109 protein-coding genes and 1 pseudogene (1 of these 110 running past the window's edge) are annotated in these 115343 nt (G+C 59.3%); 39 read left to right on the plus strand and 71 right to left on the minus strand.

What is annotated here, in order from left to right:
* Positions 1-187: 187 nt before the first annotated feature.
* Positions 188-943 carry a spermidine synthase gene (locus HX801_RS23585; RefSeq protein WP_008437778.1) on the minus strand — a complete coding sequence of 252 codons (756 nt, stop codon included), beginning with the start codon at positions 941-943 and terminating at the stop codon, positions 188-190.
* Between the two features lie 118 nt (positions 944-1061).
* Here HX801_RS23585 and HX801_RS23590 point away from each other — a divergent pair, with 118 nt between their 5' ends.
* The gene (locus tag HX801_RS23590; RefSeq protein WP_177022846.1) at positions 1062-2408 is read left to right on the plus strand and encodes a class II 3-deoxy-7-phosphoheptulonate synthase; all 1347 of its coding nucleotides are present in this window, start codon (positions 1062-1064) and stop codon (positions 2406-2408) included.
* On the opposite strand, the gene HX801_RS23595 is transcribed toward HX801_RS23590, so the two are convergent.
* Complete coding sequence (locus HX801_RS23595) at positions 2388-3617, minus strand: winged helix-turn-helix domain-containing protein (protein WP_177022847.1); 1230 nt, start codon at positions 3615-3617, stop codon at positions 2388-2390. The genes HX801_RS23590 and HX801_RS23595 overlap by 21 nt on opposite strands.
* 45 nt (positions 3618-3662) lie before the next feature.
* Positions 3663-3869, minus strand: coding sequence for a DUF1127 domain-containing protein (locus tag HX801_RS23600; RefSeq protein WP_003218685.1), 207 nt, complete (start codon positions 3867-3869; stop codon positions 3663-3665).
* A 70-nt stretch (positions 3870-3939) separates the two neighbouring features.
* On the opposite strand from HX801_RS23600, the gene HX801_RS23605 reads away from it, so the two are divergent.
* Positions 3940-4821 carry a LysR family transcriptional regulator gene (locus tag HX801_RS23605; RefSeq protein WP_023659060.1) on the plus strand — a complete coding sequence of 294 codons (882 nt, stop codon included), beginning with the start codon at positions 3940-3942 and terminating at the stop codon, positions 4819-4821.
* On the opposite strand, the gene HX801_RS23610 is transcribed toward HX801_RS23605, so the two are convergent.
* Positions 4811-5560, minus strand: coding sequence for a sulfite exporter TauE/SafE family protein (locus HX801_RS23610; protein WP_087693650.1), 750 nt, complete (start codon positions 5558-5560; stop codon positions 4811-4813). The two genes, HX801_RS23605 and HX801_RS23610, sit on opposite strands and share 11 nt — an antisense overlap.
* A 108-nt stretch (positions 5561-5668) precedes the next feature.
* Between HX801_RS23610 and HX801_RS23615 the strand changes: the two genes are divergently transcribed.
* The 4 genes from HX801_RS23615 (at position 5669) to HX801_RS23630 (ending at position 8864) form a co-directional block, all read left to right on the plus strand.
* The gene (locus HX801_RS23615; RefSeq protein ID WP_177008071.1) at positions 5669-6619 is read left to right on the plus strand and encodes a LysR family transcriptional regulator; all 951 of its coding nucleotides are present in this window, start codon (positions 5669-5671) and stop codon (positions 6617-6619) included.
* 77 nt (positions 6620-6696) lie between these two features.
* Positions 6697-7149, plus strand: a complete 453-nt coding sequence (locus HX801_RS23620; RefSeq protein ID WP_003218693.1) for a MarR family winged helix-turn-helix transcriptional regulator — start codon at positions 6697-6699, stop codon at positions 7147-7149.
* Between the two features lie 253 nt (positions 7150-7402).
* Positions 7403-7822, plus strand: a complete 420-nt coding sequence (locus HX801_RS23625; protein WP_177022848.1) for an organic hydroperoxide resistance protein — start codon at positions 7403-7405, stop codon at positions 7820-7822.
* A gap of 25 nt (positions 7823-7847) precedes the next feature.
* Positions 7848-8864, plus strand: coding sequence for an alpha/beta hydrolase (locus HX801_RS23630; protein WP_177022849.1), 1017 nt, complete (start codon positions 7848-7850; stop codon positions 8862-8864).
* A 67-nt stretch (positions 8865-8931) separates the two neighbouring features.
* Here the strand turns inward: HX801_RS23630 and HX801_RS23635 are convergent, their stop codons facing one another.
* Both HX801_RS23635 and earP read right to left on the minus strand, forming a co-directional pair.
* Positions 8932-9504, minus strand: coding sequence for an elongation factor P (locus HX801_RS23635; RefSeq protein WP_003218698.1), 573 nt, complete (start codon positions 9502-9504; stop codon positions 8932-8934).
* 49 nt (positions 9505-9553) lie between these two features.
* Positions 9554-10687 carry an elongation factor P maturation arginine rhamnosyltransferase EarP gene (gene earP, locus HX801_RS23640; protein WP_008437768.1) on the minus strand — a complete coding sequence of 378 codons (1134 nt, stop codon included), beginning with the start codon at positions 10685-10687 and terminating at the stop codon, positions 9554-9556.
* A 131-nt stretch (positions 10688-10818) separates the two neighbouring features.
* Here earP and HX801_RS23645 point away from each other — a divergent pair, with 131 nt between their 5' ends.
* Both HX801_RS23645 and HX801_RS23650 read left to right on the plus strand, forming a co-directional pair.
* The gene (locus HX801_RS23645; RefSeq protein ID WP_003218702.1) at positions 10819-11187 is read left to right on the plus strand and encodes a hypothetical protein; all 369 of its coding nucleotides are present in this window, start codon (positions 10819-10821) and stop codon (positions 11185-11187) included.
* Positions 11188-11202: 15 nt separating this feature from the next.
* Positions 11203-11685: a GreA/GreB family elongation factor gene (locus tag HX801_RS23650; RefSeq protein ID WP_177022850.1), complete on the plus strand. Its 483-nt coding sequence runs from the start codon at positions 11203-11205 to the stop codon at positions 11683-11685.
* 5 nt (positions 11686-11690) lie between these two features.
* Here HX801_RS23650 and cysB read toward each other — a convergent pair whose 3' ends face one another.
* The 5 genes from cysB to HX801_RS23675 all read right to left on the minus strand — a co-directional run bounded on the left by cysB (position 11691) and on the right by HX801_RS23675 (position 15617).
* Positions 11691-12665, minus strand: a complete 975-nt coding sequence (cysB, locus tag HX801_RS23655) for an HTH-type transcriptional regulator CysB (RefSeq protein ID WP_003218707.1) — start codon at positions 12663-12665, stop codon at positions 11691-11693.
* A 104-nt stretch (positions 12666-12769) separates the two neighbouring features.
* On the minus strand, positions 12770-13270 hold the full coding sequence (locus HX801_RS23660; protein ID WP_003218709.1) for a universal stress protein: 501 nt from the start codon (positions 13268-13270) through the stop codon (positions 12770-12772).
* A gap of 63 nt (positions 13271-13333) precedes the next feature.
* Positions 13334-14251 (minus strand): 5'-nucleotidase, encoded by a 918-nt coding sequence (locus HX801_RS23665; RefSeq protein WP_003218711.1) that lies wholly within the window; start codon positions 14249-14251, stop codon positions 13334-13336.
* A 14-nt stretch (positions 14252-14265) separates the two neighbouring features.
* Entirely contained in the window at positions 14266-15228 is a 963-nt protein-coding gene (locus HX801_RS23670) for a putative 2-dehydropantoate 2-reductase (protein WP_003218713.1), read from the minus strand.
* A complete protein-coding gene (locus HX801_RS23675; RefSeq protein ID WP_003218715.1) occupies positions 15225-15617 on the minus strand; it encodes a hypothetical protein in 393 nt (130 codons plus the stop codon). Before HX801_RS23675 ends, HX801_RS23670 begins: the two co-directional genes overlap by 4 nt.
* Between HX801_RS23675 and HX801_RS23680 the strand changes: the two genes are divergently transcribed.
* Together HX801_RS23680 and HX801_RS23685 are read left to right on the plus strand one after the other, a co-directional pair.
* Positions 15616-16050, plus strand: coding sequence for a PilZ domain-containing protein (locus HX801_RS23680; protein ID WP_008437761.1), 435 nt, complete (start codon positions 15616-15618; stop codon positions 16048-16050). The genes HX801_RS23675 and HX801_RS23680 overlap by 2 nt on opposite strands.
* Positions 16051-16183: 133 nt before the next feature.
* On the plus strand, positions 16184-17260 hold the full coding sequence (locus HX801_RS23685; protein ID WP_003218719.1) for a 3-deoxy-7-phosphoheptulonate synthase: 1077 nt from the start codon (positions 16184-16186) through the stop codon (positions 17258-17260).
* Positions 17261-17374: 114 nt separating this feature from the next.
* On the opposite strand, the gene HX801_RS23690 is transcribed toward HX801_RS23685, so the two are convergent.
* Positions 17375-17656 (minus strand): GNAT family N-acetyltransferase, encoded by a 282-nt coding sequence (locus HX801_RS23690; protein ID WP_003189869.1) that lies wholly within the window; start codon positions 17654-17656, stop codon positions 17375-17377.
* Positions 17657-18282: 626 nt separating this feature from the next.
* On the opposite strand from HX801_RS23690, the gene oprI reads away from it, so the two are divergent.
* On the plus strand, positions 18283-18534 hold the full coding sequence (gene oprI, locus HX801_RS23695; RefSeq protein ID WP_003172710.1) for an outer membrane lipoprotei OprI: 252 nt from the start codon (positions 18283-18285) through the stop codon (positions 18532-18534).
* Positions 18535-18666: 132 nt separating this feature from the next.
* On the opposite strand, the gene HX801_RS23700 is transcribed toward oprI, so the two are convergent.
* From HX801_RS23700 to HX801_RS23710, 3 genes are all read right to left on the minus strand, one after another.
* Positions 18667-19635, minus strand: a complete 969-nt coding sequence (locus HX801_RS23700) for a L,D-transpeptidase family protein (protein WP_008437756.1) — start codon at positions 19633-19635, stop codon at positions 18667-18669.
* Positions 19636-19707: 72 nt separating this feature from the next.
* Complete coding sequence (locus tag HX801_RS23705) at positions 19708-20001, minus strand: hypothetical protein (RefSeq protein WP_003218723.1); 294 nt, start codon at positions 19999-20001, stop codon at positions 19708-19710.
* A 58-nt stretch (positions 20002-20059) separates the two neighbouring features.
* Positions 20060-20665 carry an arylesterase gene (locus HX801_RS23710; RefSeq protein ID WP_003218725.1) on the minus strand — a complete coding sequence of 202 codons (606 nt, stop codon included), beginning with the start codon at positions 20663-20665 and terminating at the stop codon, positions 20060-20062.
* A gap of 10 nt (positions 20666-20675) precedes the next feature.
* Here HX801_RS23710 and HX801_RS23715 point away from each other — a divergent pair, with 10 nt between their 5' ends.
* Together HX801_RS23715 and HX801_RS23720 are read left to right on the plus strand one after the other, a co-directional pair.
* Positions 20676-21359, plus strand: a complete 684-nt coding sequence (locus tag HX801_RS23715) for an ABC transporter ATP-binding protein (protein WP_003218726.1) — start codon at positions 20676-20678, stop codon at positions 21357-21359.
* On the plus strand, positions 21359-23869 hold the full coding sequence (locus HX801_RS23720; RefSeq protein ID WP_177022851.1) for an ABC transporter permease: 2511 nt from the start codon (positions 21359-21361) through the stop codon (positions 23867-23869). Before HX801_RS23715 ends, HX801_RS23720 begins: the two co-directional genes overlap by 1 nt.
* A gap of 46 nt (positions 23870-23915) precedes the next feature.
* On the opposite strand, the gene greB is transcribed toward HX801_RS23720, so the two are convergent.
* Together greB and HX801_RS23730 are read right to left on the minus strand one after the other, a co-directional pair.
* Complete coding sequence (gene greB, locus HX801_RS23725) at positions 23916-24389, minus strand: transcription elongation factor GreB (protein ID WP_008437752.1); 474 nt, start codon at positions 24387-24389, stop codon at positions 23916-23918.
* 152 nt (positions 24390-24541) lie between these two features.
* Positions 24542-25771, minus strand: coding sequence for a hypothetical protein (locus HX801_RS23730; RefSeq protein WP_177022852.1), 1230 nt, complete (start codon positions 25769-25771; stop codon positions 24542-24544).
* Positions 25772-26075: 304 nt separating this feature from the next.
* Here HX801_RS23730 and HX801_RS23735 point away from each other — a divergent pair, with 304 nt between their 5' ends.
* From HX801_RS23735 to HX801_RS23745, 3 genes are read left to right on the plus strand one after another with little or no spacing between them, the layout of a single operon-like run.
* Positions 26076-27002, plus strand: coding sequence for an ABC transporter ATP-binding protein (locus HX801_RS23735; protein ID WP_177022853.1), 927 nt, complete (start codon positions 26076-26078; stop codon positions 27000-27002).
* Positions 26999-27724: an ABC transporter permease gene (locus HX801_RS23740; protein WP_177022854.1), complete on the plus strand. Its 726-nt coding sequence runs from the start codon at positions 26999-27001 to the stop codon at positions 27722-27724. Before HX801_RS23735 ends, HX801_RS23740 begins: the two co-directional genes overlap by 4 nt.
* A 15-nt stretch (positions 27725-27739) precedes the next feature.
* On the plus strand, positions 27740-29545 hold the full coding sequence (locus HX801_RS23745) for a Gldg family protein (protein WP_177022855.1): 1806 nt from the start codon (positions 27740-27742) through the stop codon (positions 29543-29545).
* A gap of 4 nt (positions 29546-29549) precedes the next feature.
* On the opposite strand, the gene HX801_RS23750 is transcribed toward HX801_RS23745, so the two are convergent.
* The 3 genes from HX801_RS23750 to HX801_RS23760 all read right to left on the minus strand — a co-directional run bounded on the left by HX801_RS23750 (position 29550) and on the right by HX801_RS23760 (position 32075).
* Entirely contained in the window at positions 29550-29858 is a 309-nt protein-coding gene (locus HX801_RS23750) for a hypothetical protein (protein WP_065882405.1), read from the minus strand.
* 256 nt (positions 29859-30114) lie between these two features.
* Complete coding sequence (locus HX801_RS23755; protein WP_003218737.1) at positions 30115-30549, minus strand: DoxX family protein; 435 nt, start codon at positions 30547-30549, stop codon at positions 30115-30117.
* A gap of 104 nt (positions 30550-30653) precedes the next feature.
* Positions 30654-32075, minus strand: coding sequence for a transglycosylase SLT domain-containing protein (locus HX801_RS23760; RefSeq protein WP_102368437.1), 1422 nt, complete (start codon positions 32073-32075; stop codon positions 30654-30656).
* 238 nt (positions 32076-32313) lie between these two features.
* Here HX801_RS23760 and HX801_RS23765 point away from each other — a divergent pair, with 238 nt between their 5' ends.
* The 3 genes and pseudogenes from HX801_RS23765 to HX801_RS23775 form a co-directional block, all read left to right on the plus strand.
* A complete protein-coding gene (locus HX801_RS23765; protein WP_177022856.1) occupies positions 32314-33120 on the plus strand; it encodes a TatD family hydrolase in 807 nt (268 codons plus the stop codon).
* 95 nt (positions 33121-33215) lie between these two features.
* Positions 33216-34697, plus strand: a complete 1482-nt coding sequence (locus tag HX801_RS23770; RefSeq protein WP_102605081.1) for a methyl-accepting chemotaxis protein — start codon at positions 33216-33218, stop codon at positions 34695-34697.
* 108 nt (positions 34698-34805) lie between these two features.
* Positions 34806-35063: pseudogene (locus HX801_RS23775) on the plus strand (terminase); the annotation flags it as partial.
* 19 nt (positions 35064-35082) lie between these two features.
* Here HX801_RS23775 and HX801_RS23780 read toward each other — a convergent pair.
* The 3 genes from HX801_RS23780 to HX801_RS23790 all read right to left on the minus strand — a co-directional run bounded on the left by HX801_RS23780 (position 35083) and on the right by HX801_RS23790 (position 37105).
* A complete protein-coding gene (locus HX801_RS23780; RefSeq protein WP_177022857.1) occupies positions 35083-35880 on the minus strand; it encodes an acyl-CoA thioesterase II in 798 nt (265 codons plus the stop codon).
* Positions 35881-35981: 101 nt separating this feature from the next.
* Complete coding sequence (locus HX801_RS23785; RefSeq protein WP_177022858.1) at positions 35982-36746, minus strand: CHAD domain-containing protein; 765 nt, start codon at positions 36744-36746, stop codon at positions 35982-35984.
* A gap of 80 nt (positions 36747-36826) precedes the next feature.
* Complete coding sequence (locus tag HX801_RS23790) at positions 36827-37105, minus strand: hypothetical protein (protein ID WP_003218744.1); 279 nt, start codon at positions 37103-37105, stop codon at positions 36827-36829.
* Between the two features lie 217 nt (positions 37106-37322).
* On the opposite strand from HX801_RS23790, the gene HX801_RS23795 reads away from it, so the two are divergent.
* The gene (locus HX801_RS23795; RefSeq protein ID WP_008437733.1) at positions 37323-38360 is read left to right on the plus strand and encodes a patatin-like phospholipase family protein; all 1038 of its coding nucleotides are present in this window, start codon (positions 37323-37325) and stop codon (positions 38358-38360) included.
* Between the two features lie 128 nt (positions 38361-38488).
* Here the strand turns inward: HX801_RS23795 and HX801_RS23800 are convergent, their stop codons facing one another.
* The 6 genes from HX801_RS23800 to kdpF all read right to left on the minus strand — a co-directional run bounded on the left by HX801_RS23800 (position 38489) and on the right by kdpF (position 46493).
* A complete protein-coding gene (locus HX801_RS23800; protein ID WP_003218747.1) occupies positions 38489-39184 on the minus strand; it encodes a response regulator in 696 nt (231 codons plus the stop codon).
* A gap of 37 nt (positions 39185-39221) precedes the next feature.
* Complete coding sequence (locus HX801_RS23805) at positions 39222-41873, minus strand: sensor histidine kinase KdpD (RefSeq protein WP_177022859.1); 2652 nt, start codon at positions 41871-41873, stop codon at positions 39222-39224.
* Between the two features lie 143 nt (positions 41874-42016).
* Entirely contained in the window at positions 42017-42562 is a 546-nt protein-coding gene (kdpC, locus tag HX801_RS23810; RefSeq protein ID WP_008437728.1) for a potassium-transporting ATPase subunit KdpC, read from the minus strand.
* Positions 42563-42629: 67 nt separating this feature from the next.
* Entirely contained in the window at positions 42630-44687 is a 2058-nt protein-coding gene (kdpB, locus tag HX801_RS23815) for a potassium-transporting ATPase subunit KdpB (RefSeq protein ID WP_177022860.1), read from the minus strand.
* A gap of 12 nt (positions 44688-44699) precedes the next feature.
* Entirely contained in the window at positions 44700-46394 is a 1695-nt protein-coding gene (gene kdpA / locus HX801_RS23820; protein WP_177022861.1) for a potassium-transporting ATPase subunit KdpA, read from the minus strand.
* A 9-nt stretch (positions 46395-46403) separates the two neighbouring features.
* Positions 46404-46493 carry a K(+)-transporting ATPase subunit F gene (kdpF, locus tag HX801_RS23825; RefSeq protein ID WP_003218754.1) on the minus strand — a complete coding sequence of 30 codons (90 nt, stop codon included), beginning with the start codon at positions 46491-46493 and terminating at the stop codon, positions 46404-46406.
* A gap of 344 nt (positions 46494-46837) precedes the next feature.
* Here kdpF and eat point away from each other — a divergent pair, with 344 nt between their 5' ends.
* The 3 genes from eat to HX801_RS23840 all read left to right on the plus strand — a co-directional run bounded on the left by eat (position 46838) and on the right by HX801_RS23840 (position 49158).
* A complete protein-coding gene (gene eat / locus HX801_RS23830) occupies positions 46838-48202 on the plus strand; it encodes an ethanolamine permease (protein WP_003218757.1) in 1365 nt (454 codons plus the stop codon).
* Between the two features lie 110 nt (positions 48203-48312).
* On the plus strand, positions 48313-48480 hold the full coding sequence (locus HX801_RS23835) for a DUF2897 family protein (protein ID WP_008437727.1): 168 nt from the start codon (positions 48313-48315) through the stop codon (positions 48478-48480).
* A gap of 99 nt (positions 48481-48579) precedes the next feature.
* Positions 48580-49158 (plus strand): TetR/AcrR family transcriptional regulator, encoded by a 579-nt coding sequence (locus HX801_RS23840; protein WP_177022862.1) that lies wholly within the window; start codon positions 48580-48582, stop codon positions 49156-49158.
* 28 nt (positions 49159-49186) lie between these two features.
* Here the strand turns inward: HX801_RS23840 and HX801_RS23845 are convergent, their stop codons facing one another.
* The 28 genes from HX801_RS23845 to mtnA all read right to left on the minus strand — a co-directional run bounded on the left by HX801_RS23845 (position 49187) and on the right by mtnA (position 86764).
* Positions 49187-49519 (minus strand): ComEA family DNA-binding protein, encoded by a 333-nt coding sequence (locus tag HX801_RS23845; RefSeq protein WP_008437725.1) that lies wholly within the window; start codon positions 49517-49519, stop codon positions 49187-49189.
* 111 nt (positions 49520-49630) lie between these two features.
* Complete coding sequence (locus HX801_RS23850) at positions 49631-51625, minus strand: nucleoside-diphosphate sugar epimerase/dehydratase (RefSeq protein WP_008437723.1); 1995 nt, start codon at positions 51623-51625, stop codon at positions 49631-49633.
* A 164-nt stretch (positions 51626-51789) separates the two neighbouring features.
* Positions 51790-52968, minus strand: a complete 1179-nt coding sequence (locus tag HX801_RS23855; protein ID WP_177022863.1) for a DegT/DnrJ/EryC1/StrS aminotransferase family protein — start codon at positions 52966-52968, stop codon at positions 51790-51792.
* Positions 52969-53067: 99 nt separating this feature from the next.
* Positions 53068-53694: an acetyltransferase gene (locus tag HX801_RS23860; RefSeq protein ID WP_177008086.1), complete on the minus strand. Its 627-nt coding sequence runs from the start codon at positions 53692-53694 to the stop codon at positions 53068-53070.
* Positions 53691-54287, minus strand: a complete 597-nt coding sequence (locus HX801_RS23865) for a sugar transferase (protein ID WP_177008087.1) — start codon at positions 54285-54287, stop codon at positions 53691-53693. Before HX801_RS23865 ends, HX801_RS23860 begins: the two co-directional genes overlap by 4 nt.
* Positions 54284-55501: a glycosyltransferase family 4 protein gene (locus tag HX801_RS23870; RefSeq protein WP_177008088.1), complete on the minus strand. Its 1218-nt coding sequence runs from the start codon at positions 55499-55501 to the stop codon at positions 54284-54286. The genes HX801_RS23865 and HX801_RS23870 overlap by 4 nt, the downstream gene beginning before the upstream one ends.
* Before the next feature lie 2 nt (positions 55502-55503).
* Positions 55504-57048 (minus strand): heparinase II/III-family protein, encoded by a 1545-nt coding sequence (locus HX801_RS23875; protein ID WP_371316587.1) that lies wholly within the window; start codon positions 57046-57048, stop codon positions 55504-55506.
* Positions 57049-57329: 281 nt separating this feature from the next.
* On the minus strand, positions 57330-59474 hold the full coding sequence (locus HX801_RS23880; RefSeq protein ID WP_032899671.1) for a bi-domain-containing oxidoreductase: 2145 nt from the start codon (positions 59472-59474) through the stop codon (positions 57330-57332).
* Positions 59475-59573: 99 nt separating this feature from the next.
* A complete protein-coding gene (asnB, locus tag HX801_RS23885; protein ID WP_177008091.1) occupies positions 59574-61502 on the minus strand; it encodes an asparagine synthase (glutamine-hydrolyzing) in 1929 nt (642 codons plus the stop codon).
* Positions 61503-61512: 10 nt separating this feature from the next.
* Complete coding sequence (locus HX801_RS23890) at positions 61513-62844, minus strand: O-antigen polymerase (protein WP_177022865.1); 1332 nt, start codon at positions 62842-62844, stop codon at positions 61513-61515.
* The gene (locus HX801_RS23895) at positions 62841-64088 is read right to left on the minus strand and encodes a hypothetical protein (RefSeq protein WP_177019488.1); all 1248 of its coding nucleotides are present in this window, start codon (positions 64086-64088) and stop codon (positions 62841-62843) included. The genes HX801_RS23890 and HX801_RS23895 overlap by 4 nt, the downstream gene beginning before the upstream one ends.
* Positions 64089-64135: 47 nt before the next feature.
* Positions 64136-65116 (minus strand): glycosyltransferase, encoded by a 981-nt coding sequence (locus tag HX801_RS32105; protein WP_250884715.1) that lies wholly within the window; start codon positions 65114-65116, stop codon positions 64136-64138.
* Between the two features lie 81 nt (positions 65117-65197).
* Complete coding sequence (locus tag HX801_RS23905) at positions 65198-66112, minus strand: GDP-mannose 4,6-dehydratase (RefSeq protein WP_177019489.1); 915 nt, start codon at positions 66110-66112, stop codon at positions 65198-65200.
* Complete coding sequence (gmd, locus tag HX801_RS23910; RefSeq protein WP_008437698.1) at positions 66096-67133, minus strand: GDP-mannose 4,6-dehydratase; 1038 nt, start codon at positions 67131-67133, stop codon at positions 66096-66098. The genes HX801_RS23905 and gmd overlap by 17 nt, the downstream gene beginning before the upstream one ends.
* 26 nt (positions 67134-67159) lie before the next feature.
* A complete protein-coding gene (locus HX801_RS23915; protein ID WP_008437697.1) occupies positions 67160-68608 on the minus strand; it encodes a mannose-1-phosphate guanylyltransferase/mannose-6-phosphate isomerase in 1449 nt (482 codons plus the stop codon).
* The gene (wecC, locus tag HX801_RS23920; RefSeq protein WP_008437696.1) at positions 68605-69870 is read right to left on the minus strand and encodes a UDP-N-acetyl-D-mannosamine dehydrogenase; all 1266 of its coding nucleotides are present in this window, start codon (positions 69868-69870) and stop codon (positions 68605-68607) included. The genes HX801_RS23915 and wecC overlap by 4 nt, the downstream gene beginning before the upstream one ends.
* Before the next feature lie 9 nt (positions 69871-69879).
* The gene (gene wecB / locus HX801_RS23925; RefSeq protein ID WP_177022866.1) at positions 69880-71010 is read right to left on the minus strand and encodes a non-hydrolyzing UDP-N-acetylglucosamine 2-epimerase; all 1131 of its coding nucleotides are present in this window, start codon (positions 71008-71010) and stop codon (positions 69880-69882) included.
* Positions 71011-71797: 787 nt separating this feature from the next.
* On the minus strand, positions 71798-73168 hold the full coding sequence (locus tag HX801_RS23930; RefSeq protein WP_177008095.1) for a Wzz/FepE/Etk N-terminal domain-containing protein: 1371 nt from the start codon (positions 73166-73168) through the stop codon (positions 71798-71800).
* A gap of 387 nt (positions 73169-73555) precedes the next feature.
* On the minus strand, positions 73556-73801 hold the full coding sequence (locus tag HX801_RS23935) for a lipopolysaccharide assembly protein LapA domain-containing protein (protein WP_008437692.1): 246 nt from the start codon (positions 73799-73801) through the stop codon (positions 73556-73558).
* A 24-nt stretch (positions 73802-73825) separates the two neighbouring features.
* Positions 73826-74122 (minus strand): integration host factor subunit beta, encoded by a 297-nt coding sequence (ihfB, locus tag HX801_RS23940; protein WP_008437689.1) that lies wholly within the window; start codon positions 74120-74122, stop codon positions 73826-73828.
* A 339-nt stretch (positions 74123-74461) separates the two neighbouring features.
* The gene (rpsA, locus tag HX801_RS23945) at positions 74462-76156 is read right to left on the minus strand and encodes a 30S ribosomal protein S1 (RefSeq protein WP_003218806.1); all 1695 of its coding nucleotides are present in this window, start codon (positions 76154-76156) and stop codon (positions 74462-74464) included.
* Positions 76157-76276: 120 nt separating this feature from the next.
* Positions 76277-76966 carry a (d)CMP kinase gene (gene cmk / locus HX801_RS23950; protein WP_003172653.1) on the minus strand — a complete coding sequence of 230 codons (690 nt, stop codon included), beginning with the start codon at positions 76964-76966 and terminating at the stop codon, positions 76277-76279.
* On the minus strand, positions 76963-79173 hold the full coding sequence (locus HX801_RS23955) for a bifunctional prephenate dehydrogenase/3-phosphoshikimate 1-carboxyvinyltransferase (protein ID WP_256344294.1): 2211 nt from the start codon (positions 79171-79173) through the stop codon (positions 76963-76965). The genes cmk and HX801_RS23955 overlap by 4 nt, the downstream gene beginning before the upstream one ends.
* 28 nt (positions 79174-79201) lie before the next feature.
* Positions 79202-80314 (minus strand): histidinol-phosphate transaminase, encoded by a 1113-nt coding sequence (gene hisC / locus HX801_RS23960; RefSeq protein ID WP_177022868.1) that lies wholly within the window; start codon positions 80312-80314, stop codon positions 79202-79204.
* A gap of 9 nt (positions 80315-80323) precedes the next feature.
* On the minus strand, positions 80324-81418 hold the full coding sequence (gene pheA, locus HX801_RS23965; RefSeq protein ID WP_003218812.1) for a prephenate dehydratase: 1095 nt from the start codon (positions 81416-81418) through the stop codon (positions 80324-80326).
* Positions 81418-82503, minus strand: coding sequence for a 3-phosphoserine/phosphohydroxythreonine transaminase (serC, locus tag HX801_RS23970; protein WP_003218814.1), 1086 nt, complete (start codon positions 82501-82503; stop codon positions 81418-81420). The genes pheA and serC overlap by 1 nt, the downstream gene beginning before the upstream one ends.
* 218 nt (positions 82504-82721) lie before the next feature.
* Positions 82722-85385 carry a DNA gyrase subunit A gene (gene gyrA / locus HX801_RS23975; protein ID WP_003218817.1) on the minus strand — a complete coding sequence of 888 codons (2664 nt, stop codon included), beginning with the start codon at positions 85383-85385 and terminating at the stop codon, positions 82722-82724.
* A 302-nt stretch (positions 85386-85687) separates the two neighbouring features.
* Entirely contained in the window at positions 85688-86764 is a 1077-nt protein-coding gene (gene mtnA / locus HX801_RS23980) for an S-methyl-5-thioribose-1-phosphate isomerase (RefSeq protein WP_087693679.1), read from the minus strand.
* Between the two features lie 108 nt (positions 86765-86872).
* Between mtnA and HX801_RS23985 the strand changes: the two genes are divergently transcribed.
* From HX801_RS23985 to HX801_RS24000, 4 genes are all read left to right on the plus strand, one after another.
* Positions 86873-88204: a TRZ/ATZ family hydrolase gene (locus tag HX801_RS23985; RefSeq protein ID WP_177022869.1), complete on the plus strand. Its 1332-nt coding sequence runs from the start codon at positions 86873-86875 to the stop codon at positions 88202-88204.
* A 63-nt stretch (positions 88205-88267) separates the two neighbouring features.
* On the plus strand, positions 88268-88966 hold the full coding sequence (gene ubiG / locus HX801_RS23990) for a bifunctional 2-polyprenyl-6-hydroxyphenol methylase/3-demethylubiquinol 3-O-methyltransferase UbiG (RefSeq protein WP_003218825.1): 699 nt from the start codon (positions 88268-88270) through the stop codon (positions 88964-88966).
* A 4-nt stretch (positions 88967-88970) separates the two neighbouring features.
* Positions 88971-89642 (plus strand): N-acetylmuramic acid 6-phosphate phosphatase MupP, encoded by a 672-nt coding sequence (mupP, locus tag HX801_RS23995; RefSeq protein WP_003218827.1) that lies wholly within the window; start codon positions 88971-88973, stop codon positions 89640-89642.
* A 189-nt stretch (positions 89643-89831) separates the two neighbouring features.
* Complete coding sequence (locus HX801_RS24000; RefSeq protein WP_003218829.1) at positions 89832-90572, plus strand: YciK family oxidoreductase; 741 nt, start codon at positions 89832-89834, stop codon at positions 90570-90572.
* Between the two features lie 140 nt (positions 90573-90712).
* Here the strand turns inward: HX801_RS24000 and HX801_RS24005 are convergent, their stop codons facing one another.
* Genes HX801_RS24005 through HX801_RS24030 form a run of 6 tightly spaced genes read right to left on the minus strand, consistent with a single transcriptional unit; the run spans position 90713 to position 96892 of the window.
* Positions 90713-92227: an ABC transporter substrate-binding protein gene (locus HX801_RS24005; RefSeq protein ID WP_008437683.1), complete on the minus strand. Its 1515-nt coding sequence runs from the start codon at positions 92225-92227 to the stop codon at positions 90713-90715.
* Positions 92228-92278: 51 nt separating this feature from the next.
* Positions 92279-93250, minus strand: coding sequence for an ABC transporter ATP-binding protein (locus tag HX801_RS24010; protein WP_177022870.1), 972 nt, complete (start codon positions 93248-93250; stop codon positions 92279-92281).
* On the minus strand, positions 93247-94203 hold the full coding sequence (locus HX801_RS24015) for an ABC transporter ATP-binding protein (protein WP_102368420.1): 957 nt from the start codon (positions 94201-94203) through the stop codon (positions 93247-93249). Before HX801_RS24015 ends, HX801_RS24010 begins: the two co-directional genes overlap by 4 nt.
* Complete coding sequence (locus HX801_RS24020; protein WP_003218837.1) at positions 94200-95057, minus strand: ABC transporter permease; 858 nt, start codon at positions 95055-95057, stop codon at positions 94200-94202. Before HX801_RS24020 ends, HX801_RS24015 begins: the two co-directional genes overlap by 4 nt.
* A complete protein-coding gene (locus tag HX801_RS24025; protein WP_177022871.1) occupies positions 95054-96001 on the minus strand; it encodes an ABC transporter permease in 948 nt (315 codons plus the stop codon). The genes HX801_RS24020 and HX801_RS24025 overlap by 4 nt, the downstream gene beginning before the upstream one ends.
* Before the next feature lie 3 nt (positions 96002-96004).
* Complete coding sequence (locus tag HX801_RS24030; protein ID WP_008437674.1) at positions 96005-96892, minus strand: proline iminopeptidase-family hydrolase; 888 nt, start codon at positions 96890-96892, stop codon at positions 96005-96007.
* Positions 96893-97074: 182 nt separating this feature from the next.
* On the opposite strand from HX801_RS24030, the gene HX801_RS24035 reads away from it, so the two are divergent.
* Together HX801_RS24035 and HX801_RS24040 are read left to right on the plus strand one after the other, a co-directional pair.
* Positions 97075-97839, plus strand: a complete 765-nt coding sequence (locus tag HX801_RS24035; RefSeq protein WP_008437673.1) for a LuxR family transcriptional regulator — start codon at positions 97075-97077, stop codon at positions 97837-97839.
* A gap of 94 nt (positions 97840-97933) precedes the next feature.
* Positions 97934-98866 carry a proline iminopeptidase-family hydrolase gene (locus HX801_RS24040; RefSeq protein ID WP_003218843.1) on the plus strand — a complete coding sequence of 311 codons (933 nt, stop codon included), beginning with the start codon at positions 97934-97936 and terminating at the stop codon, positions 98864-98866.
* A gap of 116 nt (positions 98867-98982) precedes the next feature.
* On the opposite strand, the gene HX801_RS24045 is transcribed toward HX801_RS24040, so the two are convergent.
* A complete protein-coding gene (locus tag HX801_RS24045) occupies positions 98983-100494 on the minus strand; it encodes a nucleobase:cation symporter-2 family protein (protein WP_177022872.1) in 1512 nt (503 codons plus the stop codon).
* 172 nt (positions 100495-100666) lie between these two features.
* Here HX801_RS24045 and HX801_RS24050 point away from each other — a divergent pair, with 172 nt between their 5' ends.
* Together HX801_RS24050 and HX801_RS24055 are read left to right on the plus strand one after the other, a co-directional pair.
* Positions 100667-101617 (plus strand): LysR family transcriptional regulator, encoded by a 951-nt coding sequence (locus HX801_RS24050; RefSeq protein WP_177022873.1) that lies wholly within the window; start codon positions 100667-100669, stop codon positions 101615-101617.
* A 144-nt stretch (positions 101618-101761) separates the two neighbouring features.
* Positions 101762-102595: a nucleoside-binding protein gene (locus HX801_RS24055; protein ID WP_177022874.1), complete on the plus strand. Its 834-nt coding sequence runs from the start codon at positions 101762-101764 to the stop codon at positions 102593-102595.
* On the opposite strand, the gene punC is transcribed toward HX801_RS24055, so the two are convergent.
* Positions 102592-103785 (minus strand): purine nucleoside transporter PunC, encoded by a 1194-nt coding sequence (punC, locus tag HX801_RS24060; RefSeq protein WP_102368415.1) that lies wholly within the window; start codon positions 103783-103785, stop codon positions 102592-102594. The two genes, HX801_RS24055 and punC, sit on opposite strands and share 4 nt — an antisense overlap.
* A gap of 122 nt (positions 103786-103907) precedes the next feature.
* Here punC and punR point away from each other — a divergent pair, with 122 nt between their 5' ends.
* Positions 103908-104840: a DNA-binding transcriptional activator PunR gene (gene punR / locus HX801_RS24065; protein WP_003218855.1), complete on the plus strand. Its 933-nt coding sequence runs from the start codon at positions 103908-103910 to the stop codon at positions 104838-104840.
* Between the two features lie 65 nt (positions 104841-104905).
* On the opposite strand, the gene HX801_RS24070 is transcribed toward punR, so the two are convergent.
* Complete coding sequence (locus tag HX801_RS24070) at positions 104906-106075, minus strand: aspartate aminotransferase family protein (RefSeq protein WP_177022875.1); 1170 nt, start codon at positions 106073-106075, stop codon at positions 104906-104908.
* Between the two features lie 103 nt (positions 106076-106178).
* On the opposite strand from HX801_RS24070, the gene HX801_RS24075 reads away from it, so the two are divergent.
* Positions 106179-107084, plus strand: coding sequence for a LysR family transcriptional regulator (locus HX801_RS24075; RefSeq protein ID WP_177022876.1), 906 nt, complete (start codon positions 106179-106181; stop codon positions 107082-107084).
* Here the strand turns inward: HX801_RS24075 and HX801_RS24080 are convergent.
* On the minus strand, positions 107081-107704 hold the full coding sequence (locus HX801_RS24080; RefSeq protein WP_177022877.1) for an HAD family phosphatase: 624 nt from the start codon (positions 107702-107704) through the stop codon (positions 107081-107083). The two genes, HX801_RS24075 and HX801_RS24080, sit on opposite strands and share 4 nt — an antisense overlap.
* Before the next feature lie 100 nt (positions 107705-107804).
* The gene (fabV, locus tag HX801_RS24085) at positions 107805-108998 is read right to left on the minus strand and encodes an enoyl-ACP reductase FabV (RefSeq protein WP_003218863.1); all 1194 of its coding nucleotides are present in this window, start codon (positions 108996-108998) and stop codon (positions 107805-107807) included.
* A gap of 385 nt (positions 108999-109383) precedes the next feature.
* Here fabV and HX801_RS24090 point away from each other — a divergent pair, with 385 nt between their 5' ends.
* Positions 109384-110208 carry an aspartyl/asparaginyl beta-hydroxylase domain-containing protein gene (locus tag HX801_RS24090; RefSeq protein WP_177008102.1) on the plus strand — a complete coding sequence of 275 codons (825 nt, stop codon included), beginning with the start codon at positions 109384-109386 and terminating at the stop codon, positions 110206-110208.
* Positions 110209-110355: 147 nt separating this feature from the next.
* Positions 110356-111729: a nucleotide 5'-monophosphate nucleosidase PpnN gene (ppnN, locus tag HX801_RS24095; protein WP_088424477.1), complete on the plus strand. Its 1374-nt coding sequence runs from the start codon at positions 110356-110358 to the stop codon at positions 111727-111729.
* A gap of 1 nt (position 111730) precedes the next feature.
* Here the strand turns inward: ppnN and HX801_RS24100 are convergent, their stop codons facing one another.
* Complete coding sequence (locus HX801_RS24100) at positions 111731-112123, minus strand: RidA family protein (RefSeq protein WP_003218870.1); 393 nt, start codon at positions 112121-112123, stop codon at positions 111731-111733.
* A gap of 98 nt (positions 112124-112221) precedes the next feature.
* Here HX801_RS24100 and HX801_RS24105 point away from each other — a divergent pair, with 98 nt between their 5' ends.
* The 3 genes from HX801_RS24105 (at position 112222) to HX801_RS24115 (ending at position 113377) form a co-directional block, all read left to right on the plus strand.
* Positions 112222-112536, plus strand: a complete 315-nt coding sequence (locus HX801_RS24105; RefSeq protein ID WP_003218872.1) for an AbrB/MazE/SpoVT family DNA-binding domain-containing protein — start codon at positions 112222-112224, stop codon at positions 112534-112536.
* Entirely contained in the window at positions 112533-112928 is a 396-nt protein-coding gene (locus HX801_RS24110; protein ID WP_003218874.1) for a PIN domain-containing protein, read from the plus strand. Before HX801_RS24105 ends, HX801_RS24110 begins: the two co-directional genes overlap by 4 nt.
* 74 nt (positions 112929-113002) lie before the next feature.
* On the plus strand, positions 113003-113377 hold the full coding sequence (locus HX801_RS24115) for a hypothetical protein (RefSeq protein WP_032899669.1): 375 nt from the start codon (positions 113003-113005) through the stop codon (positions 113375-113377).
* 15 nt (positions 113378-113392) lie between these two features.
* On the opposite strand, the gene HX801_RS24120 is transcribed toward HX801_RS24115, so the two are convergent.
* Both HX801_RS24120 and HX801_RS24125 read right to left on the minus strand, forming a co-directional pair.
* On the minus strand, positions 113393-113722 hold the full coding sequence (locus HX801_RS24120) for a YXWGXW repeat-containing protein (RefSeq protein WP_023659079.1): 330 nt from the start codon (positions 113720-113722) through the stop codon (positions 113393-113395).
* 160 nt (positions 113723-113882) lie between these two features.
* Positions 113883-114782, minus strand: a complete 900-nt coding sequence (locus HX801_RS24125) for a DMT family transporter (protein WP_177022878.1) — start codon at positions 114780-114782, stop codon at positions 113883-113885.
* Positions 114783-114879: 97 nt separating this feature from the next.
* On the opposite strand from HX801_RS24125, the gene HX801_RS24130 reads away from it, so the two are divergent.
* Positions 114880-115343, plus strand: the 5' portion of a protein-coding gene (locus HX801_RS24130) for a LysR substrate-binding domain-containing protein (RefSeq protein WP_177022879.1). It continues 385 nt past the right edge of the window; 464 of the gene's 849 nt are visible here — the first part of the coding sequence; its start codon is at positions 114880-114882; its stop codon lies beyond the right edge, outside the window.

Here is a 115343-nt window from a genome sequence, read left to right on the forward strand (position 1 = left end):
GATGGCCCGTCGCGGCGGCCCGCGGAACCGGGCCGGAGTGCGGGCATGCCGAGCCTAAGCGAGGCACCGAGTGGTGGGGCAAAGACCTTTTGGTTACTTTTGGGGCGTTTGCCAAAAGTGACCCGCTGTAAGAGCGGAACCATAAGCGGCCGTTACCGCAGCAACGGATATGTACACAATCAAAACCCTACGTAGCCGGCCGAATCGCCTTGATCAGCGACTGCAACGAATACCCCAACCGCGACGCCAACCCCTCAGCCCGCGCAGACAACGCCGCCACATCAAGCACCTGATCCAGATCCGCCGGCACCAGCAAAATCACATTCCCCTCCTTCACCGGCAACTCCCAATAATGCCGGTGATACAACCCACGCAACAACGCCGCCCCCAAAGGCTTCCCATCATCCGTAGCCCACTGATTAATCACCAACCACCCCCCCGGGTTCAGCTTCTTCTGGCAATTCTCCAGAAACGTCCAGGCCAGGTGCCCAACCCCAGGGCCAACATCCGTATACAGGTCGACAAAAATCAGGTCCGCCGACTCAGCCGAAGGCAGCAATTCCAACGCATCCCCAACGCGGATATACAGCCGAGGATCATCATCCAGCCCCAAGTACTCAATGGCCAGACGCGGCACATCAGGCCGCAGTTCGATGGCTTCCACATCATCCAAAGGCAGAAACTTCAGGCAAGCCTGGGTCAACGTCCCAGCCCCCAACCCAAGAAACAACGCACTCTCCGGCTGCTCATGGCACAACGCCCCAATCAGCATCGCGCGGGTGTAGTCATACTCCAACCAGCTCGGGTCAGCAGTAAACACACAACTCTGCTCGATGGCATCGCCAAACTCGAGAAAGCGGTAATCGGCCACTTCCAGCACGCGGATCATGCCGAAGTCATCATGGACCTCGGCCAGCAGGCGCTCGACGCGCTCCTCAGACATTGCAACTCCTAACGGCGTGCCAACGGGAAAGCCGGGATTGTGGGCGAACCGGCGGCAGCAGGTCACGTACTAATTGCTGATAACATGACGGCCCGACCGCAAATCACTCGAGTTCATGATGAGCCAACCCTGGAGCCCCGATAGCTGGCGCGCCCTGCCGATCCAGCAACAACCCCAGTACCCTGACGCCGCGCATTTGTCGCAGGTCGAGCAAACCCTGGCGAGCTATCCGCCGCTGGTGTTTGCCGGTGAAGCCCGTGAGTTGCGCCGTCAGTTTGCCGAGGTGACCCAGGGTCGCGCCTTCCTGTTGCAAGGCGGCGATTGCGCCGAGAGTTTTGCCGAGTTCTCGGCGGCAAAAATCCGCGACACCTTCAAGGTGCTGCTGCAGATGGCGATTGTGATGACCTTCGCTGCCGGCTGCCCGGTGGTCAAGGTCGGGCGTATGGCGGGCCAGTTCGCCAAGCCGCGCTCTTCCAACGATGAAACCATCGACGGCATCACCCTGCCCGCCTACCGCGGCGATATCGTCAACGGTATCGGCTTCGACGAAAAAAGCCGCGTGCCCGATCCGGACCGCCTGCTGCAGTCCTACCATCAGTCCACCGCCACCCTGAACCTGCTGCGGGCGTTTGCCCAGGGCGGTTTTGCCGACCTGCACCAGGTGCACAAGTGGAACCTGGACTTCATCGCCAACTCCGCCCTGGCCGAGAAGTACAGCCAACTGGCCGACCGCATCGACGAAACCCTGGCCTTCATGCGTGCCTGTGGCATGGACAGCTCGCCGCAACTGCGCGAGACCAGTTTCTTCACCGCCCACGAAGCGCTGCTGCTCAACTACGAACAAGCCTTCGTGCGCCGCGACAGCCTGACCAACGACTATTACGACTGCTCGGCACACATGCTCTGGATCGGTGATCGCACCCGGCAACTGGATGGTGCCCACGTCGAATTCCTGCGCGGGGTGAACAACCCGATCGGGGTCAAGGTCGGCCCGAGCATGAACCCTGACGACCTGATCCGCCTGATCGACATCCTCAACCCGGACAACGACCCGGGCCGCCTGAACCTGATTGCGCGCATGGGTGCCAACAAGGTCGGCGACCATCTGCCGAACCTGATCCGCGCGGTACAGCGCGAGGGCAAACAGGTGCTGTGGAGTTCCGACCCGATGCACGGCAACACCATCAAGGCCAGCAGCGGCTACAAGACCCGGGACTTCGCGCAGATTCTCAGTGAGGTGAAGGAGTTCTTCCAGGTGCATGAAGCCGAAGGCACTTACGCCGGCGGGATTCATATCGAGATGACCGGGCAGAACGTCACCGAGTGCATCGGTGGCGCACGGCCGATTACCGAAGACGGGTTGTCGGACCGCTACCACACCCACTGCGACCCACGGATGAATGCCGATCAGTCGCTGGAATTGGCATTCCTGATCGCCGAGACGCTAAAACAGGTCAAGCGTTAAAAGCTCTACCCGCAACCGTGCCGCACTGGCCCGCTGGCAATTGAGCTGTATCTGCTCAAGCCCGAGCCAGTCGGCCATCTGCCGCAGATTCAGGGCCAGCGCGCGCATGCCCTCCTCGTCCAGCCCCGGCTCTTCCTCGTGAACGGCATGCACCGCCAGGCGTCCGGCCGCCCGCTCCGCTCGCAGATCCACGCGCGCGGCAATCCGCTCGTTGTGCAGGAACGGCAGCACGTAGTAGCCATATACCCGCTTGTCCTGGGGCGTGTAGATCTCCAGCCGATAGCGGAAATCGAACAACCGCTCGGTACGGCTGCGCTCCCAGATCAGCGAATCAAAAGGCGATAACAGTGCGCTGGCAGGCACCTTGCGCGGGACTTTTGGCTCGGGCAGGCAATAAGCCGGCTGTTTCCAGCCCTGGACCTCGCAGGTGATCAATTGCCCATCCTCGACCAGCTCCGCCAGGCGCCCACGGCTGTCGGCCGGGTCCAGACGGAAGTAGTCGCGCAGGTCTTTTTCAGTGCCCACCCCCAGCGCCGTGGCGCTGTGCAGCAGCAAACCGCGTTGCGCCTCAGCCTCGTCCAAGGGGGGTTGCTGGAGAATGTCGGCCGGGATCACACGCTCCGGCAGGTCATACAAACGCTCAAACCCCCGCCTCCCGGCGACGGTCACCTGGCCGGCGGCGAACAACCATTCCAGCGCATGCTTTTCATCGCTCCAGTCCCACCACGGGCCGGCGCGCTCCTCGCGGGTCGACAAACTGCCCGCACCCAGGGCGCCTTGTTGTTCGACGATGCCCAGCACCCGGGCGATGGTGGCCTGCTGCTCGCGACCAAAACGCGCCATTTGCTGATAGATCCCCTGCCCCCGGGCCGCCCGTTCCATGCGCCAGCCCATCAATGGGTACAGCGCCATTGGCAACAACGACGCCTCATGGCCCCAATATTCGAACAGCGAGCGGCGCCGCCCCGAACTCCAGGCGGCTTGTTCTAGAATCAACGGAGAGTAATGCCCCAGACGGGAAAACAGCGGCAGGTAGTGCGAACGCACCACCGCATTTACCGAATCAATCTGCAACACGCCCAAACGCTCAACCAGGCGATTGACCTGCGCCGCCTTGATCAACGCCGGCGGCTGGCGCCCGGAAAAACCCTGGGCGGCCAGCGCCAGGCGTCGCGCCTGCTTGAGGGAAAAGGACAGTTCTGCGGGCATGGGCATCTCCTTGTGTGCTCGCGAACCACCCTACTGGATCCCGAGTCATTTTCGCAGCGGGTCTTCCCAAAAATGCCGGCGGCTTTCCTGCTCGACATCGCCACGGTTGAGCCCGATGTCCTTGAGCGCCTCATCGCTCATGCTCATCAACAGCTGACGCTCACGGTGCACGGCCATCCACCGGGAACCCAGTTGAAGCAGCCCGGAAAACGGCCGCTTCGCCATCAGTACAAAGCCTCTTTGACCTTTCATCATCTCGCCCTCCAGTGGGGATGACTGAAGTCTGTGCCTGGCGCTATGATCAATCCAACGAATGTTTCTTATGCAATACATCTCGGAGATTGATCAATTGTCCAGCTACCCGAGTATCGACACCGAGGTGCTGCGCACCTTCGTCGCCATCGCTGATCAAGGGGGCTTTACCCGCGCCGGCGAGCAGGTCAACCGCACCCAGTCGGCGGTGAGCATGCAGATGAAACGCCTGGAAGAAGATGTGTTGCAGCGCAAGTTGTTCGAGCGCGATGGTCGCCAGGTGCGGCTGACTCCGGAAGGCCAGGTGCTATTGGGCTATGCCCGCAGGATCCTGAAGCTGCACAGCGAGGTGTTCAACACCCTGCGCGAGCCGCACATGGTCGGGTTGGTGCGCATCGGCACCCCGGACGATTACGTGATGCGCTACTTGCCGGGGATTCTCAAGCGCTTCTCCAAGGCTTACCCGCTGATCCAGATTGAAATGCACTGTGAGTCGTCGCCGGTGCTGATGCAGCGCCGGGACCTCGACCTGACCGTTATCAGCCGCGAACCGGGAAATGAAATCGGCGAACTGCTGCGCCATGAACGCATGGTGTGGGTGGCGGCGCCCTGCTTCTGCATGGATGAGCACAGCGCCCTGCCCCTGGCCATTTCTGGCCTCGACAGTTTTTGCACGCAGTGGGCACGCGCCGCGCTGGACGCCCAGGGGCAGGAGTACCGACTGGCGTATCACAGCTCCAACGGGGCCGCGATCCTCGCAGTGGTGGGTGCCGGCCTGGCCGTCACGATCAATATGGAAAGCCTGGTGACCGAAGACCTGCGCATATTGGGCACAGCGGACGGTTTTCCGCCGCTGCCGTCGGTCAACCTGCGGCTGTTGCGCAACCCGCGCACCACCTCGCCGATTACCGAATGCCTCGCCGAATACATCCTCGAAGGCTTCAAACTTTAAACGTCAGCATCACCGCACACACCGCCAGGAACCCGCAGAACAGCCCGCGTAACATGCGCTCAGGCATGGCGTGGGCGACTTTCACGCCCCAACTGATACTGAGCAAACCGCCGACGGCCAAAGGCACGCCGATCAGCCAGTCCACTTCGTGGTGCCAGGCGTAGGTCACCAGGGTCACGCTGGTGCTCGGCAGCGCCAGGGCCAGCGACAGCCCTTGGGCCACCACCTGGCTGGTGCCGAAGATGCTGGTCAGCACCGGCGTGGCAACCACTGCACCGCCCACCCCGAACAAGCCACCCATGGAGCCCGACGCCGCGCCCAACACCCCAAGCCACGGCCAGGAATAACGCATCTGCGCTGACGGCGGTGCATTGTGGGTAAACATTCGCAGCAGGTTGTAGGACGCCAATACCAGCAGAAACGCGATAAAACCCACCCGCATCACGTCAGCATCGATCCCCACCGCCCAGATCGAGCCCAGCCAGGCGAAGGAAAAACCCATCACGCCCAACGGCAGTGCATGACGCAATTCAATCCGGTTGCGCTGGTGATAACGCCATAACGCCAGCATCACATTCGGCACCACCATCACCAGGGCCGTGCCTTGGGCGATCTGCTGGTCGAGGCCGAAAAATACCCCCAGCACGGGAATGGCAATCAGCCCGCCGCCGATGCCGAACAAGCCACCGACCGTGCCCAACGCTACGCCCAGCATTAAATACAACGCTAAATCTGCCACCCGCTCGCTCCTGCTGTTCCCAGGCTTTGCATGCTACGCAGTCCGCTCTGGTGCGGAAACGCACAGCAACGCACAATGGCTGTGCCAATCTCGCACAAGCAGACGCTGATGAACCCCAATACATTGACCGATCAACTGAGCCTGTTTCTCGACGTACTGGAAGCCGGCAGCTTTTCCGCAGCCGCGCGCCGTCACCCGCTCACGCCCTCGGCCGTGGCGCGGCGCATCGACAGCCTGGAAAGCTCGGTGGGTAGCCGGCTGTTTCAACGCAGTACCCATGCGGTGGTGCCGACGCCCGCCGGCCTGGCGTTTGCCGAGCGCGCCCGGCGGATTGTCAGCGAGCTGCAACTGGCGCGGGCCGAAGCGGTGTCGCTGAGTCATGCGCCTGAAGGGTTGATCCGCGTGGACGCACCGGCGGCTTTCGGCAGGCGGCATTTGGCGCCTGCCATCGCTGACTTTCTCAATGTCTATCCGGGACTGGACGTGCACCTGCACTTGATCGACAGCTTTGTCGACATGCAGGGCGAGCATTTGGGCAAGGTCGACCTGGTGCTGCGGGCCGGGCATATCGTCGACACCCGGCTGATTGCCACGCCACTGGCCAGCATCGTGCGTATCGCTTGCGCAAGCCCGGCCTACCTGAAAAACCGTGGCACGCCGACCCATCCCAGCCAGTTAAGCGAGCATGACGGCCTGGACTGGGAAGGCCTGGCACCGATGTTCGCCTGGCGTTTTGAGCTCGATGGGCGCAAATCCACCTACCGCCCGCAGCGCATTCGCATGAGCGCCAATAACGCCGAAGCCCTGCTTTCAGGCGCGCTGGCCGGGCTGGGTGTTGCGCATCTGCCCACCTGGCTCGCCAGTGAATACCTGGTGCGCGGTGAACTGGTCCCGCTGTTCTGCGAGAACGGCCTGCCGACGCCTGAAACCGCAGGCATCTATGCGCTACGCCTGGAGCAACACGCCAACGCCCGCAGCCGCTTGTTGCTGGAATACCTCAAGGCGCGCTTCAGCCCTGTGCCGCCCTGGGACCTGGCACTGCAAAGCGGCCTGGGTTGACCGGCCGGACAGAATTGTCTGGCGCGTTAAAGATTTGCCCGCTAGATTCGAAACCAGACACGTTTTAAGGCACTGCCATGACCAAGCCCCTCGATACCTGCGAATCCTTGCTGCTCGACAACCAACTGTGTTTTGCCCTGCATTCCACCTCGTTGTTGATGACCAAGGTCTACAAACCCCTGCTGCAAGCCCTCGGCCTGACCTATCCGCAGTACCTGGCCATGATGGTGCTCTGGGAAGAGGATGGCTTGACCGTAGGCGAAATCAGCAATCGCCTGCTGACGGATCCCGGCTCCCTGACGCCACTGCTCAAGCGCCTGGAAGCCGAAGGCCTGCTCAGCCGCACCCGCAGCCGCGAAGACGAGCGCGTGGTGGTGGTTGAATTGACCGAGGCCGGGCGCGCCCTGCGGGACAAAGCCATGGATATTCCACAGTGCATCCTGGGCGCCAGCGGGCTGGACATCGAGCAGTTGCGCAAGCTGCAGGGCGATTTACTGGCACTGCGAAAAAACCTGCAAGTCTCCCTCTAAAGGCACCACGCATCAAAAAATGTGGGAGCGGGCTTGCTCGCGAATGCGGTGGATCAGTCAATGCATCTAGTGACTGTCACACCGCATTCGCGAGCAAGCCCGCTCCCACATTTGTTTGTGCAATGCCTGGCTATCAAAGCACGCAAAATATTTTCCAAATATATCTTGCGCACTAACTATTAGCGCGATACATTCACGTCGCCACTTACTTAGCGCGCAAACATTTAGCGCAGATACTGACGAGGAAATCACCATGCAAGCTCTCTACACCGCAGTAGCCACCGCCACCGGCGGCCGTGATGGTCGTGCTGTTTCCAGCGACAACATCCTCGATGTAAAACTCTCCACGCCAAAAGAACTGGGCGGCGCGGGTGGCCAGGCCACCAACCCGGAACAACTGTTCGCCGCCGGTTACTCCGCCTGCTTCATCGGCGCCCTGAAATTCGTCGCCAGCCAGACCAAACGCAAAATCCCGGATGACGCTTCGATCACTGCCCACGTCGGCATCGGTCAAATCCCCGGCGGTTTCGGCCTGGACATCGACCTGCACGTCAGCTTGCCCGGCCTGACCCAGGACGACGCGCAAAGTCTGGTCGACGCTGCGCACCAGGTCTGCCCTTACTCCAACGCCACCCGTGGCAACGTCGATGTACGCCTGCACGTAACCGTCTGACCCACGCGGTTTTTTGGAGAAGAACATGAACACATTTGGCAAAGTACTCACCGGCACCCTGCTCGCCTTCTCGATCACCAATGCCTTTGCGGCCAGCGGTGACGTGGAACACAACACCCAGGCGTTTCTCGATGTACTGAACGCCGGCACCGGCAAACCGATGGAGCAACTGACGCCCAGGGAAGCCCGTGCGGTGCTGACAGGTGCACAGTCAGGCGTGAAACTGACGCTGCCCAAGGCCGACGTGAGCCAGAAGACCATTCAGGTCGATGGCCAGCCGCTGAGCCTGACCATCGTGCGTCCGGCCGGGGTCAAGGGCACATTGCCGGTGTTCATGTTCTTCCACGGCGGTGGCTGGGTACTCGGGGATTTCCCGACCCACGAGCGTCTGGTACGTGACCTGGTGGTGGGGTCGGGAGCGGCGGCGGTGTTCGTCAACTACACGCCATCACCTGAAGCGCACTACCCGGTGGCGATCAACCAGGCGTACGGGGCAACCAAGTGGGTGGCCGAACACGGCAGCGAGATCAACGTTGATGGCAAACGCCTGGCCGTCGCCGGCAACAGCGTCGGCGGCAACATGGCAGCGGTGGTCAGCCTGATGGCCAAGGACAAGGGCACTCCGTCAATCAAGTTCCAACTGCTGTTATGGCCGGTGACCGACGCCAACTTCGACACCGGGTCCTACAACCAGTTTGCCGAAGGCCACTTCCTGACCCGCAACATGATGAAGTGGTTCTGGGACAACTACACCACCGACACCAACCAGCGCGCCGAGATCTATGCGTCGCCCCTGCGGGCAAGTACCGCGCAGCTCAAGGGTTTGCCACCTGCGTTGATTCAGACCGCAGGCTCGGACGTGCTGCGTGACGAAGGCGAAGCCTATGCCCGCAAGCTGGATGAAGCCGGTGTACCGGTGACCGCCGTACGCTACAACGGCATGATCCATGACTACGGTTTGCTGAATGTCGTCAGCCAGGTACCGGAGGTTCGTTCGGCGCTGCTGCAGGCGTCCGAGGAGCTGAAGCAACACCTGAAGTAAAAACCGGCACCCACAAAAAAGCCCGACGCATGGTCGGGCTTTTTTTATCGTACCGGTGGCGCAAGAATTACTTCTTGGCGCGACCTTTGTACGAACCACCTTCACGGGTGTCGATCTCGATCAGGTCGTCGATTTCGATGAAATCGGCTACTTGCAGTTCGGTACCGTTAGCCAGCTTGGCAGGCTTCATCACCTTGCCCGAAGTGTCGCCGCGAGCGGAACCTTCGGTGTAGGCAACCTTACGCACGATAGTGGTCGGCAGCTCTACGGAAACCAGACGGTCTTCGAAGAAGATAGCTTCGCAGACGTCTTCCATGCCTTCTTCCACGAACGGCAGAACGGCTTCGATGTCTTCAGCGTTCAGCTCGTACATGGTGTAGTCGGTGGTGTCCATGAACGTGTAGGTGTCGCCGCTGATGAAGGACAGGGTCGCTTCTTTGCGGTCGAGGATCACGTCGTCCAGTTTGTCATCGGCGCTGTAGACGATCTCGGTCTTGTAACCGGTCAGCAGGTTCTTCAGCTTGGTCTTCATGATTGCGCTGTTACGACCAGACTTGGTGAACTCAGCTTTCTGAACCAGCCAAGGGTCGTTTTCGAGACGGATCACTGTACCGGGTTTCAGTTCTTTACCAGTTTTCATTGCGAATATCCGAAATTTGGATGGGATTTACAAAAATCAAGGTCGCGTATCATATCCAATTTACATAAAACTGTACCAGCGCCGTCGCAAGATCGGTCCGCGAGGCTTGTTCCAGAGCCCATTTCTCGGCGTTCGCGGTCACTTCCGGCCAGTGTTCCAGCAGCATTTTCCAGCAAAGTGCCATATCGCCATCAGCGTTCCAGGCCTGCCAAAGGCCGACCAACGCGACTTTCGCAGCCGGAGACAGACCTTCGGTATACAACTCAAGGAACGCATCGAGCTTGTCCAGGTGAATGTCTTCGTCCTGGCGATAGATATGCCACAACAGTGGCCGCCCGGCCCATTGCGCCCGCACGAACGAGTCTTCGCCGCGCACGGCGTTGAAGTCGCAGCACCACAACAGCCGGTCGTATTGCTCCTGGCGCACAAACGGCAGCACTTGCACGGTCAACCCGTCGCGCCGGTGCACATCACCTACTTCCAATGACTCGACCCCCAGCCAGCCCTGCACATCTCCGAGGATCCGCCCTTCCGGCACCAGCAGATGAGTGGCGCGCCCATCGGCCGCCAGCACGTCGAGCCAACTGGCCAGCCCGGCGTTTTCATAGGCGAACAACGACATCATCCGCGCACCGTCCACCGGGAAAACCCCAAGCGCCTGCAGAAACTGCTGCCGGGCGGCGGCGTCTTGCTGGAAGGCATCGCGCTGTTCCAGCAGCCCCGCCTCACGCAATAAGCCGCCGGTGCCGGGACGGAATCCGGGAAAGAAGAAGTACTTTTGCACGCCCTTGAATTTCACCGAGGGCAAACCGTGGCAGCCGACCACCCAGTCTTCGGCGCTCAGGTAATCCAGGTTCATCCACAGCGGCGTGCGGTCGCGTGCGGCCATCGCCTCCATGTAGTCAGGCGGCAATTGACAGGCGAACGCAGCGATCACCACGTCTGCCGCGTCGGTCGCCGGCCAGTCGGAGGGCCAGTAGCGCACGTCGACGCCCTCTTGCCATTGCTGGTGCACCTGCACATCAATCTCGGGGCACATGCGTTCGAACGCCCGCAGGTCATCGACCCACAAGCGCACCGCACACCCTTGTTCCGCCACCAATTGCCGGGCCAGGCGCCAGGTCACGCCGATGTCGCCGTAGTTATCGACGACGCTGCAAAAAATATCCCAGCGGGCTTTCATTCCGGGCTCCAACGCTCAAAGGCTCGATTGTCCGTATAAATGCCTCGATACAGAAGGGTTGATCGCGATTATTCTGCGCGCGGCTGTGGGACAATCGGCGCCATGCCGCACGTGCCTGCCAGGAGGCCACCATGTCTGATCGTTCGTTCTCGCTGTTCAAACTCAGTATCGCCGTGGCCTTCGGCCTGTGGCTGGGGTTTATCGCCATTGTGCTGAGCGTTTGGCTGGCTTCCCGCTACCTGCCCGAGCAAACCGTGGCGCCGGTGGCCCGAGTGGTGCAGCAACTGGGCAAGCCAGAGGTGGTTGCACCGGAGCCGCCGAACCGGATGTTCGAGCAGTACCAGGAGAACCTGCGCAAGCAGGAGCAACAGCAAACCCTGGACCAGGCCCGCAACAACCCGCGTAACCTGTCCAACCCCAAATGCCAGTTCTGGCTGCAACAGGACCAGAACGCCCCCAACGACAAGAGCCGGGCCAACGTCCTGCAATTTTGCGATTGATCACGAAAGCCGCCCATGAATAAACACGCCGTTCACCAGTTGGTTTTGGACAAACTCGCGGTCGATCTCGATATCGCCCAGCGCGCCGCGCAAACCGCGTACGAAACCGCGACCCACGAAGAAAACATCGCCGAGAACAAGTACGACACCCTGGGCCTGGAGGCTTCTTACCTGGCAGCCGGCCAGGCCCGACGCGTCGAGGAGATCCGGCAGGCGCTGACGCTCTGCCAGAACATGCGGCTGCGGGCCTACGATGACCAGCGCGGCATCGAAGTGGGCGCATTACTGGGGTTGGCAGATGAAAACGATCGCCAGCAGTGGCTATTCCTGGCGCCGGACGGCGCAGGCTTGAAGGTCGATGTGGTGGGGCAACCGGTGACCGTCATCACCCCACGCTCGCCCCTGGGCAAAAGCCTGTTGGGCAAGTTCGAAGGGGATGAGGTGGAGATTCTGGTGGGGGGCGCTCGGCAACAGTTTGCTGTTACCGAGGTGAAGTAAGCCGATCAGTGAACCGGTAGTTCAACGCCGTCGAACAGCTCTTCCAGTTCCTGCTTGTTGTGGCACTGGATGGCCTTGGCCATCACTTCGCGCGTCAGGTGCGGCGCGAACTTTTCGATGAAGTCGCACATGAAACCACGCAGGAAGGTGCCACGACGGAAACCGATCTTGGTCACGCTGGACTCGAACAGCTCGCTGGCATCGAGCACCACCAGGTCGTTGTCGAGCTTGGTGTCGACCGCCATCTTGGCGACGATACCGACACCCAGGCCTAGGCGCACATAAGTCTTGATGACGTCGGCGTCAGCCGCGGTGAACACCACTTTCGGCGTCAGGCCACGATGGCTGAAGGCTTCGTCGAGTTTCGAACGGCCGGTGAAACCGAACACGTAAGTCACGATCGGGTATTCAGCCAGGGCTTCCAGGGTCAGCTTCGGCAGCTTGGCCAATGGGTGGCCTTGTGGGACCACGACGCAACGGTTCCAGCGGTAGCACGGCATCATCACCAGGTCGCCGAACAATTCCAGCGCTTCGGTGGCAATCGCGAAATCGACGGTGCCGTCGGCGGCCATCTCGGCGATCTGCATCGGCGAGCCCTGGTGCATGTGCAAGGCCACGTCCGGGTACTGCTTGATAAAGCTGCTGATCACCGGCGGCAGCGCATAACGCGCCTGGGTGTGGGTGGTGGCGATCGACAGGGTGCCCTTTTTCTCGTTGGAGAATTCCTGGGCGATCTGCTTGATGCTTTCGACCTTGCGCAGGATCTCGCCGGCGGTGGTGATGATGCGCTCACCGGCCGGGGTGACACGGGTCAGGTGCTTGCCGCTGCGTGCGAACACTTCAACGCCCAACTCATCTTCGAGCAGGCGGATCTGCTTGCTGATACCGGGTTGCGAGGTGTAAAGGCTTTGAGCAGTAGCGGAAACGTTGAGGTCGTGGTGCGCCACTTCCCAGATGTAGCGCAGTTGTTGAAGCTTCATATGTGTCCCTCAAAGCGGATAGACGCCACGGGTATCAGCGACGGTATATAACTATATTAAAGGTTAGACGGATAAATCTAGAACTTTTTATCGTTTTCTACCAATCACACGTCGTCACTGCGTCGACGCTGCAACAGCGGCACCAGGTACACCGGCACCTGGGACAGCTGCAGCACCCGTGCGGCGGTTCTCCCCAGAGGTGTTGCCACCCCGACCGCCTGGCTGTGACTACCTACGATCAACAAATCCACAGAGAGTTTCTGCGACTGGTCGAGAATCACTTCACAAGGATCACCCTGGATCACCCGCACCGAACGGATCAACTTGAGGTCCTGCTCCCCGTCCCCCAGCTCCTCGCGAAAACTGTCGAGCACCCGTTGTTCGATGGTCGCCATCACCGTCGTCAGGCCCTGGCTTTGCCATTCACTCAAGGCCTTCTCATCAAGGTAGCTCTGCAACACCGATTCGGCGAACAGCCCGATGGGCTCGACCACGTGAATCACATACAGATCAGCCTTGAACGTTCGCGCCAGCGCCAGGGCATGTTGCATCACATAGGGGGCATACAGACCGAGGTCAGTGGCGTACAGCATCGAACGAATCATAGAACCTCCTGGGCAGCCAGGATGGCGGGGATTGATTCAGCTTAGCAGCGCCTTTGGCAGTGCTCAGCCCTCGGTCTGAATTTTCAACTCGTTACTGATGCCATGGGGTACGTGGCCGGTGGCCACGAACTCCCGGGCCTTCTCGCAATGCCCTTCCTGGTCATCGAAAAACACATCGGCGGCGAAGGCTTCGAGGAACGCCGACTTCTCCAGGCCACCAAGAAACAGCGACTCGTCGAGACGGATATCCCACTCGCGCAGCGTGCGAATCACCCGCTCGTGGGAAGGCGCCGAACGGGCGGTCACCAGCGCAGTGCGGATGGGGCAGGACTCGTCGGGGAACTCGCGCTGCAACAGGTTGAGTGCCGCCAGGAAGCCCTTGAATGGGCCGCCGCGCAACGGCTCGCGGGCGGATTCGCGCTCGCTGGCCTGGAAGGCTTCAAGGCCGCCCGACTGATAAACGCGCTCGGACTCGTCGGAAAACAGCACCGCGTCGCCATCGAAGGCGATCCGCAATTCGGCACTGGAGGCCCGACCTGCGCCGCCCGACAGAATCGTCGCTGCGGCAAACCCGGCATCCAGGGCGCTGCGCACATCCTCGGCATGGGTGGACAGAAACAGGTGGCAGCCAAACGCCGCCAGATAAGGATAAGGGCTGCGCCCGCCGACAAACGCCGCGCGGGAGATGTCGAGCCCGTAATGCTGGATCGAATTGAATACACGCAAGCCGGTGTCGGCACTGTTGCGCGACACCAGCACCACCTCGACCCGGGCGCGGCCGAGGCTGGCGTTGAGGCTCAGGAGTTTCTTCACCAGCGGGAAGGCGTCACCGGGCTCGAGGGTTTCTTCCTCGTGGTCGATCTGGTACTTGCGGTACGCCTCGACGCCTTGGGCCAGGTAGACCTTGTGGCTCTCGCTCAGGTCGAACAGCGCTCGCGAGGAAATCGCCAGCACCAGTTTGTCGCCCAATCCCTTCGCCATGGTGTTCCCCCCAATCAGCGGTTATGCCGATCCATAAAACTCAAGGCCTGATACAGCGCCTGCATGCGTGGCAATTCACAACCCGCCGCGTTGGCCGCGGCCAAGGGGCGCGCGTAGATCGCCGCCAGTTCCAGCGGGCGCTTGTGCACGTAATCGTGATACATGCTGGGCAAGTAGTCATCCATGCTCTCGGTCATGGTGAACATCTGCCCGGCGTAACTGGCGGGAATCTCATGCCCGCAGGCGTGGGCGCCCTGCACCACTTCGGCCATCAGCGCCTGGATCAGTTCGCGGCTGGACTCATCCGCCATCATCGCCGTGGTGCCCGTGCCGAACACTACCGAGAGGCCGTTGTAAGGCACGTTCCACACCAGTTTATGCCAGCGCGCCTGGTGCACATTGGCCATGGCCTGGGAATCGATACCGGCCTGGTGAAACAGCGCGGCGCCTTCTTCGACGATGGCTTGCCGACCGCTGTCATCGTTGGCCGCGGGGCCACTGTGGTAACCCAGGTTGACCCGGCCCAGCGCCTGATGCTCGACGATCCCGGGACCGGAACGGTGCACGCCGATGTAGCACAAGCCACCCAGCAGGTGCAGCGACGGCGGCAGGTGTTCACGCAGGCTGTCCTCTACGTCGAGGCCATTTTGCAACAGGATTATCCTGGCGTCCGGGGCGGCAACTTGAGCGATGGTCGGGGCCAGTTCGACATTCCCGGTCGATTTGGTGCCCACCAGCAGCCAGTCGCACGGCGGCATGTCGGCGGCGCGGGCATAAGCCTGTACCGGGTGAAGGTGCACGGTTCCGTGGATCGTGCTGTTGAGTTGCAGGCCGCGCTCGCTGACCGCCGCGTACTCGCTGCGCAGCAGGAAATGCACATCGAAGCCGGCGCGCGCGAGCATCACACCGTAGTAGCCACCAATGGCCCCGGTGCCGATGATCCCGATCCGTGGCGACTGTTTTGTTACTTCGGTCATGGCAACTCCTCTGGTATTCGTTTGAGCGCCTGCTGCACACCTTGAGTCAGGTCGCTGGCGGTCAGACGCGTCAGTGACGCTAATATTCCATGGAATTTCCCGTCACACACCACAAACAACGCCGGCAGGTGAAAGATCTCGTAGCGCTCCACTGCCCCGCCATTGTGACCCGCATCCACCCAGCACACCCGGTCCACCGGCAAGTCCCAACCCGGCAGTTGCTGGTGCAGGAAGCGGCAACGCGAGCAGCCGTCACCGGTAAACACCACCAGGGACGTGCCGGGAAGCCCCAGTAATTGCTGGTCGATATCCAGGTCGGTAAGTTGCAGTTCTTTCACTATACTGCTGCCACCGCCGTCAACTGGACGGTGCTCGGAGTCCGTGTGCATGGGTCGTTTCTTTCCTCACCCTGATGATGTCGCTGTCGAAATAACCCAACGCCCCATTTCCGGCATTTCCCGCCAACGGCTGCACACTATCGGCCTGGGCGGCGTCGCATGCAATTGCCCGCGCGCCTGGCGCCAGGGCGCGGCCATCGAGTTGCACATCCCCTCACTGGGCCAGACGGCCCGCTATCCGGGCTATGTGGCATGGTGCCGCAAGGCCGAAAACGGCTACCGCGTCGACATTGCCTTTACCGATGAGCAGGCCTTGTTCGGTGCGCGAATGGGTGAGCAAGTGTGCCAGATCGAACGGTACTGCCGCCTCCACGAAGGCGCCGAGCCCACACTCGGGCAGAGCGAAGCGCTGGCCCGGGAATGGGTCACGCGCCATGCCGGCGAGTTCTCCCATGAGGCTTTTGTGCTGCCAGCGCTGGATTAAAGCGGACGTTGCCCATTGTCTCGCAGCCTTGTAACGCGCTAAGGTTCCGCTCCCCGCTGCACTTAAATCATGCTGTGCTCCGCCGCACGGGGATCGCTGGCGGCCGGCACCCGTGACCCTGACGAGTAACACGATGGCTGATTTACCGATCAACGACCTTAACGTCGAATCCAACGAGACCCTGATCACGCCCGATCAGCTCAAGCGCGAAATCCCCCTGAGCGACGCTGCCCTGCAGACCGTCACCAAGGGCCGCGAAGTCATCCGTGAGATTCTCGACGGCACCGACCACCGCCTGTTCGTGGTCATCGGGCCGTGCTCGATCCATGACCTCAAGGCTGCCCACGAATACGCCGAGCGCCTGAAGGTGCTGGCGGCGGAAGTGTCCGACACCTTGTACCTGGTGATGCGTGTCTATTTCGAGAAGCCGCGTACCACCGTCGGCTGGAAAGGCTTGATCAACGACCCGTACCTGGACGACTCGTTCAAGATCCAGGATGGCCTGCACATCGGTCGTCAATTGCTGCTGGACCTTGCGGAAATGGGCCTGCCGACGGCAACCGAAGCCCTGGACCCGATTTCCCCGCAGTACCTGCAAGACCTGATCAGCTGGTCGGCAATTGGTGCACGCACCACCGAATCCCAGACTCACCGCGAAATGGCTTCCGGCCTGTCCTCGGCCGTGGGTTTCAAGAACGGTACCGATGGCGGCCTGACCGTGGCGATCAACGCCCTGCAGTCGGTCTCCAGCCCGCACCGTTTCCTGGGTATCAACCAGGAAGGTGGCGTGTCCATCGTCACCACCAAGGGCAACGCCTACGGTCACGTGGTACTGCGTGGCGGCAATGGCAAGCCCAACTATGATTCGGTCAGCGTGGCCTTGTGCGAACAGGCGCTGAACAAGGCGAAGATCAAGCCGAACATCATGGTCGATTGCAGCCACGCCAACTCCAACAAGGACCCGGCCCTGCAACCGCTGGTGATGGAGAACGTGGCCAACCAGATTCTGGAAGGCAACCAGTCGATCATCGGCCTGATGGTCGAAAGCCACCTGAACTGGGGCTGCCAGGCGATTCCAAAGGACCTGGCCGACCTGCAATACGGCGTGTCGATCACCGATGCGTGCATCGACTGGTCTGCCACCGAGACCACCTTGCGCAGCATGCACGCCAAGCTCAAGGACGTGTTGCCCAAGCGCCAGCGCGGCTGAGCACAGACTGCGGACACAAAAACGCCGGGCTAAACCCGGCGTTTTTTTTGATCGTTCCCCCGCCCTGCGTGGGAATGCATCCTGGGATGCTCTGCGTACCGCCCTACTCAATGCTCAAAGCTTCGCGGCATGGCGCTGGTGGCGCTCCATGTAGCGCTCAACGTAGGAGCAGGACGGGATCACCGTATAACCTGCCTCTTCGGCGAACTTCAACGCTTCCTCGGTCAGCGCGGCAGCAATGCCACGGCCGCGCAATGCGTTGGGCACGAAGGTGCGATAGATATCCAGGGTCTGCTTCCCGAGATCCATATAGGTCAGATAGGCACGATGACCGTCCACATTGGTCTCGAACTGATGACCAGCCTGGTCATGGTGGATGGACAACGCCTCGCTCATCACTACTCCTCGCGGGTCTTGGTTTCTGACCCCTACCTTACCGATGTTTTTCCGGCGAAGGAACATCTACGCCACCCGGTGCCGGTTTCGACAACGAGAAAAGCGGCCAGTGCCTTGCACTAGCGCTCACAACCAGCACAGGGAAATAGTAGGCGCCAATCGCACAATTGCTCAAGACGCGCTCGTCTTCCGTTGCGCTGGCGGACATAGAAAGGGCCAATCGAGATTCCTTACGTCGATGGCCTGAACATTGCCGGCAGTTGAAGCTTGAGACGAACACGCGCTCTTAAAGTCACCTCAACATGCACAAAAGATACCGAATGGCGAAAAGACAATCTGAACAATAGTGTCAGGGACGATATATAAAATGACTTATGTTTACATGGCTTAACACATGCCAGCCGGCCCTTTCAGGCTGGATCCAATCCTCGGCCGAGTGCAAAAATCTGCATATTTTTTATACAGACTCTCGAAAGATTAGCCAAAATAGATTGGACGCGAGAATTTTTTTTGCTTCTTGCGCTACGTCAGTTTACTTACTACAAGTAATGGGTAGTATGTACGCCGGCTATTAGCTCACTCTGAGAAAGTAGCCATTTAATAGAAAGTCCTTGAAGGGGAACACGATGAACAACGTTCTGAAATTCTCTGCTCTGGCTCTGGCCGCAGTTCTGGCTACCGGTTGCAGCAGCGTCTCCAAAGAAACCGAAGCTCGTCTGACTGCAACTGAAGACGCAGCAGCACGCTCCCAGGCTCGTGCAGACGAAGCCTACCGTAAAGCTGATGAAGCTCTGGCTGCTGCTCAAAAAGCACAACAGACTGCTGACGAAGCTAACGAGCGCGCTCTGCGCATGCTTGAAAAAGCAAGCCGCAAGTAATAATCCTCCGGGGTTGTTATCAAGCCGATCCATTCTTGGATCGGCTTTTTTTTGCCTGTGATTTGGCTGGATTCCAGACAATAAAAAACCCGTCACCGCGCGAGGCGATAACGGGTTATGGATCGTGCAGGCTTACTGCTGCAGATCGACCGGCGTACTCGATACCATCGGCGCCCCGCCGGGTACACCGATTTCCGTCGGCAAACCGTCTTCAGCCGCAACCACGTCACGCACCTGGTCCCAGTTGACCCGCAGGTTGCTGGACAGGTCTTCACGCTTGAGCAAGGCGTTGATGACGGCGGTGTGCTTGTCGACGACCGATGGGGTGCCATCGTCGTTCAGCGGCGTATGGGCTTCCAGGTAGACCTTGCCCCCGGCCGCGCCGAACTTGTAGGCGTCGTTGATAATCCGCACCGACGTGCCCACCGGCACCATGTCGGCCATTTCCAGCACGTTGTTGTTGAACATGCGGAAGCAACCGTGGCTGGTACGGGTACCGATGCCGAACTTCATGTTGGAACCGTGGATCAGGTAGCCCGGCGTGCCGAGGGTGAACTTGAACGGCCCCAGCGGGTTGTCCGGGCCGGCCGGCACGACGTTGGGCAACGGGTCGCCATTGGCGGCGTGTTCTGCCTTGATCGAGGCTGGCGGGGTCCAGGTCGGGTTCGGGATCTTGCCCGTGATGGTGGTGTGGGCCACTGGCGAGCCCCAGCCTTCACGGCCAATCCCCAACGGGAACGTGTACACCACGTTCTGGCCCTTGGGGTAGTAGTAGAGCCGGTACTCCGCCAGGTTGATCACGATGCCTTCACGCGGGCCGGGCGGCAGGATGAAGCGCGTCGGCAACACGATCTCGGTACCCGCTCCCGGCAGCCAGGCATCCACGCCCGGGTTGGCCGCGACCATCTCCGAATAACCCAGGTCGTAGGTGGTGCCGAGGTCCGCGAAGGTATCTTCGTACTTGGCCTTGATCACCTGGACCTGGCCAACGATATCTTCACCCGGTGGCGGCAAAGGCAACTGCAAGGCTGCAGCAGGACCGGCCGCGCAGAGCGCAGCGAGAGACAGGCAACAGGTGACGGCGGAAAGGCGCGACAACATCCGGGAATTCCTTCGCAGATCGACGGGTAGTAGAAAATGGATTGTACACGGCTGCCCGGCGGGCACCCATATTCAAAGCTCGAAGCGCAGCTCCGGCCAGATCGGCGGTGTGCCGCGTTTTTGCGACTCGAGGATCGCCCGGCACAGGGGGCACAAACGCTGGTCCTGGAAGATCGAGCGATCCACCGATGACCAGCGCGGCTGGGCAGGCAACAACGTGCCGCAGAGGGTGCGGTCGATGGACCCGCCCAACTCCAATTGACGCGTCACCAGATGCACCCGGACTTCCTGGCAGGCGAACAGATCCAGCTGTTCGTCAGGCTCGATCAGTTGGTAGGCAAACAGTGACCAGGCAGGACGCGACATCGGGGGCTCCAAATCGGGGGGGCGCCACCTTAGCCGAAAGACCGCTGCTAGAAAAGCGTCATAGCAGTGGTTTTAGCGTTGGCCAGACATTTTCCAGCAACTTGCCCTGCGCGCCAACCGCCGGGTGCAATTGGTCAGCCTGCATCAGGTCCGGATGACCACCGACGCCTTCAAGGAAAAACGGCACCAGCGGGACGCTTTTTTCCTTGGCCAGGGCCGGGTAGACATTAGCAAACGCGGTGGTGTATTTCGGCCCGTAATTAGGCGGCAACTGCATGCCCAGCAGCAGCACCTTGGCACCGCTGGCCTTGGACTGTTCAATCATCGATGCAAGATTTTGTTTCAATTGCTCGGGTGGCTGCCCACGCAGGCCGTCATTGCCGCCCAGCTCAATGATCACCAGGTCCGGCTTATGCTCTGCAAGCGCCGCCGGCAGCCGCGCCCGGCCTCCGGCACTGGTGTCGCCGCTGATGGAGGCGTTGACCACTTTATCGTCGAAACCTTCGCTCTTGAGCCGTTGTCCCAACAACGCTACCCACCCTTTGCTGGTATCCAGCCCGAAACCGGCACTGATACTATCGCCAACGATCAGGACTGTACCCGCCGCTGCGTTCTGGGCCATGCACATCAAGGCCAGGCCAGCACTCAAAAACCACATTCGCATTGGATTCTCCATGGGCGCAAGCATTCTCACCGCGCGAAACCTTAGCAAAGTGGTTCCCAGCGCGGAAGGTGAACTGACTATCCTGCACGAACTGAGCCTGGAACTGAACAAGGGCGATAGCCTGGCTATCGTCGGCGCCTCCGGTTCCGGCAAATCCACCCTCCTCGGCCTGCTGGCCGGCCTCGACCTGCCCAGCAGTGGCGAAGTCACCCTCGCCGGCCAGGCCCTGAGTACCCTCGACGAAGACCAGCGTGCACGCATCCGCGCCGAGCACGTGGGGTTTGTGTTCCAGTCCTTCCAGTTGCTCGACAGCCTCAACGCGCTGGAAAACGTGATGCTGCCCCTGGAGCTGGACGGCCGCAAGGACGCCCGCGAGCGCGCCAAACACCTGCTGGAGCGTGTCGGCCTGGGCCAGCGTCTCACCCACTCGCCGCGCCAACTCTCGGGGGGTGAGCAGCAACGGGTAGCGATTGCCCGGGCGTTTGCTGCCGAACCGGACGTGCTGTTTGCCGATGAACCCACCGGCAACCTCGACAGCCATACCGGCGAGCGCATCAGCGACCTGCTGTTCGAACTCAACAAAGAGAGCGGCACGACCCTGGTGCTGGTGACCCATGACGAGCGCCTGGCCCACCGTTGCCGTCGCCTGATCCGTCTTGAAGCCGGCCTGATGGTCGCGCCCCTGGAGCCTTGATGGCACGCTTGCCCTTGTTGCGCCTGTTCAGCCTTGCCCTTCGCCAGTTGCTGCGCGATGCCCGCGCCGGCGAACTGCGTGTGCTGTTCTTCGCCCTGCTGGTGGCCGTGGCCGCCAGCACCGCCATCGGTTACTTCGGTGCCCGCCTGAACGGCGCGATGATGTTGCGCGCCACCGAGTTCCTGGCGGCCGACCTGGTGCTGGAAGGCAGTTCACCCGCCCGCACCGAGCAAATCCAGAGTGGCACCGAGCTGGGCCTGCAGCACGCCAGGGTGGTGGAATTCTCCAGCGTGATTGCCACTGACGCTGGCATCCAGCTGTCCAGCATCAAGGCGGTCAACGAGGCGTATCCGTTGCGCGGCGAGCTGAAGAGCGCCGCCGAACCCTTCGCCGAAGAAACTGCCGGAGGTGGCCCCAAACCCGGTGAAGCCTGGGTGGAAGCACGGCTGTTGACGGCACTGAACCTGAAAATCGGCGACAGCATCGACGTCGGCATGAAGACCCTGCGCCTTTCCCGCGTGCTGACCTATGAGCCGGATCGCGCCGGCAACTTCTATAGCCTGACGCCCAGGGTGATGATCAACCTGGCCGACCTTGACGCCACCGGCGTGGTGCAGCCCGGCAGTCGCGTGAGTTATCGCGACCTGTGGCGAGCGCCACAGGGCGGCACCGTGCTGCAAACCTATCGCGACCTGGTCAAGCCCGGCCTGGCTGCCAACCAGCGGCTGCAGGATGCGCGCGACGGCAACCAGCAGATCGGCGGCGCGCTGGGCAAGGCCGAACGTTACTTGAACATGGCCAGCCTGGTGGCGGTGCTGCTCTCCGGCGTGGCCGTGGCGCTCTCGGCCAATCGCTTCGCCAGCCGACGCTTTGATGCCAGCGCCTTGCTGCGCTGCCTCGGGTTGTCGCGACGCGAAACCATGTTGCTGTTCAGCCTGCAATTGGCCGTGCTGGGGTTGCTGGCCAGCCTGACCGGCGCCCTGCTCGGCTGGCTGGCGCAATTGGGCCTGTTTGCGCTGTTGCATGACCTGCTGCCGGCGGACGTTCCACCCGGCGGGCTGCTGCCGGCCGTTGCCGGGATTGGCACCGGGCTGGTAGCCCTCGCCGGTTTCGCCCTGCCGCCGCTGGCCGCCCTGGGGCGGGTGCCGCCACTGCGGGTATTGCGCCGCGACTTGCTGCCAATCCCTTCCAGCACCTGGATGGTCTACGGTGCTGCGCTCTTCGCCCTGGGCCTGATCATGTGGCGCTTGAGCCTCGACCTGGTGCTGACCTTCGCCCTGCTGGGCGGCGGCGTGATTGCCGCGCTGGTTCTCGGCGGCCTGCTGCTCCTGTTGCTGCAAAGCCTGCGACGCCTGCTGGCCCGGGCCTCCTTGCCCTGGCGCCTGGGGCTGGGCCAGTTGCTGCGTCATCCCCTGGCGGCCGCGGGGCAGTCACTGGCGTTCGGGCTGATCCTGTTATCGATGGGCTTGATCGCGTTGTTGCGCGGCGAATTGCTGGACACCTGGCAGAACCAGTTGCCCAAGGACGCCCCCAACTATTTCGCCCTGAACATCCTGCCCGCCGACAAAGACACCTTCGGCGCACGCCTGCTGGAATTACAGGCGCAATCGGCTCCGTTGTATCCGGTGGTACCGGGACGACTGATCAGCATCAATGGCGCGCCAGTGCAGGAGATTGTCAGCAAGGACTCCAGCGGCGATCGTGCAGTACAGCGAGACTTGAGCCTGACCTGGGCCGCCGACCTGCCACCGGGCAACAAGCTGACGGCGGGCTCCTGGTGGACAGCGCAACCGACCGACGAGATTCCAGGCGTCTCGGTGGAAGCCAAGGTCGCCGACAGCCTGAAACTCAAGCTCAACGATCACCTGGTGTTTACCGTCGGCGGGGAAAACCGCGAAGCGCGGGTCACCAGCCTGCGAGAAATCAACTGGGACAACTTCCAGCCCAACTTCTTCATGATCTTCCAGCCCGGCACCCTGAAGGACCTGCCGGCCACCTACCTGACCAGCTTCTACCTCGCACCCGGCCATGACCAACAGATCGTCGACCTGTCCCGGGCCTTCCCGGCGGTGACCATCCTGCAGGTGGAGGCACTGCTGGAACAACTGCGCAGCATCCTGGCCCAGGTCACCCTGGCGGTGGAGTACGTGCTGTTGTTTGTCCTGGCAGCGGGGATGGCCGTGTTGTTCTCCGGGCTCCAGGCAACCCTCGATGAGCGGATTCGCCAGGGCGCCCTGCTGCGGGCGCTGGGGGCTGAGCGCAAGTTGCTGGTCAAGGTCCGGCGTATCGAGTTCGGGTTGTTGGGCGCAGTCAGCGGGCTGTTGGCAGCGCTGGGCACTGAACTGGTGACACTGGTGCTGTACCGCTACGCGTTCGACCTGACCTGGCACCCGCATCCGTGGCTATTGCTGCTGCCGGTGATCGGCGCCGTGCTGATCGGCGGTGCCGGCGTGTTCGGCACCCGCCGCGCACTGAATGCCAGCCCGTTGACCGTGCTGCGCGAGGGCTGAAAACGCAAATGGCCCGCACGCGTTCATGCGTACGGGCCATCCGTTGTCACTTCACATATTCGATAGCGGTGATCCACCAGCACACTTCGCCACTCGGGGTCTGCACGAGCGCCTCGTCATCCACTTCCTTGCGCAACAGTGCCCGGGCCATGGGTGAGTCGATGGAGATGTAGTCCATACGCTCATAGATCTCGTCGTACCCCACGATGCGAAACCGCTTGGTCTCGCCCTGTTCGTTTTCAATCTCCACCCAGGCGCCGAAAAACACCTTCCCTTCCTGCTCGGGCATGTACTCGACCACGCGCATGTCTTCCAGGCGCTTGCGTAAATAACGCACCCGACGATCAATTTCCCGCAGCAGCTTCTTGTTGTACTGGTAGTCGGCGTTTTCGCTCCTGTCCCCCAGGGAGGCCGCCCACGTCACTTTGCGGGTGGTATCAGGGCGCTTTTCTCGCCACAGGTAATCAAGCTCCTTTTTCAGGGCCTCATGACCTTCTTTGGTAATCAGCTTGGTGCTCAAAAGCTCTACATCCCCTGGAAGTTTGCATTTTTCAGACCCGCTGCCGCATCAGGCACAACGCATTTAACGCCCGATGTCGGCTGTGGGGGTCGATGATAAATGAACTCGGGAAAGTAGCCAGACCCACCGGCGGATTCCGGCAACGACGCGTATCAGTCAGCCTCCGTCTGGGTCGGGCCGCATTCAGGCTGGCCGCGCCCGTTCTCGCCAAGCCATGCAAGTGACTCATCCAGGGATTGAAGCGTAACCCTCAGGTTGTCCCGCAGGACAGGCAACTGGAACAGCGCAGCCGTCAGCTGTTGCTCCTTGAGGCGCACCGCAAGGTCACGGTCATGCAACTGGGCTTCCTGGCTCTCCAGGTAGCGCGCACGCTCGTCCATTCGACGCTGCTCTGTCTGGTTCAGCGCCGAGCTGCCAGCCAGATGCTCCTCCCGGAGGGCCAGCGTGCGGGCCAACTGTTCCAGGGACGTTTCCTTTTCGGCAATCCTATCGGCACTCCGCTGACTCTCCTGCTCAAGGTCAGCCTTTTCCTGGCGCAGTTCGAGACGCAACTGATCAAGCGCTTCTTCCTGCTTGAGCACGCTGAGCTTTTGCTGCGTCAGCTCCTGTGACAATCGGGAAAGATTGGCCAGCGTATCGTCCACTTCAAACAACGAGGCTGACTCATTCCGGGCAGGCATGGGCGGCGGCGCCTGGGGGACCGGTTCAGGTTGTTGGACTATGGGCGCCGGCACTGGCGCAGCGACAGCAGGCGCCTCGATCGGTGCCTGTAGTGGCGCCTCAACGAGCGGCTCGGATATCTCGAGCTCAGCCTCGGGCGCCTGCGCCACCGGCTCGGGCAATGACCGCGCAGGCTCTGAAGGATCGGGGGACCTGGGAGCAGACACCATTCTTGAGGAGAAACGAATCGACGGCACGATCAACGTATTGCTTTCAATGGCGGGCAAACCGGGCGCCGACGTTCCCAGGGTAATCACCTTCATCACCAGGGATTTCTTGATCGTCAACGAGTGATGATCTTCAGGCCTGGCCGGGGGCAATTTGCAGCCTTTCAAATCAACAAAATGAAAGGGAATCTGAGTTTCGCCGCTGCTTGCAGATTTTGCCCCGGGAGCAGCCGCGAGCGTCAGGATTTGCTTGAAGACATGGGTCGCTATTTGCAGGTCTTCCTTGGAGTCTATCGCCCCCAGAAAGTAACGTTCGGACTTTTTGCGCAACGCTGCGATGTACACCCGTGAACTACCGGGCTCTGTTTCTTCATCCAGACTGTAGGCAAGAAAGTTTGAAGAGATCTGCGCCACCGCAAAACCACAAAGCAGTGCACCATTGACCGGTGCATCATGCCCGGACTGTTCAAGAACAAGGGTACGTAGAAGCAGCATGACATCAGGCTCCATTTCAAATTGGCATAAACTTTAAATAAACACCAAATAAACAACGACTGTAATTAAATCATCAAAAGCAAAACAATTGTTTCAGCGAGTCATAGTCTGGCATGTAGGACTTATCTTATTCAGCCCCCTCAGCATTTCCAAGAGCGTTTATTGAACGTACCATTTTTTAACAGTGCGACACCGGAAAAGCTTCAACATAAAAAGATTTCAAGCATTGAATTTCGAACATTCACAACCTGCTGTTCACCCAGGTTAATCCAGCCTTGCCATATCCATTCAGTAGAAAAGCATAATGATCGAGATAACGAGCCTGACAAAAACCATGGGCGGAAAAAACATTATTCATGACTTCTCATTCAACGCCCAACCCCAGGAATGCCTCGGGCTGTTTGGAAATGATGGTGCGGGAAAAACAACTATTATCAAAATGATCTCAGGCTCGACTACACCCTCTTCAGGCCATATAAAAATATTCGGTAACGATATCGCCCTGAACGCATTCCAGGCAAAGAAAGTCACCGGCTACCAGCCAGAGCGACTCTTGAGCCATGGTGCAATGAGTGTAAAGGCCTTTCTCGGTTTCATTGCCGAAATACGCGGATTCCGCGGCGCGGAAAAACGCAAGATGATTGACCGGGCAGTTGCACGGCTTGAGTTGTGGCGGATACTCAAAAGCCCGGTGGAAACCCTCACGGACGGGTTGAAACGCAAGGTAGCCATCGCCCAGGCAATCCTGCATGACCCCGGCCTGCTGTTGCTCGACGAGCCAACAGAAGGTCTGAGTGCCGACCAGAAACACAAAGTCAGAATGCTCATCAAGTCGCTCAGCGACGAGATGACGATCATTGTCGCGTCCCGTGCGCCGGAAGAACTGACCGGTATTTGTAACCGCGCACTGGTGATAGCCGACGGCCGATTGGTGGCAGACGCTTCGGTGCCCGAACTGCAGCGCAGCTCCCGTCATCACCAGGCGGTCACCCTTGCAGCCGACACACCGCTGGACCTGTTGGCCCTGGCGGTATTGCCCGGGGTCGCCGGCATCGAGGAAGACCGCGAGACTCCCGGCACAGTGACCGTACTCGCCCTGCCGGGGCAAATCATCTACCCCCACATCAATGCACTGGTCACCCAGCGCCGCTGGAAGCTCAATGCCCTGAACCTGGAAGCCGGGCGCCTGGATGACGTTGTGCACCATATGAGCCAGGAGGCATCGATTTGAAACTTCTCCCGGTCATATTCAAGCGTCAACTGGTCAGTTATTTTTCGGCTCCCGTCACTTACCTGAGCACTGCGGTTTTCCTGACAGCAGCTGCTGTATTTGGCTTCCACTCAACCCGGTTACTGGAAGTCGGCAGTGCCGACTTGCAGGGCTTCTTCCAGTTGCACCCCTGGCTCTACTTACTGTTGACACCTGTTCTATGCACTCGGCTTTGGGCCGACGAGCCCACCACCGGTTCCATGGAGTTCCTGAAAACCCTGCCCGTCACACGTTTCGAGATAGTGGTCGGAAAGTTTCTGGCGGCCTGGATTGTTTCCGGCGTGGCCCTGCTGTTGACCTTCCCGATAGTCATCACCGTCAACTATTTTGGCAATCCGGACAATACAGTCATTGCGTCACAATACCTGGGAAGTTGGGTATTGGCCGGATGTTATCTATCCGTGGGTTGTTTTATCTGCGCACTGACACACCATCGCGCGATTATATTCACCGTAACCCTGTGCTTGCTGCTGACCGCCAGTGGCCTGTCATCCATTCTTGATGCGATTGAACATCAAGTTCCGGTATGGCTGATTGACCGCCTTCTTTCCCTGAGCCCGTCTGCGCGTTTTGCCGCCATTGACCAAGGGGTACTGGCTCTTCAAGACAGTTTGTACTTCATCAGTATGATCATCGCCTTTCTTGGCGCGACGGTCATTGTCCTGAATGTAAGAAACGGTTGAGAAGGACACATCACGATGAAAACGCGACTAAGTGCCAGCCTCACAATTATCACGCTGCTGTTACTGTTTCTCGCTTTTAACCTGGTCTGGGCACTGAAACTTCCAAATCCACGGCTGGATTTTTCGGAACAGAACATCCATACACTTTCCGATCCTGTACAGGCTATGCTCGGTTCACTGGAAACACCGGTGGATCTGTACTTCTTCAATTCAAGCAACCGTGCACACAAAGCCAACGCCGTTGAAAGCTACGCTAAACGGGTAGAGCTGCTGCTCAAGGAATATGAAAAAGCGGCAAAGGGCAAAATCAACCTGCACCTCATCGACCCCACCCCTTTTTCTGAAGATGAATACAAAGCCAGGTTACTGGGTCTTGACGAACAACACGGATTCTTCGGCCTGGTGGGTACCAGCGCGGGCCATGCGCCCCATAGCATCCCGTCATTCAGCCCGGACCGGGAGTCACTGCTGGAGTATGAAATCAGCCATTTGATTCATAAGGTGATCCACCCCGAGCAACCCATTGTGGGCGTGATCTCCCGGCTGCCAATAAACGGTGAGCGAGATGAACGCAACGGCGTTAATACGCCTCCCTGGCAGGTGTTGCAGGAGATCCGTCGCCAGTTCAACGTGGTGAGCCTGGAGCCGGGTATCGCGCAAATTCCTGAACACGTCAAAACCCTGATGGTGGTTCATCCCGGCAACCTGCCTGACCAAACCCTTTACGCAATAGACCAGTTTGTATTGGGCGCAGGCAAGTTGATGATGTTTATCGACCCGCTTGTCGGGCTGGACACCAGCGTCACGGCCCCGGAAAACCCCAGGCTGGAGGCATTGCTGTCCGCCTGGGGCATCCAGATGCCCGCGAACAAGGTGATTGCCGATCGCGACTATGCCACTTCGGTGATCCTGACCACGGGCCAGCCGCCTGTGCGCCATCCCGCGGCACTGACCTTGCCCCGCCAGGCGATGGCACAGGATGACATCAGCGCCTGGAAACTTCACAACGTCAACGTCTTGAGCAGCGGCGCCCTGGCCCCTGCCAAGAGAAGCCGCATGACCTTCACCCCGTTGCTGCAAAGCTCCGCGCACGCCGCGCTGTTTGAGGCAGAGCGCTTCGCCCTGCCAGCGCAGCTCAATTCACTGATCAATGAAACAGCCACTCGCGCTCAACAACAGGTGATCGCCGCCCGCGTCGAAGGGCCCGCCTATTCCGCCTTTCCTGACGGCATCAGTGGGCGTAACACCGGCTTGCAAAAGGCTGCGAACATCCATGTGGTCGTGGTCGCCGACACTGACCTGCTCAGCGATCGTGTGTCTGGAATGCTCCAGAAGCATCGCGCGGCGGGTAGCCCGTTGTCAGATAACGCGATGTTTGTATTGAACACCCTGGACAACCTGGCGGCGCCCGATGCACTGATGAACATTCGCCCCCGTGCAGGCGGTGCTCGATCACTGCAGGTGCTGCAGGCAATGCGCGAAGACGCGGCACTGGCCTACGGTGAGAAGTCCGCCGAACTGGCGCAACGCCTGGAACAAACGGAAAAGGAATGGCAACTGCTCAACCCCCCGACAATTTCCCCGGGCCCTCAGGCTGCAACCTCCAACACACTGCTGCAAGCGCTCAACAAGGAGCGGTTGCGAATCCCCATGGAAATTCACGCGCTGAAGGTCCAGTCATACGCCGAGGTTCACGCCCTGGAACGCAAAGTGAAGCTGCTCAATATCGTGCCTGTACCGCTGATACTGTGCCTGATTGCGGGGGGTATTTTCCTGTTGCGTCGCCGTCGCCGGCATCTGCCTTCAGCAGCGTTCTACTGAGGGCTCAACGCCGGGCGATCAGCCCTTGCCGGGCAATGCGGGTCAGTTGGCGTATCACTTCGGCCGCGTCGCTGGCACTGGGCGCCTGAATGACGGCCAGGTCGAAGCTGTTGGACGCAAAGCGCGCAAGGGAGTCGCCGTCTTCGACAAACTGGATCAGAAAGGCCGAAGGCCGCCCCGTGCGGCGCGGCCAGCCATCAAGATAGCGCAGCAACGTCGGCTGATGCTTGCCGCCCAAGAGGATTTTAGGATTGCGTTGGGTCAGGTCCGCGGTGATCGGGGCCAGGCGTATGAGGGGGCGTAGTGCATTCATTGTGTCGTGTCTCTGCCTCAAAAGTCTGCGGGCAGGTGAGAGGCAACACCGAACCAGCGCTTTAGCGGAATTTCGAAGCTGGCCCATGGCTCTGGCTTCTGTCGGGACTGTGATCAGTCACCCGTGGCGCCCCGCAATTAGCTGTTTAAATCGGCGCATGGGCAACATCCTAGAGAAGCCTGTAGGGCGGTGTCAAGAATCCCGAGCAACGAAAAGGCCCGCACTGGGCGGGCCTTTTAAGGGGGGGGTCGCGGTATCAGTGAGTGATGGCGCGGTCTGCGGACAATTTGCCCGCACCTTCCAACAACACGGCCAGCGTACCGCCCAGCAGCGCCAGGGCGAACTCGTAGCCGTTGTTGGCCATGAACAAACCGTTATGGATATGCACCGAGAAAATCGCCACCAGGGAAATGATCGACAGGCCGAGTGCCGCCGGCCGTGCCAGCAAGCCAATGATCAGCGCCAGCCCGGCGAAGAACTCGGTACCACCGGACAGCACCGCCATCAGGGTACCTGGGGCCAGGCCGATACTTTCCATCCACTGGGCAGTGCCCGCCAGGCCGCCGCCGCCAAACCAGCCAAAGAGCTTTTGCGAACCGTGGGCGGCGAAGATGATCCCGACAAAAATCCGCAGGACAGTCAGGCCGTAGCCGGCGCGGGTGGAGAGGATGCGGGTGATCAATGGGCTCATGCTGATAATCCTTTTCAAGGTAGGGGTTGGGTTGGCCGCTATATTAATCAGTTTAAGCAATGATAAAAGCCGATAAAGCGGCTCATTATGATCGAATTAATAGATCATTTACGTGAGGCAACCCGTGGCGCTGCCGGCTCCAACGACTCCCGCTCACGATCAAACGCCAGGTAATACTTGTTCACGCTATTAACATAGCTGACGCCGCTCATTCCCACCTGCTCCATGGCAATGCGCTCGACCTGGAAAAACCATTGGTTTGGGTTAAGCCCCCGCCGCCGCGCCTCGGCACGCATTCCCTGGACCCGCTCGGGCCCCATGTTGTAGGCCGCCAGCACAAACGCCATGCGCTCGCGCTCGTTGAGCTTGGGGCTTGAGAAGAACTTGCGCCGGATCATCGCCAGGTACCGCGCGCCCGCCTGCACATTGTTGTCCAGGCTTTCGATGTTGTTCACCCCGACCCGCTGCGCCGCCGATGGCGTGATCTGCATCAGCCCGGTGGGGCCGCCGCTGCTGCGAGCGCCAGGGTCCAGGGCAGACTCCTTGAACGCCAGCGCGGCCAGGTTCAGCCAGTCCATGCCCTGCTCGCGGGCATGCTTTTGCAGCACCGGGCGCAGTTTTTCCAGGCGCTGGCGGTCGACGCGAGCCAGTGGATAACGTACCTGGTAGAGGCGGCGGTAGATGCGCTGGAACGCCACATCCTGATCGGACGGCGTGCGGTAGGTCTTGAGGAAGCGATCAATACTGGCCCGCAGCATCGAGGCATCCTGGCGCACAAACCAATACTCTTCTCCCGGCTCGCTGATGGTCACTTGCCGGTCGAAACGCAGCTTGGGCAGGATCTTCGCCCAGCGTTCGGCAATCGGCCGCTCGACAATGGTCAGGTGGAAAATCCCGGCCTGTACCATCTCCAGCACGTCCTCTACCGCGAGGCTCGGATCCACCCATTCCACCTTCACCGGCGGCAATTTGTGCAGCGCCAGCTTCTGGTTGACCTGGCTGATCGCATCCGACGCGGCACTGCCCGTGGTCAAGGCCAGCGTGCGCCCGGACAGTTGCTCCAGCCGGGTAAACCGCCGCTCGCCCTTCAGCCCCACCAGCCATAACGGCACGTCGCTGGCGATCGGGTCGCTGGTGGCAATCTTGTGGGCGGCCTTCACATCCAGCAATTCGCCGGGTGCCACCAGGTCGCCCTCGCCACGGGCCAATGCGCCAATCAGCTGATCCTTGGCCTTGGGAATAATCTTGAGGTTGATTTCCTCGCCGTCACGGGCGTGACCGTTGAGGTATTGCTCGAAAGCGCGCAGGCGATGGTATTCAACACCGATGGCCTGGCCCTGGACTTCGCCGGAACTGTTGCGGCTCTGGTTGACCAATACCCGCAAGGTGCGGCTGCTGCGGATTTCCGCAAGGTCGCGGACCTTGCCGGGCCGGGTCACTTCCAGCGGCCCGTCCAGACGCGCAACCGCCGCCATGGGCAGCAGTAACGTCAGGCACAACACAAGCAACGCCGAGGGTCGGATCATCCGCTCTCCGGAAGAAAGAATACTGCCCATTGCTTCGCGAAAAACGAGGCGTTGGGGGACAGAAACAGAGCGCCATGAGCGCAGGCTTTGGGCGCAAGGGTGGCACGGCAGATGGCGACAAACCAAACACGGTGTTACTTGCGACTTTCAAAGACAGCTTTAACTCGTTGTAGTTCTTGGCTTTTCTTATAAATCTACAGCTCTGATATGCTTTCCGACCGCAGGCGGAGGTAGCACCATGCAACTCATTGATATCGGCGTCAACCTGACCAACCCAAGTTTCGACGAAAAGCACCAGGCCGTTCTCGACCGTGCCTACGCCGCCGGGGTGAGCCAATTGGTGCTCACCGGTACCAGTGTCGACGGCAGCGAACAGGCCCTGGAGCTGTGCCAGCAACTGGACGAAAGTGGCCAACGCCTGTTCGCCACCGCCGGCATTCACCCCCACTCTGCCAGTGACTGGAACGCCGAAAGCGCCAGGCGCCTGCGCGGCCTGCTCAAGGAAAGTCGCGTGCGTGCGGTGGGTGAATGCGGGCTGGATTTCAACCGAGATTTCTCCCCGCGCGCCCAGCAGGAAAAAGTCCTCGAAGAACACCTGGCCCTGGCCGTGGAGTTGAAGCTCCCGGTATTCCTCCACGAACGTGACGCCAACCAGCGCCTGCTGGAAATCCTGCGGGACTACCGCGATCACCTGTCGGCCGCCGTGGTGCACTGCTTCACCGGCGAGCAGCGGGCGCTGTTCAGCTACCTCGACCTGGACCTGCATATCGGTATCACCGGCTGGATCTGCGACGAACGCCGTGGGACGCACCTGCATCCGCTGGTCAGGGAAATTCCCCGGGGCCGTCTGATGCTGGAAAGCGACGCGCCCTACCTGCTGCCTCGCACCCTGCGGCCCAAGCCGAAAAACGGTCGCAACGAACCCGCCTATTTACCGGAAGTCCTACGGGAGGTCGCGTTGCACCGCGAAGAAACCGTGGAAGACCTGGCGCAACACAGCACCGCCTGTGCCCGCGCCTTCTTTGGATTGCCTGTGCCGGATTGACGCGGCGCATTGACCCATATCAAAACCCGGCATCCCGATAGCGGCACAATAATGGCACCTTGCCAATGCTGTTTCCGCTATCAGAGAAAACCTTCATGGGTGCCTGGCTTAGCAACATCTCGCTGAAGTATAAATTCTGGGCCGTGAACGCGGTCGCCTTCATCACCACCCTGCTGCTGGTGTTGTACGCCGTGCAGCTCGAACAACAGGCCCGCAGCCAGGCCTCACAGGCGTCGGCGCAAGCCCAGGGGCGCTTGCTCGGTGCCTGGCCCGCCGGCCAGCCACTGCCCAAGGGCGAGCACTGGCTGACGTTTGCCAGGGGCAAAGTCCCACAACTGGGCGACGAAGATCTGTCAGCCCTGGCCAACGCCAGTGGCTGGGTGGATTTCAATCACATGCCACTGCTCGGCGAAAACCCGCTGATGGGCGCCGAAGTAATCAGCCGTGCCGACGGTCAACAGGTCGCCGTGCTGGCCTACGGGCCCAGCTTGAGCCAAGTGTTCGAAGAACGCTTCGCCAACTACGCCGTAGCGGTGATGATTCTGATGCTGGCCATGCTCGGCGCCTCACAGCTGCTGATCCGCTTTCTCCTCAGCCAGCTCAACACCTTGAAAGACGTGATGCTGCACGTCGAGAAAACCGGCGACCTCTCGGCCCGCGTCCCCCTGGCCTGCAAGGATGAAGTCGGGCAGATGGCCAGCGCGTTCAACGCGATGCAGGCGGGTTATCAACGGGTGGTCAACACGGTTGCGCGCACCGCCAGGCAACTGGACGACGGCGCCGCACGCCTGGCCAGCAGCATGAACGAGGTGCAGCACGGCATGCTCGGCCAGCAAAGCGAAACCGACCAGGCCGCCACGGCGATCAACGAGATGACCGCCACCGTCTACCACATCGCCCAGCACGCCGGCGCCACCCGCGACCTGTCCCAGACGGCTGACACTCTCGCCGGCAGCGGCCAGGAAGTGGTCAGCCGGGTACAGCGCTCGATTGCCGGGCTGTCCACCGGCGTGCAGCAGACCGCCGAAATGATCCAGAAGCTGGCCGAGGACAGCCAGAAAATCAACGGCGTGGTCGGGGTGATTCACAGCATTGCCGAACAGACCAACCTGCTGGCCCTCAACGCCGCCATCGAAGCCGCCCGCGCCGGCGAAATGGGCCGGGGTTTTGCCGTGGTCGCCGACGAAGTGCGCAACCTGGCCAAGCGGGTGCAAAGCTCCACCGATGAAATCACCCGCATGGTGTCCGCCCTGCAAGCCGGCACCCGGGACGCGGTGGACTTCATGCAGGAAAGCTCGTTCAAGGCCGACGACTGTGTGCAACAGGCTCAAGAAGCCGGGATTGCCCTCGCCGAGATCACCGGCGCGGTGGCGCAGATGCGCGAGAGCAACACGCAGATTGCCGTGGCTGCCGAGCAGCAAAGCCATGTGGCCGAGGAAATGAACCGAGCGGTGGTGAGCATTCGGGACGTCACCGAAAACACCGTGCAGCAGACAGTAGACTCGGCGACCACCAGCAATGAGCTGGCAACCCTGGCCGGGGAACTGAGCAAGGCCATCGGCCAGTTGCGGCTTTAACCCCTGAAGAGATGGCTATGGCCCCCATAGCCATCCTTGATTCGCGGCCCCACCCTGCCCGACCTAAACTCTGCTCAAGATGTTTCAACGGACAGAGGAATCACGATCATGGGCAAACGTCATCCGAATATCCCCGCCTGGCAATGGCGCACCCACCCGCAAAATCACCAGCACGGGACCAATCAAGTGTTGCAGCTGATTGCGCTGCCACTCCTGGTCATCGGTTTTCTGTTGATGGCATCGGGCGTGTTCAGCGAGAACCTGGCGAGTGCCGCCATCGGTATCGTCGGCATTCTGGCAGCCCTTGGATTGCAGCATCACGGTCGCCGCCTGGAGGCACGCGGCAGCGACGCCTCCAGCGATCAACACTTGCTGGTCTGAGGACTCAGGCGAACACCACCACCGACTGGCGGCTGATAGCGATCAACTGGCCGTCGGGGCTCCACAACTGCGCAGCCGCATGGCCATAGCCATCGCGGGCGTGCTCGATGTGGACCAGGTATTGGCACCAGTCCAGGGTGCTCAGGTTTTGCAGCGGTTGGACAAATTCGATGGTCCAAGTCAGGGTGCTGCCGGCCGCCGGTTGTTTCAGGTGCGGCAACACCGACGGTGGCCACGCATCCACCAGCGCAAGGATGTGCGCTTCGGTCAGCGGCTCTTCTTTTACATCGCCACGCAAGCGCACCCAGCCGCCCATCTCCCGGGATGTATTGCCGGTGAACGGCAGGCCACCGACGCTCCAGCGCATCGCCAGGTGGCGCATGAACTCCGGCGTCACGCCTTTGATGTAGGGCAACTCCTGGCATTCATCCCAATGCTTGAAGGTGGGCGCCGGTTCGGCGGCGACGTCAATCTGCGAAGGCCGTGATGCGCCAAAACTGGCCTGCACCAGGGTCATCGTTTCACCGTTCTGCACCACACGTCCCAGCACTTGGCTGACGGCCTTGCCTTCGCGCAGCACTTCGACTTCGTAGCGGGCCGGCACGTCCGGCGCCACCGGGCCCACAAAGGTGATCGCCAGTGAGCGCAACGGGCGATCCGCCGGGACCTTCGCCCGCAAGGCCTCGTACTCCAACGCCGCAACCAGCCCGCCAAAGCTGGCGCGGCCCTGGGCCCATTCGGCCGGGATCGAAACGTCCAACGGGTGGCTGCGGACAGCGTCGAGCAAATCACTAAAGCGCATGGCGGTCTCAACTTGAAAAAGGAGTTGAGGGATCTTAACCAGCCGGCCTACACCACGCAGCGCCTATTCCGGCCAAAATCCCGGACAGATAGGTCGCAGGGTCAAGCGAAGCAGTCGGCGTTCAACTTATCCAAAACCCGATCCGCCTGCCCTTCCGCCTCGGCCATGGTGCGGTGCCAACCAGGCACGCACGGCTGCAAATCGGGCTCGTGCCCGGCTTGCGCCAGCCATTGCCAGCAATCGTGCCAATCACCCAGGGCGCCCTGGGCCGCCTTGAGACGCGATATGGCTTTGGGCGGTAGCTTGTTCAGCTCGGGATAAGCCTCGGCCGCATAACGCACGCGCTTGATCAACAGGCGCAGGCGATGACGGTCGTGGTTGGGGTCGTGCAGCGCTTCGCCGAGCTTCTTCCATTGCTTGGCCAGGCGTTTTTCAATGCGCGTGCGCAGGCCATTGAGCAATTTCTGCCGTTGGGAGGCGCGGATAAAGCGGGGGAATGCTTCGAGGATCAACAGCAGTTGCGCCACCTCAGGCCCTTGTGCAACCGAGCGGTAGGTGGCCGGCTGCTGCCGGATACGCCGCTCGGCCGCCTCATGATGGCCGTGTTGGTGGAGGTACGCCGCCAGCACTTCGCGGTCGCGAAACGGCGTGGTCAGTTGGCCGACGGCACTGGCGGCCGCCTCGAGTTGCTCGACACCGGGCAACCCGCGCAATGGCCGCAACAGGCTGCGCAAGCGCCGCACCGTGGTGCGCAGATCATGCAGGGCCTCGTCGTCCGTGACGGCGGCGAGGCGCGCCTGGCAGCTCAGTAACCCAACTTCCAGGCCGATGACCTGCGCGACTAGCTGATCGACCAAGGCTGACATCCTTTCCTCCTCAATGATTAAACCTTCGGGCTTGAGGCCGCCGACGCAACCTCGTTGCACTCGACAACTGCTACGCGGGGTTAGCGCCCGGCGCGCGACTCACGAATATAGAAGCGGGCTTTCTCGGCCTTGGTCGAGCAGCCTTCGAAGGCTTCGAACTGCTGCTGGGTCTTGGCGCCAGTCAACAACGACAGAGCCTTGGAGTAACTCACGGTGCCGGCGAAACCTTCGGCCTTGGCCAGGTCCAGCTCGTGCCACGCAGCATCCAGTTGCGTGCCGCAGCTGTCGCGATAAGCGGTTTTCCCGGCACAACCGGCCAGGGCCAACACGATCACAGGCACACACATCCAGGCTTTCATCAAATGACACCTCAAGAAAAGAAAAAACAGTCACAGGTGTAGACGTTGCCTACACCGAAAAGTGCCTTATCCGACTGCCTGAATCCGCAGTCCCGATTGCCAGAGCATACCCGAGCGTGGTGGCCCGCTCGCGAAAATAATCGGTTGTGACAGTGATGATTGAAGCGCGCCCCTCGATGGGTGCATTGTGGTCACCTGTTTTGCGAAGGATCAGGTCATGAAGAAACGTGTTGCATTGGTGCTGGGCTCCGGCGGCGCCCGGGGCTACGCCCATATCGGCGTGATCGAGGAAATCGAAAAACGCGGCTATGACATCGCCTGCATCGCCGGCTGTTCCATGGGTGCGGTGGTGGGTGGGATCTATGCTGCGGGTAAGCTGGACGAGTACCGAAACTGGATCGAAAGCCTCGACTACCTGGACGTACTGCGCCTGGTAGACGTGAGCTTTCGCCTGGGGGCGATTCGTGGCGAGAAGGTGTTCGGGCAGATCCGCAAGATCGTCGGCGAGATCAATATCGAAGACCTGCGCATTCCCTACACCGCCGTGGCCACGGACCTGACCAACCAGCAGGAAATCTGGTTCCAGGAAGGCTGCCTGCACCAGGCCATGCGGGCCTCGGCGGCGATTCCCAGCCTGTTCACCCCGGTGATGCAGGGCAATCGCATGCTGGTGGACGGCGGCTTGCTGAACCCTCTGCCGATCGTGCCGGTGGTGTCGAGCCACTGCGACCTGATCATTGCGGTCAACCTCAACTCCACCAACCAGAAGCACTACAAGCTTCCGGTGATCCAGCGTCCGCCGGCGTTCAGGAGCCGCTTCGACAACCTGGTGCGTTCACTGGGTTCGCACTTGCCGTTTCGGCGCAAGCAGGCCGAGCAGTTATTGATGCTGGAACAGGAAGCGCTGCTGGCCCAGGCTGCCGATATCAACCCGTGGCTGGACTCTGCCGAACCCGAGGCGCAACAACCGGCGGCGGCACCGGAAAAGGCCGGGGCGCCAAAGTCGGCGACCGGCTCGTTCATCATCGATAACGTGGGGCCTGCATCGCTGCTGGATTTGATCAACCAGAGCTTTGAGGTGATGCAGACGTCATTGGCGCAGTACAAGATCGCCGGGTATCCGCCGGATATTCTGATCAACGTGCCGAAGCGCGTGTGCCGGTTTTTCGAGTTTTACAAAGCGCCGGAGTTGATCGCGCTGGGGCGGGAGATCGCGAGCGATACGCTGGATCGTTACGAGAGCGAGCAACACTGAGGTTTGATAAGCAGGGCTTGTGTGGCGAGGGAGCTTGCTCCCGCTGGAGTGCGAAGCGCTCCCAGGATTCGGGGGCTGCTGCGCAGCCCAGCGGGAGCAAGCTCCCTCGCCACAGGTGAGCTAACGCTTCAGGCTTCGGTGTTCAATAGCCGATACCCAACACCGGCCTCAGTCACGATAAACCGTGGTTGGGTCGGATCATCCGCCAGTTTCTGGCGCAGATGCCCCACCACAATCCGCAGGTAATGGCTGTCTTCGGTATGGGTCGGCCCCCAGATATCCTTGAGCAGTTGCTGCTGGGTGATCACCCGCCCGGGATGCCGCGCCAGTTGCGCCAGCACCGCGTATTCCTTGCGGGTCAGCGCCACTTCGACACCGTCCAGCAGCACCCGCCGATAAGCCAGGTCTACCGTCAGCGGGCCAAAGCGCAACGCCGCTTCCTGGGCCTCCCCCGCCGGCGCCTGGCGCAACAACGCCCGCACCCGTGCAAGAAACTCCTGGATGCCAAATGGCTTGGTCACATAGTCATTGGCGCCGTTGTCCAGCGCCTCGACTTTTTGCACTTCACTGGCTCGCACCGACAACACCAGTACCGGTACCGTGGACCACTCACGAAACTCGCGCAGCACCTGCTGGCCGTCCATGTCCGGCAGGCCGAGGTCGAGCACCAGCAGGTCCGGTTTACTCAAGGCGGCCTGCGCCAGGCCTTCGTTGCCGGTGCCGGCCTCGATCACTTTGTAGCCCTGGGAGGCCAGGCTGATACGCAAGAACTTGCGGATCTGCGGTTCGTCGTCAATGACCAAAATCGTCGCAGTCTGGCTCATGGTGTCCAATCAAAATCCGTGAAGAAAAGAGGGTAGCTCAAGGTTCGCTTTCCAGGCCAGGCTGGGCCTGCAATGGCAGGAATAAAGTGATGCAGGTGCCACGGCCCTCAATGCCGTCGGCCACGCTGATATGCCCGCCGTGGGCGCCGACCATGCCCTGGCAGATCGCCAGGCCGAGCCCGGTGCCCTGCCCGCCGCGATCCCCCCTGGCGGCGGTGTAGAACATATCGAAAATTTTCGCCCGCTCCTCCTCGGGAATCCCCGGTCCCTCATCGGCAACAGCAAAAAACAACTGGTTATCCTGCACGCCCGCGCTGAGTTTCAGCCGGCCTTGTGCCGGCGAGAAGCGTGCGGCATTTTCCAGTACGTTGACCAGTGCCTGCTCGATCAACGCGGCATGCACGTAGAGCAGCGGCAGCTCGGGCGGCACGTCGGTGATCACCTGCAGCGGCGCCAATACCGCACGCAAGCGGCCCAGGGAGCTGCCGACGATATCGCCGGGTGACACCCAGTCCCGCGCCAGCTTCAGCGCGCCGTGACCCAGGCGAGTCATGTCCAGCAGGTTCTGGATGTAGCGATCCAGGCGCTCAGCCTCATCGCGAGTGCCTTCCAGCAGCTCCCGGCGATCTTCCAGGGGAATCGCCTCGCCGAGGGCCAGCAGGCTGTCGATGCTGCCACGCATGGAGGTCAGCGGTGTGCGCAAATCGTGAGACACCGAAGCCAGCAAGGCGCTGCGCAATTGCTCGGTTTCGCCGTGCAGGCGCGCGGCTTCCAGCTCCTGGCCGAGTTGTGCACGGGCCAGGGCTTGAGCCAATGGCTGGCTCAAGGCCGTGAGCAGGCGACGGCGCTGGCCGCTCAGTTCAAGCCCGGCCTTCGGGCTGACCCCCAGCAGACCCAACGGGCCTTCTTCGCTGGACAACGGCCACCACCACCAGCGCCCGAACGGCAAGGTGCCGGTGCCCATGCCGGCCGGCTGATCGTGCTGCCAGGCCCAGTCGGCGGCGGCGCGTTCGGCTTCGGTAAAGGTGATCGGGCCTCCGGTCTCGACCTTCCAGTCTCCCTGCCCGTCGCGGTTGAGCAGGCACAATTGCAGGTCGCTCCAGCCTTCCAGATGATGCGCGGCGGCACTGATCACTGCCTGGCGATCGGTGGCGGCGGTGAGTTTGCGGGACAGGTCGAGCAGCTCGGTGGTTTCTTCCTGGGTATCGCGCAGCGCCTGCAACTGCCGGCGCTGGCGTGCAGCGAGATTACCGGTGAGCGCCGCCATCAGCAGGAAGAACAACAGCGTCAGCACGTCTTCTTCACGCTGGATCGCGAAGGAGAAATTCGGCGGGATGAACAGGAAGTCGTAGCTCAGGAATGACAGCGCCGCACACGCCAGCGCCGGCCCCAGGCTACTGCGCACCGCCACTAGCAATACGGCGGCGAGGAACACCAGCGAGATATTCGGCAACGGCAAGGCACTGGCGACGCCCCAAGCGACCGCCGCCGCAATCACGGTTGCCACCAGCGCCAGGGCATAGTCAAACCACACCAGCCCGCGTACATCCGGCAAGCGTGGCGGAGCCGGCACTTCGTCACTGTCGAGGACGTTGATTTCCAGGCCCCGTGCATTGCGCAGCAGGCGTGCCGCCAAGCCGCCACCAAACAGATTGCGCCGCCAGCGCGGCCGGGACTGCCCCACCAGAATCAAGCTGGCGCGACGCTCGGCGGCGTGCTGGATCAGGGTCTTGGCCACCTCCCCCGCTCGCAGCAACACCACTTCACCGCCAAGACGCTCGGCCAGTTGCTGGGCGTTTTGCAGGCGCAGGCGCGATTGTTCATCCCGCACCCGGCCGTTATCCACATGCACCAGGCTCCACGGCAAATGCCGACGCTGGGCTACGCGGCTGGCATGACGCACCAGGCGTTCGGCCTGGGCATCGCCGTCCACGCCCACCAGCAAGCGGCCACGCACAGCCGGTGCGGCCTGGCCCAATTGGCGATAACCCTGGGCCAGGTCATCGTCGACATGGGCCGCGGCGGTTTGCATCGCCAGCTCGCGCAGGGCCATGAGGTTGGTCTGGGTGAAGAAGGCATCGATGGCAGCACGGGCCTGTTCCGGCACGTAGACCTTGCCGTCCCGCAGGCGCTCCAGCAGTTCCCGGGATGGCAGGTCGATCAGCAGCAGTTCATCGGCTTCCTGCAAGACCCAGTCGGGCAAGGTCTCGCGCACTTGCACGCCGGTAATGCCGCGCACCTGGTCGTTGAGGCTTTCCAGGTGCTGGACGTTGACCGTGGTGAAGACGTTGATGCCCGCCGAGAGCAATTCCTGAATGTCTTGCCAGCGTTTTTCGTGGCGGCTGCCGGGGGCGTTGCTGTGGGCCAGTTCGTCCACCAGCACCAGTTTGGGCTTGGCGGCGAGCAGGCCGTCGAGGTCCATTTCCTCCAGCATCACGCCGCGGTATTCGGAACGCAGCAGCGGCTGTTGTGGCAAGCCGCTGAGCAAGGCTTCGGTCTCGGCGCGGCCGTGGGTTTCCACCACGCCGGCGATCAGCCGCACGCCCTGGCGCAGCTGGGTGTGGGCAGCCTGGAGCATGGCGTAGGTCTTGCCCACGCCGGGCGCGGCGCCGAGGAAGACTTTGAGCCGGCCACGGCCGTCCCGGGGTAGATCGGCTAACAGGGCATCGGCGCGGCCGGAGTCGCTCATGCGGGCGGTCTTCCTTCAGGTGTTGATGTGGGTTTCTTGAGTCCGCCTTCGCGAGCAAGCCCGCTCCCACATTTGACCGCATTCCAAAGGTGAAACTCAGTCGAATGTGGGAGCGGGCTTGCTCGCAAAAGCGGCGCCACGGCTTACAGTTTTTCCAAGGCCATGTTCAACGCCAGCACGTTCACCACCGGCGGCCCCACCAGCGGGCTTTCGATGTGCTCATCCATCAAGCGCTGCAGGGTCGCCACCGGCAGATTACGCGCGGCAGCTACCCGGGCCAGTTGATAGGCAATTGCCTGCGGTGGCAAGTGTGGATCAAGACCGCTGCCGGAGGTAGTCAGCAATGCCATCGGCACTGGGCCCTGGTCTGGCACCAGCAGTTTCTTGGCATCGTCAAATACACGAGTGGCCAGTGCTGGGTTGCTTGGGCCGAGGTTGCTGGCGCTGCTGGAAACCGTAGCAAACGCACCGGCAGATGGCCGTGGGTGGAACCAGCCGTCACCGGTGAAATCCTGGGCAATCAGGCTCGAACCGCGAACCTTGCCGCTGGCATCGTGCACCAGGCTGCCGTTGGCCTGGTCAGGGAACGCGACTTGCGCCACACCGGTGACAACCAGTGGATAGGCCACGCCGGTGATCAGGCTCATCAACACCAGCAGGCTCAGGGCCGGGCGGATAATGTTGGACATTTCAAATTCCTCAATTCGGTCATTGCAACCTGCAGGCACCGGTTTGCCGGTACCTGCGGGCATCGAGTCAAACCAGGTGCAGCGCGGTCAACAGCATGTCGATCGCCTTGATGCCCACGAACGGCACCACGATCCCGCCCAGGCCGTAGATCAGCAGGTTGCGACGCAGCAACGCCGCCGCACTCGCCGCCTGCACACGTACCCCGCGCAGCGCCAGGGGGATCAGCACCACGATGATCAGCGCGTTGAACACGATGGCCGAGAGGATCGCGCTCTGCGGGCTTTGCAGGTGCATCACGTTGAGCACACCCAGTTGCGGGTAGATCGAGGCGAACAGCGCCGGCAGGATCGCGAAGTACTTGGCCACGTCGTTGGCGATGGAAAAGGTGGTCAGCGCACCACGGGTCACCAGCAATTCCTTGCCGATCTGCACCACGTCCAGCAGCTTGGTCGGGTCGCTGTCGAGGTCGACCATGTTGGCCGCTTCACGAGCGGCTTGCGTGCCGTCGTTCATTGCCATGCCGACGTCAGCCTGGGCCAGCGCCGGGGCGTCGTTGGCGCCGTCGCCGCACATCGCAACCAGGCGACCATCGTTCTGTTCGTGACGAATGCGCGCGAGTTTTTTCTCTGGGGTGGCTTCGGCGAGCACGTCATCCACACCGGCTTCAGCGGCAATCGCAGCAGCGGTCAGCGGGTTGTCGCCGGTCACCATCACGGTGCGGATCCCCAGCTTGCGCAGCTCGGCAAACCGTTCGCGGATGCCGGGCTTGACCACGTCCTTGAGGTGAATCGCGCCGAGCAATTTGCCGTCGGCACACACCAGCAATGGTGTGCCGCCGCTCTGGGCGATCTTGTCGATTTCCCGCGACAGCGCCGGTTGCAGGTCGCGGCGTTGCAGGCCAATGAACGCCAGCAGCGAATCCACGGCACCCTTACGGAACACACGGCCCTGGTAGTCGACGCCGGACAGGCGGGTTTCCGCGCTGAACGGTACCGAGGTCAGCTCATCCGTCGACGGCTCGGCTTGCGGGTGCTGGCCGCGCAGGTATTCGACGATGGACTTACCTTCGGCCGTGTCGTCCGCCAGGGATGCCAGCAGCGCGCCCTCGGCCAATTCCTTGCCGCTGACACCCGGCGCGGCGATCACGTTGGTGCAACGACGGTTACCGAAAGTGATGGTGCCGGTCTTGTCCAGCAACAGCACGTGCACGTCCCCCGCCGCCTCCACCGCGCGACCGGATTTGGCGATCACGTTGAGGCGCACCAGGCGGTCCATGCCGGCAATACCGATGGCCGACAACAGGCCGCCGATGGTGGTCGGGATCAGCGTGACCAGCAGCGCCACCAGGAACACCAGCGGCAGGTTGCCATTGGCGAAGTGGGCGAACGGCTGCAGGGTCACCACCACCAGCAGGAAGATCAGCGTCAGTCCGATCAGCAGGATGTCCAGCGCGATTTCGTTGGGGGTTTTCTGGCGCTTGGCGCCTTCCACCAGGGCGATCATGCGGTCCAGGGTCGACTCGCCCGGGTTGGCGGTGATGCGAATCATCAACCAGTCCGAGACCAGGCGGGTGTTGCCGGTGACGGCCGAGCGGTCGCCGCCGGATTCACGGATAACCGGGGCCGATTCACCGGTGATGGCCGCTTCGTTGACCGCGGCAATCCCTTCGATGACTTCGCCGTCACCCGGGATCATTTCCCCGGCGACCACGCGTACCACATCACCTTTGCGCAGGCTGGTGGCCGGCACGACCTTGAAGCTGCCGTCGGCTTCCTTGCGGCGGGCGCTGAGGCCCTCGCTGCCGGCCTTGAGGCTGTCGGCGCGGGCCTTGCCGCGGCCTTCAGCCAAGGCTTCGGCGAAGTTGGAAAACAGCACGGTGAACCACAGCCACACGGCGATTTGCACGGAGACGTAGGTCGGTACGGCCACCTCCGGCACAAAGCACAGGATGGTGGTGAGGATCGCGGTCAGTTCGACCACCAGCATCACCGGCGAGCGTTGCAACTGGCGCGGGTCCAGCTTGACGAACGCCTGGACCAGCGCCGGGCGCCACAGGGCCGACATTGCGGTCTTGGCCGGCTCCTGGGTTTTCACGGGAGCCGCGTTTTTTGCAGGCATATTCATTTTCATATCCCCTTAGAAGCCCATGCTCAAGTGTTCAGCAATTGGGCCCAGTGCCAGCGTCGGCAGGAAGGTCAGGCCGCCCACCAGCAAAATGGTCACGGTCAACAGGGTCACGAACAGCGGGCCGTGGGTCGGGAAGCTGTTCTGGCCAATCGGTGCGGTCTTCTTCATCGCCAGGCTGCCGGCCAGGGCCAGTACAGGGAGGATGTAGCCGAAGCGGCCAAGCAACATCGACAGGCTCATCATCAGGTTGTGAAACGTGGTGTTGGCGCTGAAGCCGCCAAACGCCGAACCGTTGTTCGCACTGGCCGAGGTGTAGGCGTACAGCAACTGGCTAAAACCGTGGGGGCCAGGGTTACTGATGGCACCGGCCGGGCCAGGCAGGCTGGCGGCGATGGCACCGAGTACCAGGGTGCCGACCGGCATCACCAGCAAGGTCACGACCAGCAACTGCACTTCCTTGGCCTGGAGTTTCTTGCCGAGGTATTCCGGTGTACGGCCAATCATCAAACCGGCGAGGAACACCGCAATCAACACGTTGAGCAACATGCCGTACATGCCGGCGCCGACGCCGCCGAAGATCACTTCGCCGACCATCATGTTGACCAGCGACACCATCCCGCTCAGGGGGTTGAGGCTGTCTTGCATACCGTTGACCGAACCGTTGGACGCGGCGGTGGTCGCCACCGACCACAACACGGTGCCAGTGGTGCCGAAGCGCGCTTCTTTACCTTCCTGCGGTGCCGCCTGCTCAACCGCCGGGTTGTTCAGCGCCGGGTTGGGTTGGTACTCGGCCCACATCGCGGTAGCACCGCCGATGATGAACAGGGCCAGCATGCAACCGAGGATCGCCCGGCTCTGACGCAGGTCTTTCACGTAGTGGCCAAAGGTGAACACCAGCGCCACCGGAATCAGGATGATCGCGCCCAGCTCAAACAGGTTGGCCCAGGCAGTCGGGTCTTCGAACGGATGCGCCGAGTTGACGCCGAAGAAGCCACCACCGTTGGTGCCCAGTTGCTTGATCGCAATCTGGCTGGCAGCCGGGCCCAGTGGGATGACCTGGTCAACGCCCTGCATGGTGACCGCGTTCACATAGTGAGCGAAGGTTTGTGGCACGCCCTGCCAGACCAGGAACAACGCGAACACCAGGCACAACGGCAACAGGCCGTAGAGCGTGGCGCGAGTCATGTCGACCCAGAAGTTGCCCAAAGTCTTGGTGGATTTGCGACCGATCCCACGGCACAACGCGACCAGTACGGCGAGGCCGGTGGCGGCACTGACGAAGTTCTGCACGGTGAGGCCGACCATCTGACTGAGGTAGCTCAGGGACGCTTCACCGCTGTAGTTCTGCCAGTTGGTGTTGGTCATGAAACTGATGGCGGTGTTGAACGCCAGGGTCCATTCCTGACCCGGCAATTTCTGCGGGTTCAGCGGCAGGTATTCCTGGAACAGCAGGATCGCGAACAGCAGCACGAAACCGGCAAGGTTGAACGCCAGCAACGCCAGCGCGTATTTCTGCCAGCTCTGTTCCTGGTCCGCATCGACACCCGAAAGGCGATAGCACACGCGCTCGACCGGGCCGAACACCGGCGTGAGCCAGGTTCGCTGCCCTTCCATTACCTTGTAGTAGAACCGCCCCAGGGCCGGTGCCGGAATCAGCACCAAGGCAAAGAAGGCGATGATCAGCCAATAGTCATAACTGTGCATAGCCTGCTCCTAGTTCCGATCCGCGCGTAACAGCGCAACCAGCAGATAAATGAACAGCGCCACAGCCAACAGCAGTGACACCCCGTCCAGAACGCTCATGGAAGTTTCTCCGTCGTGCGGCGACTGCCGCGTGTAGGAGGATTGTCCGCAGGAGTGGCGTAAAGGAACGAGAGCGACGGTATGGGTGGGGCGTAAAGACGGCGTAAAGAGTGGGTTTATGCGGGGTTTACGGGGGGTATGCACTTCAAATGTGGGAGCCGGGCTTGCCCGCGATAGCGTCAGACCAGACACCAACGCCCTTATCTGGTGCAGCGCTTGAAATGATTCAAACGCCAAACCGTTCCCTCGGCGACAGTTCGGCGCCTTTACGACACGGCTTTGGTTAATGGCATGTCCGCTGCAATGCCCTGAAACATTCCAAACCGTTCAGGGAGAGCTACACGATGAACACACAACTCAAACCCACCTTGGGCACTCTGCATTTGTGGGGCATCGCAGTCGGGCTGGTGATTTCCGGAGAGTATTTCGGCTGGAGCTATGGCTGGGGCGTGGCGGGAACATTGGGCTTCCTGGTGACCTCGTTGATGGTCGCCGCCATGTACACCTGCTTTATATTCAGTTTCACCGAGCTGACCACCGCGATTCCTCATGCTGGCGGCCCTTTTGCCTACAGCCGCCGGGCGTTCGGCGAGAAAGGTGGCTTGATTGCCGGGCTGGCGACGCTGATCGAGTTCGTCTTCGCCCCACCCGCGATCGCCCTGGCCATCGGCGCATACCTGAACGTGCAGTTTCCGGCCCTCGATCCGAAACATGCGGCCGTCGGCGCCTACATTGTGTTCATGGGCCTGAACATCCTCGGGGTGAAGCTCGCCGCCACCTTTGAATTGGTGGTCTGCGTGCTTGCCGTGGCCGAGTTGCTGGTGTTCATGGGCGTGGTCGCTCCCGCCTTCAGCTTCAGCAACTTCGCCCTCAACGGCTGGGCCGGCTCCGACACCTTCGGCGCACCGGCGATCGCCGGAATGTTTGCGGCCATACCCTTTGCCATCTGGTTCTTCCTCGCCATCGAAGGCGCCGCCATGGCTGCCGAAGAGGCGAAAGATCCCAAGCGCACTATTCCAAAGGCCTACATCAGCGGCATCCTCACCCTGGTGATTCTGGCCATGGGCGTGATGTTCTTTGCCGGTGGCGTGGGTGACTGGCGCACCCTGTCGAACATCAACGACCCGCTGCCCCAGGCGATGAAAACCGTGGTCGGCGACAGCTCGGGCTGGCTGCACATGCTGGTGTGGATCGGCCTGTTCGGCCTGGTGGCCAGCTTCCACGGGATCATCCTGGGTTACTCCCGCCAATTCTTCGCCCTGGCGCGCGCGGGCTACCTGCCCTCCTTCCTCGCCAAACTGTCGCGCTTCCAGACGCCGCACCGGGCAATCATCGCCGGCGGCATCGTCGGCATCGCCGCCATCTACAGCGACGGGCTGATCAACCTGGGCGGCATGACCCTGACCGCCGCGATGATCACCATGGCGGTGTTCGGTGCCATCGTCATGTACATCATGAGCATGCTCAGCCTGTTCAAACTGCGCAAGACCGAACCGCTGCTGGAGCGGACCTTCCGCGCCCCGGGCTATCCAATCGTGCCGGGGATTGCGCTGGTACTGGCCGTGGTCTGCCTGGTGGCCATGGCGTGGTTCAACGCGCTGATCGGGCTGATCTTCCTGGGCTTCATGGTGGTGGGTTTTGTGTACTTCCAACTGACCGCGCAAGACCGCGCCGATGCACCGGCGGACGCTATGTTGACCGGGCTGTAAGGCTACCGGGGCAGAACGGGCCTACAATGAACTACTAAGAAAGCCCGTTACTCAAAGCAGTCATTACCGTGGGAAATTTCCCCACGGTTTGCTGCCTCAAGGAGAGCCCTATGCCGTGGTATGCCTGGTTGATTTTAGTGGTCGCGATCGGTTCGATCGTCGGTGGTTTGTTGATGCTGCGAGACAGCGCCAACAAGGTTGAATTGACTGATGAACAACGTAAGCGCGTGGCAGAACGCAATGCCCAGGCGGACGCCAAGGATGCGCAGGATCGCTGAGACTGAAGCGGCTCCCCGTTGAGCCGCACAATTTTGTAAACACCCGCGTATGCCCAGCGAAGCTTGGTTAATATGGCCTGATGTTTCGGAGGCCTTCCCATGCGCTATTCACAAGACCACAAAGCTCAAACCCACCAGCGCATCATCAAGGAGGCCTCGGTACGCTTTCGCCGTGACGGCATCGGTGCGACCGGTTTGCAGCCACTGATGAAAGCGCTGAACCTGACGCATGGCGGGTTTTATGCGCACTTCAGGTCAAAGGACGAGTTGGTGGAAAAGGCGTTGCAAGAGGCCGCAGCTCAACTGGATGAACATTGCAAAAAGCTGTTCAGCCAACAGCGACCGTTGGACGCGTTCATTGATAGCTACCTGTCGCAATGGCATCAGACATCACCTCATGAGGGGTGCCCGCTGCCCACGATGTCTTCCGAGCTGGGGTTGCGCGGGCAGAACAGCAGGACGACGGATGAGGTGCTTAACGCCCGGCTCAAGCAGGTCGAAGCGGCCCTTGATAGCCCGAATGCCCGCGAACAGGGCCTTGTGCTGATGTCGACGCTGGTGGGAGCGTTGGTGTTGGCAAGAAGTGTGGAGAGCGCCGAATTGGCCACGCGGATTCTTGATGTGGTGCGGGGGAGCTTGAAAGCGGGGTTCTGCGGCCAGAAGAAAGCCGGTCAATGACCGGCCTCCTCGCCTGCTTTTCAGATGTTCAATTGACCTCAAGCCTGTCGCGGTTCTTCTCCAGCAATGCCTTGCCGATACCTTTTACTTCCAGCAACTCATCTATCGCAGTGAAGGGCCCGTTGGTTTCGCGGTAAGCGACGATGGCCTTGGCTTTGGCTGCGCCAATGCCGAAGAGGTCCCGGCGCAGGGTTTCGGCGTCTGCGGAGTTGAGGCTGACCTTGGTGGTGTGGTCGACCTTGGTCATTTGTGTGGAAATGGAGGTTGGCGTTTCGGGTTTGGTGGAAGGTGCGGCAGTAGTGGCTAGGGAGAGGCTGGCAAGAAAGGCAAAGACAAAGGATGAGAAATAAGCTTTACGCATAGGTGACACTCCATGACATCGATAAGGGAAAAGCAGCTTTTCCGAAGCTGCTTTTCAAACTTAGGCGATGTTTGGGGAGAGTCAAAAATGGGTGAGTTACAGGGTGTGAGCTCAGGGCTCAAGACGACGCTGCTGGTAGATCCAGTCGACGATTTCACCGTCCGGGGAATAGCCGCTGACCGTTTCGCGCAGCAACTGACGCACACGCGTGTAGTCATCCTGTTCCACGGCGCTGAGCAGCTCCGTTAATCGGCCCTTCAACACCTCCCAGGGCAAGTAGTCTTCATTGGCACTCATAATCATCGGGTGCGGCGTCGTGACTACGTTGTCGCCGATCAACAGTTCCTCATAAAGTTTTTCGCCGGGACGCAGCCCCGTAAACTCAATGGAGATGTCACCTTGAAGATTTTTATCAGAGCGAATACTCAAGCCGGAAAGGTGCACCATCTTCTCGGCCAGCTCGACGATTTTCACCGGCTCGCCCATATCCAGAACAAATACGTCACCGCCCAGCCCCATGGAGCCCGCCTGGATAACCAATTGAGCGGCTTCAGGGATGCTCATGAAATACCGGGTAATCTTGGGGTGCGTAACCGTCAGCGGGCCACCGGATTTGATTTGCTTGTGGAACAACGGGATCACTGATCCTGATGAGCCCAGCACATTGCCGAACCGCACCATGGTAAAGCGGGTCTTGTTCACACGGGAAACATTCGAAGTCTCACCGAATAGCACCGGAGCAATTTCACTGCTGAGCGCCTGCAGTGTCATTTCTGCGAGACGCTTGGTGCTTCCCATTACATTGGTGGGACGCACCGCCTTATCAGTAGAAATAAGCACGAAGTTCGCCACATTGGCGCGTAAAGAGGCTTGCGCGGCGCTCAGCGTGCCCATCACATTATTCAGCACGCCTTCAGCAATATTATGCTCGACCATCGGTACATGCTTGTAAGCCGCCGCATGGTAGACCGTGTTCACGCGCCAGGTTTTCATGACGTCAAAGAGCTTTTCCTGATTGCGCACAGAACCCAGGATTGGCAATAACTTAACTGAAAGCGACTCACGCACGATTCGCTGCTCAAGCTCTTGCAGGATGCTGTAGAGATTGAACTCGCTATGCTCATACAACAGCAGTGTCGTGGGTTGCAGCGTGAGAATCTGCCGGCAAAGCTCAGACCCGATTGAACCGCCCGCCCCGGTTATAAGAACCGACTGCTCCTTGATGCAATGTTCAAGCAGCTCGTCCTGAGGAGGGACAGAGTCACGGCCCAACAAGTCAGCAATATCAACTTCCTGGATATCATCGACTTTCACTCGCCCGCTGGCCAAATCCATAAAACCGGGCACGCTTTGCACATGGAGTGCGAACCCCTCCAGGAAGGTCAATATCTCCCGGCGGCGCCCACGATTGGCAGACGGAATGGCGAGAAGAATCTGCTGGGCACCGGTGACGTCAACCATCTGCTGGATATGCTTTGGCTTATAGACATGCAAGCCTGAAATCACACGATCGGCAATGCTGCTGTCATCATCAATAAAGGCGACAGGACGCAACAGCCTCCCCATGCGCAATGCAGCAACCAATTGATTACCGGCTGCCCCCGCACCATAGATGGCCACCTTCGGCAGTCCATCATCTCGATTGGTAAAAGGAACATGTTGCGCAGCCGCGAACCAGTCTCCCAGGAAATACTGGCGCATCGCGAGGCGTAGCCCCCCGATCATGACCATGCTCAACCACCAGTAATTGAAGATGACCGAGCGTGGAACAAACAACTGATGGTTGCCGCTCCAGTAAACAACCAGCGCGAGAATCAACGATGACAGGCTGACGGCCTTGATAATTGCGATCAGCGCATCGTTTCCAAAATAGCGCATGACTGCACGGTACATACCAAACCGTACAAACAGCGGAATAGCGATGACCGTGGCGCTCAGGAATAGCCATAGGTATTCAGTGAAAGGATTGATCAGCTCATCAATCCCCAAACGAACGACAAAGGCCATCCAAAGGGCAAACCAGACAAGAAAAACGTCGGTCACTACCTGGAAGGCACGTTTCTGCCGCCGCGTTAAACCCAGTAATAAGGTTCTCAACTTATCCATAACGCCTTGAAACACCTCTGTTACTCCTAAAGTACATCCGCCACCACCATGGATGATTCCAAGGGACCTCATACCATGATGATGGAAAATTCCATTTGACTGGCCCGCAGCTCAAATCCTTCTGCGTTGCAAACAAAGACGGGCATTCCTGACTGTCTAACTGATTACTCTTCGGTAGCCAACTGCATAACGGCCTTGAGCACCGAGCATGTCTTGTCGATCTCATGCTGCGTCAACGTCGGGTGCACGAGAAACATTACACTTGTTTCGCCGAGCTCCCGTGCTACCGGCAACCGGCTCGCCGGACGCCAGCCAGTATTGTCAAACGCCTTCTCCAGATAGACCTCGGAGCAGGAACCGGAAAATACCGGAACGTCTCGTGCCGAAATCTCCGCCAGAATACGATCACGATCCCATCCGGCCTTGAGAGCCTGAGGCTCGACAAACACGTAGCACTTATACGCCGCGTGAACACTGCCCTCAGGCATGATTGGCACACGCAAGCCTTTGAGTTGGCTGGCGCACTCCCATATCTGCCCGGCATTCGCCAGCCGGCTGGCCTGCCAGTCGGTCATGCGCTTGAGCTGAATCCGACCGATGACGGCCTGAACCTCGAGCATTCTCCAGTTCGTACCGAAGCTTTCATGCAACCAGCGAAAACCAGGAGGATGGTTACGTTCGTAGACAGCTTCCCAGCTTTTGCCATGATCCTTGAACGACCACATGTCCGACCACAACTTACGATCGTTGGTTGTGACCATTCCGCCCTCGCCACCTGTGGTCATGATCTTGTCCTGACAAAAGGACCAGGCAGAGATATGGCCAATTGACCCCACCGGGCGCCCCTTGTAACGGGCGCCATGGGCCTGGGCACAATCTTCGATCACTTTAAGGTCGAATTCCTCGGCCAGGGCCATGATCGGATCCATATCGCAAGGCCAGCCAGCCAAATGCACACAGATTACGGCCCGGGTGCGAGGAGTCAGTACAGCGCGGATAGTCTGCGCGTTGGAGTTTTGCGAATCGCGATCCACATCGGCAAAAACCGGAACAGCCCCGGCATTCACAATGCTCGAGACGGAAGCAAGAAACGTGCGTGAGGTGACAATCACTTCATCGCCAGCACCGATACCCAACGCCTTCAAGGCAAGGTCCAGGGCAACCGTTCCGTTAGCCAGGCCGATGGCGTATTCGGTGCCCGCCCATGCAGCGAACTCCTTCTCAAACTCACGCCCCTGTGTACCAGTCCAGTAGTTGACCTTATTGGACAGAATCACATCACGTACGGCGTCAGCTTCCTCTTCAGTAAAAGAAGGCCAAGGAGAAAATGGTGAATTCAACACAACCAGTACCCGTCAGTTTTCATTCGAAAATATGAAAGACTCGTCACTACGAGCCCCGTTGCAATTCGCTCAATCCGCTGTTCGCGCGGCGACGACTTTTCAAGAGCCGTCCAATAACCTGGCCGGCACTCCGGCGACCGTAACCTTGTCTGGCACGTCTCTGACAACTACGGCACCCGCACCAACCATGACCTGTGAACCGATGCTCACAAGTTGTCGTATGCAGGCACCTATGCCAATCCAGCTCAGATCCTGTACGCAGACGCCCCCTGCAAGCCGGGCGCCGGGGCTGATGTGCACACACGATCCCAATAGACAATCGTGGTCGACACTGCTGCCCGTATTGAGAATAGCGCCCCTGCCAACTTTGGCATCGGCGTTTACCACCGCGCCAGCAAACACCACCGACCCCTCACCAAGCGTGGCATACCGGCTGACGGTTGAATCCGGATGGCGCAGCGTTACCAGCGTAGCGCCTGCCGCCTTCAGCTGGTCCAGTTTTGCCTGGCGAACCCGATTATTGCCGATCGCCACCAACACACCGTCATATTCATGCACAGCCGCCAACAGTCTCTCGGTGTTGCCTACGACGCTCCAGGCACCATTTCGAAGCAAACCGGGCCAGGCGTCATCAAAGAATTCAATCGTGTCCCAACCGCAGCATTCGGCCGTATCCGCGACGACTTTGCCATGGCCGCTTGCACCCAGCACCGCAAGGCGGCTCATGGCTTGGAGCCCGTGAACTTCGATGCTGTAGCTTCGCCTTCGGCACTGATACCGTCACGCACCAGAACTTTCTTGATCGTCAGGAAAATCACCTTCATATCCAGCCAAAAAGACTGATTATCGACATACCAGGTGTCCAGCTTGAACTTTTCTTCCCAGCCTATTGCGTTGCGCCCGTTGACCTGTGCCCAGCCGCTGACGCCAGGGCGAACCTCATGGCGACGATATTGTTCGGCGCTGTAGAGAGGCAGGTATTCCATCAGCAACGGTCGCGGGCCCACCAGGCTCATATCGCCCTTGACCACATTCCACAACTCGGGCAATTCATCCAGGCTGCTGGATCGCAGAAAACTGCCAAAGGCTGTCATGCGCTGGGAGTCTGGCAAAGGCTCACCGTTTGCGTCATGAGCATCACGCATCGTACGGAACTTGATCATTTCGAACGGTTTGCCATTCCGACCTGGTCGAACCTGACGAAACAGAACGGGAGATCCCAATTTCTTGCGAATGTTCCAGGCAATTACTGCTATGACCGGAGAAAGCAGAATTAGTCCAAGCAACGACGCAAATAAATCAAAACCACGCTTGATCATCTGGCAACACCCTCCAGCCAATCCACAAACCGGTCAGCCAATTTACGTCGGTCAAACTCTCTGACCGCCAATTCTCTGCCTCGTGCGCCCTTCGCCCGCAGCTCGTCACGATCATCTGCCGCCTGTATCAACGCATCTGCGAAAAGCGCAGCATCATCTGGAGGTACGACAAAACCGCAGTTCTCGGTGGAAATCATCTCGGCGAGCCAGCCCGGGTAGTTATTTAAAACAGGCAACCCTGACGCGATATAGTCGAAAAACTTGTTAGGCGACGTTCCGTAGTAAAAGGCCGGTACGTTTGCCAATATCTGCAGCCCCAGGTCCGCGCTGGCCATCAAACCGGACAACCGGGCCTTGTTCACCGGGTCATGAAATATCACATTGTCCAGCTGCTCTTCCGCTGCACGCTTCTGAAGCGCGGGCTTGAGCTTGCCCTGCCCGATCAAAACCAGCCGGATATCATCGCGCTTACGCAGTTTAAGCTCTCGAGCCGCATCGAGCACCGCGTCCAGCTTGTTGGCCACTCCATGAGTACCCGCGAAGACCGCTACCAGATGGCTTTTATCCACTCCAGCCGGCAACCATGGCTCAGCAGGCGTGTTGAAAATATCAAGGTCACAACCGTTTGGGATCATTTCGATTCGATCACGCGCCACACCGCGGTGCGCAATTCCATCCACAATACCTGGAGACAATCCAATGACCCGGTGAGCCGAGCGATAACTTGCCCACTCAAGAAAAGACATGGCGGCAAGGATTACCGGATTACGAATGACGCCCATCGCTTTCGGCAGCTCGGGCCAGAGATCCCGGACCTCAAATACAAACGGCTTATTGCGAAACCACCGGGCGAATATCCCGGGGATACCGGCTGTCAATGGCGTGGTGGTCGCAAAGACCAGGTCGTAACGCTCGGTTAGCGCAATACCGATACTGCGCACTGCAAACTTTAAAAAGCTGAGCGCTCGAACGAACAGGCCATCGCTGTTGGAGTACGCCAGGTCAAATTCGATGATCTCGATACCGTCGACGGTACCTTTGCGTTTTCCACCAACGAAAGGGCTTTCCAGCCCCGTTTGGCCACCACCGTAGCTGCCGCAGACCATCGTCACCTGATGCCCCCTGGCAACCAGGCGGCGGGCCATCTCATAGGACCGGATACCGGTCGCTCCTTTCGGAGTAGAAAAATGCTGATGAAAATAAAGGACTTTCATGTCTACCAGTGATACTCCGTAGTCAAAACGCCCGCCGAAGTCACCTCAACCTCAAGCACCGGCACTTCAGTTTTTTGTAAGTAGTAACGAGACTCCCAACCCTGGACGAGCGCTCGTCGCACGATAGGCATGCTGCCTGCAACCGACAATCGATGGGAGCCGTTGGTCAGGACGTCGCCCTCAAGCCGCCAGTCCCCCGGCTGCAAACGCCAGCGTAGAACTGCACGATCCTTGAATCCGCTAAATTCATCCCTGACCAGCATGCCGGTGTCGCTCAGGCTCACATGCCGCTTATGACGGACGCCGTTACCGTCGATATACGTGGCGCCGCAGGCGCTTGTTCCAGCCTGCTCAACCAGGCTTTCGACCTGGCGCGTATGCAACCACTCCCCGAACAGAAACCGGCTGAGCCTCGGCATCTGGTCTCGCCCATCAAATTGAAGGGTGTTGTGGCTGGCGGTACCCGGAAAATAACTCAGCCACTGGGCAGAGGTGTTGTAGCTGAAGGTACCTGCATCCCGGAGCAGGTTAATGCCTGCACGCCATAGATCCACATGCAGGGCATCGGCCTGGCTGGGGCGAAACCGGAAGCGCGGGTAGCGCAATACAGCGAAGGTTTGTTCACGCCGCAACAATGCATAACCACCCTGATCAAACAGCTGGCTACCTGGACGCTCCGCTACCGCCGATGGGCCGGGCAGCAGCAGCCATTGCAGTGGCAAATCCCATTCACCTGCCGCCTCATAGGCTCTCTTTCCGGCAAACAACGCCATGGACAACTGGACCGAAGGCCTGAAGTCGCGATAGTCCGTATCCGTCAGTGGCAGCAGCCGGGCACCATCATTTGCGCCCATGTTCGGAGCATCTCCAGTGTGCTCGTCGACCAACGAAAATAACCAATGCGCGGCTGTGCGAGCCCTGAGTTGGAACGTGGCGGAGAACGCCGGGAGCCCCAGCTTGTTTCTCCAGATTTCAACCATGGAAAATGTGTCGAGCATCACCCGATGATAATTGACGGAGTACTGGCTGAAACTGCCATCTTGCTCGATCAGCCGAGCGGCCCGGTTTTCGAGCCATTTGCGCCCCAATCGCTGCCAGCGTTCGCCCTCGGGGCAACCGCTTGAGGTCAACCAACTGCCGCCGACAAAAAGTGCAGCCGCCTCGGAAGTCCCGTGGTTATTGTCCTGAGCCATCGCATAGCTCAGCGTCGGCTCGATACGCTTGAGGTGCAGTCGGACCAGATCCACAAGCCCCGGCAACGGGTTGGCAAACTGTTCGACAATGACCGAACTCATCGCCAGGTGCAGGACACGAATGGACGCCTCCTGACCGCACTTCCAGTTCGGACCGCAATAGGGAGGATTGTTGACACACCAATCCGTCAACCAACCGTTTAACTGCGCCGTCCCTGAAGACCCGCCAACACAGGACTTCTGGGCAAAGACCAACGTCCAGTCAAATCGCGAAGCTTCCCAGATATTCTTGATATCACCGACAGCGGCATCAAAATCAGGAATCCGCCACCATTCCCGGCCGGGATCAGGCACTCGAACTCCATTCAGCGGATTCAAATGCCAGTCAGGGGGTGCGTCCGATACCGGGCACTCCCAGAACCCGAAATACCGGACCTGGGAATCCCATTGGGACGCACATGGCAACGAGCCGGCCTGCCTCGCACTTTCCGCAAAAAACGGGCCTTGAGGAATTTCAGCCCGAAGGCGTCGGACCGGGTTCAAGCCAGTCTTGACCCCGAGCCGATACGTCAATGCACGCGCCAGATTGCCAAAACCGAGAGCTATCGCAGTTTTGGCTTTAACAAGAAGAAGGCTCATTGCTCGCGCAGAATCCGGGCAACTTCAATGCTCACGCGCGCCACTTCGAAAATCTCATCGGAAGTGATCGGCGTGACCGCCCCGTTTTGCACCGCTGCCAGGAAAGCTGCAGCGCACTCGCTTTGCCCCTTGTTCTGTTTCCAGAGATTCAGCTTGCTGAAGCCCGGCCAGCCGAAACCCTTCAACTTGCGGAAGTTATCCAGTTGCAGGACGCGTCCGGCAGCGAAAACTTCAACTCGCTCTTTTGGAAAGCTTGAAGCGCCATTGGCCAGATAGAGGATGGTGCCGAAAGAGCCATCCTCAAACCCCAGGGTGATCGCCGCTTTATCTTCCGTAATGGCAACAGCAGGCGTATCGCCCATTCTGCGGGCCTGGATCGAAACAATTTTGCTGCCCGCGAGAAAACGCATCAGGTCGATGAAATGACACGCTTCGCCAATAATGCGCCCACCGCCGACTGACGGGTCCTGGGTCCAGTGATTTGCGGGAATCGCTCCGGCATTCATCGTCATGATGAAAGACTTGGGCTCTTTTACAGCCGAGAGCAACGCCTTCATCTTTTGCACCTGCGGCGAAAAGCGTCGATTGAACCCCACCATCAAATGTGGCTTGAGCCCTTGTTCGACAGCCTTTCGATAGGCCTCTTCAACCGTTGCCAGATCCTGGGCTTCAATGGCCAATGGCTTTTCGACGAACACATGTTTACCCGCCTCCAGCGCTTGCGCGACAAAACGGGCATGGCTGTCGTGCCGGGTGACAATTGCAACAGTGTTGATCGTGCTCTCGCCAAGCATCGCACTGATATCAGTCGAGGCTTGTGCAAATCCGGCCTTGCTGCCGTGTATTACACCGTTGATGCCACCGGCAGTCACAATCGTATGGAACTGAGCCCCTGCGGCCTTGAATGCCGGTATCAGCATTCTTGATGCATAGTTTCCTGCACCGATGAAGCCCACCACGGGTTTGACCGGGTCGAAACTGGCTACCGCACCAGGTGCCAGCACCACTTCCTTGATGTTTCGCTCGGTCTCTTCCGAGGTGTACTGAAGAATGATGCCCAGCGCCGAATTATCCGTCGTAAGCGTCTGATAGGCATCCGCGGCGTCTTCGAATGCAACCCGATGGGAGATCAACGAGTTGACCTCCAATTGGCCGCTGGCGAGCATGTCCAGGACGGCTTCGAAGTTGCGCTGCTCAGTCCAGCGAACGAAACCAATCGGGAAGTCGTTGCCTTGATCTTCGTAACTCGGATCGTAGCGCCCGGGCCCGTAAGAACATGAAACCTGGAATGTCAGTTCCTTCTCATAGAAGTCGGCTCGACTCAACTCAAGCCCGGTTACCCCTACCAGAACAATGCGCCCACGCTTACGGCACATGTGTGCCGCCTGGGTGACCGGGTCGGACGACTTGGTCGACGCCGTAATGATGACGCCATCCACCCCTCTTCCGCGGCTGAATGTCATTCCCGCCGAAACAACATCTTCGCCCTTGCCGGGGTTGCAGGTTTCGGCGCCATAACTGCGAGCCAATGCCAGCTTTTGCTCATCGAAGTCAACGGCAAGTACCCGGCAGCCTTGAGCCCGCAGGAGCTGGACCGTCATCAGTCCGATCAGGCCTACGCCGGTGACTACAAAGGTTTCACCCAATGTCGGCTGAGCCAGACGAATGCCCTGCAAGCCGATGCTGGCAAGCACGGTAAACGAAGCGGCTTCGTCGCTGACCGAGTCCGGAATCAAGGCACACAGATTCTTGGGAACAACAACGATATCGGCATGAGGACCATTGGAAACCACACGGTCGCCCGGCTTGAACCCGGACACATCATTGCCCACGGCACCCACAACACCCACGTTGCAGTATCCAAGCGGCAACGGCTGCGCAAGCTTCGAGCGAACGGCTTCCACCGTTGTCGCCAAGCCATCGGTCTGGACCTTTTGCAGAACCATGCGGACCTTGTCAGGTTGCTGGCGAGCTTTTTCCAACCAGTTGGCACGGCCAAACCCTACCAGCATGCGTTCCGTGCCAGCAGAAATCAGCGTATTGGTTGTATGGATCTTTAGCGTGCCACTACGAACGGCGGGAGCGGGTGCATTAACCAATGACGTCTCACCGCTAGCCATGTTCTGAACAACCTGCTTCATGCATTCACACCAATAAAGTTAAAAATTCACTCATCACTGAGAAACTTGTATAGAGCTATGTATCCTACCATCGGATAAGGCCGTGGCGTCGCCGCCCACTCAACCGTCGAGGGCGAAATCGCCGTCCAGATACTGTTTGCACCAGAGTTCCATGCAAACGATGCCGAACAACGTATAAGCAGCGTCTATCCGGCCTGAACGATCTGCTTCGATCAGATGCGCCACCGCCTTGGGATCGAATATCCCCCTTTTCAGCAGGGATGCAGGAGAAAGCACCTCATCGACCAAAGGCTTCAGGCGTCCTTGCAACCAGTTGCGAAGCGGTACGCCGAAGCCCGTCTTGGGCCGGTAGATGACGTCGTGAGGCAGATAGGGTTCCATGGCCTTCTTGAAAATCCATTTCCCTTCCCGGCCTTTTTGCTTGATATCCGATGGCAGTGAGCCAGCCAGGCGGACCAGGTCAAGATCCAGCAGCGGCACACGCACTTCAACGCCCGTCGCCATACCCATCTTGTCGGTGTAGTTGAGATTGTGATCGGTGAGAAAATGCTTGCACTCCAGGGTGAGCATTTTATCAAGGGGCGTGGCATCCGAAGGCAGCCGCGAAAGTGTTTCTCGCATCGGCGCAAACAGATCATCGGCCGCCAGCTGGCGTCGCAAGTCTGGCGCCAACAGGCCATACGCCTGTTCAGGTTCAAGCCAGAGGAAATAACTGATCAAGCGATCATCAGCAGGCAAGTCCGCATAGCGAAAAGCCTTCCCGAGACGACGAGACAGCGGAGAGGATGCAGGAAGCAGGTTTGAACTGCTGGCCAAAACCGAACGCAGCGGTCGAGGCATTCCGCCCCACCAACGCTCTTGCGCCAACGCGAAATGACGACGATAGCCCGTGAAAATATCATCTCCCCCGGCACCCGACAGCAGAACCTTGATGCCGTTCTGGCTTGCCAGTTCCGAGATGAACAACGCATTCAGCGCCGCCGGATCCGGCGTAGGTTCATCGAGCAGATAAACCATTTCAGGCAGACGATCCATCATCTCATCGCCGACGCCTACGACATGCAGGTCGACATCCAGATGCTTGGCAACGCGCTGTGCGTACGGAAGGTCATCGGCGAACCCCTCGTTCGCAGTGGAGCCGTTGTCTACACGGATACTGAAGCACTGCAACCGCCCCTTATCACGCATTTCCTGCGCTGCAAACGCGACGATGGCACTGGAGTCCAAGCCGCCTGACAAGAATGAGCCCAAGGGTACGTCGGACACCAACTGACGCTGGACGGCAGTCCTGACGGCATCGGCGACATCAACAGCGACATCAGCAACCGTTTTTGTCAGGGGTTTCTCGGAAATCGGCAGTTCGTAGTAAAACCAGCTCTTCTCGATATGCCCATTACGGACGCATAACGCTTGGCCAGGTAAAACCTTTTTGATATCCCGCACGATCGTCCGATCACCCGGCGACCAGAGAAAACCAAGGTGCGCGAGTACGGCTTGCGGGTCGATTTCAGTTTTACTGAAGCCGCCTCGGATCAAGCCCTTCATTTCACTTGAAAATGCAAAACAACCATCACTGGAATGGATATAGAGGGGTTTGACGCCCATCTGATCTCGAGCCACCCAAAGCGTTTCAGTGTCGCGTTCCCAGAATACGACCGCGAAAATCCCGTTCAAGCGGTTTAAACACTCAATCCCATAACGACAGAACAGTGCGAGCAATACTTCGGAGTCGGACTGGCTGGAAAAATGATCCCCCGCCGCTTCGAGATGAGCCCTTAACTCCCGAAAGTTATAGATTTCACCGTTAAACACCATGACCACTCGCCCATCGGCGGAGACCATGGGTTGGTGACCGGCGGAAGTGGTATCGAGAATGGAAAGGCGCACCTGGCCCAACCATACACCAACGTCGGTATCGGCCCAGACGCCTTGATCATCAGGCCCACGACGTCGAATAAACGAAAGCGCTGAAGAGAAGTCAATAGATTCCCGCGTTCCGTTGTGAATGTAGCCCAAAATTCCGCACATATCAGTTTCTCTAGATTGGGTTATTGACTGGCTCTTCGCGCTTTGAGCTCAAGAATAAAAAAGGAAGCCATATAGACGCTATGAGAAGAGCGACCGACGCCAATTCCCCTCGAAAAAGGTGAAGCAGGGAGGCGATCGCCAATGCATAAAGACCTAACGCTCGGTCGCTTTGAGGGTTATAGACAACTGCGCCATAAAGCCGCCCACCTATAACGCCAAGAAGAAAACCGCCGAATAGTACGCCCAGCGTGCCAAAGTTCATATAAAGCTCACCAAAAATACCTGGCGGCAATGTCGTACCTTCCATGAGCCATTTATCTGGCCAAAAGGCACCTGTAAACACCCCGGCTGCGGTAAGTGGCTTATTCGGGAAAAGACCCGAAGGTATTAAAATCAATACAACCATCAGCAGCGTCGTGCCATTCTGCCATTCCAGCCTCTCGGGCATAGCATCTATGAGCACAGTCATGGTCTGCAACTGCATTAGATTACCCGTAAACTGAGTCGCCAAAAAATGAATGAACGACAGGAAAACACCTTGATCTTCGTTAATGAAAAAGAATCTACCTGTCGCGAGAAACTCCTGCTTAAACAGGTGGTAGGTCATCAGCGAAACAAACATCACCACCCCAAGCACCGCTCCTTTTACAAGACTGACACGCTTAACGCGGTAATGCCGAACTATAATCAGCGACAATACGATAATAAAAATTGTCGATTTCTGACCCTGGAGAGCGCAAATAAACAAACCGCCCAAAAAATATAACCAGAAGCAAAACCGCTCGGAAAGTGACTTCTTCCCGGCACGGGTCAACCGTATATACCAGGCCAGCGAGACAGAGAGCAGCAAGTTCTCCAAGAGGAACAAGCCGTTCAAACCTGCAAACGCCCTTATCCTGTCACTGGCACCTTGAAGCAACCCCGAGACCCCGCCTAGGATTACAAGAATAGTTGTAAACGCCAGCAGCGCCACTAACGAAAAACCTAAGGCCCGTTGCGAAAAAATCCTTGGACTTACTATGTAGCGTATCCCGACGGGAAAATTAAAATGCGTTTTCCGTCCTAACCAACACCCCATCAAAACAAAAATCAAAGCCCCGGCATACAGCAAAATGGCATAGTCAATAGAACTCTGCTTATCGAAAAAGGCAAACTCCCAAAACTGACTAAACCCATCAAACCCCATGATAAAGGGATATAATGGGACAATAACGCCTGCAAACCAGATCACCAAAAAGAAAAAGCCAACGCCAAAACAATCAAACGCTTTTTTTTCAAGCGGGACTCGCAACTGCTCAGGCCCTAAATATTTTTCTTCCAAGGTATCAACCTCTTGGGTCATAAATCAGCGAGGCGGACTCTCACCGCAATCAGAAGCAGCACGGCGGACAAAACAGCACCAACCACATACCCCAAAACGCCAGCCCAAGCATCCAAAACAGGGATACCGACGTATAGAATTAAAAGAACAAGCAAGCCCTCTACAATATTGGTTTTAAGGCTTAAACTAAAAACACGCAATGCGACCAGTATTGTACCGCAAGCAAGAGCCATAGCCTTCAGGGGCAAAGTCAACGCCAACACAATGATATACATGGCCGTCTGCTTATAAACACCGCCCACACACACCAACCATATACAAGAGCAAAGGATCAATAGCAAAGCAACCGTGGATGAGATCTTTAACATGCTTTTTGAGAATGCATGATACCTTTCGCGCAACTCGCTTTTATCATGGATGACCTCGACCAACTCAGGAAGGGCCCTTTGTGCAATGATTGCCAATGGCAGCAAGCCAAGAATAAGGCTCAATATAGCAATACCAAAAAAACCGATCTCGTCGGTTTTCACATGATAAGCAGTCAACATCAGGACAGGCAGACTATCCACCAACAGACGAACAAACAGGCTGGCATTGACAATGACACCGGACTTGGCCGTTGTCATTAATTCGCGCCCGTTCACCTGGCGAAAATCAAGCGCCAGAAAGATATGCGCTCGCAGTTTCCACCAAACGGCAGCGAGACAAAAGAACTCACCAAGATAACGAGCGGCCATCCAGCCCTGGATACCATACAACTTCGTCAACACAACATGCAGAATAACGCCCGCCCCGGTAACCAGCATCAGAACGAAGTAGATCTCGCGTATCGCCTTCGCCCCCTGAGCAAAGCCAGTCGTTACACGAAGCAAATTAGTCAACAGCACCAAGCCACAGGTTGTAAAAACATAAGAACTAATCGCAGAGGTCAGCACAAACTCATGCGCGACGTATATACCAGCAATCACGACACCTGAAGCGATCCCGACCAACAAAAACACTTGCCGAAGCACTTCACTTTGACGAGAAGTACCATGACTCGCCGCCGTATCGCGAATCGCGATGCTTTGCATGCCCAAACTTCCTGCCAGCACGACAAGAGCAATAATTGTTTCCAGCGAGCGCACCACACCGACGACCGACGGATCAACCCAAGGCGTGATCAAAAACTGACTTATTATTACCCCACCTTGAATACAGGCAGTAATAACGATCAGCTGTAACAGCTTCGAACTTTCAAACATGCTGATCAGACGATTCAACACACGCTACCACCATGAATCTTTATAAACACTATCAACGAAGCTCTCCTTTATTTCACCAGCGACAAGGAATCCAGGACATTTTTAAGCGCCACACGACGAGCTGCGATGGAATAATTGGAAGAAATCCACTGATGCCTGGCTTTGGCATCTTCAGCGCAAGTCGGCGTGGCGACAACCGTCTCCATGGCCGCAGCAATTTCTTCCTGGCTATCTGGTTGAACCCAGTAAGCGAAGTTACCCGCGACCTCAGGCACCGCGCCCCGAGGCGACGTGATCACTCGCGCGCCACACGCCAGCGCTTCGCCGATCGCATGCCCGAAACCTTCATAGAGCGTTGGTTGAACATAGGCCAGGCAATTGCGGTAGTGGTGCAGCTTTTCTTCATCGGAAATCATCCCGACAAACTCCACCTTGTCTGCCACACCCAGGCGCTGCGCCAGGTCTTTTAGTTCCTGCAGGTAGTCACCATGTTTGCCAGCAACAACCAGGCGAAGATGACTTGCGTTAGCCGAAACTTTTGCAAACGCCTCAATCGTCGGAATCAGCCCTTTACGAATGGCGTTCGTACGACTGGTCCAGGTCACCGTAAAAAAGTAATTCGATCCAACCGCCGGAAGCTCGCCAGGAGAATAGTAATCTGTATCAATCGCCAGCGTTGCGTACACGGGGTTTCTCACCGGCAGGTTGGTTGTGACTTCCTCACACTCCGATCTTGAGATGAACAGGTTTCGATCGGCTAATAACAGCGAGGTACGCAGCACTGCCTTCTGCCATAGCGGACGGTCCAGATAACACAGACCCGGGATTTCTTTCCGGCAGGTGGAGTAGTCAAAGGCCCCAGTTACAATTACCGGCCGACGACGGAGTTTTCCGGCGAGCAACGGAAGCGGCGAATGCCCCCACCACCAACAAAAATAGAGATCCGCTTTCCAATCTAATGTGCCCGGCGTCCCGGACAGAACGACTTCGTGTCCGAGCTCCTTGAGAATTCGAATATCAACCCGATAAAACTCAACTTTATCAAACATCTCGCGCCAATTAGCGTGAGCGGACATATTAGCAAAAAAACATATACGCACAGTGCACCAACCCGTTACTTGCCAACCGTATTAAACACGTGCCTTCTGCTGATACATTGACAGCAATGTATCGTGCAAACTAGGCACATTAATTTCACCTACCACATCAAAGAGCTTGGCCGGACTACCATAAAGCTCTTTAACTTCATCTTCCCTGACAAAGGCAGGATCAACTGTTATCGTTGGCCGATAACCTGCAATCTGTTCCATTTCATCAATCACGCTCAGTAAGGAAATGCTGCGCCCCGAGCAGATATTTATAAACTCACCACGTTGATTGGACGTCAACAGCCTTGAATAGGCCTCCACCACAAAACCGATATCAGACAAGTCGCGGGATACATCCAGATTGCCCAATCTGAGCTCCTTTTCTCCACGGGCAAATGCGCCCACGATCTTGGAGAAAACGAATGACTCCGACTGGCCGGGTCCAGTGTAATTGAATGGCCGTACCACCAATATAGGCATACGAGAAAACCACTTGCGGACAAGGGCCTCCATCGTCAGCTTGCTCAGTGCGTAATGATTAACGGGCTGCGGTTCACTGCTTTCTGAAATGGGCGATGAAATAGCGTTCCCGTAAATGTTTGCACTGCTCGCAATGATGATTTTTTCAACGACCACCTCAGCCTCCTTAATCGCATTAAGAAGGCTTTCTGTACCCAATACATTGACTCGGTAATATGACAAGGCATCGCTGCTGGTGACATGCGCCAGCGCGGCCAAGTGAATAACATGGGTGGGCTGAACCTGCTTTATCCAACCACTGAGTCGCGCCGTGTCATTCAGGTCCGCATCCAAGTGGTCAAACTCACAGGCCAGGCGCTCCCCACCAAGGCCGGCAACCCGCCAGCCGGCCTTGGTGAGGCTTTGCGCCAAATGCTTTCCAGTAAAACCCGAGAGCCCTGTAATCAGTACTGTCCGATCTTTACTTTGAAGTGCCATTGCGAACCCTTCTCAAGTCAGCTTCAACCATCAGCTGGCACAGTTGCTCCAGCGTCGTTTCTGGTTTCCAGCCTAACCGCTCTTTTGCAAACGAAGCGTCGCCAATCAACAACTCGACTTCCGCGGGTCGATAGAAGCGTGGGTTAACTTTCACCCGGGTGATGCCGGTACGACGGTCAACGCCGAATTCGTTCTCGCCACTTCCAGACCAATCGATATCAACCCCTACGGCCTTGAAGCTCATGGCAACAAAATCACGAACGGTTTCAGTGCGGTTGGTAGCAAGCACAAATGTTTCCGGTGTGTCGATCTGCAACATTCGGTGCATGCCATCTACATACTCTTTAGCGAAACCCCAGTCTCGCTTGGCATCCATGTTTCCGAGTTCGAGCACTTGCTGCTCGCCCATTTCGATACTGGCTACAGCATCGGTAATTTTACGAGTAACGAACTCTTTTCCTCGCAGCGGAGACTCATGATTGAACAGAATTCCGCTGGTGGCAAAAATATCATATGATTCGCGATAGTTGATGGTTGTCCAATGCGCAAACAACTTCGCAACACCGTAAGGGCTGCGTGGGTAGAAAGGCGTGCTTTCAGATTGAGGAACAGCCTGTACCAGCCCGAACATTTCAGATGTCGAAGCTTGATAGAAACGAATCTTCGGATTTACTATTCGGATCGCTTCGAGCAAATTAAGCGCACCGACTCCCGTAATCTGCGCGGTTGTAATTGGCTGATCGAAGGAAACGCCTACGAAGCTTTGAGCCGCCAGGTTATAAACCTCGTCCGGGGCGCAATTCTGAATTAAACGAATAGTTCCGGAGAGATCAGTCAAATCAAATTCGACAAGATGAAGATCATCATGCCCAAAAACACCAAGTTCCTCTAATCGCCAGAAACTTACAGAACTTGTGCGGCGATAGGCGCCATAGACCTTATAACCCTTGGACAGCAGCAGTTCGACAAGGTAAGCCCCATCCTGACCTGTAACACCAGTAACCAGCGCATGCTTCTGCATCTGTACAACTCCTAAAAATTTAAGCCTTAAACACGTCCATAGGTATCGTCAAATCGAACAATATCATCCTCACCCAAGTACGTTCCCGACTGCACCTCTATGATCTCAAGAGGAATGGTGCCAGGATTGGAAAGGCGATGAACATGGCCAATAGGGATATAAGTACTCTGGTTTTCGTTCAGCTGAAAAACACGATCTTCACAGGTGACTTCAGCGGTGCCAGACACAACAATCCAATGCTCCGCCCGATGGTAATGCTTCTGCAAACTCAAGGTTGCTTTCGGCTTCACCAATATCCGCTTCACCTGAAAGCGTGAGCCCGAATCTATGCTGTCGTACCAGCCCCACGGGCGATGAACACGACGATGAAGCTTTGATTCTGGCCTGGCCTTGATATTCAACGCTTCGACAATAGCCTTCACACCCTGGCTACGATCTTTATCCGCAACCAATACGGCATCAGGCGTCTCGACGATAACAATATTTTCAAGCCCCACGGCCGTTACCAAACGGTGAGAGGCGTAAACCAATGTATTGGAGCTGGAGTCTATTATTACGTCGCCATGGGTAGCGTTTTGTTTTTCGTCCTTTTCACTCGAACGCCAAACAGCATCCCATGCTCCCAGGTCAGACCAACCGGCATCCATCGTGAGCATTTTCAACGTCAGGCCAGCTGAAGGCGTTTTCGCGCAATGCTCGATCACGGCATAGTCAATCGACTCAGGCGGTATCAGGGAAAACGCGTCAAGTTGTGGTCGAATAAACCCATTATCTTCAACTCGGCCCTTCCACGCGGCCTCAGTGGCATCGAAGATGTCACTTCTGAACGCGCCCAGTGCTTTCAACCAGACTGACGCGCGCAGCACAAAAATACCGCTATTCCAGAAATAGCTTCCATCTTCCAGGTATTTTTCTGCGGTTGTCCGCTCAGGCTTTTCAACAAACGCATCCACCCTCTTGACGGTAGAGGGGTCTGCCGAGTGGATATAACCATAACCCGTCTCAGGGCGATCAGGCGTAATCCCCAAGATCACAATGCTGCCGTCTTTCGCAACATCGACCGCTTTACTGACCGTGTCAGTAAAAGCTTGAATATCGAGAATCATCTGGTCGGCCGGGACAACGACCAGAACCGGGTCAATCTCCTCTCCCACCTCATCGCGCGCATAAAGCGCCGCCAACGTAAGCGCAGGGGCCGTATTGCGTCCTACCGGTTCAAGAATGACAACAGCTTTAGAAACGTTCATTTCCCGGATCTGGTCGAGACACAGGAAACGATGCTCATCGTTGGCAACGATGCATGGAGCCAATAAATCCGAGCCTTGACCGTCAATCTTCAACAGTCGGGCAATCGCCTGCTGAAACAACGTCTCCCGCCCCGAAATTGCCAGAAACTGCTTCGGGTAAAGAGTTCTGCTAAGCGGCCAGAGTCTCGTTCCCGAGCCTCCAGACATAATAACCGGAAGAATTTTCATACAAGCCAGATTCCCCGGGTATCAACAATCCGGCGACCCTCGAGAAGTGAAGAAGAAACACTTTTGAATGGCTTGTGATCCACCAGTAACAACAAGACATCCGCGCGCTCAAACGCTTCTTCTATTGTGCACAACTCAGCGTTCGGCAACGTCGCAGGCAGAGAATCAATATTAGGTTCTACGACAATAACCTTCCCGGCGTGCCGGCTTGAGATATTTTTCGTAATTTCCAGAGATGGACTTTCCCGCAGGTCATCAATATCAGGTTTGAATGCCAGGCCGAAGCACGCGATAACAATGTCTTTTTCCGACTTCCCGGGGTGACTCGACAGATGATCGGCCACAGCAGCATCAACTTTCTCCATAACCCACGACGGTTTTGAGTCATTGACTTCACGTGCAGTTTGGATCAGTTTCGCCTGGCCTTCAGCCTGACTCACGATGAACCAAGGGTCGACGGCGATGCAATGCCCACCCACGCCAGGTCCTGGTTGGAGGATATTGACGCGAGGGTGCCGGTTGGCGAGCTTGATAAGCTCCCACACATCGACATCGAACTTATCGCATATCATCGACAATTCGTTCGCGAAGGCAATATTCACATCGCGAAAGCTGTTCTCGGTCAACTTGCACATTTCTGCTGTTCGGGCGTTGGTGATAATGCACTCGCCCTCTACAAACAATTTATACAGACGTGTGGCGGCTTCTGAGCACTTGGGGGTCATCCCGCCGATGACGCGATCATTCTGTACCAACTCGCGCAACACGTGACCGGGAAGCACGCGCTCAGGGCAGTGAGCCACGCGAATGTCCGACGCCTCGCCATGGGTCTGCGGGAACGTCAGGTCAGGGCGTGCTTCAGCCAGCCATGCCGACATCTTTTCAGTCGCACCCACGGGAGAAGTGGACTCGAGGATGACCAGATCACCCTTTTTCAATACTGGCGCAATGGATTTGCTTGCGGACTCAATGTAAGAAAGGTCCGGAGCATGACCATCCTTGAAAGGAGTGGGCACCGCAATCAAGAAGGCGTCCGCCGGCTCAGGTCGTGTACTGGCGCGCAGATACCCCTCGGTCACGGCCGCGTGCACGACTATGTCCAAATCAGGCTCAACGATATGAATCTGTCCGCCGTTGATCGTATCGACGGCCTTTTGATTAACGTCGACACCAATGACCTTTAACTTTCGCGCAGCAAAAACGGCTGCGGTTGGCAAACCGATATAGCCCAAACCAATTACAGAAATAGTGGAAAAATCCATGACCAAACCTTAATTTTTGAAAGTGGCTAGAGCATTAACAATACGCATGCAGGCGTGACCGTCACCATAAGGATTATGAGCAACGCTCATCTCCTCGTAAGCCTTTTGATCAAGTAAAAGCTCACGCAAGTGGTGAACTATCTTGTCCTTCTCTGTACCGACCAATCTGACGGTACCCGCCTCAATCGCCTCAGGCCGCTCGGTAGTGTCCCGCATGACCAGCACGGGCTTGCCCAAAGAAGGTGCCTCTTCCTGCACACCACCGGAGTCCGTCAGAATCAAGTACGACCGATTCATCAAATAGACAAAAGGTAGATAATCCAATGGTTCGATGAGGTGAATATTTTTTATACCAGCCAACAAACGGTTGACCGGTTCACGGACATTTGGATTCAAATGAACGGGGTACACGATCTCCACATCATCAAACTCATGGGCAATCGAAGCCAACGAACTGCAGATCCTTTCGAATCCATCGCCGAAGCTTTCACGCCGATGCCCTGTCACAAGGATGACGCGGCGTTGAGCAGGTAAAAATGCGAACTGCTCGGAGAACTTCTGTTTTAACTGGTCATTGGTCTCGAGCTTCTGTACGACCTCAAGCAGAGCGTCGATTACAGTATTCCCAGTCACATGAATCGCGTCAGGTGACACCCCTTCACGCAGTAAATTCTGTTGCGATCGTTCAGTAGGAGCGAAGTGAAGAAGCGCGAGTGCTCCCGTCAACTTTCGATTGGCCTCTTCCGGCCAGGGAGAATATAAATTTCCGGTGCGAAGCCCAGCTTCGATATGAGCCACAGGAATTTGCTGATAGTACGCCGCCAATGTAGTTGCAAAGGTCGTAGCGGTATCACCATGCACCAAGACAATATCCGGCCGATAAGTCCGGAAGACCTCTTTCATTCCCTGAAGAATACCAGTTGTCACGTCGGTAAGGTCTTGACCCGACTTCATGATACTAAGATCAAAGTCAGGTTCAAGTTTAAATAACTCTAACACTTGATCCAGCATTTCACGGTGTTGACCCGTGACGCAGATTTTGGCCTCAAAACGCTCATCTGCATTCAACGCTAAAGCTAATGGAGCCATTTTTATAGCTTCCGGTCGCGTACCGAAAACACTCAAGATCTTTAAAGTCATTAGATTACCAACGATTCCATATCATTATTTAGTCAGAGAATCAGTCTGGAAACCAGCAACGCTGCCATGCCCCTGCCTGACCTACCGATTACGCGCAAGCGAGTTTTCGCCGCTCCAACTGCAACCGCCTCTGCTTTGCAGCGCAGCATATCATCAACAAGCGTGCCAACATAACGCCTGGCTGGCTCAACCACATGCCCCATGAGACCCCATCATCCCCCCCTCAGTTCAGGACAGGACAAGGTTTTACCGCAACATTTGCGGTGAGCCGCTTCACCGCAATGGTGCGTCGCAACCTCTCATTGAAATTGGGCTTTTGGTTATTGCCCCACAGGAACCCGACCTATCCGAGATCGCAATTGGGCCCACGCTCGACTGTGCCATGCAGCTCGTTGCTAATCGCCGGCGCACCCTGCACGACCGACCTGGCCGAACGGTACGCCCTTATCAAATTCCGAACCAATACTAGCCATAAGCCATTAACCTGGAGACCGCACATAAAAATCCACATCAAACCGTATTAGGCGGTGCACCATCAACTATTAAACCAACAATACAAACCTGTGCAGGACGCTTGACGCCCGCACAAGTAAACAAAGATCAAATGCCGAAACGCCATGAAGACTCGACGCAAAGTCTTAGTAACTTTTGATAGCCGAGAAACCACCCAGGAATGCCCCTCGGCGGTTCACAGTTGCGCAAGCACGTAATGCAGGTTCCGTATGAAAGCAAGAAATACGGGCCCGAGGGGAAAACGCGTGAAGCCAAAAGCTTCACGGCCTTGGAGTTATTTTCGGTTTAACTTATTGCCAGGCTCTTGTTGCCGATCCAACTGAGCGACCGAATGGAGAAGTGAGCCTGCCGGCTCGTGCCCATCGCGCTCTGCATTGTCGCGAGCAGCACGTAACGCCTGCCTGACCAACGCAATACCAATCGCGACAATCGCCCCCAGGAGCAGGCCAAGAAAAATGATCAATGGACGATTCGGGCTCGACGGAACCAACGGCTCAAGGGCCTGCTGGTCAATACTCACCAGCCGCAGCTTCGCCAGGTCGATATTCAGGCTACTCAAACGGAAAATCTCTGTTCTCAACGGTTGAACGCCCGCAAGAAAGATATCTTCATTTTTTCGAGCATCCAGGACCTCAATCTCTCGGTTGGATGCGAGCAACTGAAGTTCCCTGGCGATTTGAGCGATGCGCGACTCGGTAAAATCATCCGACTTGCGTGACTGCAATGCAGCAAGCTCAGCCTTAAGCGCATCTACCCCCATAAAATAAAGTGGGATCTGCTGGTTGTTCACCTCAGTACGCATCACGCTACCAGCGTTCGTCACGGCCGATTCACCAAGTGAAGAAGGCGTAGCCGGCTTTTGAATGCCCAGGGAACGGGCAATCCCTATAGCCTCATTCAGCTGAGCAATACGGTCGCTACGCAAGGTTTTCAACTGCGAACGCAGCGCCTTCAACTCATCCTGCAATTGCGCGCGTTTCAACGAGTCAGCTTCTCGCAATGACGCTATTTTGGCTTCTTTTTCAATATCGTAGTTTGAACGAGCCGAATCGAGCTTGCCTTTAAGCTCCCTCAAACGGTTTTTAACGATCACATTCAAATCAGCCGTGACGCGTTCGCGCTCACTTTCGATAGCGTAGTCGACAAAGCCATTAAGAATAGAGACGCCGTCGACGCCTTTCGGATACATCATCTCGAGCTTGATGTAGGAACTCAGCGAATTTTTCTTATCTGCATCAGGAAGAATCAAACGAATAGAGTCATGATTGAACTCCTGAAAACTCTGCTCCAGAGTCTGCCCAGGACGAACAAATTTCTCGAAAAGCTTCTGGTTTTTCTTGAAATAGCTCAGGCGCGTATCATAAGAGTCGAGCGCTGCGCCCACTTTGAGGAGCGCGTCAGCCGGAGGAAGCTGATATATCTCTGATCGATTTAGCGCATCCAAATCATTAATCGCCGCAGGCCGCAAAACCGTGCTGACCTTATATACAGGGGAAGCTAAAAATGCGTAGGACGCCGCAATCAATCCCGCCCCGAGAGTGACGAAAAGCAGAAGTTTTTTTTGTTGCCAGACAGACGCGAAAAGTCGCACAAAATCAATTTCGTCGGACGATCGAACCGGGGGAGCACGGAAGCTACTACTCACAACAAAAACCTGCCTTCAAAGAGAAACTGCGGGCTCGTTATGCAGACAAGATTGTGTATTTTTATTTTAGTTATATGGCAGAAAAAACCCAGCGTCGCTGCCGGACTTTAGCGCACAAAATGCCTGTTATCGAGAACAGATTCCATTTTGCCATCTCACTGACATATTACAAGTCTTGACATATCTGTAGGAGTCTTCCTACACAGATAGGGGCAACCCTTATATAGGCCGTCCGAGAAGGACAGAAAAGCAAATTTCGTAGCCGCGAGACAATAGTCAGTGGTACCGCCGGACTTACCACATGCCGTTCACTCGACGTAACTGATGCGCACCACACCAGAAAAATCCGACGAACGGCTCGCGAGTGACACAATAACCATGGAAGCTCTACCCACGCCTTGCGGGCATGGACTTTTGACGTCGGCCCCACCCAACGATGACACTAAACAGCGGTCCCAGCAGCATTCCAATTATCAAGGCCACGACCACAAACACCGACACCGGCATCTGCCCGGTCACCCAGCCCAGGAATGAAAGAGACGCGCCCTGCTGGTTTTCCAGCACGAACCCCAACACTGCCAGCACTACAATTAGCATAGCCAGCACCAGAACAACGCGCTTAACCCCACGCATAACCTTCTCCTACCCCAAAAACACTCAGACGCTTTCTTCTTCGTCTTCGTTCACCCGATCGCGCAATTCCTTGCCCGGCTTGAAATGAGGCACGAACTTGCCGTCAAGGCTGACGGACTGCCCGGTTTTTGGGTTGCGACCCACACGAGGCGCACGATAGTGCAGCGAGAAGCTACCAAACCCACGAATTTCAATCCGATCGCCGGTAGCCAGACATTGGGACATCTGCTCAAGCATGGTCTTGATGGCCAGCTCCACATCCTTGGATGAGAGCAGCCCTTGATGGGTGACAATTCGTTCGATCAACTCCGACTTCGTCATATTTTTCCCTTCTTTTTCAAGCAGCTAGGAAAAGCGCTTCGAAGGTTTTAGCATGACCGGAGGAATTTGAACAGCCCAAGTATTGACTTATATTCAAAGAGTTGGGGCGTAACTCGATGAGAGTTGGCATTGGGCCGCACGGCCGCTAGCCGCCGCTCAGCTTCACTGAAGCCACTCCATGGCGATCACTGCCAGATAGAGCCTGCAGGAGCCGATGCGCTGCCAGCGCGACCACAGCGTTCCACCTGCAGAACACCAAGGCGACGTTGCACACAACACCAAATCCCAGGCACAAAAAAGGGCGACCGAAGTCGCCCTTTTTCTATGGTCTGACAGAACTTAGTTCTGCTTTTCCATTTGTGCACGCAGCAGGTCGCCCAGAGTGGTAGGACCAGCAGAAGGCTCAGAGGTAGCTGGCTTGTCGCGCAGGCTCTGGATGGCTTCTTTCTCTTCAGCATCGTCTTTCGACTTGATGGAGAGCTGGATTACGCGGCTCTTGCGGTCAACGCTGATGATCTTGGCTTCTACTTCTTCGCCTTCTTTCAGAACGTTGCGCGCGTCTTCAACGCGGTCACGGCTGATTTCGGAGGCTTTCAGAGTCGCTTCGATATCGTCGGCCAGAGTGATGATGGCGCCTTTAGCGTCAACTTCCTTCACGATGCCTTTAACGATTGCGCCTTTGTCGTTCTCTTGAACGTACTCGGAGAACGGATCGCTTTCCAGTTGCTTGATACCCAGGGAGATGCGCTCGCGCTCTGGGTCAACCGACAGGATAACGGTGTCCAGCTCGTCGCCCTTCTTGAAACGACGAACAGCTTCTTCGCCAACTTCGTTCCAGGAGATGTCGGACAGGTGAACCAGACCGTCGATGCCGCCGTCCAGACCAATGAAGATACCGAAATCGGTGATCGACTTGATGGTGCCGGAGATTTTATCGCCCTTGTTGAACTGGCCAGAGAAATCTTCCCATGGGTTAGATTTGCACTGCTTGATGCCGAGGGAGATACGACGACGCTCTTCGTCGATGTCCAGAACCATAACTTCCACTTCGTCGCCGACTTGTACGACTTTCGAAGGGTGGATGTTCTTGTTGGTCCAGTCCATTTCGGAAACGTGTACCAGGCCTTCCACGCCTTCTTCCAGCTCTGCGAAGCAGCCGTAGTCGGTCAGGTTGGTAACACGCGCGGTGACGCGAGTGCTTTCTGGGTAACGAGCCTTGATAGCGACCCATGGATCTTCGCCCAGCTGCTTCAAGCCCAGGGAGACACGGTTGCGCTCACGATCGTACTTCAGAACCTTGACATCGATCTCGTCGCCGACGTTGACGATTTCCGATGGATGCTTGATACGCTTCCAAGCCATGTCGGTAATGTGCAGCAGGCCATCGACGCCACCCAGATCGACGAATGCGCCGTAATCGGTGAGGTTCTTGACGATACCTTTGACTTGTTGGCCTTCCTGCAGGGATTCCAGCAGAGCTTCACGCTCGGCGGAGTTCTCTGCTTCCAGGACGCTGCGACGGGAAACGACAACGTTGTTGCGCTTCTGGTCGAGCTTGATGACCTTGAATTCGAGTTCCTTGCCTTCCAGGTGCGTGGTGTCGCGCACAGGACGAACGTCGACCAAAGAACCTGGCAGGAACGCACGGATGCCGTTAACGTCGACAGTGAAGCCGCCCTTAACCTTACCGTTGATAACGCCCTTGACCACTTCTTCAGCTGCGAAGGCTGCTTCGAGAACAATCCAGCATTCAGCGCGCTTGGCTTTTTCACGGGACAGCTTGGTTTCACCGAAACCGTCTTCAACCGAGTCCAGAGCAACGTGAACTTCGTCACCGACATTGATAGTCAGGTCACCAGCATCGTTGTAGAACTGTTCCAGCGGGATCAGAGCTTCAGACTTCAGACCAGCGTGAACGGTTACCCAGCGAGCTTGGTAATCGATATCAACGATAACACCGGTGATGATGGAGCCTGCCTGAAGGTTCAGGGTTTTTAGGCTTTCTTCAAAGAGTTCCGCAAAGCTTTCGCTCATTTTAATTCCTGTTGATAAGGGCGAAGAATACGCCCATCTCCACACCCCAGACGGTGTGGGTCAGTTTCAGTTAAAAGAAGCCACCGCAGGACTATGACTGGTCCCCTGCGGCCTTCTTGATCACCCGGCGATATCGCGAATGGCGATTTCACTCAAGATGCGTTCCAGCACCTGCTCGATGGACAACTCCGTGGAATCCAGCTGTATGGCGTCAGCCGCCGGCTTGAGCGGGGCTACCGCACGCTGGGTATCACGCTCATCGCGTGCACGGATCTCATCTAGCAGACTCGACAGACTAACACCATCGACTTTGCCCTTCAACTGCAAGTAACGGCGACGGGCCCGCTCCTCGGCGCTGGCCGTGAGGAAAATCTTCAGCGGCGCCTCGGGAAAGACCACCGTGCCCATGTCGCGGCCATCGGCCACAAGACCCGGCGGCTCCTGGAAAGCCCGCTGGCGCTGCAGCAAAGCATCGCGCACCGCCGGCAATGCGGCGACCTGGGAAGCCCAGGAGCCGACCTGCTCGTTACGCAGGTCGTCGGTCACATCGTCCCCTTCCAGGATGATGCGCTGGGGATGACCTTCGGTCGCCCCGACGAACTGCACGTCAAGATGCGCAGCCAGCAGCTTCAGCGATTCTTCGTTGGTCAGGTCGACGCCATGGTTGCGGGCGGCAAAGGCCAGCAAGCGGTACAGCGCCCCGGAATCCAGCAGGCACCAGCCCAGGCGCTTGGCCAGGATGCCGGCGATCGTGCCCTTGCCCGAGCCACTTGGCCCGTCGATGGTAATCACCGGTGCTTTGATATTCACAATTGAGCCTCTTGGGCAACACGGATGCCGACTTGGGCACACAGTGTAAGAAAATTCGGAAAAGACGTAGCCACGTTGGCGCAGTCATGGATACGAATCGGCGCAGCCGCTCGCAGGGAAGCCACGCTGAAGGCCATGGCAATCCGGTGATCGCCATGGGCGTGGACTTCACCACCGCCGATCACGCCACCATCGATAATAATCCCATCAGGTGTCGGTTCACACTTCACGCCCAGCGCAAGCAGACCGTCGGCCATGACCTGGATCCGGTCGGACTCCTTGACCCGCAGCTCCTCTGCCCCACGCAATACCGTCCGGCCTTCGGCGCACGCCGCAGCCACGAACAACACCGGGAACTCATCGATAGCCAGCGGGACCAGGGCTTCAGGAATCTCGATCCCCTTCAACGGCGCCGCACGAACACGCAAATCAGCGACCGGCTCACCACCCACTTCTCGTTGGTTTTCCAGGGTGATGTCAGCGCCCATCAGTCGCAGGATATCGATCACGCCGGTACGGGTCGGATTGATACCCACATGTTCAAGCAACAGCTCGGAGCCTTCGGCAATCGACGCCGCCACCAGAAAGAACGCCGAAGAGGAAATATCCCCAGGCACCTCAATATGGGTCGCGGTCAACGCATGGCCCGACTCGACCGCAGCCGTAGCGCCCGCCACTTCCACCGGATACCCAAAACCGCGCAACATCCGCTCGGTATGGTCGCGGGTCGGCGCCGGTTCGGTAATCGAGGTTTTACCCTCGGCATACAACCCGGCTAACAACAGGCAGGACTTGACCTGAGCGCTGGCCATCGGTAATGCGTAGGTCAGCCCCTTAAGTGCCTGGCCACCGCGAATGGTCAGCGGCGGACGCCCTTCCGGCCCGGTCTCGATCACCGCACCCATTGCGCGCAATGGCTTGGCCACGCGATTCATCGGGCGCTTGGACAGCGAGGCGTCCCCCGTCAACACACTGTCGAAGCGCTGGGCCGCCAGCAAACCGGACAACAACCGCATGGAGGTGCCGGAGTTACCGAGATAGATCGGACCTGGCGCCGGCTTCAAGCCATGCAGGCCAACCCCGTGGATGGTGACGCGCCCATGGTGCGGGCCTTCAATCACCACGCCCATGTCGCGGAACGCCTGCAAGGTCGCCAGGGCGTCCTCACCCTCCAGAAAACCTTCGACTTCAGTGACACCGTCCGCCAGAGAACCGAGCATGATCGAGCGATGGGAGATCGACTTATCCCCAGGCACGCGGATCTGCCCGCTCAAGCGGCCACCGGGACTGGCGAGAAACACCAGGTCATCCGCGTTTACTGCAGCATCCATATAGGCCCGACGCGCCAGAATCTTGCTGAAATGCTCCCGTGCCACCCGCGCACGGGTGAACACGCCCAACAACTGGTGCCCGTCGCCAGCATCGACCGCGTCGCGCAAGGCGTCGAGGTCGCTGCGGAACGTGTCCAGGGTGCGCAACACCGCATCGCGGTTGGCAAGGAAGATGTCGTGCCACATCACCGGATCACTACCGGCGATCCGGGTAAAGTCGCGGAAACCACCGGCGGCGTAGCGGAAAATCTCGAGGTTCTCGTTGCGCTTGGCCAGCGAATCCACCAGGCCAAATGCGAGCAAATGCGGCAGATGGCTGGTCGCTGCCAGCACTTCATCGTGGCGCTCGACCTGCATATGCTCGACATCCGCCCCCAGCTCGCGCCAGAGCCGATCCACCACGGCCAGTGCCGCAGGATCGGTTTCATCCAGCGGTGTCAGAATCACTTTATGGCGACGGAACAGCTGCGCATTGGACGCCTCCACCCCGCTCTGCTCGGACCCGGCAATCGGATGCCCAGGCACAAACCGCGCAGGCATGCCACCAAAGGCCAGCCGCGCCGCACGCACCACATTGCCCTTGGCACTGCCGACATCGGTCAGGATTGCCTGGCCCAGATCCATGCCGGCCAACAGCGCCAGCAACTTCTCCATGGCCAGGATCGGCACCGCCAGCTGAATGACATCCGCGCCCTGGCAGGCTACAGCGAGATCAGCCTCGCAACGGTCCACCACACCCAACTCCACCGCCAACTTGCGCGATTGCGGGTCCAGGTCCACACCGACCACTTCGCCACACAGGCCGCTTTCCCGCAGGCCCTTCGCAAAGGAGCCGCCGATCAATCCCAGACCGACCACCACCAGGCGACCGATCATAGGTACAGCAGGTTGCAATGCAGTGACATCAACCACGAGCCAGAACCTTGGCCAGCGCTTCGAGGAAGCGGCTGTTTTCAGCAGGCAGACCGATGGTGATGCGCAGGTGGTTCGGCATGCCGTAATTGGCCACCGGACGCACGATCACACCCTCGCGCAGCAAGCCCTGGAACACAGGAGCCGCCACTTGGCCGAGGTCGACGCAGATGAAGTTGCCCTTGGACGGAATCCAGCCCAGGCCCAGCTCACGGAAACCTTCCTGCAATTGCAGCATGCCGCTTTCGTTGAGGCGACGGCCTTCTTCCAGGTACTCGGTGTCCTGCACCGCAGCACAAGCCGCCGCCAGCGCGAGGCTGTTGACGTTGAATGGCTGGCGCACACGGTTCAACACATCGGCCACCACCGCAGTGGACAAGCCGTAGCCAACCCGCAGCGACGCCAGGCCATAAGCCTTGGAGAACGTGCGCGAGACCAGCAGGTTCGGATAAGCCGCGAGGAAGTCCAGGCCGTCCGGCAAGTCGCTGCCTTCGGCGTACTCGATGTATGCCTCGTCCAGCACCACCAGTACATGCTCCGGCACGTCCTGCAGGAAGTTATCCAGCACCTCGGCGCTGAACCAGGTGCCGGTCGGGTTGTTCGGGTTGGCGATAAACACGACACGAGTATTGTCATCGATGGCCGCCAGCATGGCTGGCAGGTCATGACCCCAGTCTCTCGCAGGAATCACACGCGCCTCGGCGCCAACGGCCTGAGTGACGATCGGATAGACCGCAAATGCATGCTCGCTGAACACCGCGTTCAAGCCCGGCGCCAGATAGGCACGGCCGACCAGCTCCAGAATATCGTTGGAGCCGTTACCCAGGGTCACCTGGCTGATATCAACGCGGCAGTTTTTCGCCAGCAGGGACTTGAGCTCAAAGCCGTTACCATCGGGATAACGGGTCAGCTCGGCCAGCGCCTCACGAATCGCGGCCAGCACCTTGGGGCTTGGGCCCATCGGGTTTTCGTTACTGGCCAGCTTTACGATCTTCGACGGATCCAGGTTCAACTCGCGCGCCAACTCGTCCACAGGCTTGCCCGGAACGTAAGGCGACAGTTGTTGCACGCCCGGCTGCGCCAGGGCGAGGAAGTTGCCACTCATGTTAAAGCCTCACAAAACCGCTTTCGGGTAGGAGCCCAGCACCTTGAGTGCCACGGCTTCCTGACTGATTTTCTCGAGCACACCCTTGACCAGAGGGTCGCGGTGATGGCCGACGAAGTCGATAAAGAACACATAAGTCCATTTACCGCTGCGCGAAGGACGAGTCTCGATTCGCGTCAGGTCAATCCCGTTGTCGTGGAACGGCACCAGCAGCTCATGCAGCGCGCCGGGCTTGTTGCTCATGGAGACGATGATCGACGTCTTGTCGTCGCCGGTCGGCGGCACTTCCTGGCTGCCGATCATCAGGAAGCGCGTGGAGTTATCCGGGCGATCCTCGATTTTCTCGGCCAGGCGCGTCAGCCCATACAGGCCGGCAGCCATGTCGCCGGCAATCGCCGCCGAGTTCCACTCACCCTTGACCCGCTTCGCCGCTTCGGCGTTGCTGGACACCGCCACGCGCTCCACATTCGGGTAGTGCGCGTCCAGCCACTTGCGGCACTGGGCCAGGGACTGGGCGTGGGAGTAGATGCGGCTGATGCTGTCGGTCTTGGTGTTTTCGCCCACCAGCAAGTGGTGGTGAATACGCAGCTCGACTTCGCCGCAGATCACCATGTCGTGCTCAAGAAAACTGTCGAGGGTGTGGTTGACGGCACCTTCGGTGGAGTTTTCCACCGGCACCACGCCAAAATTCACCGCCCCGGCGGCCACTTCACGGAACACTTCGTCGATCGCAGCCATTGGCTTGCTGATCACCGCGTGACCGAAGTGCTTCATGGCCGCGGCTTGAGTGAAGGTGCCTTCCGGGCCCAGGTAAGCCACTTTCAGCGGCTGCTCCAGTGCCAGGCACGAAGACATGATTTCACGGAACAACCGCGCCATCTCTTCGTTGCCCAACGGGCCCTTGTTGCGTTCCATCACGCGCTTGAGCACCTGGGCTTCACGCTCCGGACGGTAGAATACCGGCACTTCGCCTTCAGCCAGGGAAGCCATCTTCACCCGTGCAACTTCCTGGGCGCACCGCGCGCGCTCACTGATCAGTTCCAGGACTTTCTCGTCCAGGCTGTCAATGCGTACGCGCAGGGCCTTGAGTTCTTGCTCAGACATTAGCCGTGTTCCTTTTCGAACTCTGCCATGTAAGCCACCAGCGCCTTGACGGCGTGGATATCGACAGCGTTATAGATGGAGGCGCGCATGCCACCTACCGAACGGTGGCCCTTGAGGTTCAACAGGCCGCGCTCGTCGGCGCCGGCGAGGAAAGGCTTGTCCAGGCGATCATCCGCCAGGCGGAACGGCACGTTCATCCACGAACGGTCGGTCAGGTTGATCGGGTTGCTGTACAGGCCGCTGGCGTCGATGAAGTCGTACAGGGTACGTTTCTTCTCTTCGTTGAGCTTGCCCATGGCAGCCACGCCGCCCTGCTCTTTCAGCCATTCGAACACCAGGCCCGACAAGTACCAGGCGAAGGCCGGCGGGGTGTTGTACATCGAGCCGTTATCGGCCGCGACCTTGTAGTTGAGCATGGTCGGGCACAGCGAACGCGCACGACCCAACAGGTCTTCACGGACAATGTTGACCAGAATGCCGCTCGGGCCGATGTTCTTCTGTGCACCGGCGTAGATCATGCCGTACTTGGACACATCGATCGGGCGCGAGAGGATGTCCGAGGACATGTCGCAGACCAGCGGGACATCACCCACTTCCGGCACCCAGTCGAACTCCAGGCCGCCGATGGTTTCGTTTGCCACGTAGTGAACATAGGCCGCGTCTTTCGACAGCTTCCACTCGTTCTGACCGGGGATGGCGAAGTAGTCGTAGGGCTTGGCCGTGCCTGCCACATTGACGTGACCGTAACGGGAGGCCTCTTCAATGGCCTTCTGCCCCCAGATACCGGTGTCGATATAGTCCGCAGTGCCGTCTTCCGGCAGCAGGTTCAGCGGAATCTGGGCGAACTGCTGGCTCGCACCACCCTGCAGGAACAGCACTTTGTAATCGGACGGGATGTCCAGCAAGTCGCGCATATCCTGCTCGGCCTTGGTGGCAATGGACACGAACTCATCGCTGCGATGGCTCATTTCCATCACGGAGAGGCCTTTTCCATGCCAGTCGAGGAGTTCACCCTGCGCGCGCTGCAGGACTGCTTCAGGAAGCGCCGCGGGACCGGCACAGAAGTTATAGGCTCTCTTGCTCACATCCAATCTCTCTGATCTGGTGGGACTGCAATCAACATCCCGCAACGCGGAACCCTGTAGGAGCTGGCTTGCCAGCGATGCAAACGACTCGGTGCTTCACTTGAATCGAGTTGATGCCATCGCCGGCAAGCCGGCTCCTACAAGAGCGGCGCGGCGTCGTATTTCAAACGAGACAAACAACAAGGGGGCGAATCTTCATCCGCCCCCTGTGTGTCCGCTTATTCCTGCGGTTCTTCTTCGTCTGCGGCAGCGTCGAGTGTTGGCTCGTCGACGCCGTCATCGGCATCGCCGATCACTTGCCCCTCGAGTGCAATCCCCTCTTCACCTTCCAGCTCCTCGCCTTCGACTTCCGATGGCTCCTGGACACGCTCCAGGCCTACCAGGGTTTCGTCGCTGGCCAGCTTGATCAAGGTCACGCCCTGGGTGTTACGCCCCAGGCTCGACACTTCATCGACCCGGGTACGTACCAGGGTGCCCTGGTCGGAAATCAGCATGATTTCCTCACCATCCAGCACCTGGACCGCGCCGACCAGGCGGCCGTTGCGATCGTTGCTGACCATGGCGATAACGCCCTGGCCGCCACGCTTGTACTCGGGGAACTCGCTGATGGCCGTACGCTTGCCGTAGCCGCGGGCCGATGCAGTGAGGATCTCGCTGCCTTCTTCCGGGATCAGCATCGAAATCAGCTTCTGCCCTTCCGGCAGACGCATGCCGCGCACACCGCGGGCGGTACGGCCCATGGCACGAACGTCGGATTCCTTGAAGCGCGTGACCTTGCCGCCGTCGGAGAACAGCATGACTTCACGCTCGCCGTCGGTGATGGCCGCGCTGATCAATACGTCGCCTTCGTCCAGTTCGAGGGCGATCAGGCCCACGCTGCGTTGACGGCTGAAGGATTCCAGCGGGGTCTTCTTCACGGTGCCTTTCGCAGTGGCCATGAAGATGAAGTGACCTTCGGTGTACTCGTCTACCGGCAGCATGGTGGTGATGTATTCATCACTGTCCAGCGGCAGCAGGTTGACCAACGGACGACCACGGGCAGCGCGGGACGCCTCCGGGATTTCGTAGGTTTTCAGCCAGTACACCTTGCCCTTGCTGGAGAACAGCAGCAGCGTGGTGTGGCTGTTGGCAACCAGCAGGTGAGCGATGTAGTCCTCATCCTTGACGCCGGTAGCCGATTTGCCTTTACCGCCACGACGCTGGGCCTGGTACGCCGCCAGAGGCTGGGTCTTGGCATAGCCACCGTGGGAAATGGTCACGACGCGATCCTCTTCCGGGATCATGTCACCCAGGGTCAGGTCGAGACGGGCGTCGAGAATTTCGGTGCGGCGCACATCGCCGTATTCGGCGCGGATCACTTCCAGTTCTTCGCGGATCACTTCCATCAGGCGCACGGCGCTGTTGAGGATGCGGATCAGCTCGCCGATCTGGTTGAGGATCTCCTGGTACTCGGCCAGCAGTTTCTCGTGTTCCAGGCCGGTCAGACGGTGCAGACGCAGTTCCAGAATGGCCTGGGCCTGTTCCGGGGACAGGAAATACTTGCCGTCGCGCAGGCCGTATTGTGGGTCCAGGGTCTCCGGACGGCACGAATCGGCACCGGCACGTTCCACCATCGCTACTACGGCGCTGGATTCCCACGGCATCTTGATCAGCGCTTCCTTGGCTTCCGACGGCGTCGGCGAAGCCTTGATCAGGGCGATGACCGGGTCGATGTTCGACAGCGCAACAGCCTGGCCTTCCAGGATGTGGCCGCGTTCACGGGCCTTGCGCAGTTCGAATACGGTACGGCGGGTTACCACTTCGCGGCGGTGACGCACGAAGGCTTCCAGCAGATCCTTGAGGTTCAGGATGCGCGGGCGGCCGTCGATCAGCGCTACCACGTTGATACCGAATACGCTTTGCAGCTGGGTCTGGGCGTAGAGGTTGTTGAGGATCACCTCAGGCACTTCGCCACGACGCAGCTCGATCACCACGCGCATACCGTCCTTGTCAGACTCGTCGCGCAGCTCGGTGATGCCTTCCAGCTTCTTCTCTTTAACCAGCTCGGCGATCTTCTCGATCAGACGCGCCTTGTTCAACTGGTAAGGGAGTTCGGTGATGACGATCTGCTGACGGCCACCGACCTTGTCGATGTCTTCGATGATCGAGCGGGCACGCATGTAAATGCGGCCGCGACCGGTACGGTAGGCTTCGATGATGCCGGCGCGACCGTTGATGATCGCGGCGGTCGGGAAGTCCGGACCCGGGATGTACTGCATCAGCTCATCGACGGTCAGCTCGGGGTTGTCGATGAGGGCCAGGCAACCGTCGATGACTTCACCGAGGTTGTGTGGCGGGATGTTGGTGGCCATGCCCACGGCGATACCGCTGGAGCCGTTGACCAACAGGTTGGGAATACGGGTCGGCATGACCGCCGGGATCATTTCGGTGCCGTCGTAGTTCGGCACCCAGTCCACGGTTTCCTTGTGCAGGTCAGCCAGCAGCTCGTGCGCCAGCTTGGTCATGCGCACTTCGGTGTATCGCATGGCCGCAGCGTTGTCGCCGTCGACCGAACCGAAGTTGCCCTGGCCGTCTACCAGCAGGTAGCGCAGGGAAAACGGCTGGGCCATCCGAACGATGGTGTCGTACACCGCAGTGTCGCCGTGAGGGTGATACTTACCGATCACGTCACCGACAACACGGGCAGATTTCTTGTACGGCTTGTTCCAGTCGTTACCCAGCTCGCTCATCGCGAACAGCACACGCCTGTGCACGGGCTTCAAGCCATCGCGCGCATCAGGCAGTGCCCGACCGACAATTACGCTCATCGCGTAGTCGAGGTAGGACTGTTTCAGCTCGTCTTCGATATTGACCGGGAGGATTTCTTTGGCCAGTTCGCCCATGAGAAGCCTGATTCCTTTTTCGGGTGAAACCTCGTCACATCCTATGGGACGAACGAAGCTCGCCGCTGCCGGCATGATGCCTGGCAACGACTTACGACAAATCAACGAGTTATGACACGGATCTGCGCATTAAAGGTTACCCCTTGGGGTGACCCTGGAAACCGCCGGATGTTATCACAATCGCCGCCACGCACCTATCCCCCTGATGCGCATGGAGCATAGTAAGTTGACGGATGACAGGCTTGACGGCGACGAGAGGGCCTTAGAGCTGGATCCAAGGGGATTTTTGCGGGCAAATTGCCTCAATGCAGGCGTTTACGACACATCAGTTGCGCCAACTTCGCCGTGTCGGGGCGTTCGACGATGCCTTTTTCAGTGACGATCACATCAATCAGGTCCGCCGGCGTCACGTCGAACACCGGGTTGAAGGCGTCTACATCAGCGGCTACGCGGGTGCCGCCGACTTCCAGCAGTTCACGGGCGTCGCGCTCTTCAAGCGGCACGTCATCACCGCTGGCCGCCATCAGGTCGATGGTTGAGCTGGGCGCCACCACCATGAAACGCACGCCGTGATGCATGGCGCACACCGCCAGCTGATAGGTACCGATCTTGCTGACCACGTCACCGTTGGCCGCAATGCAGTCGGCACCGACGATCACCCAGGTCACGCCCTTGGTCTTGAGAATATGCGCGCCAGCCGAATCGGCATTAACGGTGACCGGAATGCCTTCATTGGCCAATTCCCAGGCCGTCAGCCGCGAACCTTGCAGCCAGGGCCGGGTTTCGTTGGCGTAGACCCGCTCCACCATGCCTTCCAGAAACGCCCCGCGAATCACGCCGAGTGCCGTACCCACGCCGCCCGTGGCCAGCGCACCCGCATTGCCATGGGTCAGGATCGCCTGGACATTGCCCTGATGCTTGCGGATCAGCTCTACACCCAGCTGCGCCATGGTCAGGTTGGCTTCGCGATCACTTTGGTGAATGGCCACCGCCTCGGCTTCCAGTACCGCCAGCGGGTCGGCGTGTTTCTTGAGGCGGTCGAGGCAATCGCGCATGCGCTTCATGGCCCAGAAAAGATTCGACGCGGTCGGGCGGGTATCCGCCAGCAGCGCGTAGTCCTCTTCCCAGGCGGCCTGCCAGTCATCGCCCTCGGCGATGTGGGCACGAGCGGCCAACACCAGGCCATACGCCGCACTGATGCCAATGGCCGGCGCACCGCGCACCACCATCGTGCGAATGGCCTCGGCCACCTCGGCAGCACTGGTGCAGGCGACCCAGGTTTCTGCAGACGGCAAAATACGCTGATCGAGCAGGTACAGTGCGCCATCACGCCAGTCGATGGCCTTCACTTTCTCCGCAGCCAAAAGTCGATCGCGCATCCCTCACCCCGCACTCATGAACAAAAGCCGCCGATTATAGCGATCCGCCAGCCAGGACGCTCGGGTATACTTCGCCGTTCTTTATAGATGCCTGGGAAACTGCCCTCGATGACACCGACTGCCGCCCCGCTCGACTTATTGCTGCTGCCCACCTGGCTGGTACCTGTCGAGCCTGCCGGCGTAGTGCTCAAGGAGCACGCCCTGGGCATTCGTGACGGGTGCATTGCGTTTATCGGCCCACGCGCCGCGGCCTTGAAGCTCGCAGCGAGCGAAGTGCGTGAACTGCCGGGCATGCTGCTCAGCCCCGGCCTGATCAACGCCCACGGCCACGCGGCCATGACGCTGTTTCGCGGCCTGGCCGACGACCTGCCGCTGATGACCTGGCTGGAAAACCACATCTGGCCCGCCGAGGCCAAGTGGGTCGACGAAGCCTTCGTCCGCGACGGCACTGACCTGGCCATCGCCGAGCAGATCAAGGGCGGCATCACGTGTTTCTCGGACATGTACTTCTTCCCGAAAGTCGCCAGCGAACGGGTGCACAACAGCGGCATGCGTGCGCAAATCGCCATCCCGATCCTGGATTTCCCGATTCCCGGCGCTGCTGACGCCGACGAGGCGATTCGCCAGGGCGTCGAGCTGTTCGGCGACCTCAAGCATCACCCACGGATCAAAATCACCTTCGGCCCGCACGCGCCGTACACCGTCTGCGATGAAAACCTGGAAAAAATCCGGGTGATCGCCGAGGAACTGGACGCCTCGATCCACATGCACGTGCATGAAACCGCCTTCGAAGTGCAGCAGTCCGTTGAACAGCGTGGTGAACGCCCGCTGGCACGGCTTGGCCGCCTGGGTTTGCTGGGGCCGCGCTTCCAGGCCGTTCACATGACCCAAATCAGCGATGACGACCTGACTTTGCTGGTAGAAAGCAACACTAGCGTGATCCATTGCCCGGAATCCAACCTGAAGCTGGCCAGCGGCTTCTGCCCGGTGGAACGCCTGTGGCAAGCCGGCGTCAATGTGGCAGTAGGCACCGACGGCTCGGCCAGTAACAATGACCTCGACCTGCTGGGCGAGACCCGCACCGCCGCGCTGCTGGCCAAGGCCGTCGCCGGCTCGGCCACCGCCCTGGATGCCCACCGCGCCCTGCGCATGGCCACCCTCAACGGCGCCCGGGCCATGGGCCTGGAAAGTCAAATCGGCTCGCTGGAGGTCGGCAAGGCCGCTGACATCGTGGCCTTCGACCTGTCGGGCCTGGCGCAACAACCGATCTACGATCCGGTCTCACAGCTTATATATGCCACCGGACGCGATTGTGTGAAACACCTTTGGGTCGGCGGCAAGCAATTGCTCGACGACCGGCAACTGACCCGCCTGGATGAACAACAGTTGTGCGCCACGGCCATCGCCTGGGGCCAGCGCATCAGCGGACACAGCGAATAACACCCGCCCTGGCAACGCATGCCAGGGCCGGCAAAACGTTTTATCAGATTTAGAGGATTCCCCATGAGCAACGTCGACCACGCTGAAATCGCCAAATTCGAAGCCCTCGCCCATCGCTGGTGGGACCGCGAAAGCGAGTTCAAACCCCTGCACGACATCAACCCGCTGCGGGTCAACTGGATTGACGAGCGCGTCAACCTGGCCGGCAAGAAGGTACTGGATGTGGGTTGCGGCGGCGGGATCCTCAGTGAATCCATGGCCCAGCGCGGCGCCACCGTGATGGGTATCGACATGGGCGAAGCGCCATTGGCCGTGGCCCAGTTGCACCAACTGGAGTCCGGCGTGAACGTCGAATACCGGCAGATCACCGCCGAAGAGCTGGCCGAAGAGATGCCCGGGCAGTTCGACGTGGTCACTTGCCTGGAAATGCTCGAGCACGTGCCGGACCCGTCCTCGGTGATCCGCGCCTGCTTCCGCATGGTCAAGCCCGGTGGCCAGGTGTTCTTCTCCACCATCAACCGCAATCCGAAGGCGTACCTGTTCGCGATCATCGGTGCCGAATACATCATGAAGCTGCTGCCCCGCGGCACCCATGACTTCAAGAAATTCATCCGCCCTTCCGAGCTGGGCGCCTGGAGCCGTCAGGCCGGGCTGACCGTCAAGGACATCATCGGCTTGACCTACAACCCGCTGACCAAGCACTACAAGCTGGCCAGCGACGTTGACGTCAACTACATGATCCAGACCCTGCGCGAGGAGTAAGCCTGTGAAGTTGCGAGCGGTTCTTTTCGACATGGACGGTACCCTGCTGGACACCGCGCCAGACTTTATCGCCATCTGCCAGGCCATGCGCGCTGACCGCGGCCTGGCACCGATCAACGACCAGCACATCCGCGATGAAATCTCCGGCGGCGCCCGGGCGATGGTCGCCGTGACCTTTTCCATGGACCCCGAGTCCCCGGGCTTTGAAGAGCTGCGCCAGGAATTCCTCGAGCGTTACCTCAAGGGCTGCGCGATCCACAGCAAGCTGTTCGAGGGCATGGAAGAGCTGCTGGTGGATATCGAGAAATCCAGGCTGATCTGGGGCGTGGTCACCAACAAGCCACTGCGCTTTGCCGAACCGATCATGCAGCAGCTGGGCCTGGCCGAGCGCTCCGCGCTGCTGATCTGCCCGGACCACGTGAAGAACAGCAAGCCAGACCCGGAACCGTTGATCCTGGCGTGCAAGATGCTCGACCTGGACCCGGCCAGCGTGCTGTTCGTGGGGGATGACCTGCGGGACATCGAGTCGGGCCGCGACGCCGGCACTCGTACCGCGGCGGTCACCTACGGCTATATCCACCCGGACGACAACCCGCGCAACTGGGGTGCCGATGTGGTGGTGGATCACCCGCTGGAATTGCGCAAAGTGCTGGACAGCGCGCTGTGCAGCTGCTGATCGGGACTGCCTGAGGTTGCTGCAACTTTGTGGCGAGGGAGCTTGCTCCCGTTCGACTGCGCAGCAGTCGCGAAAAGCTGGGGCTGCTTCGCAACCCAACGGGAGCAAGCTCCCTCGCCACAGAAGCCTTGGCCAGCCTTAGCCGCAATCAATCACATGGATTTTCTGTGAACTTTGTCGAGGTTGTTTATGTTTGATTACTCCGCACGTCCAGAACTGCTCAAGGGCCGGGTCATCCTGGTCACCGGCGCCGGTCGCGGGATTGGCGCAGCGGCGGCCAAAACCTATGCTGCCCACGGCGCCACCGTGCTGCTGCTGGGCAAGACCGAAGCCAACCTGGCCCAGGTCTACGACGAAATCGAAGCCGCCGGCCAACCGCAGCCGGTGGTGATCCCGTTCAACCTGGAGACCGCCCTGCCCCATCAATACGATGAGCTGGCAGCGATGATCGAAAAGGAGTTCGGCCACCTCGACGGTTTGCTGCACAACGCCTCGATCATCGGCCCGCGCACACCGATCGAGCAGTTGTCCGGCGAGAACTTCATGCGGGTGATGCATGTGAACGTCAACGCGATGTTCATGCTGACCAGCACGCTGTTGCCGCTGCTCAAGCTGTCCCAGGATGCGTCGGTGGTGTTCACCTCAAGCAGCGTGGGCCGCAAGGGCCGGGCTTATTGGGGGGCTTACGGGGTGTCGAAGTTTGCCACCGAAGGGCTGATGCAAACCCTGGCGGACGAGCTGGACAACGTCGCACCGGTGCGCGCCAACAGCATCAACCCAGGCGCCACCCGCACCAGCATGCGGGCCCAGGCGTATCCAGGGGAGAACCCGACCGATAACCCGACACCGGAGGAAATCATGCCGGTGTACCTGTACCTGATGGGGCCGGACAGTACCGGCATCAATGGGCAGGCGTTTGACGCGCAATAACTATCTGGAACACAGTGCAACCTAATGTGGGAGCGGGCTTGCTCGCGAAGGCGGAGTGTCAGTCAACAGAGATATCGACTGATCCACCGCCTTCGCGAGCAAGCCCGCTCCCACATTTGTATTGCGGTGATCTCTAGAACTTAGTTCTTCACCACTTCCTCAAGCGTGAAGCGCCCCAGCGGGTTTTGCAGGAAGTTGCTGACGTTCTTGCGTGAGATGTTGATGTACGGGCTGTAGTACAGGTCGATCCAGTTCACATCCTGTTTAGCCATTTTCTGCAGGTCGACGTACATCTGCTCACGCTTGACCGGGTCCGCCTCGATCCGCGCCGCGGCCACCAGGTCCTTGACCTTGTCGTTTTTGTAGCGGGTCATGTAGTTCTGATTGGTGTCGTGGCCCAGCACGAAGGTGGTCTTCTGGTCCGGGTCGAGGATGTCGTTGGTCCAGTACATCACCGAAATATCGTAATCACCGTCCACCAGCATCTGCCAGCTTTGGGTCGGGTCGACCTTTTGCAGGTTGGCCGTCACACCGACCTTGGCCAGTTGATCCTTGATCATCACCGCAATCTGCTCGTCGGCTTCGTTGCCGGCGTTGACCACGTAGTTGAGCTTCAAATCCTGGGCGCCGGCAGCCGCCAGCAGCTTCTTGGCTTCGGTCGGGTCATACGGGCGTTGCAGGTTGTTGGCGTAGTGGTACAACGAGCCTTTTGGAATGTAGGAATAGGCCACGGTGCCCTGGCCGAAGGTGGCGGTTTTCACCAGCGATTGTTTATCGATGGCCATGTCCAGCGCCTGGCGCACTTCCGGCTTGGCCAGCAGGCCGTGGGCGTGGTTGATCAACAGGTGATCTTCACGGGTGGACGGGTCGGAGTGGACCACCACGTTCTTGTCTTTTTTCAGCTCTTCAACCCGGGAAAACGGGACGAAGATCGCCGTGTCCAGCTCGTTGTTCTGCACCATGCGCATGCGGGTGTTGTCGTCGGTGACGGAGACCCACTCCACGCCATCCAGGCTCACGTTGCTGGCCTGCCAGAAGTTCGGGTTCTTCTTCAGGATCACCCGATCGCCCTTGCGCCACTCGTCCACGGTAAACGCGCCGGAGGTCACCGGGTTTTCCGAGTAGGCGTCTTCGCCCATCTTGGTCATGGCTTTTTCCGACAGGATCGACACCGTCGGCGAAGCCAGTTGCGAAAGGAAGGCGACCGCCGGGGTTTTCAAGGTCACGACCAGCGTCTGCGGATCAGCTGCCTTGGCGGTGTTGATCAGGCTGAACGGGTCGCTCCACAGCGAGGCCTTGTTGTCGCGAATGCGCAACAGGCTGAAGGCGGCATCGTCAGCAGTGATCGGCGAGCCATCCGAGAACTTCGCGGCCCGCAGTTTGAAGGTGTACGTCAGGCCGTCCTTGGAAATGTCCCAGCTTTCGGCCAGCCCCGGTTCCATCTTGGTGCCCAGGTTGTCCACGCGCACCAGGGTGTCGTAGACGTTGGCGAACACCCAGGTATCGCGGTTCTGCGCGCTTTTGATCGGGTCAAACGTGGTGCTGTCTTCGCGGCAGCCGATGGTCAGCACACCTGCGGCGTGGGCAATACCGGCGGTCAGCGACCAGGCGGTGAGTGTGGCGGCGGCGAGCAACTTCAAGTGACGGGATTGCATGTCATAACTCCTTGTCTATAACGGCGGTTGTTCATGATCGGCAGGAAGGGTTCAAAGCAAAGGTTCTTCAAGCACGCAACTGTACCGATGCGTTTGCACAACGTGAGTCGGCGGCAATACCTCGGCACACACGGCTCGTGCATGTCGGCAACGCGGGTGAAAGGCGCAACCATTAGGCAGCTTCAGCGGGCTCGGCGGCTCGCCCGGCAACAGTTCGCTGGGCAGCGGGCGGTACGGATCAATCTCCGGGATCGCCTGGATCAACGCCGCCGTGTAGGGGTGACGGGGCGTGGTGAACACTGCCTCCACCGGGCCTTCCTCGACGATTTTCCCCAGGTACATCACCGCCACCCGATCACACAGGCGGCGGACGATGGCCAGGTCGTGGGCGATAAACAGGATCGCCAGGTTCATGCGCTGTTGCAGTTCCAGCAGCAGGTTGATGATCTGGCCCTGGATCGACACATCCAGGGCAGCCACGCATTCGTCGGCGATGATCAGCCGCGGCTCCACCGCCAGCGCCCGGGCAATGCCGACGCGCTGGCACTGGCCGCCGCTCAGGGAGCCGGGCTTGCGGCTGGCAAGCTCGGGGCGCAGGCCTACGAGGTCGAGTAATTCGTCGACCCGGCGTGGGATGTTTTCCGACGCCACCTTGCGCTGCACCCGCAGGACTTCGGCGATGGTTTCGCCGACGGTAAGCCGCGGGTTCAGGGCCGCGTAGGGATCCTGGAAGATCATCGCCGTCTCGTGCCGCAAACGGGCGATATCGACCGGCCCGGCGTGGGCCATGTCGATGCCGTCAAACACCACCTGCCCGGCGCTGATGGGGTTGAGGTGCAGGATCGCCCTCCCCAATGTGCTTTTGCCGCTGCCGGACTCGCCCACCAAACCCAGTGTTTCACCGGCGGCCAGGGTCAACGACACCCCGTTGACCGCCCTCACCCACTGTTTATTCAGGCCGAACAGGCCGCTGCCGGCGGCGGCAAAACGCACCTCAAGGTCATTCACCTGCAACAACGTCATGGGCGAACTCCCAGGGGATAGTGACAGGCCACCCGCGCGCCTTCCGGCAGCAGCTCGGTGCACAAGCTGCCGACTTGCGGGCAGCGCGGGTTGAACCGGCAGCCCTTGGGCAATGCGTCGAGCAATGGCGGTTGGCCGGCGATGGTGCGCAACAGGGCGTGGCCGCTGCTGGTGGCGGGCTGGCACTCGATCAGGCCGGCGGTGTAAGGGTGTTGCGGGTGTGCCAGCAGCTCGTATTTGCTGCCGTGTTCGCACAGGCGCCCGGCGTACATCACGGCGATGGAGTCGCAGGTTTGCGCCACCACGCCCAGGTCGTGAGTGATCATGATGATCGACAGGCCACGCTGGTCCCGCAGGTCCAGCAACAGCCGCAGAATCTGGGCTTGCACGGTCACGTCGAGGGCGGTGGTCGGTTCGTCGGCAATCAGCACCTTGGGATTGCAGCCAAGGGCCACCGCGATCATTGCCCGCTGGCGCATGCCGCCGGAAAACTCGTGGGGGTAATTGTCGATCCGCGCCTGGGGATCGGGAATGCCGACCTGGCGCAGCACTTCGATAGCCTGCAAGCGCGCCTCCTTTTTCGACGCGCCCTGGTGCAGTCGGATGCCTTCGGCGATCTGCTCGCCGATGCGCATCAACGGGTCGAGGTGGCTGCTGGGGTTCTGGAAAATCATCCCAAGTTGCCCACCGCGTACCGCGCGCATGCCGGCGTCATCCAGCTGCAGAAGGTCCTGGCCCGCCAGGCGCACCGAACCGCCCTGCACCCGCAGGCTCGGGGACGGCAGCAAGCGCATCAGCCCGCGACAGGCCATGGTCTTGCCCGAACCGCTTTCGCCCACCAGGCCGAGGATTTCACCTTCGGCCAGGTCGAACGACACCCGGTCCACCAACGTTACGTCGCGCCCGGTGTTATTGGCGATGACGCTCAGGTCCTGCACCTGCAACAGGCTCATGAGCGATCCCCCAGCACTTGCGCCACACCATCGGCCAGCAGGCTGAAGCCCATGGCCAGGGTCACGATGGCCAGGCCCGGGAAGGTGCAAATCCACCAGGCGGTGGTGATGAACGCCTGGCCTTCGGCAACCATGGTGCCCCACTCGGCGGTCGGCGGTTGTACGCCCAGGCCGAGGTAGCTGACCGCTGCGCCGTTGAGCAGCACCAGCACTGCGTCAGACATCGAGAACACAATCGAACCGAACATCGCGTTGGGCAACAAATGCCGGAATAGAATGCGCCCATGGCCAAAGCCCAGGCTTTTGGCGGCCAGGGCGAAGTCGCTTTCCTTGAGCACCAGGATCTGCGAGCGGATCAGCCGCGCGTAGGACACCCAGCCCACCAGCGCCATGGCGATGTAAAAGCTTTTCAAACCCGGGCCGAGAATGGCCATGATCGCCAGCATCAGCACCAGGAAAGGGAACGCGAGGATCACGTCGATCACCCGCATGCAGAAGCTGTCGAAACGCCCGCCGATGTAGCCGGACACCGCACCGACGAAGGTGCCGATCAGGAACGGAAAGATCACCCCGACCACCGCCAGTTGCAGGTCGATGCGTGCGCCCCAGATCACCCTCGAAAGGATGTCTCGCCCGTAGTTGTCCGTGCCAAATGGATGGGCCTGGCTGGGACCCAGCAAACTGATGTCGGTGTTTTGCGCAATCGGGTCAAAGGGTGCGATCCAGGGGGCGAACACGGCCAGCGCCAGCCATGTCAGCAGAATCAACAGGCCCCAGGCCGCCGTCAGCCGGCCATTGCGAAAACCGAAGCGCAGGCGCAGGCGCCACGGGGCGATCAATGGGCGGCTGCTCATTGCATCTTCACTCGCGGGTCCAGCGTGACCGTCACCACATCGGCAACAAAGTTGACCAGCACGGTGGCACAGGCCAGCACCATCGCCACGCCCTGCACCACCATGTAGTCGCGGGTGAAGATGCCGCGCACCAGCAATTGGCCGATGCCGGGAATCGCAAACAGGCTTTCGATCACCACCGTGCCGCTGATCAGCCAGCCAATGTTCACCGCCAGCAGGTTCACCGCCGGCACCAGGGAATTGGGCAGCACATGACGACGAAACACCGCCGCCTCCGACAAACCTCGCGCCCGGGCGGCGGTAACGTGGTCAGCCTGCAATTCCATCAACATGCTCGCCCGCAGGTTGCGCACCAGCACCGCCGACAGCGCCAGGGCGATGGTCAGGCACGGCAGAACCATGTGGTGCGCCTTGTCCAGCCAGGTGCGCCCATACCCGGAGACCGGGAACAGGCCCCATTGCACGCTGAGCAACAGGATCAGCATCAACCCCAGCCAGAACGCCGGCATGCCCAGGCCCACCGTAGTGAACAGCCGGATCAGGTTATCCGCCCAGCCACATTTATTACGCGCGGCCACGGTGGCCAGCGGCACGGCGATCAACAGCGCCAGCAGCACACTGCCGAGCACCAGGAACAGGGTCGGCTCGATGCGGGTGACGATCAGTTTCAGCGCGTCGACCTTGTACAGCAGTGACTGGCCGAGGTCGCCCTTGAGCAGGTTTTTCAGGAAGTAGAAATATTGCAGCCACAGCGGCTGGTCGAGGCCATACTGGGCGCGGATCTTCAGCAAGGCGTCCGGGGTGCTGCGCGAACCCAGCAGGGCCCGCGCCGGGTCGCCGGGAATCGAGCGCACCAGCACAAAGGTGATCAGGCTGATGCCAAACAGCACCGGCAGCAATTGCAGCGGCCGGGACAGCACAAAACGGTAACGCGCCAGGTTCATCCGTCAGCCTCGATGACGAGCGAGGAAGTCCAGCAGCACCGGGAAGTATGCCTGGGGCTCTTCGTAAAACGGCATATGGCTGCTGTTGGGGAACACGTGCAGCTCGGCGTGCCGGGCCGCGCTTTTCATGCGCATGGCGCAGGCCGGGGTCAGTTCGTCGTGCTGCCCGGTGGTGATCAGTATCGGCATCTTGAACTCGGCCATCTCGGGGATGCGGTTCCAGTCCTTGAGGTTGCCGATGTAGAGAAACTCGTTGGGGCCCTGCATGGTTTCGTAGGGCCCCATGTTCCAGTCGCCGAGGGAACGCTGGACCGGCGCCGGCCATTCGTCCAGGCGGCAGACGTGGCGGTAGTTAAGCAAGGTAATCGCGGCCTGGTACTGCGGGTGATCGAGGGTGCCCATGGCTTCATGGCGTTGCATCATCGCCACGGTTTCGCTGCCCAGGGCGCCGCGCAGGCGTTCCAGCTCGAGGGACAGGTGCGGAATGTCGCCGACGGTGTTTTCCAGGATCAGGCTTTTCAGCGCATCGGGGTAGTGAATGGCGTACTCGATGCCCAGCCATCCGCCCCAGGAATGCCCCAGCAAGTGCACGCGGCCAAGGCCAAGGGCCTGGCGCACGGTTTCGACTTCTTCGACATAACGGCTGATTTCCCACAGCGAAACATCGGTCGGTCTGGCTGAAGCGCCCGTGCCAAGCTGGTCGAATGCAACCACTCGCAGGCCGTTGTCCTTGAGCCAGCCATGGGCGTCGCGCAAGTAGTCGCAAGGCAGCCCGGGGCCGCCATTGAGGCACAGCAACACCTCATCGCCTTCGCCAAAGCTATAGGCCACGAGGTTGTGGCCATCGACCTGCACGTTGTACCGCTGGTCGGGGGCAATTTCACGCCACATGCATACATTCCTTGTTGTGTGTCGGCCCTGTGGAGAGTGGCCGTTTAGAGGCCAACACTACCGAGGATGCCGCGTGTCCATAACCTGGTAATTCTTATAGGTTTGGTCTGGCAGTCCTTCGCCGGGGCGTGGCATTCTACTTGCAGCAAGACGAGATTCAAATGAAATCGGGAGCAGAACGGATGCTGGCCAGGCTAACTGCGTTTAATGACCGTCTCATCCCCGGCAGGAGCCTGGATGAACAGATGGACAACACCCTCGTATTGGCCCAGGACCTGGGTTTTGATGCGTTGGTCTACGACTACACCCCCGTGCCCATTGACCATAATGGTGCACTGATCACCCCTTCTGTGCTGCAACTGCGCAATACCCCGCCCGACTGGTACAACCTGTGGTGCAGTTCCGGCTTTTATCAGATCGATCCGGTGCAACACCTCGCACTGTCGACGGTTTCACCATTTGTGTGGTCCTACGAGGCCAAGGCCGATACCGCGCTGCAAAAAATCATCGACCCCTGCCACGCCCCGGTTTCCAGCTACTTGCACGACCGCCAGATGACCTGCGGCGTCAGCGTGCCGATCCATTTGCCCCGTGGCGGCTTCGCCTCGCTGACCGGCCTGCGCACCGGCAAGGCCAGCGCCGTGTTGCAGGACGCCCGCCAGACGCTGTCGGAATTCAGCCTGATTACCCACGCCTTGCAGGAAGCGGCCTACCCGCTTTTCAGCAAGGAACTGCGCTCCTACCCGCATATCCGCCTGACCAAGCGTGAGCGCGAATGCCTGAAATGGGCCGCCGACGGCCTGACCGCCGCCGAAATCGCCACGCAATTGAGCCGCTCCCTGGCAGTGGTTACCCTGCACCTGGCGTCGGCCATGCACAAACTGGGGGCCAAGAACCGGGTGCAAGCGGTGGTACGGGCCACTCATTACCGGCTGCTGGAAGACTGATCCGAAGGAAAAACCTAGCTGTTTTGCTAGTTACTTAAACTTTCTGTGCCGACTATCGTGTACCTGATCACTTTTTCTCAGGGCAGGGCACGAAATGGAATTCATCGAAACAATCCGCGAAGGCTATGCGGCCTTTCGCGACTACCAGACCTGGTATCGGGTAACCGGCGACCTGGACAGCGGCCTCACGCCGCTGGTCATCCTCCATGGTGGCCCGGGTTGTACCCATGATTATGTCGATGCCTACAAGGACGTAGCCGCCAGTGGCCACGCGGTCATTCACTACGACCAACTGGGCAACGGCCGCTCCACCCACCTGCCTGACAAAGACCCTTCATTCTGGACCGTCGGCTTGTTCCTCGAAGAACTGGACAACCTGCTGGACCACCTGCAGATCAGCAACAACTACGCGATCCTGGGTCAATCCTGGGGCGGCATGCTCGGCAGCGAACACGCCATCCTGCAACCCAAGGGCCTGCGTGCATTTATTCCGGCCAACTCGCCGACCTGCATGCGTACCTGGGTTGCCGAGGCCAACCGCCTGCGCAAGCTACTGCCTGAAGGCGTGCACGAGACCTTGCTCAAGCATGAACAGGCCGGCACCTACCAGGACCCTGAATACCTGGCCGCCTCGCGGATTTTCTATGACCAGCACGTGTGCCGGGTCAATCCGTGGCCGGAAGAAGTCGCCCGCACATTCGCCCAGGTGGATTCGGACCCGACGGTGTATCACGCCATGAGCGGCCCGACGGAATTCCATGTAATTGGCAGCTTGAAAGACTGGAACGTGATCGGCCGGCTGTCGAAGGTCAATGTGCCGACCCTGGTGATTTCCGGTCGCCATGACGAGGCCACGCCGCTGGTGGTCAAGCCGTTCCTGGATGAGATCGCCGATGTGCGCTGGGCGCTGTTCGAAGACTCCAGCCACATGCCGCATGTTGAAGAGCGACAGGCGTGCATGGGGACAGTGGTGCAGTTTCTGGATGAGGCTTGTTCGGTGCCCCACAGAACGCTCAAGACTGGCTGAGATCAAAATGTGGGAGCGGGCTTGCTCGCGAAGGCGGTGGATCAGTCAGCATATTTAGCGACTGACACACCGCCTTCGCGAGCAAGCCCGCTCCCACATTGGACTCTTTGTGGCTGTTACACCTCGCTGGTCTGTGCCCTGCCGTGCACGGCCGCTTTCTTCGGCACTTCCTCCAGCAACGGAATCTCCTTGCCCTCGGCATCAAACAGCTTGCCGCCGCTGAAGTAATCCCCGTCCCGCAACGCCGCCACGTCCTGGAAGCACAGGCTGCGTTCCGTCCCGGCAACGAATACCGACTGCTGGTCCGAGTTGCCCGTGGTGAAGTGGTTGAACGCCAGGTTCAACAGGATCGCCATGATCGCCGACGAACTGATCCCCGAATGGAAAATGGTCGCGAACCAGCTCGGGAAGTGATCGTAGAAACTCGGGGCCGCAATCGGGATCATGCCAAAACCGATGGAAGTGGCGACGATGATCAGGTTCATGTTGTTGCGGTAATCAACCTTGGACAAGGTCCGGATACCACTGGCAGCCACGGTGCCGAACAGCACGATCCCGGCCCCGCCCAGCACCGAAGTCGGCACTGCCGCAATCACCCGCCCCATGAACGGCAGCAGGCCGAGGATCACCAGGAATATCCCACCGGTGGCGACCACATAACGGCTCTTGACCCCGGTAACCGCCACCAGCCCGACGTTCTGTGCAAACGCGCTCTGGGTGAACGAGCCGAAGATCGGCGCAAACATGCTCGACAGCATATCCGCACGCAGGCCATTGCCGAGGCGCTTGGAGTCGACCTTGGTGTCGATGATTTCACCCACCGCCAGAATGTCCGCCGAGGTTTCCACCAGCGTCACCATGACCACGATGCACATGGAAATGATCGCCGCGAGATGGAAGGTTGGCATGCCGAAATGGAATGGCGTGGGAAAGCCGAACATCGGGCCCTGGGTCACGCTGGAGAAGTCAGCCATGCCGAGGAACACCGCGATAACCGTGCCGATCACCATCGCCAGCAGGATCGACAGTCGCGAGATGGTCGCGCTACCGATCTTGCTCAGCAGCAATACCAGCACCAGGGTCAGCGCCGCCAGGCCGATGTTCGGCATGCTGCCGAAATCTGCGGCGCGGCTGTTGCCGCCCATGGCCCAGCGGGCGGCGACGGGCATCAACGTCAGGCCGATGGTAGTGATCACAATCCCGGTGACCAACGGCGGGAAGAATTTGGTGATTCGCGAGAACACCGGGGTGATCAGCAGGCCTATCAGGGAGGCGGCCATCACCGCCCCGAGAATCGCCGGGATGCCACCCGCGCCGTCGCTGCCAACAATCGCCACCATGGTCGCCACCCCGGCAAAGGACACCCCTTGCACCAGCGGCAACTGGCAGCCGAAAAACGGCAGGCCCAGGGTTTGCAACAGCGTAGCCAGGCCTCCGGCAAACAGCGAGGCAGCGATCAGCAGGCCAATATCGGCCGGCGACAACCCGGCCGCCTGGCCGACGATCAACGGTACAGCCACGATGCCGCCGTACATGGTGAGCACATGCTGCAGGCCGTAAGCCATGTTGGCCGCGACGCCGAGATTCTCATCTTCTGGCCGCTGCGGTGACGTCTTCGGGATAGTCATGGTGAGGGGTTCTCTGTTTTTGTTGTGCACTCACTGTATGCAATAGAAAGATTGGATGTCCATAGAGTTGTATACAATCATTTTCACAAGAACACCCTGAACGCCGTTACAAAAATCCATTCAGCCGCCCTGCCCCGTGGCTCGAAGCGCTGCGCACAAGGACTTGAAAAAAATGCTCAACCGCAAGCTGCGCATCCACGCCCCGGCGATTTACTACTTCGACATGGTTCGCCGCTGCCACTCGATCCGCGAAGCCGCGCGCCGCCTGAACGTGGCGTCTTCGGCGGTGAACCGGCAGATCCTCAAGCTGGAAGACGAGGTGGGCGCGGCGCTGTTCGAGCGCCTGCCCGGCGGCCTGCGCCTGACGGCGGCCGGGGAAATCCTGACCCGCCACGTGAGTTTCCTGTTGCAGGACGTGGAGCGCGTGCGCGGTGAACTGGATGGCTTGAACGGTGTGCAGACCGGCCACGTGGAAATCGCCACGGTGGAAGGCGCCACTGTGGAGCTGCTACCCGCCGCCCTCAAGCGCATGCGTGAGCGTTATCCGAAAGTGACCATTGGCGTCACGGTACAAGGTTCGCAATCGATTCCCGGTGCGGTGGTCAACGGCCAGGCTGACCTGGGGTTGGCCTTTGCCTTACCGCGTAGCAGCGAAACCATCCAGGTGTGTGTCGGCCATTTCCGCCTGGGGGCGTTGATGGCACCGGGGCATCCGTTGGCCGGTGAAAGCAGCGTGAGTTACGCGCGCTGCTGTGAACACGGGGTGATCCAGGCCAAGAGCGAGCTCTCGGTTCACCACCTGATCGCACCGCTGCACAAGCGTTCGGCGGCGACGAACAAGCCATTGCTGCACAGCAACTCGATGGAGCTGGCCCGGCAACTGGCGCGCCAGCAACTGGGCATCGCGTTCCAGACGCGCATTGGCGTGGAGGTAGATTTAGCCCGCGGCGAACTGCTGCACATTCCGCTCAGCGACCAGGGCGGGATCTTCAGCGACCTGGGCTTGTACGCCCGCAAAGACCGGGACTTGCCGATGGCGGTGCAAGCCATGGCCCATCTGCTCAGTGAAGAAATCAACTTGCGCGAACATCAGGAAACGCCCTCGGCGCCACGTATTTCCTGACTCTCAGGCCAGCTTCAGTGCTGCCGTTTCGGCATCGGCCCAGGCGAGATTCTGTTCTTTGGAACCCACAACGGATGTGCCGATACTGCGCCCGGCGACCCTTGCGCGGTCGCCATGAGCCAAAACGCCAAAGGAATTAAAACAATGAAAAAGGCACTGCACGGCGCAACCGTATTACTCACATTGTTCGGCGGCGGGGAGGCTGTCGCGCTGGAATGGATGAACAACAGCCTGGGATTTCGCTACGGGCAACAGTTCACCAATCCGAACAACCCGGATGAGTTCAGCAAGCGCATCTACAGCTTCACCCACGCCAGCGGCTACCAGTACGGCAGCAACTACCTGAACCTCGATGTGTTCCTGTCCGACAGCCGCGACCCACGCAAGGGCACCGACCACGGCGGCAGCGAAGTGTATGCCGTGTACCGGCACCAGCTGTATGCCTCACGGGTATTCGATGTACCGCTCGGCACCGGGGTGATCAAGGATTACGCCCTCACCTTCGGCTTTGACGCCAACCGCAACAACAACCTGGCCTCGGCGAAAAAACGCGCACTGGTGATTGGCCCGACCTTGAAGTTCAACACCGTCGGTGTGCTGGACCTGAGCCTGATGTACTACAAGGAAAGGAACCATTCCGGCATCCCCGGTGCGAAAGAATCCGACCACACCTTCGACGATACCTACATGCTCAACCTGACCTGGATGCGGCCTTTCGAGATCGGCAACCACGGGGCGAAGTTTCAGGGGTTTATCAATCACGTCGGGGAAAAGGGCGAGGACTTCCATGGCCGCGATACGGCGCCGGAAACCCTGATGCGCACCGCGCTGATGGTGGCGGTGCGCCCGGGCAAAAGCGTCAAGCCCAATCTCTACCTGGGCGTCGGGTATGAGTATTGGCATAACAAGTTCGGCGTGGACGGCGGCCGGGGCAGCCGCACATCAACGCCGACGGTGAACATGGAAGTGACGTTCTAGCGGGCGCGCACCAGGTCGGCATCGCCATCGTCGACCTTCGGTCGCGCCAGCCAGTAGCCCAACACGGCCAATGGCGCGGTCGCCAGCATCACGATCGCAGTGATCAACAGCGGCTGGTCGATCATCGACGACACGATCAGGCTCGCCAGGAAGCACAACCCCAACTGCAAGGTGTTCTGCAATGCCGCCGCCTTGCCGGAATTTTCCGCAAACGGCATCAGTGCATTCGCCACCACGATCGGATAGCTGGCGCCATTGACCAGGGCCATCAGGCAGAACGGAATCAGCAAGGTGGCGAGCGTCGGCACGGTCAAGGTCGCGACGAGGTACAGCGCGACCATGCTGATGCAGTACGCCAGCAGCAGCCACGGCAACAAAGTCTTGCCCTGGAACCGCTGCAACGCACTGCGGCAACTGTAGCCACCGATCAGGAACGACAGCGTTGGCAATACGTAGCTCAAGCCGATGTCATTCGGGCTGTAGCCCATCCCGCCAAGGATGAACGGCGAGGCGGTAAGCCAGGCGAAGAAACTGGCCGAGCATGCGGCAAAGATCATCACGTTGCCGGTGAACACCCGCGACTTGAGCAATTGCCCATAGCCGATTCGGGACGGTTCGCCGTCGGTTGTCAGGCGTTTCGGCAGCGGCCTGAGAAACAACGTAGGCAGCAGCAGGAGCAGCGAAACCACCAACAACACACCGAAAATCGCCTGCCAGCCCCAGTGATTCAGCATCAGCGCTCCCAGCAATGGCGCCAGGGCCGGAGACAGTGACATCAGCGGCATAATGCCGGCGAACACCCGATGGGCCTTGTCCGCCGGGTAGCGGTCGATCACCAGCGCCTGCCAACTGACGGCGGCGGAACACACGCCAATCGCCTGGACAAAACGCAAGGCCAACAGCTGCGGTGCGGTCTCGACCCAGAACATCCCCAGGCAGCCGAGCACAAACAGGGAAAGGCCCGTAAGCAGCACCGGCTTGCGTCCCAACCGGTCGGACAGCGGCCCCCACAGCAACTGCCCGACGGCAAAGCCGGCGAGGAAAATGCTCAGGCTCGCGCCCACCGCGCCGGGGGAAATCTGCAGTTGCTCGCCCATGGCGCCAAACGCCGGCAAGTACATATCCATGGCCAGATAGCCGAGCATGCTCAGCCCCGCCAGGTACCAGGTGAATCCAAAAGAATTTTTCATTGAAGCCTTGTATAACCTGCCATCAAACTATTTGCTGACTGGCGCCTATTATGAAGCTGAGCAAATCCCTGTGAAGCGATAATAATTGGACACTCTTATCAATAATTTTGAAGGCAAACCCCATGTGGTCTGAATATTCCCTGGATGTGGTGGATGCAGTGGCCCGCCACGGCAGCTTCAGCGCCGCCGCCCAGGAACTGCACCGCGTGCCGTCAGCCATCAGCTACACCGTGCGGCAACTCGAAGAATGGCTGGCGGTGCCGCTGTTCGTCCGACGGCATCGGGATGTGGAGCTGACACCCGCGGGTAAATTGTTCATCGACGAAGCCCGCGGCGTCATGAAAAAAATGCTCGGCACCCGCCGGCTGTGCCAGCAAGTGGCAAATGGCTGGAGTGGCCAGTTGAAAGTCGCGGTGGACTCCATCGTTAAACAGCAGCGCTGCCGGCAGTTGGTACTGGATTTCTATCGGCAGTTCCCGGAGGTGGAATTGCTGTTGGATTACGAGGTGTACAACGGGGTGTGGGATGCCCTGGCCGATGACCGCACCGATATCGTGATCGGCGCCACCAGCGCGGTGCCGGTGGCCAGTCAATTCACATTTCGTGACATGGGCCTGCTGAACTGGCTGTGCGTGGTCAGCAGCCGGCATCCGCTGGCAGCGGTCGAAGGCCTGCTCAGCGATGACCAACTGCGGCCCTTCGCCTCCCTGTGCATGACCGACACCTCGCGCAACCTGCCCAAGCGCGACACCTGGACCCTGGATAACCAGCGTCGTTTGGTGGTGCCGCACTGGGCTTCGGCGATTGATTGCCTGCGGGACGGCTTGTGCGTCGGCATGGCACCGGCGCACCTGGTGCAGCCGTGGATCGAGCGCGGCGAGCTGAGCGCCCTGCAACTGTCCCGGCCCTTCCCTGCCAGCCCGTCGTGCGTGGCCTGGGCACAGAACAAACTGTCGCCGGCCATGGCCTGGTTGCTGGATTACCTGGGGGATACCGAGACCCTGAATCAGGAATGGCTGAACGGGGTGCAGGTGGGCTCCGGCTACCCCGTTTGACTGATCGTTCCCACGCTCTGCGTGGGAATGCAGCCAGTGACGCTCCGCGTCAGCCTCATCCGTGTTTAGTTCAGAAGCCGGGAAAGTGCGCGTACGATCATCTCCACTTCCTTGGCATCGATGGTCAGCGGCGGCAGCAGGCGGATGATCTTGCCCCGCGTGACGTTGATCAGCAGGCCATGCTCTTGCGCCGCACGGTGGGCCAGGTCGCGCTGAGGCGTTGCCAGTTCGATGCCGATCATCAGCCCTTGCCCGCGAATCGCCAGCACCTGGGGATGCTCGTTCAATTCCACCCGCAGGCGCGCCAGCAGCCGCTCACCCTGTTGCGCCGCGTTGTCCAGCAGGCCTTGTTCTTCGATGATCTCCAGCACCGTACAACCGACACGGCAGGCCAGCGGGTTGCCGCCGAAGGTGCTGCCGTGGCTGCCGGGGGTAAACAGTTGCGCAACAGCGGCCCGGGCCAGGCACGCGCCAATCGGCACACCGTTGCCGAGGCCTTTGGCCAAAGTCATCACGTCCGGCACGATGCCTTCATGCTGGAAGGCAAACCAGCGACCTGTACGGCCGATCCCGGTCTGGATCTCATCGAGCATCAACAACCAGCCTTGCCGGGTGCAGTGCTCGCGCAAGGCTTTCAGATAGCCCGGCGGCGCGACTTGCACGCCGCTTTCGCCCTGGATCGGCTCAAGCAGCACCGCAACAATGCGCGGGCCAAACTCCCGGGTCACGGCCTCCAGTGCCTTCAAGTCACCGAAGCCGACCTTGATAAAGTCCCCCGGCAGTTTTTGAAATCCCAACCGCACGGAAGGCCCGTCGCTGGCGGACAGGGTGCCCAGGGTGCGCCCGTGAAAGGCATTCTCCATCACCACCACCAGCGGCTGTTCGATACCCTTTTTCCAGCCATGCAGCCGGGCCAGCTTCAGCGCCGTTTCGTTGGCTTCGGCACCGGAGTTGTTGAAGAACGCCTGGTCCAGCCCGGAGAGCCGGGTGAGGCGCTGGGCCAGGCGCTGCTGCCAGTCGATGCTGTAGAGGTTGGAGGTGTGCAGCAGCAAACCGGCCTGCTCACTGATGGCCGCTACCAGCCGCGGATGGGAATGACCGACGTTGGTCACCGCCACACCTGCCACCGCATCCAGGTATTCACGGCCCTGCTGGTCCCACAGGCGCGTGCCAAGGCCTCGGGTAAAGCTCAGGGGCGACGGTTGATAAGTGGTCATCAGGCAGGCGGCGGTCATGGCATCAGGCTCCAGTGCATCGTAGTGATGGCACCAGTATCGTTAGCCACCCGAGCTGGATAAACTGCACAACACTGCGATCACTTTAAACCAGGGCTTGATAATGGATCTGTTCCAGGCGATGACGGTGTACGTAAAAGTGGTGGAAGCCGGCAGCATGACGGCGGCAGCGCAGGCGTGCGGCATGTCCACCACAATGGTCGGCAATCACCTGCGCGCGCTGGAACAACGCCTGGGCGTCAGCCTGCTCAAGCGCACCACGCGCAAGCAAAGCCTGACCGAGTTTGGCGGGATTTATTACCAGCGTTGCCTGGAGGTGCTGGGCCTGGTGGCCGACTCCGAGCAGATGGCCGAACAAGCCAACAGTGACGTGCCCAAGGGCCTGCTGCGGATCACCGCACCACCGGCCTTTGGCACCGAACGCCTGGCACCGGCGCTCAGCGAATTTTCCCAGCGCTACCCACAGATCAAGCTGTACGTGGTGCTGAGCAACCAGCGGATGGACATGGTCGACAGCGGGTTCGACGTGGCCATCCGCTTGGGCGGCCTGGACGCGCCAAGCCTGATTGCCCGCCCCATGCAGGATTACACCATCACCCTCTGCGCCTCTGCGGAGTACCTGGCGCGCCGTGGCACACCTCAACGCCCCGATGATCTGCAGCAACATGACTGCCTGGCGTTCGCTTACCCGGCGACCGACGATTGGCGCAACGCCGACAAGTTGTGGCGAATGCGCGGCGCAGAGGGCGACGTGGAAATTCCGGTTTCCGGCTCATTGACCATCAACAGTTCGCAGGCCTTGCGCCAGGCTGCCCTGGAAGGCATGGGCATCGTGATGCTGCCTGACGCCCTGGTCGAGCCAGACCTGCGGGCCGGTAAACTGGTGGCATTACTGACGGACTACCAACTGCCCAGCCGGCCCATGCATTTGCTGTACGCCCAGGACCGCTATCGCCTGCCCAAGCTGCGGGCGTTCGTGGACTTCGTCATGGAGAAATGGGCGCGCTAGAGGCTCACCCCCAGCTCGATCAAGCGCTCACGGGTCTGCGCGGCAGACACGTGGTGAATCCCCTGCCAACCCAGCGCAGTGGCCGCCTCGATATTGCCGGCTACATCGTCAATAAACACCACTTCACCCGGCTGGATATCCGGCAAATGGGCGCGCACCTGCGCCAGGCTGGCGTGGTAAATCGCAGGATCGGGCTTGATCAGCTTGATTTCGCCGGACACCACGATGTCGCGAAAATACTGCAGGAAGGGATAGTGGGCGCGGGCATAGGGAAAGGTCTCGGCGGACCAGTTGGTCAGGCCGAACAGCGGCATCTTCGCCTCATGCAACGCTTCGAGGATCGCCACGCCCTCCGGCAATGAACCACGCAGCATCTCGTGCCAGCGGTCGTAGTACGCCTGGATCAGTGGTGCATGCTGCGGATGTTCGGCGATCAGCGCGCGGGTGCCCTCAGCCAGACTGCGCCCGGCGTCCTGCTCGGTGTTCCAGGCCTGGGTGCAGACGGTGTCCAGGAACTGTTGGCGCTCCCGGTCGTCGGTAATCAGCTGGCGGTAGAGATGGTGCGGGTTCCAGTCGAACAGGACACCGCCGAAATCAAAAACGACTGCACGAATCGTCATGTAGATCCTCCGTTAGCGTGGGTGTGATAACGACCGCAGTCTGGCATGACGCGCACAAAAAAGCGGCCCCTGGAGGCCGCTTCTTCGTTACCGCAAGCGCTTAAGCCTGAATCAGGCCCTTGATCTTCACGGTCGGATTCACGTCAGCGTCGTAGTCCACGCCGTCGATCTCGAAACCGAACAGGCGCAGGAATTCCGCCTTGTAGCCGGCAAAATCGCTGATCTCGTTGACGTTGTCATCGGAGACCTGATTCCACAGGGCCGCTACCGCGTCCTGAACCTTAGGCTCAAGTTCCGCGAGGTCGGCGCGCAGGCGGCCGTCGGCGTCGAGCTTGGGCTCTTTGCCATACAGGCTGTCCTTGAACAGGCCGTAGACCTGCTCGATGCAACCTTCGTGGGTGCCCTGCTCTTTCATCACTTTAAACAGCAACGACAGGTACAGCGGCATGATCGGGATCGCCGAGCTGGCCTGGGTCACTACTGCCTTGAGTACCGACACACGGGCGTCGCCTTTCAGCGCCGCGAGGTTTTCGCGCAGGGTCAGGACTTTCTTGTCCAGGTCTTTCTTGGCTTCGCCGATGGAGCCGTTCCAGTAGATGTCCTGGGTCAGCTTCTCGCCGAGGTAGGTGAACGCAGTGGTCTTGGCGCCTTCGGCCAACACGTCGGCGTCACGCAGGGCGTCGATCCACAGCTGCCAGTCTTCGCCGCCCATGACTTTCACGGTGCCGTCGATTTCTTCCTGGGTGGCCGGTTCGAGGGTGGTGTCGACCACGACGCCCTTGTCGGTGTTGATGCCGCGCAGGGTCACAGCCTTGCCGATCGGCTTCAGGGTGGAGTTGTGCACCACGCCTTGCGGGTCGGTACGGCGTGGCGCGGCCAGGCTGTAGACCACCAGGTCGATCTTGCCGAGGTCTTTCTTGATGGTTTCGATGGTCAGGCGCTTGATCTCGTCAGAGAACGCATCGCCGTTGATGCTCTTGGCGTACAGGCCTTTTTCCAGCGCAAACTTCTCGAAGGCGGCGCTGTTGTACCAGCCGGCAGAGCTGAGCTTGCCTTCTTCGCCTTCTTTCTCAAAAAACACGCCCAGGGTGTCGGCGCCGCAGCCAAAGGCAGCGCTGATGCGCGCGGCCAGGCCGTAGCCGGTGGAAGCCCCGAGGACCAGCACCTTTTTCGGGCCGCCTTCAATGGCACCGTGTTCGGTCACGTAGTCGATCTGCTCTTTGACATTCGCTTCACAGCCAACCGGGTGAGCGGTCACACAGATAAAGCCACGAACCCGCGGTTTGATGATCATAAAATTTCTGCCTCTTCCAAGGTGCCGAAGGCCAATGGTGGCCATTACAGCGTCAATCGTACCGGTCTATGACGCCCGGAAAACCGAAGCGTCACGATAGTCGCAAATCTTCTGTTCACAAAATGCTATCCGCAACACCGCCAGCCTGGCCATCCGCCGAGGCATTTTAGGGGGACAGCGGTAAAAATCTGTGCAGTGACTTCACAAATTTCCAGCATTTAAAACGCCACGTGAGGGCGATAACACCCTATCATGACCATGTTATTTCGATATGTTTCAGCTCAGGCATGATGCCCCACGGGTTGACTGACTCTTTTGCCTGGCCGGCCAGTCAATCGCAGACGGTTTTGAAGCAATCGAAAATCGCCCGATGGAGCCCAGTTTCATGAGTAAGAGTGTCATCCGCAAACGCCTGGCGTCCGCCGCCTGGGTCCTTGGCGTCTTGCTGTTCATTTATTGCTTCCCCAAAACCACCCTGGTGTTTCTGCTGCTGGTGGTGTTCTGCGGCCTGTACGATTTCCTGCGCAATGGCCTGTACGACGGCGCGACCATCAAGAAGTATTTCATCGGCAACGGCCGCAATACCTGGTTGCTGGCGCCGTTCAACACGCTGTTTGACCTGTTGAGCCAGCGCAATCGCCACGTTTATAAAATGAACGACCTGCCGCCCGCCTGGCGCGAAGACCTGCAAAAGGTGATCGACGACGCCATGGCCAACAAAGACGAGATCATCCAGTACCTGGACGAGCGCATGGCCGAGAAAAAACGCGGCATGCTGTTTTTCCAATGGTACGGCCGCCCGATCGAGACCACCCTGGATATCCCGCAACTGCGGGAAAAACTGCCCTACGTGAAAACCATCGGCGTGTCGGTATTCAACGAAAACCGTTCCACCTCGTTTCACTTCGGCCCGCTGCGCATGATGTTCCGCGTGCTCTACAACATGGCACCGGCGCCCCATCACGATGGCGTCTACATCCAGGTCGGCAAGCACAAACACTACTGGCACGATGATCCGCTGTTTATCTTCGATGACACGCTGATGCATGCCTCCTTCAACAAGAACGACGCCAAGCGCTACTGCCTGTTCATCGACATCGTGCGGCCAACCCTGGTGCCGTCGGTGCTCAACGGCCTGATCGCGGCCTTTGCCGGAGCAGTCTTTACCCTGCGTCGGTTTTTCTACAAAAACTGGAAGCTGATTCAGTAACTTCTGCGGCATGATGGTGCGCGACGGTGTTTGCGCTCGGCTCCAGTGCCGGGGAAAATGCCAGTCCAATGCGACCGAAAACGGCGCGCACTATCCTCAAGCCACTGGCCATGCCTGGTCCGGTGGCTGTGCTTTCAGGGAATCAGAATGCCCCAAAGACAAGTCATCAATGCCTCCGTAAGCCCTAAAGGCAGCCTTGAAACGCTGTCGCAACGTGAAGTCCAGCAACTGAGCGAAGCCGGTACCGGCAGCATCTACACCCTCTTCCGTCAATGCGCCCTGGCCATCCTCAACACCGGCGCGCACATCGACAACGCCAAGACCATCCTCGACGCCTATAAAGATTTCGAAGTGCGCATCCACCAGCAGGACCGTGGCGTGCGCCTGGAACTGTTGAATGCACCGGCTGACGCGTTCGTCGATGGTGAAATGATCGCCAGTACCCGTGAGATGCTGTTCAGCGCCCTGCGTGACATCGTCTACACCGAAAACGAACTGGACAGCCAGCGCATCGACCTGAGCAGCTCCCAGGGCATCACCGACTACGTGTTCCACCTGCTGCGCAACGCCCGCACCCTGCGCCCGGGCGTCGAGCCGAAGATCGTGGTGTGCTGGGGCGGGCACTCGATCAATACCGAAGAATACAAATACACCAAGAAAGTCGGCCACGAGCTCGGCCTGCGCAGCCTCGACGTATGCACCGGCTGCGGCCCCGGCGTGATGAAAGGCCCGATGAAGGGCGCGACCATTTCCCACGCCAAGCAACGCATTACCGGCGGGCGTTACCTGGGCCTGACCGAGCCGGGGATCATCGCCGCCGAGGCGCCGAACCCGATCGTCAATGAGCTGGTGATTTTGCCGGACATCGAAAAGCGCCTGGAAGCCTTCGTGCGCGTCGGCCACGGCATCATCATCTTCCCGGGCGGCGCCGGCACCGCCGAAGAGTTCCTGTACCTGCTGGGCATCCTGATGCACCCGGACAACCGCGACGTGCCGTTCCCGGTGATCCTCACCGGGCCGAAACACGCCGCGCCGTACCTGCAACAGTTGCACGCGTTCGTCGGCGCGACCCTGGGCGAAGCGGCCCAGGCTCACTACCAGATCATCATTGACGACCCGGCTGAGGTGGCACGGCAGATGACCGCCGGCTTGAAAGCGGTCAAACAGTTCCGCCGCGAACGCAACGACGCGTTCCACTTCAACTGGCTGCTGAAGATCGACGAGGGCTTCCAGCGCCCGTTCGACCCGACCCACGCCAACATGGCCAGCCTGCAACTGAGCCACGCGCTGCCGCCCCATGAACTGGCGGCCAACCTGCGCCGGGCGTTCTCGGGGATTGTGGCCGGCAACGTCAAGGACAAGGGCATCCGCCTGATCGAGCAGAACGGGCCGTATGAGATTCATGGCGACCCGGCGATCATGAAACCGCTGGATGAGTTGCTGAAGGCGTTCGTAGAGCAGCACCGGATGAAACTGCCAGGCGGCGCCGCCTACGTGCCGTGCTACCGCGTGGTGCAGTGAGTCAGCGCTGAACCGCTACGCACTTGATCTCCAGCAGCAAGCCTGGGTTGGCCAGTTCTGATACGCCAATGACCGTCCAGGCGCACAACCCGCGAGGGAACAGGCGGTTTTTCACTTCACGGAAAACCGCCATGTGCTCGCTCATGTTCACGTGGTAGGTGGTCATGTCGACCACGTCTTCAAACGTACAGCCCCCCTCCTCCAATACCAGGCGCAGGCTCTCCCAGGCGGCGACGAACTGTGCCTCGGGATCGGTGATGACTTCCAGGTGTTCCGTGCGGCCGACCTGCCCTGCGCAGTACAGGGTCTTGCCGACTTTTACGGCCGGGACGTAGCCGGCGCGCTCGACGATGGGGTGCATGGAAGTGGGGATGATGAGGTGGCGGTCGGTCATATGTTGTATCTCTTAAGGCTGGTTTCAGGCGTGTCGACGGGAAACGTTCGGACTATCGTTTTACCTGTTCCGACCCACCCACGCCAGATGAGTAACCTATGGACCAATGGATCTTGCCCTCCACTATTCCTTACCCTAAGGTAAGGAGTATCACGAGAGAGGCTTTCAACATGGCTACCGCCACACTCACTTCAAAAGGCCAAATAACCATTCCCGTTCAAGTCAGGGCCGCACTTGGGCTGAACACTGGCGACCGGGTCGAATTCGTCGAAATGGAAGAGGGCAAGTTTGCGATCATCGCGGCCAGCAAGACTGTGTTGGACCTCAAAGGGCTGATCCGCAAACCCGCCAAGCCCGTCAGCATCGAAGAAATGAACCTGGCCATCGCTGCACAGGGAGCCAAAGCACGATGATTGGACTGGATACCAATGTGCTGGTGCGTTACGTCACCCAGGATGATCCCGTCCAATCGCCAAAGGCATCCAGACTGATCGAGTCGCTCACCACTGCCTCGCCGGGTTTTGTCAGCCTGGTTTCAGTGGTGGAACTGGTGTGGGTCCTGCAGTCCAGTTACCAGTCAGCCAAGAGTGAAGTGGTTGCGGTCCTGGAGACGCTGCTGCGTACCCGCGAACTGACCGTAGAGCACGCCGACGTTATCTGGCAGGCACTCCGGCGATTTACAAGCACCAGGGCCGATTTCGCCGACTGCCTGATTGAACGCTGCGCCCACGCAGCAGGCTGTGAATATACGGCGACATTTGATGTCAGCGCGGCCAAGGCTACCGGCATGCGGCGGCTGACCTGAGGCGACGCGTTGCAGAAGCGTCAAGGCTTTGGTAGAAAATGCCCTTACTGACTTTATCCAGAGACAAGACCAACGTGCGCACGCTTTTTCTCGCCGGCCTGGCATTAACGTCCCCATTGACCCTCGCCGAAGCCATCGCCTGGCCCGACCTGCCCGACACCTGCTTCGTCAGCGGTCGCTCCGCTACCAGTCAGGATGTGGATACCGGTTGTGCGGCGTTTCTGATCAATGTGAAGGGCAAGGCGGCAGGCACGCCGATCAAGCTGGATATCCCGCAGTACGCCATGCATGTCGACGAAGGCACCGGCAAGGAAACACCGGTGATCCTCATCCAGGCGGAAGAGAATGGCGATGTTAAAGCGGTGGGTTACAAGGAGCTTGGCACCGGCCAGTTGGGCGCGGCGCTGCTCAGGGAAGTTCGGCTTCTGGGTACGAAGAAGCCGATTTAAGCCATCGGAAAACGGTCAGCGAACCCAACCGCCGCCCTGCCAGTGATAGCCGTCGTTACGCTGCTCCCAATGCGGGTGAACATAACGATAACCTGGCCGTACCGGCTCCCAGTGGCCGTGAACCGCCACATAGCGCCCGCCTTCCCAACGCCAGTAGCCACGCGACCACAGGTAACCTGGCCGCCCTTCGGGCTCGACCTCGATGACCTGCACCGGCGGCGGTTGCGGCGCGACGACTTCTACATATTCACGCTGCACCGGTCGTCGATCATGTACGACCCGCTCCTCTACACACCCGGAAGCCGCGACGACCAAAGCCGCCAATGCCGCATAACGTAACAACATACAGAATCCTCGGGCGTAACCGCCCAGCGTTTATACCGGTAAAAAAAATGCCCCCTTGTTCCAGCCGCGCTCCTGCTTGGCCATAAGACTTTTTAACAGGTGCCAACTGTCAGCTTGCTGAACCCACGGGCAGACAGCAGGTAAAGAAAAACTGACCTTTTCAAGAGGCACAGACTGCGACCGGCTGTTTCAGTCGCACCAGAATCAGCCCGGCCACCACCACGGCGATCCCTGCATACGTCGATGCATGAATCTCATCGCCAAACATCAGTGCCGCCCACACCAGTGTCACGGGAGGCTCCAGGTACACCAATGTCGCCACATGGGTAGCCGTCATTACGCGCAACAACATCCACAGGCTCAGGTAAGCCACGAAAGTAGAGAACACCGTCAGCCAAACGATGGAGATCAATACGTCGGGGGTCCGCGGAATGCTCAGCGTATCGGTGTACAGCACCGCTGCAGCAAAGCCGATCAAGGTCAGCAACGACTGGATAAACAACGCCAGGCTCAGGTCGCCGGAGTCAGTGCGGGCCGCCCGCCGTTCGTACAGCGTGGCCACGGTCAGACCGAGTGCCGACACCAGGGGCAATGCATACATGACCGACCCGACTTCGGCCCCGCTGTTGCGGTATTGCCCGAAGATGACGATCGACACGCCGGCAAAACCGATCATCAACCCCAGCCACTGCCAGCCGCCGCTGCGTTCGGCGTGGCTACCCGATGACAGCGCCGCCGTCATCAATGGCTGCAGGGCCGCGATGATCGCCGCAATCCCCGGCGGCAAACCGTTCTGGATCGCCACGTAGACACAGGTCAAATAGAGAAACTGCGAGAGGAAACCCACCACCGCGTGATGGCGGATCTGTGCCCAGGAAACCTTCAGCAGCCGCACGTTCAAAAACAGCGCCAGGCACAACGACACCAGCAAGAAACGCCAGAACAGCACGTTGAACACGCCATCACTCCGGGTCGCCAGTTTCGCGCCGATAAACCCCGAACTCCACGACAGCACGAACACCGCCTGTAACAGCAACCGCCCCACGGTTGATCGCTTCATTGAGCCTCCGGTTCGCTTGATTGACCAAAAGGCTAAGTGCCGCGCATGATTCTGTATATTTGAATAATCTGTACCACTAATCCTTAAAAGTGGAATCATGAGCAAACAACTGAATATTGACCTGTTGCGCACTTTCCACGCGGTGGCCCGCTTCCAGCGATTCAACGAAGCGGCCAATCATGTGCATCGCAGTGCCTCGACGGTGACCACGCAGATCCAGAAGCTCGAAAACCAGGTCGGCCAACGCCTGTTCAGCCGCAGCAACCAGGGGGTTGAACTGACGATGTACGGCAAGAAACTCCTGGGCGAAACCACCGAATTCCTCAAGAGCCACGACCGCTTGCTGGCCTCCCTCACGCCACAACGCATGCAGGGCAAGATTCGCCTGGGTTTGCCTGATTCTTACGCGCCAGACTTCATGCAGGAGTTCCTGCCCCGCCTGGTCGCCGACAACCCATTGCTGGAACTGGAGGTAGAAGCGCGCTCCAGTGGCGAACTGCTCACGCTGTTCGCCAGCAGGCAGCTGGACCTGGCCCTGATTGTCAGCGCCCAGCCGTTGGA

The sequence above is a fragment of the Pseudomonas sp. G1002 genome, assembly GCF_013385455.1.
GTDB lineage: Bacteria > Pseudomonadota > Gammaproteobacteria > Pseudomonadales > Pseudomonadaceae > Aquipseudomonas.

Bases quoted from the DNA above. Each gene is read 5' to 3' on its own strand.
- HX801_RS23585 (WP_008437778.1), bottom strand. From the start codon at position 943: ATGTCTGAGGAGCGCGTCGAGCGCCTGCTGGCCGAGGTCCATGATGAC.
- HX801_RS23590 (WP_177022846.1), top strand. From the start codon at position 1,062: ATGAGCCAACCCTGGAGCCCCGATAGCTGGCGCGCCCTGCCGATCCAG.
- HX801_RS23595 (WP_177022847.1), bottom strand. From the start codon at position 3,617: ATGCCCGCAGAACTGTCCTTTTCCCTCAAGCAGGCGCGACGCCTGGCG.
- HX801_RS23600 (WP_003218685.1), bottom strand. From the start codon at position 3,869: ATGAAAGGTCAAAGAGGCTTTGTACTGATGGCGAAGCGGCCGTTTTCC.
- HX801_RS23605 (WP_023659060.1), top strand. From the start codon at position 3,940: ATGCAATACATCTCGGAGATTGATCAATTGTCCAGCTACCCGAGTATC.
- HX801_RS23615 (WP_177008071.1), top strand. From the start codon at position 5,669: ATGAACCCCAATACATTGACCGATCAACTGAGCCTGTTTCTCGACGTA.
- HX801_RS23620 (WP_003218693.1), top strand. From the start codon at position 6,697: ATGACCAAGCCCCTCGATACCTGCGAATCCTTGCTGCTCGACAACCAA.
- HX801_RS23625 (WP_177022848.1), top strand. From the start codon at position 7,403: ATGCAAGCTCTCTACACCGCAGTAGCCACCGCCACCGGCGGCCGTGAT.
- HX801_RS23630 (WP_177022849.1), top strand. From the start codon at position 7,848: ATGAACACATTTGGCAAAGTACTCACCGGCACCCTGCTCGCCTTCTCG.
- HX801_RS23635 (WP_003218698.1), bottom strand. From the start codon at position 9,504: ATGAAAACTGGTAAAGAACTGAAACCCGGTACAGTGATCCGTCTCGAA.
- earP (WP_008437768.1), bottom strand. From the start codon at position 10,687: ATGAAAGCCCGCTGGGATATTTTTTGCAGCGTCGTCGATAACTACGGC.
- HX801_RS23645 (WP_003218702.1), top strand. From the start codon at position 10,819: ATGTCTGATCGTTCGTTCTCGCTGTTCAAACTCAGTATCGCCGTGGCC.
- HX801_RS23650 (WP_177022850.1), top strand. From the start codon at position 11,203: ATGAATAAACACGCCGTTCACCAGTTGGTTTTGGACAAACTCGCGGTC.
- cysB (WP_003218707.1), bottom strand. From the start codon at position 12,665: ATGAAGCTTCAACAACTGCGCTACATCTGGGAAGTGGCGCACCACGAC.
- HX801_RS23660 (WP_003218709.1), bottom strand. From the start codon at position 13,270: ATGATTCGTTCGATGCTGTACGCCACTGACCTCGGTCTGTATGCCCCC.
- HX801_RS23665 (WP_003218711.1), bottom strand. From the start codon at position 14,251: ATGGCGAAGGGATTGGGCGACAAACTGGTGCTGGCGATTTCCTCGCGA.
- HX801_RS23670 (WP_003218713.1), bottom strand. From the start codon at position 15,228: ATGACCGAAGTAACAAAACAGTCGCCACGGATCGGGATCATCGGCACC.
- HX801_RS23680 (WP_008437761.1), top strand. From the start codon at position 15,616: ATGGGTCGTTTCTTTCCTCACCCTGATGATGTCGCTGTCGAAATAACC.
- HX801_RS23675 (WP_003218715.1), bottom strand. From the start codon at position 15,617: ATGCACACGGACTCCGAGCACCGTCCAGTTGACGGCGGTGGCAGCAGT.
- HX801_RS23685 (WP_003218719.1), top strand. From the start codon at position 16,184: ATGGCTGATTTACCGATCAACGACCTTAACGTCGAATCCAACGAGACC.
- HX801_RS23690 (WP_003189869.1), bottom strand. From the start codon at position 17,656: ATGAGCGAGGCGTTGTCCATCCACCATGACCAGGCTGGTCATCAGTTC.
- oprI (WP_003172710.1), top strand. From the start codon at position 18,283: ATGAACAACGTTCTGAAATTCTCTGCTCTGGCTCTGGCCGCAGTTCTG.
- HX801_RS23700 (WP_008437756.1), bottom strand. From the start codon at position 19,635: ATGTTGTCGCGCCTTTCCGCCGTCACCTGTTGCCTGTCTCTCGCTGCG.
- HX801_RS23705 (WP_003218723.1), bottom strand. From the start codon at position 20,001: ATGTCGCGTCCTGCCTGGTCACTGTTTGCCTACCAACTGATCGAGCCT.
- HX801_RS23710 (WP_003218725.1), bottom strand. From the start codon at position 20,665: ATGCGAATGTGGTTTTTGAGTGCTGGCCTGGCCTTGATGTGCATGGCC.
- HX801_RS23715 (WP_003218726.1), top strand. From the start codon at position 20,676: ATGGGCGCAAGCATTCTCACCGCGCGAAACCTTAGCAAAGTGGTTCCC.
- HX801_RS23720 (WP_177022851.1), top strand. From the start codon at position 21,359: ATGGCACGCTTGCCCTTGTTGCGCCTGTTCAGCCTTGCCCTTCGCCAG.
- HX801_RS23730 (WP_177022852.1), bottom strand. From the start codon at position 25,771: ATGCTGCTTCTACGTACCCTTGTTCTTGAACAGTCCGGGCATGATGCA.
- HX801_RS23735 (WP_177022853.1), top strand. From the start codon at position 26,076: ATGATCGAGATAACGAGCCTGACAAAAACCATGGGCGGAAAAAACATT.
- HX801_RS23745 (WP_177022855.1), top strand. From the start codon at position 27,740: ATGAAAACGCGACTAAGTGCCAGCCTCACAATTATCACGCTGCTGTTA.
- HX801_RS23750 (WP_065882405.1), bottom strand. From the start codon at position 29,858: ATGAATGCACTACGCCCCCTCATACGCCTGGCCCCGATCACCGCGGAC.
- HX801_RS23755 (WP_003218737.1), bottom strand. From the start codon at position 30,549: ATGAGCCCATTGATCACCCGCATCCTCTCCACCCGCGCCGGCTACGGC.
- HX801_RS23760 (WP_102368437.1), bottom strand. From the start codon at position 32,075: ATGATCCGACCCTCGGCGTTGCTTGTGTTGTGCCTGACGTTACTGCTG.
- HX801_RS23765 (WP_177022856.1), top strand. From the start codon at position 32,314: ATGCAACTCATTGATATCGGCGTCAACCTGACCAACCCAAGTTTCGAC.
- HX801_RS23770 (WP_102605081.1), top strand. From the start codon at position 33,216: ATGGGTGCCTGGCTTAGCAACATCTCGCTGAAGTATAAATTCTGGGCC.
- HX801_RS23780 (WP_177022857.1), bottom strand. From the start codon at position 35,880: ATGCGCTTTAGTGATTTGCTCGACGCTGTCCGCAGCCACCCGTTGGAC.
- HX801_RS23785 (WP_177022858.1), bottom strand. From the start codon at position 36,746: ATGTCAGCCTTGGTCGATCAGCTAGTCGCGCAGGTCATCGGCCTGGAA.
- HX801_RS23790 (WP_003218744.1), bottom strand. From the start codon at position 37,105: ATGAAAGCCTGGATGTGTGTGCCTGTGATCGTGTTGGCCCTGGCCGGT.
- HX801_RS23795 (WP_008437733.1), top strand. From the start codon at position 37,323: ATGAAGAAACGTGTTGCATTGGTGCTGGGCTCCGGCGGCGCCCGGGGC.
- HX801_RS23800 (WP_003218747.1), bottom strand. From the start codon at position 39,184: ATGAGCCAGACTGCGACGATTTTGGTCATTGACGACGAACCGCAGATC.
- HX801_RS23805 (WP_177022859.1), bottom strand. From the start codon at position 41,873: ATGAGCGACTCCGGCCGCGCCGATGCCCTGTTAGCCGATCTACCCCGG.
- kdpC (WP_008437728.1), bottom strand. From the start codon at position 42,562: ATGTCCAACATTATCCGCCCGGCCCTGAGCCTGCTGGTGTTGATGAGC.
- kdpB (WP_177022860.1), bottom strand. From the start codon at position 44,687: ATGAATATGCCTGCAAAAAACGCGGCTCCCGTGAAAACCCAGGAGCCG.
- kdpA (WP_177022861.1), bottom strand. From the start codon at position 46,394: ATGCACAGTTATGACTATTGGCTGATCATCGCCTTCTTTGCCTTGGTG.
- kdpF (WP_003218754.1), bottom strand. From the start codon at position 46,493: ATGAGCGTTCTGGACGGGGTGTCACTGCTGTTGGCTGTGGCGCTGTTC.
- eat (WP_003218757.1), top strand. From the start codon at position 46,838: ATGAACACACAACTCAAACCCACCTTGGGCACTCTGCATTTGTGGGGC.
- HX801_RS23835 (WP_008437727.1), top strand. From the start codon at position 48,313: ATGCCGTGGTATGCCTGGTTGATTTTAGTGGTCGCGATCGGTTCGATC.
- HX801_RS23840 (WP_177022862.1), top strand. From the start codon at position 48,580: ATGCGCTATTCACAAGACCACAAAGCTCAAACCCACCAGCGCATCATC.
- HX801_RS23845 (WP_008437725.1), bottom strand. From the start codon at position 49,519: ATGCGTAAAGCTTATTTCTCATCCTTTGTCTTTGCCTTTCTTGCCAGC.
- HX801_RS23850 (WP_008437723.1), bottom strand. From the start codon at position 51,625: ATGGATAAGTTGAGAACCTTATTACTGGGTTTAACGCGGCGGCAGAAA.
- HX801_RS23860 (WP_177008086.1), bottom strand. From the start codon at position 53,694: ATGAGCCGCCTTGCGGTGCTGGGTGCAAGCGGCCATGGCAAAGTCGTC.
- HX801_RS23865 (WP_177008087.1), bottom strand. From the start codon at position 54,287: ATGATCAAGCGTGGTTTTGATTTATTTGCGTCGTTGCTTGGACTAATT.
- HX801_RS23870 (WP_177008088.1), bottom strand. From the start codon at position 55,501: ATGAAAGTCCTTTATTTTCATCAGCATTTTTCTACTCCGAAAGGAGCG.
- HX801_RS23880 (WP_032899671.1), bottom strand. From the start codon at position 59,474: ATGAAGCAGGTTGTTCAGAACATGGCTAGCGGTGAGACGTCATTGGTT.
- asnB (WP_177008091.1), bottom strand. From the start codon at position 61,502: ATGTGCGGAATTTTGGGCTACATTCACAACGGAACGCGGGAATCTATT.
- HX801_RS23890 (WP_177022865.1), bottom strand. From the start codon at position 62,844: ATGACCCAAGAGGTTGATACCTTGGAAGAAAAATATTTAGGGCCTGAG.
- HX801_RS32105 (WP_250884715.1), bottom strand. From the start codon at position 65,116: ATGTTTGATAAAGTTGAGTTTTATCGGGTTGATATTCGAATTCTCAAG.
- HX801_RS23905 (WP_177019489.1), bottom strand. From the start codon at position 66,112: ATGGCACTTCAAAGTAAAGATCGGACAGTACTGATTACAGGGCTCTCG.
- gmd (WP_008437698.1), bottom strand. From the start codon at position 67,133: ATGCAGAAGCATGCGCTGGTTACTGGTGTTACAGGTCAGGATGGGGCT.
- HX801_RS23915 (WP_008437697.1), bottom strand. From the start codon at position 68,608: ATGAAAATTCTTCCGGTTATTATGTCTGGAGGCTCGGGAACGAGACTC.
- wecC (WP_008437696.1), bottom strand. From the start codon at position 69,870: ATGGATTTTTCCACTATTTCTGTAATTGGTTTGGGCTATATCGGTTTG.
- wecB (WP_177022866.1), bottom strand. From the start codon at position 71,010: ATGACTTTAAAGATCTTGAGTGTTTTCGGTACGCGACCGGAAGCTATA.
- HX801_RS23935 (WP_008437692.1), bottom strand. From the start codon at position 73,801: ATGCGTGGGGTTAAGCGCGTTGTTCTGGTGCTGGCTATGCTAATTGTA.
- ihfB (WP_008437689.1), bottom strand. From the start codon at position 74,122: ATGACGAAGTCGGAGTTGATCGAACGAATTGTCACCCATCAAGGGCTG.
- rpsA (WP_003218806.1), bottom strand. From the start codon at position 76,156: ATGAGCGAAAGCTTTGCGGAACTCTTTGAAGAAAGCCTAAAAACCCTG.
- HX801_RS23955 (WP_256344294.1), bottom strand. From the start codon at position 79,173: ATGATCGGTCGCCTGGTGGTGGTCGGTCTGGGATTGATCGGCGGCTCC.
- hisC (WP_177022868.1), bottom strand. From the start codon at position 80,314: ATGAGTGGCAACTTCCTCGCCCTGGCGCAGCCGGGCGTGCAACAACTG.
- pheA (WP_003218812.1), bottom strand. From the start codon at position 81,418: ATGTCTGAGCAAGAACTCAAGGCCCTGCGCGTACGCATTGACAGCCTG.
- gyrA (WP_003218817.1), bottom strand. From the start codon at position 85,385: ATGGGCGAACTGGCCAAAGAAATCCTCCCGGTCAATATCGAAGACGAG.
- mtnA (WP_087693679.1), bottom strand. From the start codon at position 86,764: ATGCGCGATCGACTTTTGGCTGCGGAGAAAGTGAAGGCCATCGACTGG.
- HX801_RS23985 (WP_177022869.1), top strand. From the start codon at position 86,873: ATGACACCGACTGCCGCCCCGCTCGACTTATTGCTGCTGCCCACCTGG.
- ubiG (WP_003218825.1), top strand. From the start codon at position 88,268: ATGAGCAACGTCGACCACGCTGAAATCGCCAAATTCGAAGCCCTCGCC.
- HX801_RS24000 (WP_003218829.1), top strand. From the start codon at position 89,832: ATGTTTGATTACTCCGCACGTCCAGAACTGCTCAAGGGCCGGGTCATC.
- HX801_RS24005 (WP_008437683.1), bottom strand. From the start codon at position 92,227: ATGCAATCCCGTCACTTGAAGTTGCTCGCCGCCGCCACACTCACCGCC.
- HX801_RS24010 (WP_177022870.1), bottom strand. From the start codon at position 93,250: ATGACGTTGTTGCAGGTGAATGACCTTGAGGTGCGTTTTGCCGCCGCC.
- HX801_RS24015 (WP_102368420.1), bottom strand. From the start codon at position 94,203: ATGAGCCTGTTGCAGGTGCAGGACCTGAGCGTCATCGCCAATAACACC.
- HX801_RS24020 (WP_003218837.1), bottom strand. From the start codon at position 95,057: ATGAGCAGCCGCCCATTGATCGCCCCGTGGCGCCTGCGCCTGCGCTTC.
- HX801_RS24025 (WP_177022871.1), bottom strand. From the start codon at position 96,001: ATGAACCTGGCGCGTTACCGTTTTGTGCTGTCCCGGCCGCTGCAATTG.
- HX801_RS24030 (WP_008437674.1), bottom strand. From the start codon at position 96,892: ATGTGGCGTGAAATTGCCCCCGACCAGCGGTACAACGTGCAGGTCGAT.
- HX801_RS24035 (WP_008437673.1), top strand. From the start codon at position 97,075: ATGCTGGCCAGGCTAACTGCGTTTAATGACCGTCTCATCCCCGGCAGG.
- HX801_RS24040 (WP_003218843.1), top strand. From the start codon at position 97,934: ATGGAATTCATCGAAACAATCCGCGAAGGCTATGCGGCCTTTCGCGAC.
- HX801_RS24045 (WP_177022872.1), bottom strand. From the start codon at position 100,494: ATGACTATCCCGAAGACGTCACCGCAGCGGCCAGAAGATGAGAATCTC.
- HX801_RS24050 (WP_177022873.1), top strand. From the start codon at position 100,667: ATGCTCAACCGCAAGCTGCGCATCCACGCCCCGGCGATTTACTACTTC.
- HX801_RS24055 (WP_177022874.1), top strand. From the start codon at position 101,762: ATGAAAAAGGCACTGCACGGCGCAACCGTATTACTCACATTGTTCGGC.
- punC (WP_102368415.1), bottom strand. From the start codon at position 103,785: ATGAAAAATTCTTTTGGATTCACCTGGTACCTGGCGGGGCTGAGCATG.
- punR (WP_003218855.1), top strand. From the start codon at position 103,908: ATGTGGTCTGAATATTCCCTGGATGTGGTGGATGCAGTGGCCCGCCAC.
- HX801_RS24070 (WP_177022875.1), bottom strand. From the start codon at position 106,075: ATGACCGCCGCCTGCCTGATGACCACTTATCAACCGTCGCCCCTGAGC.
- HX801_RS24075 (WP_177022876.1), top strand. From the start codon at position 106,179: ATGGATCTGTTCCAGGCGATGACGGTGTACGTAAAAGTGGTGGAAGCC.
- HX801_RS24080 (WP_177022877.1), bottom strand. From the start codon at position 107,704: ATGACGATTCGTGCAGTCGTTTTTGATTTCGGCGGTGTCCTGTTCGAC.
- fabV (WP_003218863.1), bottom strand. From the start codon at position 108,998: ATGATCATCAAACCGCGGGTTCGTGGCTTTATCTGTGTGACCGCTCAC.
- HX801_RS24090 (WP_177008102.1), top strand. From the start codon at position 109,384: ATGAGTAAGAGTGTCATCCGCAAACGCCTGGCGTCCGCCGCCTGGGTC.
- ppnN (WP_088424477.1), top strand. From the start codon at position 110,356: ATGCCCCAAAGACAAGTCATCAATGCCTCCGTAAGCCCTAAAGGCAGC.
- HX801_RS24100 (WP_003218870.1), bottom strand. From the start codon at position 112,123: ATGACCGACCGCCACCTCATCATCCCCACTTCCATGCACCCCATCGTC.
- HX801_RS24105 (WP_003218872.1), top strand. From the start codon at position 112,222: ATGGACCAATGGATCTTGCCCTCCACTATTCCTTACCCTAAGGTAAGG.
- HX801_RS24110 (WP_003218874.1), top strand. From the start codon at position 112,533: ATGATTGGACTGGATACCAATGTGCTGGTGCGTTACGTCACCCAGGAT.
- HX801_RS24120 (WP_023659079.1), bottom strand. From the start codon at position 113,722: ATGTTGTTACGTTATGCGGCATTGGCGGCTTTGGTCGTCGCGGCTTCC.
- HX801_RS24125 (WP_177022878.1), bottom strand. From the start codon at position 114,782: ATGAAGCGATCAACCGTGGGGCGGTTGCTGTTACAGGCGGTGTTCGTG.